This window comes from Brachybacterium rhamnosum (genome assembly GCF_039526185.1).
Taxonomy (GTDB): domain Bacteria; phylum Actinomycetota; class Actinomycetes; order Actinomycetales; family Dermabacteraceae; genus Brachybacterium; species Brachybacterium rhamnosum.
Window position 1 is genome coordinate 1,465,573 of the sequence record NZ_BAAAIS010000002.1, and the last position, 111,626, is coordinate 1,577,198.

The following is a 111,626-nucleotide window of genomic DNA, read 5'->3' on the forward strand; positions in this document are numbered from 1 at the left end:
CTGTACGGGCTGCGCCCGGACAAGTTCGTCTACTACGCGGTGTTCTTCTTCGCGGGCGCGGCGCTCGGCCGGACCCTGCTCGCGCGGAAGGTCCCGCTCGCGGTGGCCGTGCCCGGGATCGTCGTCGCGATGATCTGGGCGGTCCTCGCCGTGCGGGCGGACGGCGAGCCGCAGATCCCCGTGCTCGACCAGGTCGTCGTGGTCATCGGGATCCTCGGCGCGATCGGGGTGGCGCAGCGCCTCCCGCGCGTCGCCCCCGTGCGGGCGCTCGAGTGGATGGGCCGCAGCTCGATCGTCATGTACGTCGTGCACCTGCCCGTGCTCGAAATCCTCACCCGCTACCTGCCGCTGCCCGACGGTCTGCCGGGCGCGCTGATCCTCGGCACCGTCACCCTCGCCGCGTGCATCGGCGCGGTGCACCTGCGACCGCGCACCCCGTGGCTGTACGTCTTCCCGGACCTCCGGCGCCGTCGCATCGCGGCCGGCGGGGGAGCGGCACGGGGCACGGCCCTGCACCGCCCCGATCCCATCAGCCCGTGACGATCCGGATCCCGACCAGCAGCCCCGGGTCGTTCTCCGCGAAGGGGCCCGGCGCGACGGTGAGCGGGTAGCTCTCCCCGCTCTCCGTCGCCGCCTCGCAGGTGACCGGCTCGAGCGCCTGGAACTGCTCCGAGCTCATGCCGTCCTCGCAGGTCACCTCGCTGAAATCGGCGTCCGTGAGCGGGACGTAGGCATTCTCCGAGGTGAGCACCTCGAGGGTGTCCTGGGCGAGCTGCTCGGCGCTGAGGTCCGAGGCGCCGAACATGGAGCCGAAGCCGAGTCCGGTGAGCACGTCCCGCTCGTCGAGGATCGACTCGAGGCCGTCGGGGGCGCTCTCCCCGCGCACGAAGAGCAGCGCCGTGGTGCTCCCGTCCGGGAACGCGCCGTCGGCGGGCACCATGACGGGGTAGGCGGTCCAGGGGACCGTGTCCACGGTGCCCTCGGAGCTCGCGGGCCCGTTGCAGGTGGCGGCGTTCCCCGGCTCCATATCGAGGTCGTCCTCGCAGGTGGCGTCGCCCCCGAGGGTCGCTCCGAGGGTGGCGCCGAGTTCCTCCGCGGAGACGACCGCTGCCCCGTCGGCGTGGCCGGAGGAGTCCTCCGGCACGTCGAGCTCGAGCACGATCGAGGCGCGGTCGCCGCCGGATGCGGCGGCCCCGTCCCCGCCGTCGCTCGCGACCGGCGTACCGCCCCCGTCGGATGCGTCCATCCCCGTGCTCTCCTGGGCGTCCGTGGTGGTCGCCGCGATGCTCGTGGTGGCCTCGCCGTCCGTCCCCTCGGCGGTCGCGCTGCCCGAGCTGCAGGCCGCGAGGCCCAGCAGGGCCGTGCTCGCGGCGAGGGCCAGGACGGCCCGCGGGATGCGTGTGGTGGTGCCCATGCTTCTCTTCCCCCTTGCGCGGCAGGGGAGGGGCGTAGCGAGCGCCCGCGGCTCCCCCGGCCGCGGTGCCCCACGGTTCCAGAGGGTCAAGAAAAGGTCAAGCATTCGTCAAGTCGCGTCGCCGGGGGCGGTCACCAGGGCAGCGCCTCGGGGATCGGCTCGCCTCCCCGCACGTGCTGGTCGAGGAAGGCGAGCACCGTCTCGTTCCAGGTGAGCGCGTTGGACGGCGTGAGCACCCAGTGGTTCTCGCTCGTGAGCTGCAGGAAGCGGTGCGGCATGTCCTCCGGGGCGCCGTCCCAGTGCGAGACCAGGTCCCACCACAGCCGCAGCGCCTCGCTGATCGGCACCCGGAAGTCGCGGCTGCCGTGCGTGACGAGCATCGGCGTGGTGATCGCGGCGGCCGCCGCGTTCGGGGAGTAGGCGCGGTACCACTCGGGATCCGCGTCCTCGTGTCCGTGCACCCGCATCTTCGAGGCGGCCGCGTCGGTGGTGCGGTGCTGCTGCGGCAGTGCCCACAGCCCCGCATGGCTCACGATCGCGTCGAAGCGGTCCGTGTGCCCGGCGATCCAGTTCGCCATGAACCCGCCGAAGCTCGCGCCGAGCATCGCCGTGCGCGTCCCGTCGAGCTCGGGCCGCTCGAGCACGAGGTCCAGCAGCGCCTCGCACTCGGCGAGGACGACGTCGGGCCGGCGCGGCCAGCCGCGGTTCAGCCCCGCGTCCCCGTACCCGGTGGACATCGCCGGATCCGGCATCAGCACCGCGTAGCCGCGGGCGGTGAACAGCCACGGGCACCAGCGCCAGCTCCACGCGTTGTAGGAGGAGTGCGGGCCGCCGTGCACCCACAGCAGCGTGGGCGCGGGATCCTCGGCGCTCGCCCCCACGGGCGTGCACAGCCAGCCGGGCACCTCGACACCGCCCACGGTGGTGGTCACCTTCTCGAGGGTGTCGGGCAGGGGGCCGACGGCGCCCGGCGCGGGCAGCTCCACGACGCCCTCCGCGGTGATCCGCACCGGGCGGGCCGGCGTCGCCACGTCGCTGCGCAGGGCGAGCACGGAGCCGTCCTCGGCGGGGGAGAGGGAGGAGAACACGCCGCCGTCGGCGAGCGTGGAGACGGCGCCGGTCGAGGGGTCGACCGCGAGCACCGCGCCGGAGGAGTGCAGGTCCCCGCTCACGAGCAGCGTGCCGCCGTCGGCCTGCCACACCACCTGGCCGGCGGTGAGGTCGCCGAGGTCGACCGCGACCACGCCGTCGCCCTCGAGGTCGTGGATCTCCAGGCGCCCGTAGCTCGTGTCCGTCGGGGTGGAGACGGTCGAGCGGGTGACGGCGAGGAGCCGGCCGTCCGGGGACAGCACGGGGGAGTCGTAGCCGTGCTCGTCCGTCGCCTCGAGCAGCGGCGTGCGCTCGCGGGTCGCCCCGTCGATGCGGACCAGGCTGGTGCGGGTCTCCCCGCGGGCGATCCGCTCGGTCCACTCGGTGACGACGGTGCGCCCGTCGCGCGCGAGCACGGCGGAGGCGGTGTGCAGCGGCAGGGTGCCGGCGTCCGGCGTGAGGTCCCGCAGCTCGCCCTGCGCGGTGACGATCAGGAGGTGGCGGGAGGAGTCGCCGCGCTCGTGGTCCCACTGCCGGATCGGCATGCCCGTGTGCCAGATCGTCGTGCGCTTCGCGTCCTTCCGTGCCGCGCGGGCCTCGGCGTCCTCCTCGAGGCTCACGCCGGGCAGCACGCTCGTCGCGGCGAGGATCGTGCCGTCGCCGGCCACGTCGAGCAGCTCGAGCCCGCCCGGCGCATGCGCGAGCACCTGCGCCTCGCCGGCGAGCGGCAGCCGCCAGATCGCCGTCGTCCCCTCGGGCGCCTCGCCCGTGGGATCGGGTCGGGAGGAGGTGAACAGCAGCGAGCCGTCCGGCGCGAAGCACGGCGAGGACTCGCCCTTCTCCGAGACCGTCAGCCGCCGGGCGGGTCCCTCCGCCGTGAGCTCCCAGAGGGCGGGGACCAGACGGGAGAGGTGCTCGTCGGCCTCTTGCACCACAGCGGCCGCCCGGCCGCCCGGGCCCGCGGCGATCGCGGAGACCCGCGGCACACGCAGGAACGCCTCCACGTCACGGAGGTCGAGGGACGGGGAGGCGGGAGCGTCAGCGGTCATCCCTGCACGCTATCGAGCCAGGCCACGGCAGGTGCACGATCACGGTTGCGATGCGGTCACGGGCCTCCTCGACGGTGCCCGGCGGGTGCACGATGTGCCCATGGTCCGCCGACGCACTCTGCTCGCCGCGCTCGCCGGAGCGGCCGCCCTCAGCGGCTGCGACGGCCCGGCGACGCGCCCGGAGGACGAGACCACCGCCGCGAGCTGCATCGACTGGATCGAACTGGAGACGCCTGCGGACGCGGCGGCGGAGTCCGACGCCGTCGTGCGCGGCACAGCCGACGGTCCGCCCGCGACGGGACGCTACGAGCTGTACGACGTGCCGCTGTGGACCGTTCAGGTTGCCGAGTGGGTCTCCGGAGCCCCGGCCGACGGCGAGGGGTCGAGCATCGAGGTGCTCTCGTTGCCGTACAGCTGCGGGGAGAGCCGGGACGCCCTCTCGGGCATCGAGGACGCCGGTGAGGTCTACCTGTTCCTCCGTGCCCGCGGAGACCACTGGGAGACCGTCACCGGCTACCGCGGGATGGTGCCTGTCGCCGAGGACGGCTCGATGCCGGAGAGCTGGCCGGACGAGATCGGCTGAGGGCGGCGCGCCAGCAGGAGTGGATCGGCCGACGGCGGTCGGCGCGCCCGGGCTTCGGCGCGAAGACGGCGGTGTCCCGTGGACACGTCGGCCTGCTGCGCCCCGCACCCGGGATACTCGATCGCGGACACGGGGTGCGCCGTCGGCGCTGAGATCACACCCGTGGAACCTGATGCAGCTCGTACTGACGAAGGGATGTCCGCCATGCGCTCGCGCCTGCCCGCGACCGATGCACCCACCATCGACGAGGTCGACCGCCCCGGCCCCGTCGGCCCGCCGGACCGTCTGCCGCCCTCGGGGCGCGCCGCGCTCCGCGCCGGTGTGGTCGGGAACTTCATCGACAACGTCCACGTGTTCCTGCCGCTCACCGCGCTCACCCCGGCGCTGGCCACGGTCGCCGGGCCCGGCGTCGCCGCGGCGACCGGTGCGATCGTCGTCATCGCGATGATGCTCGGTCGGCCCGTCGGCGGGGTCGTCTTCGGCCGGATCTCCGACCGCCTGGGCCGCACCCGCACCACGCAGGTCGCGATCGCCGGCACCGCCGGCTGCGCGCTGCTGATCGCCGCGATGCCCACCCACGAGCTGCTGGGCGCCGGGACGATCGCGCTGATCCTCGGCCTGCGCTTCCTGGGCGGCATCTTCGTCGCCGGGGAGTACTCCGCCGCGATCCCGCTCGCCATGGAGTGGTCGCCGCCGCGCCGCCGCGGCCTCATGAGCGGGCTGATCCTCTCGATGGCGCCGTGGGCGCAGGGGGCGATCGCCTTCGCGACCGCCACGCTGCTGCTGGTGCTCGGGCCGGAGGAGTACGCCGTCTGGGGCTGGCGACTGCTGTTCGTCGTCGGCGCGCTGCTCTCGCTGGGGATGCTGCTGTACTACCGCTCGCACGTCGTCGACGCCCCCATCACCCGCCGCGCCGGGAGGGACGGGAATACGACGCCGGTGCGGGGCGGCGTCCGGCAGGTGCTCGCAGGCCGCTGGTCCGGCGCCTTCCGGCAGGCCTTCGTCATGATGACGGGGCTCTGGCTGCTCACGAACACGACGGTCCTGCTGCTCACCGCGCGGCTCGGGGAGGGCGGTGCCCTCGCCGCCACCGAGGTCGCGCTCGCCATGGGCATCGCCTCCGTCGTCCAGGCGCTCGCGATGGCGCTCGCCGGGCACCTCTCCACGGTGATCGGCCGGCGCCGACTGCTCACGCACTGGGGGATCGCCGCCCTGCTCCTCGGGCCGCCCCTGTGGTGGGCGGCCGTCGGCTCCGGGAGCCTCGCCCGGGCGGCGCTCTGCGCGGCGCTGCTGCAGGTGGTGACCGTCGCCGCCTACGGCCCGGTCTCCGCGTATCTGTCCGAGCGTTTCCCCACGGCCGTGCGCTCCACCGGGTACGGCTCCGCCTACAGCCTCTCCCTCGTGCTTCCGGCCCTGTACCCCTTCTACCTCCCGCTGCTCGCCGGGATCACCGGACCTCGCGGGTCGGTGCTGCTGCTCATGGTGCTCGGGGCGGCGCTGCTGATCCTCGGCGCCCGGCTCGGCCCGCGCCTCACGCCCGCGGACCTCGACGGGGACCTCGACGCGGTCGCGCTCGCCGGGGAGCGGTGAGAGATGGATGTCCGTCCTCGGCGGCCTCCGATCGGGCGCTTCCGAGCGGTCGGGACCGAGCGATCGGTCTCCTTCGATGAACAATCGGGGAATCATGCTCGCATCCGGGGCGAAAGTCTGCGAACCTAGTGCTCGGCACGTCGTCCGCGGCGTGCCGCCGGACCCTTCTCGGGGTCCACGTCGTCGGCGGAGCGTCTTCCGGCGGCAGGCATCATTGGCCGAGACTCGGCCGACGACATCGAAGGATTACAGGAACATGGCAACTGGCACCGTGAAGTGGTTCAACGCCGACAAGGGCTTCGGCTTCATCGCCCCCGACGACGGCTCGGACGACGTCTTCGCCCACTTCAGCAACATCTCCGGCACCGGCTACCGCAACCTCGAGGAGAACCAGAAGGTCTCCTTCGAGGTGGAGCGCACCGATCGCGGCCTCACCGCCGTGAACATCCAGGGCGCCTGAGCCCCGGAGCCCCACAGCTCACGGAGCGCCCGTCGGAACGATCCGGCGGGCGCTCCGTCATGTCCGGAGGGAAAACTTCCGGGCCTTGTCTTTCCCTGATCGCCGGGGCAGGCTGGCCGGCGAGGGTCCCGTGCTCGCGGGTCCCGCGGCACCGGACGCCCGGTGCGCTCGCGGTGCCGCTCGTCAGTGGTTCCACGGAAGGACGATGATGTCTGAGAACAGAGCTGTGGCGTACAAGGGAGCAGGCCACGTCGAGGTGGTCGACACCCCCTACCCCGAGTTCGAGCTGAAGGACGGTCCGGGGGTGAACCCGGCCAACGTCGGCCGGAAGGTGCCCCACGGCGCGATCCTGCGCACCGTCGCGACCAACATCTGCGGCTCCGACCAGCACATGGTGCGCGGCCGCACCACCGCCCCGGAGGGGCTCATCCTGGGCCACGAGATCACCGGCGAGGTGGTCGAGGTCGGCCCGGACGTCGAGTTCATCAAGAAGGGCGACATCGTCTCGGTCCCCTTCAACATCGCCTGCGGCCGCTGCCGCAACTGCAAGGACGGCAAGACCGGGATCTGCCTGAACGTGAACCCGGACCGCCCGGGCAGCGCCTACGGGTACGTCGACATGGGCGGCTGGGTCGGCGGCCAGGCCGAGTACGTCCTCACCCCGTACGCGGACTGGAACCTGCTGACATTCCCCGACAGGGACCAGGCCCTCGAGAAGATCCTCGATCTCACGATGCTCTCGGACATCTTCCCGACCGGCTTCCACGGCGCCTACAGCGCCGGCGTGAAGCCGGGCTCGACGGTGTACATCGCGGGCGCCGGTCCGGTGGGCCTCGCCGCCGCCGTCGGCGCGCAGCTGCTCGGCGCCGGCGTCGTGATCGTCGGCGACCTCAACTCCGACCGGCTCGAGCAGGCCCGCTCCTTCGGCTGCGAGACGGTGGACGTCTCGCAGGGGGACCCGCGCGACCAGATCGAGCAGCTGCTCGGCGTCCCGGAGGTCGAGTGCGGCGTGGACGCCGTGGGCTTCGAGGCCCGCGGTCACGGATCCGACGCCGGCCACGAGGCGCCGGCGACGGTGCTGAACTCGCTCATGGATCTCACGGAGGCGGGCGGCGCGCTCGGCATCCCCGGGCTCTACGTCACCGGCGACCCCGGCGGTGTGGACGCCGCCGCCCAGGAGGGGTCGCTCTCGATCCGTCTGGGGCTCGGGTGGGCGAAGTCGCTGTCGTTCACGACCGGGCAGTGCCCCGTCATGAAGTACCACCGCCAGCTGATGCAGGCGATCCTCCATGACAAGGTGCAGATCGCGAAGGCCGTGAAGGCCACCCCGATCCCGCTGGACGAGGCGCCTCAGGCCTACGCGGACTTCGACAAGGGTGCGGCGAGGAAGTACGTGCTGAACCCCAACGGCTACATCAAGTAGTCGGCCGCGCCGCCGGACGCCCGGACCGTGGGCGGTCCGGGCGCCCGGCGGCGTCAGGGACCCGCAGTACCCTCGGCACATGACCGCCGCCCCTCGCCCCACCACCTGCGTGCTGGGACGCCTGGCCGGTGGCCGGGTGGCGCTGTGCGAGATCGGCGGGGACGGCGAGCCCGGCCCGCGGCAGGAGTTCGACGAGGAGCGGCTGGCGGAGGTCGTCGCCGGGCACGAGGCTGCGGGGACCCCGCGCTGGGTGTGGAGCGACACGGCCACCTGGTACCCGGGGCTGCTCGCCGCCGGGGTGCGCGTGGAGCGATGCCACGACCTGCGCCTGGTCCACACGATCCTCCAGCACGCCGCCGCGGTCACCGACGGCGCCGCGCTGCGTGCCGCCACCGCCTGGGAGACCGGCCCCGTCGTCCCCGCGGAGGGCCGACCCCCGGCCGCGACGCTGTTCGATGTCGCCCCCGCGGCGGGCTCCGCCGTGCCCCATGACCTCGAGGAGACGCTCGCCGAGCACGCCCGGCAGCAGGCGGCGATCGCCTCCGCCGCGGATCCCTCACCGCTGCGCCTGCTCGCCGCGGCGGAGTCCGCCGGCGGGCTCGTCGCGGCGGAGCTGCAGGCGGCGGGCATGCCCTGGGACGTGGTCGAGCACGATCGGATCCTCGCCGAGCAGCTGGGCCCCCGGCCCGGGCACGGCCAGCCGCCGGCCCGCATGGTCGAGGTGGGCGCTCAGGTGCGGACCGCGCTGGGTGATCCGATGCTGTCCCTGGACTCGCCGCCGCGGGTGCTGAAGGCGCTGCGCCGCGCGGGGATCGACGTCTCCTCGACCTCGCAGTGGGAGCTCGCCGAGCACGACCACCCGGTGATCGAGCCGTTGCTGCGCTACAAGAAGCTCTCGCGGCTGCTCACGGCGAACGGGTGGGCGTGGATCGACGAATGGGTGCACGAGGGCCGCTACCGGCCCGTCTATCTGCCGGGCGGCGTCGTCACCGGGCGCTGGGCGTCCAACGGCGGCGGTGCGCTGCAGATCCCGCGGCAGCTGCGGCCCGCGCTGCGCGCCGATCCCGGCTGGATGCTCGTGGGAGCGGACGTCTCCCAGCTGGAGCCGCGGGTGCTCGCCGCGATGGCGGGAGACCGGGCGATGGCCGACGCCGGCCGCGGCAAGGACCTCTACTCCGGCATCGTCGAGGCCGGGGTCGTCGCGACCCGGGCGGAGGCGAAGGTCGCCGTGCTCGGGGCGCTCTACGGGTCGACGACGGGGGACGCGGGGCGCCTCGTCCCGCGGCTGCGGCGCACCTTCCCCCGCGCGATGGCGCTCGTGGACGAGGCGGCGGCGACGGGGGAGCGGGGCGGGACCGTGCACACCTGGCTCGGGCGCACCTCCCCGCCGCCGGGCCCGGAGTGGGCGGCGGTGCAGACCCGCGGCGGGGTGGTCGACGCGACGACCGCCGACGAGGAGCGGGCCCGCCGTGCCGGCCGTGACCGGGGCCGCTTCACCCGCAACTTCGTGGTCCAGGGGACCGCCGCGGAGTGGGCCCTCGCGTGGCTCGCGGACCTCCGCCTGCGGCTGTCGCGGATCGCCCCTGTTCCCGAGGAGCATGCGGCGACCGCCTCGGGGCCGGCGCTCGGGAACCGTCCCCACCTGGCGTTCTTCCTGCACGACGAGGTGATCGTGCACGCCCCGCGCGAGCATGCGGAGGAGGCCGCGCAGGCGGTCCGCGACGCCGCGGACGCCGCGGGAAGGCTGCTGTTCCCCGGCAGCCCCGTCGACTTCCCGCTGGACCTGACGATCACGGAGCGCTCCGCGAAGTGACTCGGGCGGAGTCGGTGGCCGACGTGGCCGACGGGCCTCAGGCCTCCTCGCGCCGCGCCACCATCTCCGTGATCCAGATCGGGGCGAAGGGCGAGATGCAGCCGACGGCCGTCGGGTAGTCCCGCAGCACGCCGAGCCGCTCACCGATCGTGAGGGCGCGCTCGCGCAGCTCCGGATGCTCGATGCCGATCGTCGCGAGGGTCTGGTTCATCGCCCACTGCAGGCGCTCCGGCGCTGTCGCCATCCGCGCCTCGACGTCGTCGAGGAGGGCGGGCAGGTCGAGCACCTCGGGGCGCTTCGCGACGGCCTCGGAGGTGAGCGCCCAGCCGGCGCTCTGCACGACCGGGTCCGGGTCCTCCATCCAGCGCCCCCGCAGCTCCTCGGTGTGCTTGGACTTGCGGACCATGTAGTTGACCAGCCAGTCCTGCACCTTCGGGGTGCCCGCCTCGCGGAGCATCGCATCGAGCTCCTCCGGCGAGAGCAGGCGCGGCTTCGCGATGAGCAGGGCGAGCAGCCGGGCGTCCACCTGACCGGTGGCCCACAGCGCGAGGGCGAGCTCGTGGTCCGAGCGCAGGCGCTTCGCGACGGCGCGCAGGGCGGAGAGGTTCACCGCGTGCTCGTCGCCGTGGCGCCGGTTGACCTCGAGGATCCGCGGGTCCGCGAGGCCGTCGAGCTCCTCGAGCAGGGCGGGGACGGTCCGGGCGGGGTCGTCGGTCGCGGTCATGTCGTGCTCCTCCGGGGCGGACCGCCCACGATATGGCTCGTGCCAAGAGCGGGGGCGGCAGGCGGCTACGGTGCCTCCATGATCCGCCATACCGTCTCCTTCACGCTCGTCCACGCCGAGGGCTCCGCCGAGGAGCGCGACTTCCTCACCGCCGGGCCCGCCCTGCTCACCGCGATCCCCGGCGTGCAGGACTTCACCGTCTCCCGCCAGGTGAGCACCAAGAGCCCCTTCCGCTTCCAGTTCGCCATGACCTTCGCGGACCAGGCCGCCTATGACGTCTACGACGCCCACCCCGACCACCGCGGCTTCGTCGCCTCCCGCTGGGCCACCGAGGTCGCGGACTTCGCCGAGCAGGACTTCGTCCCCGTCGCCTGAGCCGGAGCCCCGTCGGTCGGCCCGTCGACGGTGCACCGCGAGCGCCGTCGCCGGGGCGGCGGTCCCGGGCACCGACCCGCCACGGCGCGGGGGCCCCGCAGCCACTAGGGTTGCCGGGCGCCTCCACCGACGAAGGGACCTCCCGATGACCACCGCCACCCCCGCCACCTCCGCCCCGCGACGACTCCGCGCCGGCGTGATCGGCCTGGGCTGGGCCGGCCAGCAGCACGTCGCCGCCTACGCCGCCGATCCCACCGTGGATCTCGTCGCGCTCTCCGCGATGGAGGACCATCTGCTCACCCGCTTCGGCGACGAGCACGGCGTCGAGCTGCGCTACCCGGACTGGCAGGAGATGCTCGAGAAGGCCGATCTCGACATCGTCTCCGTCGCCACGCCCACCTTCCTCCACGCGCCCATGGCGATCGCCGCCCTCGAGGCCGGTGTGCACGTCCTCACCGAGAAGCCGATGGCGCAGTCCGCCGAGGCCGCCCGCTCGATGGTCGAGGCCTCCCGCCGTACCGGGCGCATCCTCGAGGTGTCCTTCAACCATCGCCGCCGCGGCGACGTCGCCGCCCTCGCCCAGGTCATCGAGTCCGGCGTGCTGGGCGAGATCCACTACGCGAAGACAGGCTGGGTGCGCCGCGCGGGCATCCCGGGCCTGGGGACCTGGTTCACGCAGGCCGAGAAGTCCGGCGGCGGCGCCCTCGCGGACATCGGTGTGCACATGCTCGACATGACCCTGCACCTGCTGGGCGAGCCCGCCGTGCGCACGGCCTCCGCGAGCACCTACGCGGACTTCGGCCCGCGCGGGCGCGGCGGCTCCGGCTTCGGCATCTCCGACGTGGCCGACGGCGTCCCCTTCGAGGTCGAGGACCTCGCGACGGCCTTCCTGCGACTCGAGGACGGGGCGACCGTGCTGCTCGAGGCGAGCTGGGCGCAGATGATCCCCTCGGACCGCTGCTCGGTGACGCTGTACGGCACCGAGGGCGGCGCGGAGCTCGTCTTCGGTACGCCGGAGGGGGACCACCTCACCGTCTGGACCGAGGTCGCGGGGCTCCCCGCGGAGGTCAAGCCGGCCATCGGCCCCGACGGCCGCCATGCCGCCGCGGTCGCGGACTTCATCGAGGTGGTGCGCAATGGCGATCCCGCCGAGCACACCGGGGAGATCGCGCTGCGCCGCGCCGAGGTCCTCGAGGCCTGCTACCGCTCCGCCGCCGCGGGCGCCGAGGTGGGCATCGGCGCCTGAGCCCGGTCCCTGCCGCGCGCAGGGATGCAGGGAGAAGCCGCGAGCGGTGGACCGCCCAGGGGGAAGGGCGGCCCACCGCTCGCGGTGGTGCGGAGACGGGGTGGAGCATGCTCCGCCCCGTGCCGTCAGGCGGAGCGCCTGTCCTGGAGCTCCTCGGAGACGGAGCGGCGGGAGCTGCCGGCAGTGCGTGCGATCAGGTCGGCGTCGCTGTCGACCGTCTCCTCCGCCAGGTAGTCGAAGTGCTCGGCTGCGGTGTCATGCGTATCGGTGATCTTCATCGAGTCCTCCTCGGGAAGCAGGGGGCTGTTCATCGCCGGTTCACCCGGTGTGATCCACAGCATGGCACCGGAACCTCGGAGATTCGGGCACGACACCTGGAATGTGCATGACAGACCGTTCGGGAGGAACGATCCGCGCTCCCGCCCCCGCTCAGTCGTCGCTGCGAGGATCCCGCCGGCGGGCGGCCTCGCGCTCGGCCGCGTCGATGATCGCGTCCTCGCTCTCCTCGGCGCTCGGACCGCGCCGGCCGCGCAGGCCCAGGGCGATCCCGATCGCGAGGCCCAGGCCCACGCCCACCGCGCCGCCGGCCCAGATGTTGCCGAGCAGCTCGATCCCCACGCCGATCCCGAGCATCGTGCCGATGAGGATGCCGAAGGGCAGCCAGGTGGCGTCGAAGGGGCGGCGCGGTCGGTCGGTCACGGGTCTCCTCAGGGCGAACGGTCCCGGACAGCGTAACGGGGGACGCCCGGCCCACCACCGCGCGGGTGATGGGCCGGGCGTCCCCGTCGGCCGTCGAGGGGATCAGCCGTTGAACTCGGCCGGGTGGGGGCCGGTGCGGCCGTCGCGCTCCAGGGCGTCGATCGCCGTGAGCTCCTCCGGCGAGAGGTCGAAGCCGAACACGTCGAGGTTCTGGGCGATCCGGGCCGGGGTCACGGACTTCGGGATGACCACGCGACCCTGCTGGAGGTGCCAGCGCAGCACCACCTGGGCGGCGGTGACGCCGTGGGCCTCCGCCGCGTCGAGCACGGCCTGGTCGGAGAGCACGGCGCCCTGCGCGAGGGGGCTCCACGCCTCGGTGACGATGCCGTGGCGGGCGTTCGCCGCGACGGTCTCGCGGTTCTGCAGCGCCGGGTGCAGCTCCACCTGGTTGATCACGGGCAGCTCCCCGCCGAGCTCGGCGAGTCGGTCCAGGCGCTCGGGCAGGAAGTTCGAGACGCCGATCGAGCGGGTGAGGCCCTCCGTCCGGAGCGCCTCGAGGGTCTGCCAGGCGCCGAGGTAGGCATCGGTCGCGGGGGCCGGCCAGTGGATGAGGAAGAGGTCCACGTGGTCCAGGCCCAGCTTCTCGAGGCTCGCCGCGAGCGCCGCGCGCGGGTCCTCGAGGTCGGCGACCCACAGCTTGGTGGTGACGAAGAGCTCCTCGCGGGGGAGGCCCGCGGCGGCGATCGCCCGGCCCACGCCGCGCTCGTTGCCGTACACGGCGGCCGTGTCGATGCTGCGGTAGCCGGCCTCGAGCGCGTGGCCCACGGCGGCGGTGGTCTCGTCGTCCGGGACCTGGAAGACGCCGAAGCCGAGCTGCGGGATGGAGCTGCCGTCGCGGAGGGGGACGGTGGGGACGGAGGTGGTCATGAGGGGTCCTTCCGGGTGGTGGTGCCGGCCGGGGTCGGCCGACGGGAGGTGGGTGAGGTGAGGGGAGCGGGTGGGGGGGGCCGCTGGGGTCACCGGGTCGCGAGCGCGGGCTCGGCGGCGGGGGTGACCTCCGCGGTGCCCCGTCGGCGCAGCTCGCCGCCGGGGGCGAGATCCGCGACGAGCAGGATCGCGAGGCCCGCGAGGGTGATCGCCGCGTCGGCCCACAGCGGGGAGGTGTAGCCGAGGCCCGCGGTGATGGTCACGCCGCCCACCCAGGCGCCGAAGGCGTTGCCGAGGTTGAACGCGGCGATGTTCGCGCCGGAGCCGAGCGTGGGCGCCGCGGACGCGTGGCGCATGATCCGCGTCTGGAGGGCCGGGACGGTCGCGAAGCCGAGGGCGCCCATGAGCACGAGCGCGACGATGGTCGCGACCTTGCTCTGCGCGGTGAGCGCGAAGATCACGAGGACCGCGGTCAGGGCGGAGAGCGCGACGACGAGGGTGAGGCTCACGTGCTTGTCCGCGGCGCGCCCGCCGAGGATGTTGCCGATGAAGAGCCCGCCGCCGAAGAGCACGAGCAGCCACGGCACCGAGGAGGAGGCGAAGCCGGAGACCTCGGTGAGGGTGAAGGCGATGTAGGTGAAGGCGCCGAACATGCCGCCGTAGCCGAGCACGGTCACGAGCATGGAGGCCCACACCTGGCCGGAGCGGAAGATCGTGAACTCGCGCAGGATGCTCCCGCCGTTCCTCTGCGGGGCGGCGACGCCGCGCGGCACGAGGATCGCGATGCCGATCAGGGCGAGGATCCCGATGAGGGTGATGGCCCAGAAGGTGGAGCGCCAGCCGGCGGCCTGGCCGAGCAGCGTGCCCAGCGGCACGCCGAGCACGTTGGCGATGGTGAGACCCGCGAACATGAGCGCGATCGCGCCGGACTGCTTCTGCGGGGCGACCAGGGAGGCCGCGACGACGGAGCCGATGCCGAAGAACGCGCCGTGGGTGAGGGCGGCGATGATGCGGCCGGCGAGCATGGTCGCGTAGTCGGGCGAGAGCGCGGAGAGCAGGTTGCCGGCGATGAAGAAGACCATCAGGGCCAGGAGGGCGCGCTTGCGGTCCACGCGGGAGAGCGCGACGGTCATGAGGATCCCGCCCACCGCGACGGCGAGGGCGTAGCCGGAGATGAGGCCGCCGGCGGTGGCCTCGGAGACGCCGAGGCTCGTGGAGACCTCGGGCAGGAGGCCGGCGATGACGAACTCGGTGAGTCCGATGCCGAACCCGCCTGCGGCGAGGGCGAGGAGTGCGAGGGGCATGAGGGGTGATCCTCCTGGTGTGCGGCGCGGGATAACCTGCGCCAGACGATGAAGCGCGTCTGCAGTAGTTGCAGACGCAAAGGAATCTGACGGACGAGATCGTTGCACACGCGCGCTATCGGCGCAAGGAGGGTATGCTGGGTGCGTTCGTACGAGTAAGGGAGGCCACATGGGCATCGCGGACGACGCCGTGGAGATCCGGGCACGGGGATGGCGCACGCTCGCCGCGCTCCACGGGCTCATCGAGGGCGAGCTCGAGCAGGCGCTGCAGAAGGAGCACCAGCTCTCCGTCGTCGAGTTCACCGTGCTCGACGCGCTGAGCAGGCAGGACGGCTGGCACATGCGCATGCGCCAGCTCGCGCGCGCCGCCGCGCTCTCCAGCAGCGCCACCACGCGCCTGGTCACCCGCCTCGAGGACCGCGGCCTGCTCGTGCGCATCCTCTGCACCCATGACCGCCGCGGCATCTACACCGAGCTCACCCCGCCCGGCCGCGCGCTTCTCGAGGCCGCGCACCCCACCCACGACCGGGTGCTCGAGAGCGCCCTCGCCGAGGCCGCCGAGATCCCTGAGCTCTCCGGCCTCGCCCGTGCGCTGCACGAGCAGGTGCCGGAGCCGGCCCCGGCCGGCTAGGTGGGCGGTGACCGGAGGGAGCCCGGTGGGTCCGGCGCTCCGCGGCTGAGCCTCGCGGCCCGCCTCATGCCGGCCGCCATGCGCGTGCGCCGCGCGGACCGCCACCACCGCACCCGCGAGGACGTGCGGCGCCGCCTCGCGCAGCTGACCCTCCGGCCCGAGCGGACCGACCGCCGCCCCGGCCCACTGGCGGCTCGCCCAGCAGCTCGCCGTCGAGGCGCGGGTCGAGGTGCTGCTGCCCGTCTACCCGCTGGTCCAGCACGGCGGCACCGCGGAGACGGTCGTCCCCGTCGTCGCCCGCCTCGCCGAGGAGGCGGCGCGCCCGCTCGTGCTGCACGGCGATACCGCGGGCGGCACCATCACGCTCTCCGCGGCGCTCCTGCTGCGGGACAGGGGGAGGGCGGCGGATCTCACCGTCCTCATCGCCCCCGCCCTTGACCTGTGGATGCAGGACCCGGAGATCGACGCCGTGCAGCCCCACGACCCCTGGCTCGTGAGGGCCGGGCAGCTCGAGCTCACCGAGCGCTGGATCGGCGAGCACGGCGAGGATCCGGTGCTGAACCCGTTCCTCGGCGACCTCCGAGGACTGGGCCCGCTGCTGCTCTTCAGCGGCACGCGGGACCTGCTGAACACCGACACGCGGCTGTTCGTGCGCCGCGCACGGCGCGAGGGGGGCCGATCGAGCACCACGAGGCGCCGGGCCAGATCCACGTCCATCCGCTGCTGCCGACCCCGGAGGGCCGTGAGGCGCGGGCGAGGATCGTCCGCGCGGTGCGGGAGGTGACAGGCCGGGAGTGAGGTAGGCCCTGCCGGCTCTCAGCTGACCGGACGAGGCTGTCCGACGACGACGGCCACGCCGCGAGCGCGCAGCAGCTCCGACGTCCCTCGATGACCCGTCCTCGAGACGGTCGCGGACCGGGATGTCTTGCGGGGGCGACGCCGCAACGGAACGCCGCCACTCATCTCATCGACGTGCGCACCGCTCGGGCGATCACCGCCCCCGCCAGTGCGAAGAGCGAGACCGCGCTGACGCTGTGCAGGATCGTCGCCCATGGAGCGTGATCTGCGCCCCCGACCATGAAGGTGTGGGCCAGGGTCATCCCGGCCGGGAAGGACGCCACCAGGTAGGCGAGTGAGCCGAGCGAGAGCAGGCCGAGCATGATCATCGCGACGGTTCCGGCACTCACTCGCCCGCGCACGCCGAGGATTGCCACGATCACCGCGGTGACAGGTCCGATGAGGAGGGTGACCGTCATCAGTCCCCAGCCCATGGTGTCCTCGGAATCCCTCCCGTCGATGACGTCGTGGATCTCCTCCAGCGTGAGGTCGGGCATCGTGGCGAGCGGGTTGAGCACCTGGATCTGCAGTGCTGCGAAGGCCGCATAGGCCAGCACGGCTGCCGCTCCGACCGGGCCGACGAGGCGGGCGGGGAGCGAGGCGGAGGAGGTCATGCGGCGAGTATGCCGCCGCCGATCATCCAGTTCGTGGGGGTTCTGTGTCGAAAGCGGGGAGGTCCGCGATGGGTGTGGTGATGTCGCGCGTGCTCGTCATCGTCGACGGCTTCGCTCGCGGTCTGCTCGGTGGACCCTGACTCCTGGGCGTCACCCTCGCCGCGCCGCCGACGGCGTCATCCGGTGGGCCCCGTCGGGGAGGAGCAGTACGGCCGTGATGGTGCCCCCGGGCAGATTCGAACTGCCGACACCCGCTTTAGGAGTCCTGGGCAGGCTGTCACCTGCGCCGTTGCAGGTGGTGCACAGGGTGTCCGAAGGGAGCTGATCGCTGCCGAGTGCGCCGTCGGGGGTCACCAGGGGGTCACGTACCGACGTGCCCAGCATGGTACCGAGGGCAAGGACGCGGAGCGTTCGCGGCAGCCCCACGCCCACGGTGAATCGATGGGAGCGCCCGAGTACGGCCGCGCGACGAGGTCCTGTGGTCTACCTACTGTCCGCGCTCCACCTGTAGCTGGAAGGCGGAGGTCGTGATCGTAACCAGTTCTAGTGGAGGAAGTCGTGATGAACAAGGAAGACCGAGACGCCGAGGCTGCGGACGAAGCGCGGCTTGCAGAGTTCGCGGAGCGGTTCGAGGCGGGAGAAATTGAGGTGGACGGCACGGCCGTCGTTCGGCTTCCGAGGGAGGCGTTCGGGATCCACACCGGGCTCTGGCGGCTTGTCATGGGGGACAGACCCGCTCCTGCGCTCTACGGACGTGCGGTGAAGGAGGCCGTAGCGGTCGCGTACGAAGTGGACGGTGTGCTTCGGGGAGTGGTGTTGACTCCTGCGGGCGCTCTAGTGGCTGAGGACCTCGAAGAGCTGAACGAGCAGATTCGTGCGTACGCAGCGAAGGCTTGGGAGCTTGATGCTGAGGACGTTCAGGTGACGGTCCGTCTGGTCCAGGGATCGGAGTTGGAGGCGGCGCTGTTGGACGACTTGTCCGGAGACTGAGCGCCCGTCCTGGCAGTGGCCGGCTTCTTCCTGATCGGAGGGGGCCGGCTCTTGCTATGCGGCGGCGCAGCGACGGAGCACCGCGGCCCGCAGCGGAGCGAGGACACGCGGGCGCACGGCGCAGCGCTGCCGCGCGGCGGCGTAGCCGCCGCCTTGAGTCAGTAAGGAAAGTTCTCACCCGACCTACCCAAGGCGGAGGGAACAGTCCGCGGCCGCGACGTCCACGCATGGGCAAAGTACGCGTGGAGGAGAGCTGAAGTTCTGTGAATATGTTAGAAGTACGTCGTAGGTCTGGGCATCCGTGGCATCATGTGGAACAGACGTCGCCCGCTCTGTGGCGAAGACACGGATGTTTGGGACGGAGTGGCGATGAAGATTTCTGATGTGACAGTGGGTAACTATCGGTCGATCGGCCGCCAGACACGTTTTGATCTTGCAGACCTTACAACTTTGGTTGGGCCAAACAATGAGGGCAAGAGCAATCTATTGCGTTCCGTCGCATTGGGGCTCCGTGTCATCGATGCCTGGGGAAGCCTGCCGGACGAGGCAACCCGAACTGGAGAACTCACGGGCCGCCAAGTCATGATGGTATACGAGTCCTATCGCCCACGAAGGAGACCCGATAGGCATCGTGATGTTAACTATGAGTGGGTCACAGACTTCCCGTTGCACAAGCAATCGGCATCAAGTCCCAAGCCGACGGTCATTCGCATTAGATTTAAGCTAAGCGAAAACGAGATGATCGCCTTCAAAGAGGCAACGGGTCTTTATAATAATGGGGACCTGCCGATCGAGCTTCGATTTGGTCGCACAAGAACGTCTCTCCAAGTAGTCAAACCGGGTAAGGGCGCCGCTGGGTACAGCAAGAAAGCTCCTGCGATTGCTCGTTTCGTAAGTGAGCGGATTGACTACGTCATGGTGCCTGCGATGCGTACCATGGAGCAGGCTATCTCGTTGCTCAATGAACTCGCTTCAATCCGCCTAGCTGAGCTCGCGCGCACCGAAGATTACCAAGAAGCACTCCGCAAAGTTAATGAGCTTCGAGCAGACGTAGTTGAGGGCGTTCAATCCGACCTTAAGTTGACTATTTCAAGCTATCTTCCTGGCGTTGAGTCGGTTGAACTTGAGCAGCGCGACGTGCGATCCTCGCAGAGCATAAATCGCGTCACTATTGATGACGGATCGGCGACTTCGCTCGAGCAGAAGGGGGACGGCATTAAGAGCCTGTTCTCTCTGGCGCTGATTCAGCATCTTGCGCGTGAGCGGGCGAGCGGCGCGGAATCAAACTTGGTCCTCCTGGTGGACGAACCCGAGGCGCACCTACACTCGCGCGCGGTGCATGACCTACTCACACTCTTCACGAAGATTGCTCGTGAGCAGCAAGTGGTTCTGGCCACGCATAATCCTATTTTTGTGAACCGTGAGAAGGTTTCAGCGAATGTTCTCGTTAGGGGCAATACGGCTTCGGCCGCGCGTTCGGTGAAGGATATCCGAGAGGTTCTAGGGGTCGAACTGCACGACAATTTGAACTCGGCCGAGGTCGTCATCATTACCGAGGGGCTGACGGACGCTGCGATCCTACCCGTCGCGCTCAGCTTTCTCAGCGTGTCAGATGCGACAGATATTGCGGCTGGTCGCATTGTTTTCAAGGCCGCGACAGGCAGTGGTAAAATTGCACGGCTAATACAGCAAGAACGATCTACCGCCTGCCGCATTCTTGTGGTGCTCGATGGCGACAAAGCCGGGAGCATGGAAGCCGAACGACTCCACGATGAGGGAATAATAGATCGCAAGAGTATTTTCGTGCTGCGCGACGCGGGCCGGATACAGTCGGAAATTGAGGATCTTCTGAATCCTGAAGTTTACCTTGACTCACTCGCCGAGACCTTTGGGCGAACATTCAAAGAGAATCAGTTCAAGAACCCACGGAAGAAGTGGTCAGAGAATTTTACTGCCGCCGCATCCGTGCTTGGTGTTTCGGGTGGCGAGGCGGACAACCTGACGACGGCAAAAAGGACTATCAGTGATGCCGTAAAGCACGTCACCGAGCAGCCTTTTAAGGATTCTTCGCTTCCTGTCCTTGAGGCACTTGGTGAAGCGGTCTGGGGTAAGGGCGCCACGGACTAGTCCACGCGATGGTTACTTCCTGAACCTTCGGGGAGGGGCGGCCCTCCATCGAGGCGTTTTCCCGCGTGATCTTCGCGCGATTGGATTTTCGGCTACTAGAACGGGGGAGTGTCGGGGTCTTCGTAGTTCTCTTGAGGTGGAGGTGCCGTCCATTGCTTCCAGATCTGTGTCAGTACCGCGTTGCCCGATATGGCATCGCGCATGATATTCTCATTGTAATCTGTTAAGAGGCGGCGGCGTCGCCTTGGGTGAAGGATATTGCGCTCGAAGACGGGATCTAGATAGTAGGGGTTTTCTTCATCTGCGTCCGGTATGGACGGTCCTAACTTTCGCGCGAGCGAGACCTCAACGACTTCGTAGGCTTCGGCTAGCTGGTCTCGAATCGCGATCTCCTCGTCACGTGCTTTTGAAAGTCCGGCGAGGTCGAGGTCGAATAGCATGTCGAAGGGGCCAAGTATGTCATCGATTTGACCCGTGCCTTCGATGAGATGCTTGATTGCTGCAACGTGATTAGGAGTGTATCGCCGTCTCAAAGTCGTGGGTGAGATTGATTGGGCTTTAGCTACTTCTGTCATTGAGGGCCTCGGGTCGGCAATCTCCCGGAAGTAGGCAGTGAGTAGTGAACGCGCATCCGAGAGTGCAAGCATAGAGAGGGAGGCGTGGTTTATTTCCGATATTGCCCAGTCGTATCCAATATCGCTTGGTTCCGGGACTTGAAACTGCCGGCTGTGCTCGATGAGGCGGACCGCGGCTTGTGCTACGGCTGGAGGGACCGCGCCGTGGAGCTCGCGTAGCTCTTCGAAGTAGTCGTTCGGTGCCATCCAGCCATGCTACTGGCAGGCACGGAGTGCCGCACGGCAGGAGATGCTTGCCAAATGGCACGCTGCGTGCGACGCTTGCAACCACGACACCGGAAGGGGTGGTTGAGATGGCGACGTTCGCCGTGGACAGCAGCAAGCAGCAGATGATCGGCACGGGTGTGGTGGAGCCCGTCATGGAGTGGGTCGAGGTCGATGGCAAGCGTCGGCCTGGCGACAACCAGGCTCGTCACGGGGACACGGGGATGCCCCTCTGGGCGGTGGAGTGCGTCTACCGGTCGGAGGAGTGGGGGAGAGCGTCGACGCTCTCGGAGAAGGTGACGGTCGGTGCGATGAGCAAGCCGAGCGTGCAGCCCTTCCGACCGGTCTCGTTCGACGGCTTGTCGGTCTCAGTCCGTGTGGATCGTCGCACGAACTCGATCGCGTGCTCGTGGTCGGCTGAGTCCATCGCTGGCAGTGAGGACGCGAAGAAGGCGGCCGCCTGATGTCGGCCCGGAAGGATGACGACTGGGCTGCGGCTCTCGCCGGGGGCTGCCTGGCGGTGCTCTTCATCTCCGCGTCTTGGCTGTTCCGGCGATTCTGGGTCGCGCTCGCTTGGTTAACGGTGTTCGCTATGGCCTGGTCGGCGGATGCTGATGCTTACGCGTCATGGCCCGTGCGCACCGTCGTGGTTGCGGGTGTGCTCGTGGTTCTGGCGATCCTGTCGCGGCGGTTCCCCTGGGTGACGAAGGCGCTGCCGGTTGCGTCGGAGCTGCGGCGGCGCCGTGAGGCTCGGGAGCGCAGTGCAGGTAACGGGTTGCTACGGAAGTTCGGTTTCGTCACTTCCGATGACACCACCCTTTATCGGACGAGCTTCGCGCGGGGAGTGTGGACGATCGATGCTCCTTTGGCCTCGCTGACGGACCCTTATGCGGTGGAGGCGGTCCTGTGGGATCGGCTCGCGATCATCGATGGTGCACAGGACGTGAGTGTGGAACAGACTGCCGTGGGCGGGCACTTCCGAATCACGTTCTTGAGTGAGCCTCGACGTGACGCGCGGGCTGAGCTTGCGCTTCTCGACCGGCCGTTGCCGTGGTCCGGTGACTGGGACGCAGTTCCCTACGGTGTTCGGGCTGACGGAAGTCTTGCTACCCACAGGCTGCGAGAGTGCAGCGGGACGGTCGTGGGCGGGCTCCCTGGTGGAGGGAAGACCGGTGGTCTCGCGACTCTGCTGAGTGGGCTCGTCTCTTCTCCTGCGGTGCAGTTCTTCGTCTGGGACGGCAAGGGTGGGCACGACTGGGGATGGCTCGCCCCGCGGGCAGCTCTCTACAACCGCGATGACGAGGACCGGGAGCGAGTGGCCCTCGAACTCGAGGCCGTGGTGCAGGTGATGCGTTCCCGGCTGGACGGGATGGTCCAGATGCGCGGTGGCCCTTCGATCTGGGAGACGGGTGGGCCGTCGCCCGATATCCCGCTACTGGTGGTGGTAGTTGACGAGTGCCAGACCGTGCTGGACAAGGAGATGATCCCGAGGGCCGATAAGGACGCCCTGGCGTACCGGCAGCGCACGGAGGCGGCGCTCTCGGTTCTCGTGCGGAAGGGGCGTTCGGTCGGGATCTGGGTCATACCGACGACTCAGAAGCCAACGAGCGATTCGCTCCCGACGACCATCGGTGCGAATGCCGCCAGCGCCATCGCTTTCCGTGTGAAGACCCATGAGGCGGAGCGCGCGATTCTGGGCACGGCGCCGGGGCCCGATGAGCCGTCAGCAACCTCGTTGCCTGCCGTTCCCGGGTATGCGGTGGTCGCGTCCGAGAACGGAGACCGAGAAGTCGTACGATTCGGCTACCTGTCCAGTGAGGTGGCTGGGCAGATTGCCGCCGAGCATGCAGACCTTCGTCGGTCGGTGATTGGACCGATTGTCCGTGAGTCGAAGAAGGACCAGGAAGAGAACACGGACTCACCGTCGCCGACGCGACGCACGGAGGCCTCCTCACGGTCGCGAAGTTCGAGGAGCTCGCGGAAGCCACGGAACGAGGCCGCGTGATGACGCAGACGTGCGGGCAGGCTGTGGCTCGCCATGGATGAGGCTCTGCTCACTGGCTTTGTCTCCTCTCGTATGCCGGGTGCAGGTGCGTTGCCTGACCTTGACATAGCGCAGCTTTCCCCGGCGGCCCGACAGGCTGCGGAACGGTGTGTCCGGACGGGCCAGTGGTCTCAGTGGAGCGAGTCGGCATCGCGTTTGGGGTGGTGTTCGCATCCGGTCCGGCTGCGTGGTTCGTCAACGGCAGTGGACATACGGACTGGAGCTGTCGAGACGTTCAGCTCCTCGCAGGCGCACGATGGAGTGGTCCGAGTTCCCTGCGGGAATCGACGCGCGGACAAGTGCCCGGCCTGCTCTCGCATCTACGCGCGGGACACCTTCGAGCTGATCCGGACGGGCCTGCTGGGTGGCAAGCAGGTTCCCAAGGCGGTGGCGAACAATCCACTGGTGTTCGCGACCATGACCGCTCCATCATTCGGCCACGTTCATGGGCTGCGAGGCGAAGGGCGCTGCCGTCCTCGGAGCGACGCAGAGGCCTGCTCCCACGGTCGTCTGCGGGGCTGCCATGCATCGCATCCGGAAGGGGATCGCCTGCTGGGCTCGCCGTTGTGCTGGGAGTGCTACGACTGGACATCGGCGGTGGTTTGGCAGTGGCATGCTCCCGAGCTGTGGCGCCGAGCCACTATCGCGCTGCGGCGCGTTCTTGCCGCGCACCTGGGAATGACGAGCGCGGGTCTGCGGAAGGTCGCGACGGTGCAGTACGCGAAAGTCGCGGAGTTCCAGGCTCGAGGTCTCGTGCACTTCCATGCGCTGATCCGCCTGGACGGTCCGGATGGTCCCGGTTCCCCATCACCCATCGACGGGCGGATGCTGGCGATCCTGGTGGAGAAAGCCGTGCGAAGCGTGCGAGTGGAGGCACCTCCCGTGGACGGTGATGACGTGCTGCGGGTTCTGCGCTTCGGGAACCAGTTCGACGCCAAGGTCGTCCGTGCGGGGCGCTCGGGGGACATGCTCGATGACGCACAGAGCAGCGACGAACTGCACGCGGGCCAGGTCGCGGGCTACCTGGCGAAGTACGCAACGAAGTCCACCAGTGGAGATGCGGTGCCGAGTCCCCACCACCAGCGGATGGAGCGGGAGTGCTGGGCACTGTCGAAACGGGCCTATGCCTTCGCGGAGGACTCGCCGTACGTGCTGCTCGGGAAGTGGGCGCGGATGCTCGGGTTCCGGGGGCACTTCTCGACCAAGTCGCGGGCCTACTCCGTGACCTTGGGTAGGTTGCGCGCGGCGCGGCGCCGGTTCGCTCGGCTGAAGGCTGAGGCAGTGCGCGCGGGTGAACCGCTCGATGTTGCTGATCTGGAGGCGTACCTCCTCTCGGACGAGGAAACGACGTTGGTGGTCGCGTCGTCATGGGAGTTCGTCGGCAGCGGCTGGGGGAGCCAGGGAGACAAGGAGCTGGCGGAGGCTGCGGCTGCACGAGCCCGCGAGTACGCACAGCTGCGGTCGGAACGTCATAGAGAGCAGAGATTCAAGAAAGGAACGGGAGATGGATGAGTACATGACGAGCGCGGAGGTCGCTCAATGGCTGCGGGTCGACAAATCGACACTGTGCCGGTGGCGCACAGCGGGGATCGGGCCGCGGGTGACCTGGTTGGCGCCGTCGCTTCCTCGGTACGCGCGCGCAGACGTCGAGGCCTGGCTGCGCGAGGTCGCGGCGTGAGCGTGGACAAGCTTCCCTCGGGGAGGTTCCGGGCCCGGGTCAAGCGTGGGCGGCACGTGGTCTCGACGAAGACGTTCGACCGCAAGAAGGACGCTTTGGCGTGGGAAGCTGCTGAGCGCGTGCGTCTTGCTGGAGGGTTCGATCCCCGGCTCGGCAAGAGCACGACCGTTGCCGCTGCGGTGGCAGAGTTCTTGTCCGACCGCGAGGGGCGAGTTGCCGCCTCGACGGTGGCGACGGACCGTCGGTTCCTGAATGCTCTCCCGGTCTCGGTGTCGCGGTCACCGGTGGGGGAGCTTACCCATGCGGAGGTTGAGCGCTACATTCACCGGCTCCGTGTCTCGGCGGGGACGAAGAGGCGTGCCCTGATCTCGCTCTCGGCGTTCTTCGGGTGGGCCGTACGTCGTGGTTTTCGCACCGACAACCCGGCAAAGGGTGTGAAAGTCGCAGGGGAGGCCCCGAATCATGCCGCGACCATGGCGACGTGGGACGACGTGGAGATGATCGCGGCGCAGATCAACGACCCGGGGTACCGCCTGTACGTGCGGGTAATGGCGTACACCGGTCTCCGCCCGGGCGAGATGAGAGCTCTCCGAGTCGGTGACGTGTCCGGGGGGCGCCTCCGGGTGCTGCGGTCCCATCCTGAGGGGCATCCGGAGAAGGACGTGAAGAACCACCAGGCGCGGTTCGTCCCCGTCGCTGCTGCGGTGCGCGGCGACCTGGAGCAGCACATGTCGGAACGTTCCCCTCGGGAGCGCGTCTTCACAGCTCCCGGGGGAGGTCTGATCGCATCGCGGAACCTGCGTCGAGACGTGCGCTGGTCAGTGATCGCCCCGGAGCTGCGGCTGTACGACCTTCGGCATGTAGCGGTCTCAGAGTGGGTGCGTGCCGGTGTGCCGCTGGCGACGGTGCGGACCTGGGCCGGGCATTCTTCGCTGTCGGTCACATCGCGCTACACCCACGTGGCGGGTAGCGAAGATGTCGCGGCGCTGGAGCTGGTGAACGGCAGGGCGGGTGTCACGCGGGGGTCACAGGCGACCCAGGGATCGCAGGAGACCGTCCGATGACGGCCGTCCTCGCTGGTCAGTGCAGTGCCCCCGGCAGGATTCGAACCTGCGACACCCGCTTTAGGAGAGCGGTGCTCTATCCCCTGAGCTACGGAGGCGTGGGCGCCGGCCCCGAAGTCGGGGCGTGACGCGGACCTCGGTCATCGTAGCGGGCCGTGGCAGGATCGCCGCATGCCGCACGCACACCGGGACCACCCTCACACCCCTGCGCCGAGCACCGCCGCGATCGTGGTCGCGGGCGGCGCCGCGCGTCGGCTCGCCGGCCGCGACAAGACCCGCCTGCCCGTCGGTGGCGTGCCCACCCTCGAGCGGGTGCTGCGCAGCGCGCCGGTGCAGCGACGGATCGTCGTCGGCCCCGAGGGGGAGGACGGCGCCGGCATCGCCGAGCGCCACGGAGCACGGTTCGTGCGGGAGGAGCCCGAGCTCGCCGGCCCCGCCGCGGCCCTCGCGCGCGGCGTCGCGGAGCTCGGGGATCTCGGCGACACGGCGCGGGTGCTCGTGCTCGGCGGGGACATGCCGCTGCTGCGCACGGAGACGCTCCACGCCCTGCTGGATCGGGCGGCGCTGGGCCGGGTCGCGGCGCTCGCCCGGGAGGACGGCACCGCCCAGTTCCTCACCGCCGCCTGGCCGCTCGCCCTGCTGCGCCAGGCGCTCGCCGCCGTCGAGCGGCCCGGCACCGGCTGGCAGGACCTCGCCCTGCGCGCGGTGTACGCCCAGCTCGCGCCCGAGCAGCTCGAGCTGGTCCCCGCGACGGGCGCCGAGGCCGCGGACCTCGACACCCCGGAGGACGTCGCCGCCGCGGAGCGCGCCGCCGGGCCCCGCATCGCCCTCGCCCAAATCGAGGTCTCCGAGGACGTCGACGCGAACCTCGAGACCGTGCGCCGTGCCGCCGAGCGCGCCGCGGGGGAGGGGGCGCGGGTGCTCGTGCTGCCCGAGGCGACGCTCACCCCCTTCGGCACGGACCTCCGCGCGGCCGCCGAGGCCCACCACGAGCGCTTCGCCGCCCTCCTCGAGGCGCTCGGCGAGCAGCACGGGCTGACGATCATCGCCGGCTCCTTCTCCCCGGCGGACGGCACCCGTGTGCACAACACCCTCCTGGTGCGCGGGGGCGGCGTCAGCGCGGAGTACCGCAAGATCCACCTCTACGACGCCTACGGGTCGCGGGAGTCGGAGACCGTCGCGCCGGGGGAGGAGCTCGTCGTGATCGAGGTCGACGGCGTGCGCATCGGCCTCGCGACCTGCTACGACGTGCGCTTCCCGGCGCAGTTCCAGGCGCTCGCCAGACGCGGCGCCCAGGCGATCGTGCTGCCGCTCGCCTGGGGGGACGGGCCAGGGAAGAGCGATCAGCTGCAGGTGCTGCTGCGCGCCCGCGCTCTCGACGCGACCTGCGTGCTGCTCGCCGCGGACCAGGCCCCGCCGGCGGCGTGCGCGGGCCGGGCTCCGCGCGGGATCGGCGAGAGCGCCGTCATCGGTCCGCTCGGGCAGGTCCGCTCGCGCCTGGGCCGTGAGGAGGGCATGCTCCTCGCCGAGATTGACCTCGAGGAGATCGCGCAGGCGCGTCGAGCGCTTCCCGTGCTCGAGCACGGCGCGGGCGACTCCGCCCTGTGAGGCCGCGCGGGCCCCGCTGTGAGGCCCGCGACACCCCGCCGAGGTCCTGGACCCCGGGTGGGTAGAGGCCGGACGTAGCCTGCCGGGTATGACCACTCCTGTGCACCTCGCGCGCCCGCACGCGGCGTCGCCGCTCCTGCTCCGGCTCGCCCCGCTCGCGGCGCTCGTCGCCGCGGCGCTCCTGCTGCTGCTCACCGCGGCGCCGGCCTCCGCGCACGACTCGCTCGTCTCCTCCGATCCCGAGGACGGCGCGACCCTCGAGACCTCGCCCGAGCAGGTCACGCTGGACTACTCGGCGGACGTCCTCGACGTGAGCCCCGTCGTGCGGATCACGGGGGAGGGCGGCGAGGTGGTCGCCGAGCTCGATCCGGAGGTCGACGGGTCCACCGTCACCGCGGCGCTCGACGAGCCGCTCGCCGCGGGCGACTACGAGGTGCGCTGGCGCGTGGTCTCCTCCGACGGCCACCCCATCGAGGGAACCCAGTCCTTCACGGTCGAGCAGGGTGCCGCCGGCGCGCCGTCCGACGCCGGCGGGCGGACCTCCGCCCCGGCGAGCGACGCGACGAGCGCTCCCGCGGAGACCACCGCTCCCGCCGCGCAGACCGAGGACTCCGAGGGCGGGGCCCCCGTGGTCCTGATCGTCGTCATCGTCGTGGCCGTGCTCGCCGTCGCCGGCGGGGCCGTCGCCGCGCTGCGCCGGAAGAGGTGACCCCGGCCCCGCGGCGCAGGGAGCGAGCGAGCTCAGCGCCGCGGTGCGGGACGAGAGATCCGTGGCGCGGGCCCGCACATGACGGAACCCCCGGCACCCTTGGGTGCCGGGGGTTCCTGCGGTCACGCGCGCCGCGAGGGCGCGGGACTCACTTGTTCTCGTCGCCGCCGAGGCCGAGGTGATCGCGAGCGGCGTCGCCCGCCTGATCGACCCCGCCGTCGACCTGATCCGGAGTGCTTTCCTTGATCTGATCGCTGGCACCGTCGATGCCCTGCTCGACCTGCTCGGAGTTCTCTCCGGCGACGTCCTTGGCCTTGTTCAGCGCGTCATCGAAACCCATGGTGAGACATCCTTTCGTCGCTGTACTCGCCCCAGCCGGGGCGACAGAACCCAACGTAGGCCCGTCCCTCCTGTGACACAAACGTGATCAGAAAAATGACGCTGGAGTGACCGAATCTGAGCGGGCGGGCACGTGGGATGGGCGGTCCGCGCAATACTGACTGCGTGAATGCGAGCAGTCCCGACTCCCCGGCCGTCGCCGGCACCCCCAGTGCCGCTGCGCCCGACTCCCCCCACCCCGCCTCCGGGATGCACAAGTCCGCCCGCTGGGACCACGTGCTCTCCCTCCTCGCCCAGGAGCGGCGGCTCAGCGTCTCCGAGGTCGCCGCGGATCTCGGGATCAGCGAGTCCACGGTGCGCCGCGACTTCGTCGAGATGGAGCGCGCGCAGCTCGCGCGGCGCACCCACGGCGGGATCGTCGCCGTGGACGTCGCCTACTCCCTCGCCGCCTCTCCGCGCTCCACCGACCAGGACGGCGCCGATCGCGAGCGCGTCGCCGCGGCCGCCGCGACGCTCGTGACGCCCGGCCAGATCATCGGAGTGAACGGCGGCCGCTCCACCACGTCGACCGCGCGGCGGATCGTCGCCCGCCCCGACCTCGACTCCAAGGACGGCGTCCCCGGGCTCACCGTCGTCTGCGCCGCGCTGAACATCGCGCTCGAGACCGTGCTGCGGCCCTCGGTGCGCACGGTCGTCCTCGGCGGCGTCGCGGAGCCCTACTCCTTCGAGCTCACCGGCCCGCTCGCGACCGCGACGATGCGGGACCTGTGGCTGGACATGATGTTCGTGGGGACCGTCGGCCTCGACGTCCATGCGGGTCTCACCTGCAACTCCGACGCCGAGGCCGGGGTCACCCGGACGATGATCGGGCACGCGAGGAGGGTCGTCGGCCTCGCGACGGCGGACAAGGTCGGTCACCGTGCGCTCGCCGGGATCTGCCCCGTCTCCGCCCTCACCGACCTCGTCATCGCGGGCCCCGTCCCTGAGGAGCTCCGGGCGCACCTCCAGGAGACCTCGGTGCGCCTGCACGAGGTGTGAGCCCGCCCGCGTCCGGGCGTCCGCGCGCGGCACGCCTGCACGTGCGGGAGCCCTGCTCCCGGTAGCGTGAGCGACCATGTGGAGTTTCCTGCGCGGGAAGAAGCGTTCCGAGGTCACGGCATCCCCGGCGGAGGGTGATCAGGCCCTGTCCGCCCTCGCCGATCGCGCCCGCGGTCGGCAGCAGGACGGGCAGCAGGAGCAGTCGGCGGGGGACCGCCCGGCGTCCTCACGCCCCGGTGGTCCCGTGAGCCCCGGCAGCCCCTCCGCCGCGCCCGCTCCGCGATCCGCGCAGGACGGCGTGGGCATCGTCGTGCAGCACCGCCTGGACGCCGCCGGCAGCGTCGGCGCCGGCATCGCCCCGGAGCAGAGCGAGGACGACCAGCTCACCGCGCCGCGCGAGCACCGCCCGCTCAGCCGTGAGGACCTCGTCGCGGACGCCCTGGACCGCTGGACCCACCGGATCACCGGCGGGCGCACCGCCCCGTCCTTCCTCACGCAGATGCGCGCCGGGGCGACCGTCCTGGACCTCTCGCACTCCCATCCCTCGGGCCTCGCGCAGCTCCTCGCGGGCCGCGGGCCCACGCGCCTCTCCTCCCTCGTGCGCGAGGTGGGCGCGCTGGCCGACGCCCGCGCCCACGCCCGCTCGATCCGCGAGATCGCCGAGCGCCACGCGGAGGAGGTGGGCCTGACCACCTGCCATCTCGGCATCGGCGAGGCCACCTGGAACCCGGAGGACGGCTCCGCGCCGATCCACGCGCCCGTCCTCGTGCGCCCCCTGACCCTGCGCCTGCGCGGCAACGCCCGCGAGGACGTCGAGCTCGAGATCGACGCGACCGCGGATCTGAACCCCGTGCTGCTGCGCGCCCTGCGGGACGCGGGCGTCGCGATCGACGCCCGCTCGCTGCTCGCGACCACCGACTCCACCCACGGCTTCGACCCCACTCCGGTGCTCGACGCGTTCCGGGCGCTCGGCCACCCGCTGCCCGGCTTCCGGATCAGCCACGCCCTCGTGGTCGGCAACCTCATGGACGCCGCCGGCTCCGTCGCCACCGACCTGAGTACCGACCCCGCCGACTGGACCTCCTCCGACCTCGTCGCGGCCCTCGCCGGGGACGCCGAGGCCGCCCGCACCCTGCGCGAGGCGCGCGACGCAGAGGTCCCCGCCCTCGACGAGCGCGAGCTCGTCGCCGCCGTGGACCTCGACCACCAGCGCGTCGTCGAGCGGGTCCTCGCCGGCCAGGACCTCGCCGTCGCGGCCGGCCCGGGCGCCGGCACCCTGGACCTCGTCGTCGACCTCGTCGAGGAGCTCGGCGCGCGCGGCAAGAGCGTGCTCGTCGTCTCCCAGCGCCGTCGCAACCTCGCCCAGCTCGTCGAGATCGCCCGCCGCCGCGGGATCGACGAGCTCGTCTTCGACCTCTCCCCGGACCCGTCCCTGCAGCGCAACGCCTCCGCCGCGCTGCTGCGCAGCCTGCGCCGCGCCGGCAGCCACGTGCTCGGTCCCGAGGACGCGGACACCGAGGAGCTCGAGCGCACCCGCGAGATCCTCACCGGCCACGTCGAGGCGATGCACCGGGTGCAGGAGCCCTGGCAGGCCTCCGCGCACGACGCGATCTCCGCCCTCGCCGCGCTCACCCGCCGTCGCCCCGCGCCGCGCACCGTCGTGCGCCTGCGGGCGGACGTCGCCCAGCAGATGATCGGCGCGGACCGCGAGCGCTACGCGGACGCCCTGCGCGAGGCCTCCGAGGTGGGACTGCTCAGCACCGGCCCCGAGGAGACCGCCTGGTACGGCGCCCCCATCAGCACCGACACCCAGGCGCAGCGGGCCGCCGAGCTCGTGGACCTCCTGCGCGGGGAGCTCCTCCCCGCGCTGCAAAAGGCCTCCGTGGACACGGGCGTCGAGATCGGTCTCGAGCCCGCGGACTCCGCCGCCGCGCTCGTCGAGCGGATCGCCCTGCTCGACCGCGTCGCCGAGCTCCTCGACACCTTCCAGGGCGCCGTCTTCGGCGCCGAGCTCGCGGACCTCGTCGCGGCCACGGGGGACAAGTCCTGGCGCGCCGAGCACGGCGTGACCATGGGCTGGGGCGTCCGACGCCGGCTGCGCCGCGAGGCCGCCGCCCTCCAGCGCCCCGCGACCCTCTCCCCGGACCTGCACGGCGAGCTCCAGAAGGCGCGCCGCGTGCGCGAGGACTGGCGCCGCGCCGCGGCCGGGAGCGGCTCCACGCCCACCGTGCCCTCCGGCCTCGAGGACGTCCGCACGCTCACCGCCCGCACCCAGAAGGTGCTCGACGAGCTCGGCGTGCTGCTCGCCGGCATGCCCGCCGGTGCGTCCCTGCAGACCACGTCCTTCACCGTCCTCGGGGAGCGCATGGACGCGCTCGACGCGGACCGCGCGGACCTCGTGCCGCTGCCGCGCCGCACCGAGCTGCTGCGCCGCCTCGAGTTCGACGGCCTGGGCGAGCTCGTCGAGGACCTCCGCCGGCGTCGCGTGCCCGCCGCCCAGGTGGGCGCCGAGCTCGAGCTCGCGTGGTGGCGCAGCGTCCTCGAGCTGATCGCGGGCGCCGAGCCCACGATCTCCGAGTACGACGGCACCTCCCTCTCCCAGGTCGCCGAGCGCTTCCGCCGGCTCGACGCGGAGCACCTCGCCGGCGCCGGCGCGCGCGTGCACGCCGCGGCGGACGAGGTGCGCGTCGAGACCATGAAGTCCTACCCGGACACCTCCCGGGCGGCGATCGCCGAGCTCGCCCGCGCCTCGACCGTCTCCGTGCGCGACCTCGCCGCGAAGTACGAGGACATCCTCTTCCGCGCCCGACCGGCCTGGCTCGCCTCGCCCTACCTGGTCCCGCAGGTCATCCCGCGCGGCCGCCACTTCGACGTGGTCATCGTCGCGGACGGCGGGCGCCTGCCCACCGCGGCGGCGCTCCCCTCGATCGTGCGCGGCACCCGCACCGTGGTCGTCGGCGACCCGCTCGAGTACGGCGGCGACTCCGAGCCGAGCCTGCTCGACGACATGCTCCGCATCGCCCCGCACGTCGAGCTCGCCCGGGACCCGCAGCCGGCCCGCGAGGGACTGCGCGCCTTCGCCCGCCGCCGCGCGCTCGGCGCGGGCACCGTCGCCGTGCCGAGCCCGATCCCGCCGGAGGACGACCGCCTGGTGCGCGTCGAGAACGGCCGCGGCCCCGTCACCGAGTCCATGGAGTACGTGGAGTCCACCGAGGCGGAGCTGCGCAAGGTCACCGACCTCGTCATCGAGCACGCCCGCTCCCGCTCCGAGCGCTCCCTCGCGGTGCTCACCTTCACGCCCGAGCACGCGCGCCGGCTCATGGAGCGGATCATGAGCACCGTCTCCGTGGTCCCCGCGCTGCGCTCCTACTTCGACCCGGGCGCGACGGAGTACTTCACCGTGCTGCCCGCCGCGCAGGCCAGCAGCATCGTCCGCGACGACGTCATCGTCTCGGTGGGCTTCGGCAAGACCCCGCACGGCCGCCTGCTGCACCGCTTCGGGCCGCTCTCCGAGGCGGGCGGCCGCAAGGCCCTCGCCACGGTGATCACCCGGGCCCGCGGCCGCACCACCGTCGTCTCCGCGATCGACGTCGAGGATCTCGATCCGGCGCGGCTGCGCACCGAGGGCGCCGAGGACCTGCGCGCGATGCTGTGGGTGCTGCGCGGCGGCCAGGACGTGCCGGTCGTCCCGCACGTCTCCGCTCTCGCCGGGAGCACGGAGCCCGTGCCGGCGCCCCTCGCGCCGAGCCCCGCACCGGCGCCCACGGAGGAGCCCCGCAAACCCGCCGCCCCGTCGGACGACGCCGAGGTCCCGGCCGCGGACCTGTCCGAGGAGGACATGGACGCCGCGATCGAGGCGGCTCTCGCGCGGAAGTCCTCCGCGGACGAGGCCGCCGAGGCCGTCGTCGAGGACGGCGCCGACGAGCCCGTCGAGGAGACCGCCCCGGCGGCGGAGGACGCCCCCGAGGGCGCGCAGGCCGAGGCCGCCGAGGCCGACGCCGTCGATCCCTCCGGCGATCCTGCCGACGCGGAGCCCGCAGATCCCGCCGACCCCGCCGACCCGGCCGACGAGCCCGTCGCGGAGCCGGCCGACGAGCCCGCGGCCGCGCCCACCGCGCCGCGCGAGCTCGAGACCGACGCCCTCGTGCGCGACCTCGCCGACCGCCTCTGGCGGATGGGCCTGCAGGTCGAGCGCGAGTTCGGCCCCACCCCGGACCGGATCGAGCTGGCCCTCGGGCACCCCGACCTCCCCGGCCGGCTGCTGCTCGCGGTGGACACCGACGGCGCCCGGTACGTCGAGACCGCGAGCCAGCGCGAGCGCGACCGCCTGCGGGCCGAGCGCCTCGAGGCCGCGGGCTGGGCGACCGAGCGGGTCTGGTCCTGGGCGCTGTTCATCGATCCCGACGGCGAAGCCGAGCGGATCCGCCGTGCCACCGAGCGCGCGCTGCGCATCGTGCAGGCCGAGGAGAGCACCGACTCCCCGACGGGCGTGGGTACCATCCGCCACCGCCTGCCGCGCCCGCAGATCCCCGCCGGCCACCCCCTGAGCTTCTACTCGAGCGAGGACTTCGACGAGGTCGTGGAGTACATCTGCTCCGACGGCCGCGCCCGCCTCGAGGAGCACCTCGCGACCGAGGTGCGCAGCTTCCTCGGCTTCGAGAGCCGCTCGGTGCTGCTGGACGTCTCCGTCTCGAGCGCGATCCGCCGCTACCAGGAGCGCCAGTGAGCGGCCGCGTCGTCATCTCCTCGCTGACGGGCCGCCCGATCCCCTGGGAGGACCCGGAGGACCACGCCGGTCCCGCCGGGGCCGCGGCGCGCGGCGAGGAGCCCAAGGTGCTCCCGGACCGCGTCCGCGAGGACGCCCCCGAGCCCGGCGCCGACGAGTCCAACGACTCCCGCCTCGCCCGGGACCGGCCCCCGCACTGGGGGACCGGCGCCTGAGCGGGTCGTTACGCTGGTCGGCATGACTTCCAGCGCAACCACCGTCCCCGCCCCCTCGACCGCCCGCGTCGCCGTGATCGGCGCCGGGAACATGGGCGGCCCCGTCGTGCGCACCTTCCTCGCCGCCGGCGCCCGCGGGGAGAACGTCCACGTCGCGAACTCCACCCCCGGGAGCAGCGAGCGCGCCGCTGGCGAGCTCGGCGTCACCGCCGCCGCGAGCCGCTCCGAGGCGCTCGCCGGTGCGGACCTCGTCGTGCTCGGCGTGAAGCCCTACCAGGTGATCGACCTGCTCGGCGAGATCGCCGACGAGCTGCCCGTGCAGGCCGTCGTGCTGTCCCTCGCCGCCGGCGTGACCCTCGAGGCGATGGAGGGCGCGCTGCCCGCCGGCCGCCCCGTCGTCCGCTCCATGCCCTCCACGCCGATCGCCGTGGGCGAGGGCGCCGTCGGCCTCATGCGCGGAACGAGCGTCACCGACGAGCAGTACGGCCTCGTCGAGGAGCTCTTCTCCCGCGCCGGTGTGGCCGTGACGATCACCGAGGACCAGGTGCACGCCTTCATCGGCGCCGCCGGCTCGCTCGTCGCCGTCGTCTACGCGCTGCTCGAGTCGATGACCGACGAGGCCGTGCGCCAGGGCCTCAAGCGCGACCTCGCCGCGCAGCTCGTCCAGCAGACCGTCCGCGGGGCCGCGACCGTGCTCACGGAGACCGGCGTCCACGCGGCCGTCGCGAAGAACGCCGTCACGAGCCCCGGCGGCACCACCGCCGAGGCCCTCGCCGAGTTCGAGCGGCAGGGCGTGCGCGGGTCGATCGCGAGCGCCATGCAGGCCGCCGCGGACCGCTCCCGCGCCATGACCGGGAACTGATCCCGCCTCCCTGCAAAATCGAGACCCGGCCCCGTCGCCCCGCTCCTCCTCGAGCCGGGGCGGCGGGGCCGATCGGTGCTACTTCGCCTGGTGCGTGAAGCGGTCGATCTTCGTCGTCTCGCCCGCGACGATCACCACGTCGTGCGCCTCGACGACCGTGTCAGGGCTCGCGTACCGGAACTCCTTGCCGGGGGACTTCACACCCACCACGGTCACGCCGTAGGTGCGGCGGATGTCCGCCTCGGTGAGGGAGAGGCCGTGGATCGAGCGCGGCGGCCGCATCTTCACGATCGCGAAGTCGTCGTCGAACTCGATGAAGTCCATGAGCCGGCCGTTGACCAGGTGGGCGACGCGGCTGCCCGCATCCGCCTCCGGGAACACCACGTGATGGGCGCCGATGCGGCGCAGGATCTTCCCGTGCGCGGTGGAGATCGCCTTCGCCCAGATCACGGGGCCGCCCAGGTCCACGAGGTTCGCCGTGATGAGCACGCTCGACTCGATCGAGGAGCCCACCCCCACCACGGCGACCTTGAAGTCGCTCGCGCCGACCTCCGCGAGGGCCTCCGCCTGCGTGGCGTCGGCCTGCACCACATGGGTGAGCTGAGCGGCATGCGCCTGGACGAGGTCCGCGTCGGTGTCCATGGCGAGCACGCGGGTGCCCAGCCGCTCGAGGGTGAGGGCGAGCGCGGCGCCGAAGCGGCCCAGGCCGATCACCAGCACGCCGCTGGCTTCCGCACGGGATCGGGGCACGGGATTCCTCCTGGGGGATGGATGGATCGGGGCGGACTATCGGGAGGCTGCCCGTCAGCCGACGATAGGACGTTCGGAGGGGAAGCGCACCATCCGGGTGCGCGAGCGCAGCGCGAGCGCCGCACCGAGGGTCACGGGACCCACACGGCCGATGTACATGCACGCGGCGAGCACGAGCTTCGCCCCCGTGGAGAGCTCGTCGGTGATCCCGTAGCTGAGGCCCACGGTGCCGAAGGCGGAGAGCACCTCGAACAGCGACTGGTCCAGCGTGAACGAGGTCAGCCGCAGCAGCGCGAAGGTGCCCGCGAGGACGACCGCGGAACCCATGACGAGCACGCCGATCGCCTGGCGGATCGTCTCCTGCGGGATGCGGCGCTGGAACACCTCGACGTCCTTGTTGCCGCGCATCTCCGCCCAGATCGACAGCACGAGCAGCGCGAAGGTCGTCACCCGGATGCCGCCCGCGGTCGAGCCGGAGCCGCCGCCGATGAACATGAGCACGTCCGTGAGCAGGCGCGACTCCCCGGTCAGGTGGCCCACGTCGAGGATCGCGAAGCCGCCCGAGCGCGGCATGATCGCCGTGAACCCCGACGCCAGCAGCTTCTCGCCGATCCCGAGCGGCCCGAGCGTCATCTCGTTGGACCACTCCATGACGAGGTAGCCGAGCCAGGCGACGGCGAGCAGCAGTCCCGAGGTGGCGAGGGTCAGCTTCACGTGCACGGACCAGCGGCGCGGGCGGCGCCACTTCTTCACGACCACGAGGATCACGGGGAAGCCGAGGGAGCCCACGAGCACCGCGAGGCCGATCGGCACGAGGAACAGCGGATCGCTCGCGTACTGGGTGACGCCCTCCGCCTCCGGCACGAAGCCCGCGTTGTTGAAGGCGCTGATCGCGTAGAACATGCCGAGGAACACCGAGCGCCAGAACGGGTGGTCGGTGATGATCATGTAGGGCGTCAGCGCGATGAAGGTGAGCACCTCGAAGCTCGTCGAGGTGATGACGATCGTGCGCAGCACCCCGCCCACCTCGGCGATGGACTCCGAGCGGGTCTCCGTCGCCGTGCCGATCCGCTGCGCGAGGCCGATGCTGCGGGCCACGGAGAGCGTGAGCAGCGAGGCGAGGGTCAGCATGCCCATGCCGCCCAGCTTCACGGCGACCATGATCACGGTGAGCCCGCCGTCGGACCAGTGCGCACCCGTGTCCACGGTGGACAGGCCCGTCACGCAGATCGCGGAGATCGCGGTGAACAGGGCGTCGACGAAGGGGGTCGTGGTGCCGTCGGCCGTCGCGAAGGGCATCATCAGCAGCACGGTGACGATCGCGATGAGGCCCGTGAAGGCGCCGAGCGCGAGCCGGGCGGGGGTGGGCTTCGTGAGGCCGCGCAGGGTGGCGCGCCAGCCGCTGTGCAGCGGGGTCGGGGCGAGCGTCCCGGGCGGGGCCTTCACGGCACGGGAACGGCCTCGTCCCATGTCACGCCCCTTCCCTGTGCACTGTCCCGTGCGCCCCGGCGGCGCCCGACGCGGGGGAGTCTACGTCGAGCAGTGCGCTGACCTCGGTAGGCTTCGAGGCATGCATGACGGAGCGATGGCGACCGGGGTGGTGTGGGACGACGCGCTGCGCGACTACGACTTCGGCCCGTACCACCCGATGTCCCCGATCCGGCTCGAGCTGACCCGCACCCTCGCCGCGGCGACCGGGCTGCTGGACCGTCCCGGGGTGGTCACCCTGCCCGCTCCCGTCGCGACCGACGAGCAGCTGCTGCGCGTCCACGAACCGGAGTACCTCGCGGCCGTGCGCCGCGCCTCGGAGCCCGGCGCCGAGTGGGAGGACCTGCTGCGCTTCGGGATCGGCGGTGACGACGTCCCGTCCTTCCCCGGCATGCACACCGCCTCCGCACGGATCGCGGGCGGGGCGATCGCCGCGGTCGACGCGATCCTCGACGGTCAGGTGCGCCGCGCCGTGCACGTCGCCGGCGGGATGCACCACGCGAAGCCCGGCGCCGCCTCCGGCTTCTGCGTCTACAACGACGCCGCGCTCGCCGTGCTCCATGCGCTGGACCGCGGGGCCCGTCGCGTGCTCTACGTCGACGTCGACGTCCACCACGGGGACGGTGTGGAGCGCGCGCTGTGGGACGAGCCCGCCGCGATCACCCTGTCGATCCACGAGACGGGGGAGCGGCTGTTCCCCGGCACCGGGTTCGTGCAGGACACGGGCGGTGCGGGCGCCCTCGGCTCCGCGATCAACGTGCCGCTGCCGCCCCGCACCGACGCCGACGGCTGGGTGCGCGCGATCCGCGCGGTCGTCCCGGCGCTCGCCCGCGCGATCGGCCCGGACCTCCTCGTCACCCAGCATGGCGCGGACACCCACCGCTCGGATCCGCTCGCGGATCTCGGCGTGACGCTCGAGGCGCAGAGGGAGGTCATGCTGCTGCTGCGGGAGATGGCCGACGAGGTCTGCGAGGGCCGCTGGCTCTCCCTCGGCGGCGGCGGCTACGCCGTGATCGACGTCGTGCCCCGCTCCTGGGCGCACCTCGTGGCTGTCGCGACCGGCGAGGCGATCCCGGCGGAGGCCCCGCTGCCCGCCGAGTTCCTCGAGGCCGCCGCTCGCGCCCGCGAGGAGAGCGGCCTCTCCCCGGAGCCCGGCATCCTCACCTTCGGCGACGGCCGCCCGCTCGCGGTGCGCGACTGGGCGGGTGGCTACGACCCCGAGGACGACCTCGACCGGGCGGTCCAGGCGGCCCGCCGCGGCGCCTTCCCCGAGTGGGGCCTGGACCCCTTCCTCGACTGATCGCCCCGCCCGCCCCGGACCGGGACGGGCGGCCTGCCACAATGGCGCCGAACCGCACGCCGAGGGGGAGACATGACCACCACGCCCGCCGCCGTGCTCGGCACGTTCGCCGAGCACCTGCGCACCCTCGAGCTGCCGCTGCCCGTGGAGGGCGCGGAGGACGCCCGCCGTGAGGTCGCCGCGGCGCTCACCCAGCTCGACGACCACGTCATCCCACGCGTGGAGTCCCTCGACGCGCCGCTGCTGGTCGTCGTCGGCGGGTCGACGGGCGCCGGGAAGTCGACGCTCGTGAACTCCGTCGTGGGGGAGGCGGTGAGCCGCTCGGGCGCGATCCGCCCGACGACCCGTCGGCCGGTCCTGCTCCATCACCCGGCCGACGAGCCCTGGTTCACCGGCACCCGGATCCTGCCCGGCCTCGCGCGCGTGACCGGCAGCGGCGGCGGCACCACGGCGGAGGCGGAGGACGCCTCGGTCGCGGCGACGTCCCTCGAGCTGCGCTCCCTGCCCGCGATCCCGCAGGGCCTCGCCCTGCTCGACGCCCCGGACATCGACTCGGTCGCCGCGGGCAACCGCGAGCTGGCCCGGCAGCTTCTGCGCGCCGCGGACCTCTGGCTCTTCGTCACGACCGCGAACCGCTACGCGGACGCCGTGCCGTGGGAGGTGCTGCGCACCGCCGCCGAGCGCGACGTGACCGTCGACGTCGTCATGAACCGGGTGCCGGAGGCGCCGGGCGTCGCCGAGGAGCTCGCCGGGGACCTCCGCGCCATGCTCGAGCGGCAGGGCATCGACGCGGACCACCTGCTGCTCGTCCCCGAGACCCGGCTCGACGCGGAGGGCATGGTCCCCGAGGAGGTCATCGCCCCGCTGCGCGAGCGCCTCGTCTCCCTCGCGGAGGACGCCGAGACCCGCGGCCGCATCGCCCGGCGCACCCTCGCGGGCGCCGTCGGCGGGCTCGCCGCCTCCGCCCGGGAGATCGCCGCCCACGCCGCCGCCCAGCACGAGGAGGCGGAGCGGCTCGAGGGCGAGGTCGACGCGGCCTTCGCGGCGAGCCGCGAGCGCATCGACGAGGCCGTCGGCGACGGCTCGCTGCTGCGCGGCGAGGTGCTCTCCCGTTGGCAGGACGTCGTCGGCACGGGGGAGTTCCTGCGCGGCGTGGAGAGCCTCGTGGGCCGGCTGCGGGACCGCATCGGCATGGCGCTCACCGGCCGCACCGCCCCCGCCGTGAAGGCCGAGCAGGCGCTCGGCGCGAGCCTCGTCCACGTGCTCATCGACGAGACGGCGCGCGGCGCGGAGCGGGCGGACACCGCCTGGCGCCGCAGCCCCGCCGGCCGCTCCCTCGCCGAGGGCCACGACCTCTCCCGCCTGCCCGACGGCTTCGGAGAGGAGGCCGCCGCCTCGATCCGCGCCTGGCAGGGGGACGTGCTGGACCTCGTGCGCACCGAGGGCGCGGACCGCCGCACGAAGGCGCGCGTGCTGTCCCTCGGCGTCAACGTGCTCGGCGTCGCGCTCATGGTGATCGTCTTCGTCTCCACCGCCTTCATCCCGACCGGCCTCGAGGTGGGCGTCGGGGCGGGCGCGGCGGTCGTGGGGCAGAAGCTGCTCGAGTCGATCTTCGGCGACGAGGCCGTGCGGCGCATGGCGACCGTGGCCCGGGAGCGGCTCACCGCCCGCCTGGACGCGCTCGTGAACAGCCGCACCGCCCCGTTCCGCGAACGGCTGGACACCCTCGGCGACCTCCGCGGGGGAGAGCTGCTGGGCGGGGACGCCGACGCCCTCGAGCAGCTCGCCGCCTCGATCCGGGAGCAGGCATGAGCCCCCGCGTCGGGCGCCGCGGCAGCCGCGCCGGCGTGGGCCTCGCCGAGCGCATCGAGGCCCTGGACCGGGCCGCCGCGGTCATCGCCCCCGTCGCCCCCGAGTCGGAGGGGAAGGCCGTCGCCGCGGTGCTCGAGCGGATCGACCGCCGGCGCGCGCTCTCCGCCGAGCACACGATCATCGGCGTCTTCGGGGCGACCGGCTCCGGGAAGTCCTCCCTCGTCAACGCCGTCGTGGGGCGTGAGGTGACGCGGGCCGCCGTGCGCCGCCCCACGACGGGCCACCCGGTCGCCGCGGTCGTCGGCGAGACGGGCGCCGATCCGCTGCTGGACTGGCTGGGCGTCGAGGACCGCCACCTGCTGGACGGCACCGGGGCCGCGCTCGAGCAGGCGGCGCTCGCCGTGCCCAGCTCGCGCCGCGCCCGCCGCGAGGACCCGGGCGCCCCGGGGATCGTGCTGCTGGACCTCCCGGACATGGACTCCGTCGAGGCGGCGAACCGCGCGATCGTCGAGCACATGACCGGCATGGTGGACGTGCTCGTCTGGGTCACCGACCCCCAGAAGTACGCCGACGCCGTGCTCCACCAGGAGTTCGTGCGCCCCCTCGCGGGGCACGACGCGGTGACCGTGCTCGTGCTGAACCAGATCGACCGCATCCGCGAGGACGAGCGCCGTCCCGTGCTCGCCTCCCTCGAGGGGATCGCCCGCGCGGACGGCCTCACCTCCGCCCCGGTGCTCGCGACCTCGGCGACGACCGGGGACGGGGTCGAGGAGCTGCGTGAGCGGCTCGTGCAGGTCGCCCGTTCCCGCGGGGCGATCGCCGAGCGGCAGCGGGCCGACGTCACCGCCGCCGCGACCCGTCTGCGCACGGCCGCGGACCCCGCCGGCATGGCGGCGCAGAGCTCCGCGGGGGAGCGTGCCGCGCTCACCGCCGACCTCGCCGTCGCGGCCCGCGTCGAGCCGGTCGCGACGGCCGTGGGTGCCTCCTACCGCCACCGTGCGGCGGGGAAGGTGGGCTGGCCGCCGCTGCGCTGGATGCGCCGCTTCCGCCCGGACCCGCTGCGCCGCCTGGGGATCGGCCAGGAGAGGGACGCGAACCGTCTCGAGCGCACCTCCCTGCCCGAGCCCGATGCCGCGACCCGGGCCCGCGCCTCCGGCGGGGTGCGCCGCTTCGCGGACTCCGCGAGCGCGGGCGGCAGCGACCCCTGGCGCTCGGCCGTGCGCCGCGCGGCCCGCTCGCGCGAGGAGGAGCTCCCGGACGCCCTCGACCAGGCGGTCGCGGAGGCGGATCTGCGGGCCCGCTCGGGCTCGTGGTGGTGGCCCGTGCTCGACGTGCTGCAGTGGCTCGCCGTCCTCACCTGGGTGGTGGGTCTCGGCTGGCTGGCCGTGAACGCGGGCCTCGCCTTCCTCGGCATGCCCCCGCTGCCGGTCCCGATGCTCGAGGACCTCCCCGTCCCCGTCCCGCTGCCCACCGCGCTGATCGTGCTGGGCGTGGCCGTGGGGGTGCTGCTCGCCGTGCTCGGCACGGCGATCGCGGCGGCCGTGGGCGCCTGGCACCGTCGCCGGGCGCGGCGGATCCTCACCGACCGGGTCGAGGACGTGGGCTCCGGGCTCGTCGTCGCGGAGGTCGACGCGGAGCTCGAGCGGGCCCGCGCGGCCGATGCGGACCTCGCCCTCGCAGCCGGCACGGCCCGTTGAGTCCGATCTCGCATCGGCGGCCGTGGCCGCCCGGGTGATCCGCGTGTAAAATGGGTGGTCGACCGTGGCGCCGGACCCGCGCGCACCCGGTGCATGAGCACCGGCGTGGTGCATCCGCGGGCCGCGCATCCCCGATCCGTCGATCCGCACGCAGGCTCATGCCTGCAGAACAGAGGCACCCATGGGTTCTGTCGTCAAGAAGCGTCGCAAGCGCATGTCGAAGAAGAAGCACCGCAAGCTCCTCCGGAAGACCCGCCACCAGCGCCGCAACAAGAAGTGAGCGCTCGCTGAGCGACATCGGGGCCCCCGTCGGATTCGACGGGGGCCCTGATGCGTCGGTGCGTCGTGGGGAGGGGTAACGGCTCAGCGGCGCAGCAGGCGCCGCCACAGGGGCCGCTTCGCGAGCGCGGTGCGCAGGGCGGCGGCGTCGACCCGGTAGCGGGCGTGGACGGCGCCGTCCACGATGATCACGGGAACGTCGTGGTTCCAGTCCGCGAGCAGAGCGGGGTCCTCGTCGATGTCGCGCACCTCGACGGCGCTGCCTGCGCGGTCCGCCTCGGCGCGCACCACGGGGAGCGCCTCGTCGCACAGGTGGCAGCCCTCGCGGGTCAGGTACAGCACCCGGGCGTCCGGGTCCGTGGGGGAGGGGATGCGAGAGGTCATGGGGAGCACTGTAGCCATCGCCGGGACGCGGCAGGGGCCGCTCGCCGCCGTGGCGGGAGCGGCCCCTGTGCGTATGAGGGGAGGGCTCGGCTGCGGGTCAGGCCGCGGTCGGGGCGGTGAACTCCGCCTCGACGACGATCTTCACCGAGTCGCTGACGAGCACGCCGCCGGCCTCGAGCGCGGCGTTCCAGGAGAGCCCGAAGTCCTTGCGGGAGATCGTGGTCTCGCCGGTGAAGCCGGCGCGGTAGGTGCCGAAGGGATCGGTCGCGGCGCCCTCGTAGGTGAAGTCGAGGGAGATCTCGCGAGTGGTGTCGCGGATCGTGAGGTCGCCGACGAGCTGGTCGCCCTCCACGCGGGTGGAGACGAACGTGATCGTCGGGTAGGTCTCGGCGTCGAAGAAGTCCGCGGAGCGCAGGTGGCCGTCGCGGTCCGCGTTGCCGGTGGAGATGGAGGCGACCTGGAGGGTCGTGGAGAACGCGAGGTCCTTGTCGGACTCGCCGACGGTGAGGGTGCCCTCGAGCTCGCCGAAGGTGCCGCGCACCTTGGAGATGCCCGCATGGCGGACGGTGAAGCCCGCGGAGGTGTGGGCGGCGTCGAGGGTCCAGGTGCCGGGGGTGAGGTCGCTCATGCGAGATCCCTTTCTGTCTGTCGATCTCCTGACCCGGGGCGAGCGCCCCGGGCTTGTGCTTGAAATCTAAACTGTTCTGGCGGAGAATGCAACCGGGACTCGTCCCGATGAATAGGAGAACGTGATGCACACCACCCCGTCAACCGTGGAGACCGCCTCGACCCCCGGGGACCTCTGGCTCTCCCGCGAGGAGCAGGAGGCCTGGCGGCAGTACCTGTACGCCACCACGCTGCTGAGCGAGAAGCTCTCCGAGGCGCTCGAATCCGCCCCCGGGATCGATCTGACCCTGGGCGAGTACGAGATCCTCGTGCGCCTCTCCGAGGCCGACGGCGGCGCCATCCGCATGTCCGACCTCGCCGACCAGGTCGTCCATTCGCGATCGCGCCTCACCCACACCGTCACCCGCATGGAGCGCCGCGGCCTCGTGGAGCGCGTGCGCTGCGCCGCCGACGGCCGCGGCCGCGAGGCGCACCTCACCGCCGTCGGCCGCCGCCTCCTCGAGCAGGCCGCCCCGGTCCACGTGCGCTCGGTGCGCGACCGCCTCGTCGACGTCATCGGCCACGACGACCTCCTCGAGCTGGGCCGGATCCTCGCCCGGACGCTGCCGGAGGACGCCCCCGTCGCCCTCGGGTGTCCGGCACCTCACGCAGGGGCTCCCGCGGCCGACTGATCCGCAGGTTCCGTTGGTACCGTGCGGGCGAACGGACCGTAGGAGGATCCTGCCGCCATGACCACGACCACCGTCCACCTCGTCCGCCACGGCGAGGTGCATAATCCCGAGCGCATCCTCTACGGGCGCCTGCCCGGGTACCGCCTCAGCGAGCGCGGGGAGCGGATGGCGCAGTGCGTCGCGGAGCACCTGGCCGGCAACGACGTGACCCTCGTGCGGGCCTCCCCGCTGCTGCGCGCGCAGCAGACGGCCGCGCCGATCGCCGCCGCCCACGGCCTGGACGTCTCGCAGGACCAGCGCCTCATCGAGTCCGCGAACCACTTCGAGGGGCAGCGGATGGGCCACGGCGACGCCAAGCTCACCGACCCCCGCAACTGGCGCTGGTTCGCCAACCCCCTCCGTCCCAGCTGGGGCGAGCCGTACCGCGAGCAGGTCTCCCGCGTCACCGCCGCCATGCACGCCGCACGCGCCGAGGCGGAGGGTCACGAGGCCGTGCTCGTCCTGCACCAGCTGCCCATCTGGCTCACGCGCCTGAGCGCCGAGGGCCGCCCGCTCGTCCACGACCCGCGCCGCCGCGAATGCGGCCTGTGCTCGGTGACCAGCTTCCGCTTCGCGGGGCCGCACCTCGCCGGCGTGGACTACACCGAGCCCGCGCAGGAGCTGTACGCGGGCGCCGTCGACGCCACCGGAGGCCGGCTCACATGACCCGATCCACCAGGCGCCGGTTCCTCGCCGGCTCCGGGGGGCTGCTCGGCGCGGCGCTCCTGGCCGCCTGCGGCGACACCGACACCTCCTCCCGCTACGACTCCGGCTACGTCTCCGGGGACGGCGTGACCACCGAGATCCCGGCCGCCGACCGCGCCGAGCCGCTCACCGTCACCGGCACCACCTACGAGGGGGACGCCTTCTCCTCGGAGGACGCCCGCGGGCACGTGCTCGTCATCAACGTCTGGTACGCCTCCTGCCCGCCCTGCCGCAAGGAGGCCCCGGAGCTGGAGAAGATCCACCAGGACTACGCCGACCAGGACGTCCAGCTCATCGGTGTCAACGTGCGCGACGAGGAGGGCCCCGCCGCGGCCTTCGAGAAGAAGTACGGCATCACCTACCCCTCGATGCCCGATCTCGACGCCCAGATCATGTACTCCCTGCGCGGCCAGGTCGCCCCCAACGCGGTCCCCTCCACCCTCGTTCTCGACACCGAGGGCCGGGTCGCCGCGCGCATCTCCGGCGCCGCGGACCCCTCCGTGCTGCGGGCCATGCTCGACCGGGTGCTCGACGAATGAGCGCGGCGGACATCGGCCAGGCCTTCCAGGCCACCGCCCTCTCGGGCTCCCTCCTGCTCGCCCTCGCGGTCGCCGCCGCGGCCGGGCTCGTCGCCTTCCTGTCCCCGTGCGTGCTGCCCGTGGTCCCCGGCTACCTCGGCTACGTCTCCGGCCTCGCCGGGCAGGGCTCCACCACCGGCACCGGGCCGGGCGTCGTGCGCCCGCCCGCCCGCCCCAGCACCGGGCGCATGCTCGCCGGCAGCGGCCTCTTCGTCGCCGGTTTCACGATCGTCTTCATGGTCCTCGGCGGCTTCGCCGGCACCCTCGGCTACCTGCTGCAGGCCCACGCCGTGCTCATCAACCGCATCGCCGGCGTCGTCGTCATCCTCATGGGCCTCGTGTTCATGGGCGTGTTCCCCGGCCTCAGCGGCACGAAGTCCCTCACCGGCCGCCGCCCCGACGCCGGCCTGCTGGGCGCCCCGCTCATGGGCATCGTCTTCGGCCTGTCCTGGACCCCGTGCATCGGCCCCACCTACGCCGCGATCCTCGGCCTCACGCTCGACGGCTCGGGCGGCGGCGCCGCGACCCGCGGTGCCCTCCTGTCCCTCGCCTACGCCCTCGGGCTGGGCATCCCCTTCGTCCTCTTCGCCCTGCTGTTCGAGAAGGCGCTCGGCCTCAGCCGCGCGCTCTCCCGGCACCGCCGCAGCATCGGCCTCCTCTCCGGAGCGCTGCTCATCGCCATCGGCGTGCTGCTGCTGACCGGGCAGTGGGCCCAGTGGACGGCCGCCCTGCAGGGCGCGATCGCGACCTTCGAACCGGTGGTGTGATGACCCGCAAGCGAACGACGGACACGACGCCGGAGGGCGAGAGCGCCGGCCCGGACCGCTCCGACTCCTGGAGCAGCAAGCAGGAGCCCGTGGGCGTCCCCTCGCTGGGGCTGCGCGGCACCCTGCTGTTCCTCTGGCGCCAGCTCACGAGCATGCAGACCGCCCTCGTGCTGCTCATGCTGCTCGCCGTCGCCGCCGTGCCAGGCTCGCTCTACCCGCAGCGCAGCGTGAACCCCACCCTCACCGAGCAGTTCCTCGACGAGAACGGGAAGTGGGGGGAGATCCTCGACACCCTCGGGTTCTTCGACGTCTTCTCCTCGCCGTGGTTCTCCGCCATCTACCTGCTGCTGTTCATCTCGCTGATCGGCTGCATCATCCCTCGCGTGCTCGTGCACCTGCGCCAGCTGCGCTCCCGGCCCCCGCGCACCCCGTCCCGGCTGGACCGCTTCGTGGGCCACACCCGCATCGAGCTGCCCGCCGCGGATCCCGAGGAGCTGCTCGGCGCCGCCCGCAAGCGCCTGCGCCGCTCCCGCTACCGCACCGACCTGCGCGAGGAGAAGCGCTCCTCCTCGGTGAGCGCGGAGCGCGGGCTGCTGCGCGAGACCGGCAACCTCCTGTTCCACATCGCGCTCGTGGGCGTCCTGATCTGCGTGGCCGGCGGCCAGCTCACCGCCTACCGCGGTCAGATCACCGTGATCGAGGGGGACGGCTTCTCCAACTCCCTCACGCAGTACGACTCCTTCGACTCGGGCGCCTGGTTCGACTCCTCCTCGCTGCCGGACTTCCGCTTCACGCTCGACGACTTCCGGGCCACGTACGACACGACCCAGACCGAGGAGAACTTCGGCAAGCCGCTCTCCTTCGAGGCGGACGTCTCCGTCGACGCCGACGGCGACCAGTTCTCACAGACGCTCCAGGTCAACAAGCCGCTGCACGTGGACGGCTCCTCGATGTACCTGCTCGGCAACGGCTACGCCCCCGAGATCACGCTCACCGACCCCGAGGGCAACGTCGTCGCCTCCGGCCCGCTGATCACCGTGCCGCTCGGCGACACCGGCTACACCAGCCAGCTCGTGCTCAAGGCGCCCGACGCCTCCCCGGAGCAGACCGCCGTCGTCGGCTACTTCCTGCCCACCGGCACGATCGACGACACCGGCCCGCACTCCTCGTACCCGGACCTCGTCGACCCGCAGGTCGTCGCGACCGTCTACCAGGGGGACCTCGGCCTGGACTCGGGCGTCCCGCAGAACGCCTACGAGGTGGACCTCTCGACCCTCACGCCGCTCACCGCGGAGGGCTCCGACGACCCGCTGCTCCTGCGCCTCTACCAGGGGGACTCCACGACGCTGCCCGACGGCTCGACGCTGAGCTTCGACGGCGTGAAGCGCTACGCGGCCTTCGACGTCGCCCACGACCCCTTCGAGCGGTGGGTGCTGATCTTCGCGCTCACCGCGGTCGCCGGGCTGATCCTCTCGCTCTTCGTGCCGCGTCGCCGCGTCTGGGTGCGCGTCACCCCGCGTGAGGGCGGCGGCGCCGTGCTCGAGGTCGCGGGACTCGCCCGCAGTGACGACCCGTCCCTCGCAGATGACGTCCGGGCCCTGGCCCGCACGCTCGGGACGGAGCAGGATAGGGGAGCCGGTCCCGGCTCCACGAACAGCCCGGAAGGGGAAGCGCAGTGATCGACCAGCAGCTGGCGGAGGTCTCCCACCTCGCCCTCGTCGTCGCGATCGTGCTCTACGTGCTCGCGCTCATCGGTTTCGCGGCGGATCTCGCCGGGACCTCCCAGCGCCGCAGCGACGAGCGCCTCGCGGCCAAGGACCGGGCGCGCGCCGCGGTCCCCGCGGGCGTCGGCGGAGGAGCCGGGGGAGTCGCCGTCGCCGAGCCGCCGTCGGCGGAGGTCGCCGCCCCCGCCGCGGCTCGCGGCGGCATGAGCGCCCAGACCTTCGCCTTCGGCGTCTCCGCCGTCGGCGCCCTGCTGCACGTGGCCGGCGTCGCCATGCGCGCGATCGCCACCGAGCGCGTCCCGTGGGCGAACATGTACGAGTTCGCGACCACGAGCTCCGCGGTCGTCATGGTCGCCTTCCTCGTCTTCTCCGTGCGCCGCACGGAGCTGCGGGCCCTCGGCACCTTCGTGCTCGGCCCGATCCTGCTGCTCATGCTCGCCGCGCAGACCTTCTGGATCGTCCCCGCCGCGAAGCTCACCCCGAGCCTGCAGAACTCGCACTGGATCTACATCCACATCGGCGTCGCCATCCTCGCCACGGCCCTGTCGATCCTCGGCGCCGTCGTCGCCGGGCTGCAGCTCGCCTCCGCCCGGCACGAGAAGGTGCTCGCCGCGAAGGTCGCCGCGGGCGAGGAGGACCCGGAGCACTGGGGCCGCGTGGGCCACGTCCTGGACCGCCTGCCCCGCTCGGTCTCCCTCGAGGCGCTGAGCTTCCGCATCCACTCCGTCGCGTTCGTGTGCTGGACCTTCACGCTGATCTTCGGTGCGATCTGGGCACGCGAGGCGTGGGGCCGCTACTGGGGCTGGGACCCCAAGGAGGTGTGGACCTTCATCATCTGGGTCATCTACGCCGCCTACCTGCACGCCCGCGCCACCGGCGGCTTCCGCGGGACGCGCGCGGCCTGGCTGGCGCTGGCCGGCTTCACGGCCGTGGTCTTCAACTACACGATCGTCAACACGGTGATCAACGGCCTGCACTCGTACTCGGGCCTCGGCTGAGCCGTCGCCGCACGCGAGGCCGACGGTCCACCCGACCTCGGCGTGACCGCCCCCGCGGTCTGCATCGGCCCCGGCTGATCAGGCCTCGGGGGCGTCGTCGTCCCCGGGGGTCTGCTCCCGGCGCTCCCGGTCGCGGCGCTCGCGGCGGATCTGCTCGTCGAGGTCGCGCAGGAACTCCGGGTCGTCGTCCGGGGCGAGGGGCCCCTCCCGGCGCGGACCGCCGCGGCGGGCGGTGCCGGTGCCCGGGGTCCGGTCCCGGCCCACGAGCAGCCAGGTGATCGGCCCGATCCACGGGATCAGCACGACGAGCACGATCCAGGCCCACTTCGGGATCCCGCGCACCTTCGCGTCCTCCGTCTGCACGCAGTCGGCGAGGGCGAAGATCGTCAGACCGATCGAGAGGACGGCGGCGAGGGCGCGGAGCATGGATCGAGTCTAGGCGGCGACGCCGCCCACTGGTCCGCGCGGAGGTCCCGGCCGCAGTGGAGGTCCTGGCCGCACCGGCACCGCGGGCCGGGGAGTGACCTCCGCCCCGGAGCGGGCCGCTCCCGAGGCTCCTCGGAGGTGGGCGTCCTACGCTGACCCCATGCGCAACGTGCTCGGCTACGCCCTGATCCGGATCGCCCTGTGGCTGGTGATCTGGTACCTGCTGACCCTGGTGGGCGTGGGCGTCATCCTCGCGGGGCTGCTCGCGGTGCTCATCGCGATGATGATCTCCTTCCTCCTGCTGGGAGGCCGGCGGCAGAAGGCCGCGGAGGGCCTGCAGCAGGTCGACGAGCGCCGGCGCGAGAAGCGGGGCCCGGTCGTGGACGAGGACGCCGCGGAGGAGGACGCGCTCCTCGACGAGCGCGACCGCGACTGAGCGTCCGCACCCGACGCCGCGGGCCGGCTCAGGGCCGGCGCGGGCTCAGAGGCAGAGACCTGCGAGCAGCAGCAGCGCGAAGACGAGCTCGAGGCGCCCGGCGGCGCCGAGCACGGGAATCAGGGCCCGGCCCTGGGCGCCCCGGAGCACCACCCGCGCGGGGCCGATCGCGAGCGGCAGCGCGAGCAGCACGAGCGCGGCCGGCCAGTGCTGGACCATGAGCGGCACCACGAGCACGAACGGCGCGATGACGGTGACCGCGAACAGCAGCCGGGTGCCGCGCTCGCCCAGGCGCACCGCGAGGGTCGTCTTCCCCGCCTCGCGGTCCGTGGGGATGTCGCGCAGATTGTTGGTGAGCATGATCGAGACCGCGAGCAGCCCGATCGCGCAGGAGACCAGCAGCGCGGAGAGGGAGAATCCGCCGGTGATCGCGTAGGCGGTGCCGTTCACGGCGACGAGGCCGAAGAACACGAACACGAACAGCTCGCCGAGGCCCAGGTAGCCGTAGGGGTGCTTCCCGCCCGTGTACATCCACGCGGCGGCGACGGCGGCCGCACCGACCACGAGCATCCACCAGACCCCGGCGATCGCGATGAGCACGACGCCCAGCAGGGCGCCGAGGGCGAGGGCGCCGATCGCGGCGCGCTTGACGGTCGCGGGCTCCGCGGAGCGGGAGCCCGTGAGGCGGAACGGCCCGACACGATCATCGTCCGTGCCGCGGATCCCGTCGGAGTAGTCGTTGGCGTAGTTCACGCCCACCTGCAGCGCGAGCGCGACGCCGAGGGCGAGCAGCACCCGCGGGAGCAGCAGGCCCCAGCCGAGGCTCTCCCCGCTCGCGAGGATCTCGCGCACGGCGACCCCGGTGCCGGCGGCGACCGGGGCGACGGCCGCCGGGAGGGTCCGGGGGCGCGCCCCCTGCACCCACTGGGAGAGGCTGGCCATGATGCTCCTGTCGCCGTCCGGTCCCGCGCTGCGCGGCCCCGTCGAGGATACGCCGCTCAGGCGCGCCGATCGCCCGCGGAGGTCCCGCGCGCGGCCGTGTCATCGCCGACGTCGACAGCGGTGGTGGCCTCCTCTGCCCGGCTCCGGGCGAGCGCGGCGGCGGCCGCCCGGTCGATCTTCCCGATGCCCCGCAGCGGGAGCTCGGCGACCACGTGCACGCGCTTGGGGATCGACCACGAGGGCAGCTCCGCGATCCGCAGCGCGGAACGCACGAGCGCCGTCGCCTCCTCCGGGGCGGCGCCCGCGCCGAGGGTCACGAGCGCCTCGACGCGCTGCCCCCACTCCGGGTCCGGCACGCCGACGACGGCGCAGCCGGTCAGGAGCCCGCGCAGCACGAGCGAGGCCTCGGCGGCGCGCTCCACGTCCTGCGGGAGCACCTTCCGGCCGCCGGTGACGATGACGTCGTCCGCGCGTCCCAGGACCGTGAGCGAGCCGTCCGCCGCGATCCGGGCGAGGTCGCTCGTGACGAGCACGCGCCGACCGTCGACCTCGGCGAAGCCGTCCTGCACGCCGGCGCCGTCCGCGCCGAGGTAGCCGGTCGCGAGCGTGGGGGAGTCGACGAGCAGGCGCCCCTCGCCGTCGTGCGCATCGGCGAGGAGGAGGTGCACGCCCGCGAGCGGCGCGGCGTCGTACACGCATCCGCCCGCCGTCTCCGAGGAGCCGTAGGTGGTGCGCACGGCGATCCGGGCGCCGCGGGCGCGGGCGAGCACGTCACCCGGGGTCGCCGCGCCGCCCACGAGCACCCCGGCGAAGCGGCGCAGCAGGGCGCGCGCCCGTGCGTCGTCCCCCGTCGCGCCCGTGACGATGCGGGCCAGCTGCGTGGGCACGAGCGAGGTGAAGGCCGGCAGGCCCGCGGCCTCCGCCTGCTCGAGCGCCGGAGCGGCCGCACGCACGAGCGCGGCCGCGTCGAAGTGGCCGCGCAGGTCCGGCAGGTCCTCCGGGAGGGCGGCGGCGTCGAGCCCGAGCACCTGGGCGGTGCGATGGGCGCGCGCGATGACCTGCACGCCCGCGATGTGCGTGGGCGGCAGCAGCGGCAGCCAGAAGCCGTGACCGCCGAGCGCCGCGGCGGTCGCGTCCTGCGAGGCGAGCAGCGTGCGCAGCGGATGCGCGACCGACTTCGCGGTGCCCGTCGAGCCGGAGGTCGGGACCACGAGCACCGTGTCCTCGAAGCCGGCGGGCAGGGACGACGGCGGGTCCCCGGCGCCGAGCCACAGCCGGGAGCGGCCGGCCATGACCTCGCCGATCGCCGCGACATGCTCCGCGAGCGAGGCCGCTGAGGCGTCATAGGGGGCGGGCCGGGTCCAGGGCGCCGCCGGGGAGATCGTCGCGGTCACTGCGGGTGCGGGAAGGAGGACCACTCCGGGGCGCGCTTCTCGAGGAACGCGTCGCGGCCCTCCGCGGCCTCGTCGGTCATGTACGCGAGTCGGGTGGCCTCCCCGGCGAACACCTGCTGGCCCATGAGGCCGTCGTCGGCGAGGTTGAAGGCGAACTTCAGCATCCGGATCGCCTGGGGGGACTTCGTGGCGATCGTCGCGGCCATCGCGAGCGCGGCGTCCTCGAGCTCGGCGTGGTCCACGACCCGGTTCACGGCGCCCCACTCGTACGCGTCCTGCGCGGAGTACTCCTCGGCGAGGAAGAAGATCTCCCGGGCCCGCTTCTGCCCCACCTGCTTCGCGAGATAGGCGGAGCCGTAGCCGCCGTCGAAGGAGCCGACGTCCGCATCGGTCTGCTTGAAGCGCGCGTGCTCGCGCGAGGCGATCGAGAGGTCGGCGACAACGTGCAGGGAGTGCCCGCCGCCCGCGGCCCAGCCGTTGACGACCGCGATGACGACCTTGCCCATGGTGCGCATGAGGCGCTGCACCTCGAGGATGTGCAGCCGTCCGGCGGAGCGGGTGCGCACGGAGGCGGTCGCGTCGAGCTCCTCGGCGTCGTCGTACTCGTAGCCGGAGCGGCCGCGGATCCGCTGGTCGCCGCCCGAGCAGAAGGCGTGGCCGCCGTCCTTGGGGGAGGGACCGTTCCCGGTCAGCAGGATCACGCCGATGGAGGGGTCCAGGCGGGCGTGGTCGAGCGTCCGGTACAGCTCGTCGACGCTCTGCGGCCGGAAGGCGTTGCGCACCTCGGGCCGGTCGAAGGCGATCCGCACGGTGGGGAGGTCCCGCACGGTGCGCTCCCCGTCGGGGCTCTCGATCCGCTCGACGGCGCGGTGGTAGGTGACGTCGGTGAGCGCAGGGCCGCCGAGCTCCTCGAGTCCCACCTCCCGCCAGCGCGTGGGGTCGAAGGTGTCGGACACCTGACGGGGCAGGGGAGCGGGGTCGACGGTCATCTGCTCAGGGTATCGCCGGGGCGGAGGGCCGGGGAGGCGGTCGGCGGGCGGCGCCCGGGCCGTCCGTCCGTGGGGCGACCACGGCGTGGCGCTCGTGCGAACGGTCGATGACCGAGGAGTAGCCTCGCGCGGTGACCTCAGACACCACCTCCCGCACCACCCGGCAGGGCGGCGACGGCGACCCGTCCTCCCCGCACCTGGACCGCGCCCTCGGCAACCGCCACATCCAGCTCATCGCGATCGGCGGCGCCATCGGCACCGGGCTCTTCATGGGCTCCGGCAAGACGATCTCCGTGGCCGGCCCGTCCGTGCTGCTCGTCTACCTGATCATCGGCTTCATGCTGTACTTCGTCATGCGCGCCATGGGGGAGCTGCTGCTCTCCCGCCGCGAGTACCGCAACTTCGCCGACTTCACCGGTGACCTGCTGGGCCCCTGGGCCGCCTACTTCACCGGATGGACGTACTGGTTCTGCTGGGTCGTCACCGCCGTGGCGGACGTCATCGTCATCGCCTCCGTGTACGTGCGCCACCTCGTGCCCGTGCTGCCGGCCTGGGCCACGCCCGTCATCGCGCTCGTCGTGATCGTCGCGCTGATCGGGCTGAACCTGCCGACGGTGCGCGCCTTCGGCGAGACCGAGTTCTGGTTCGCGATGGTGAAGATCGTCGCGATCCTCGCCCTCATCGTCGTGGGCCTCGTGCTCGTCCTGACGAGCTTCGACTCGGGCCACGGCGCCGCGAGCTTCGCCCACCTGTGGGACCAGGGCGGGTTCTTCGGCAACGGCTTCACCGGCTTCGTCGCCGCCTTCCAGATCGCGACCTTCGCCTTCGTCGGCATCGAGCTCGTCGGCACCACCGCCGCGGAGACCAAGGACCCCGAGCACAACCTGCCCCGGGCGATCCGGTCGATCCCCGTGCGCATCCTGCTGTTCTACATCGGCTCGCTCGTGATCCTCATGTCCGTCATGCCGTGGACCGTCTACGACGCGGACAACTCCCCGTTCATCCAGGTCTTCGACGCGGCGGGGCTGCCCGCGGCCGCCGCGATCGTCAACCTCGTGGTGCTGACCTCCGCCATGTCCTCGGCGAACTCGGGCATCTACTCGACCTCACGGATGGTGTTCGGCCTCGCCACCCAGAAGGACGCCCCGGCCCTGTTCGCGAAGGTCTCGCGTCGCCGCGTCCCCCAGAACGCCCTCTACCTCACGGGCGTGATGCTGCTCGCCTCGGTCGTCCTGCTGGCCTTCGGCCTCGGCGAGTCCGCGGCGTTCTCCGTCGTCACGACCGTCTCCTCGCTGTGCTTCATGTTCGTGTGGACGATGATCCTGCTGAGCTACCTCGCCTACCGCCGCCGGCGGCCGCAGGAGCACGCCGCGAGCAGCTTCGCCATGCCCGGCGGGCGCGCCATGGTGGGCGTCGTCCTCGCCTTCTTCCTGTTCCTGCTGTGGGCGTTCACCGGTGACCCGGACACGCTCGCGGGCATGCTCGCCACGCCGGTGTGGTTCGTCGTGATCGCGGTGGGCTACGTGCTGCTGCGCCGCCGCCCCGAGCACGTCGCCGCGCGCGCCGCGTTCCGCGAGCAGGTCGCGCGGGAGCAGGGGGAGGCCGACGCCTGGAACGCCGCGCCGCAGGCCCCGTCCGCCGGCCCGGGCGCGGACCGCTGAGAGAGTCGCACTACCCTCGAGGGATGCAGATCCCCGCCTCCCTCCGAGACCTCGGCATCGACCGGGCGCACGCCTGGGCGATCGCCATGACCACCCGTTTCCGCCGCATCGAGGTGCGCGACGGCGTGCTCCTGCACGGGCCGGAGGGCTGGGCGGAGTTCTCCCCGTTCTGGGACTACGAGGCGGAGGAGTCCTCCGCCTGGCTGCGCGCCGCGATCGAGGACGCGACCCGGCCCCGCCCCTCCGCGATCCGCCAGGAGATCGGCGTCAACGCGACGATCCCCGTCGTGCAGCCGGCGCTCGCCGCCCGGCTCGCGGGCGTGGGCGGCGCACGCACCGCGAAGGTGAAGGTCGCCGATCCCGGCGCGGGCCCCGAGGAGGACCTCGACCGGGTCGCCGCCGTCCGTGACGCGCTGGGCCCGGAGGGCCGCATCCGCGTGGACGCGAACGCCGCCTGGACCCTCGAGGAGGCGCTCGACGCGCTGCCCCGCCTGGACCGCGCCGCCGGCGGGCTCGAGTACGCGGAGCAGCCCTGCGCGAGCATCGAGGACCTCGCCGCCCTGCGCCGTCGCCTCGACGTGCCGATCGCGGCCGACGAGTCCGTGCGCCGCGCCGAGGACCCCCTGCGGGTCGCCCGCGCCGAGGCGGCGGACGTCCTCGTCATGAAGGTGCAGCCGCTCGGCGGGGTGCGCCGCTGCCTCGACCTCGCCGCCGAGGCGGGGCTGCCGGTCGTCGTCTCCTCCGCGATCGAGTCGAGCGTGGGGCTCTCCGCTGGGCTCGCGCTCGCCGCCTCCCTGCCCGAGCTCGCGCACGACTGCGGCCTCGGCACCGCGAGCCTGCTCACCGCGGACCTCACCGCGCGCCCACTGCACGCCCGCGGCGGGGTGCTGCCCGTGGTCCGGGCGGAGCCGGAGGAGGACCTCCTGGACCGGCACGCCGCCGCCCCCGCCCTCGAGGCCGCCTGGGAGCAGCGTCTCGCGGCGTGCGCGGCGCTGCTCTGAGGCCCGCACCGCCGGCGGGCACCGGCCCCCGGGGCGCTGACTACGCTGGGCCCATGCCCGCTCTCCCCGGCCCCACCACGATCCCCGTCCCGGCACCCACCGGATCGGGGGCGGTGGACGCCTCGGTCACCCTGTGGCGCACGCTCGCCGCGCTCGGCGTGCGGCACGTGGTCGCCGCGCCGGGCTCCCGCTCCGCCCCGCTCGTCCACGCCCTCCACGAGGGCGACCTCCCGGAGCTGCTCGAGGCGCACGTGCGGATCGACGAGCGCGCCGCGGCCTTCACCGCCCTGGGCCTCTCCCGGGAGGACCCCGCGCACCCCGCGGCCGTGCTCACCACCTCGGGCACCGCGACCGCGCACCTGCTCGCCGCCGTCATGGAGGCCCACCACTCGCGGGTGCCGCTGATCGTGCTCACCGCGGACCGCCCCGCGGAGCTGCGCGGCACCGGCGCGAACCAGACCACCCGGCAGGCGGACCTGTACCGCGACTTCACGCGACTGCGCGCGGACCTCCCCGCGCCGACCGCCGACGGCGCGACCGCGACCGAGCTGCGCACGCTCGTCTCGACGGCCGCCCGCGCGGTCGCCGCCGCGACGGGCGAGCATCCCGGCCCCGTGCACCTGAACCTCGGGTTCCGCGACCCCCTCGCACCCGCCGCCCCCGCACAGCGCCCTTCCCCGGCCGCCGAGGCGCCGGGGATCGTCCTCACGCATCGCGTGCCCGCGGGGCCTCCCGCCCCGGTCGCCGTGCCGATCGACCCGAGCGCTTGCGTCGTCGCCGGGGACGGCGCCGGTCCCGCCGCCCGGGAGCTCGCGGAGGCGCAGCTGCTGCCGCTGCTCGCCGAGCCCAGCTCCGGCGCCCGCTGCGGGAGCTCCCTCGTCCCCGGCTACCCGGCGCTCCTCGCGCGGGTCATGGCCGATCCCGCGCACCCGCTGCGCCCGCGGCAGGCGATCGTGCTGGGGCACCCGACGCTCTCCCGCCCCGTGATCGGCGCGCTCCTCGGTGCGGCCGACGTCGACGTGGTCGTCGTCGATCCCCATCCGGACTTCGCCGACGCCGCCCGGCGGGCCCGTCTCGTGGTCCCGGCGATCACCGCGCCTCTCCCGGACGCCGCCGAGGCCGCGCGGCGCCGCGAGCACCTCGCCGCCTGGCAGGAGCCCGATCCTGAGCCGGAGAGCGCCGCGGCCCCGCTGCCGTGGCAGGCACGCGCCGCGCTCGCCGTATGGAGCGCGACCGGTGAGCAGGACGTCCTCGTGCTCGGCTCCTCGAGCCTCGTGCGGGACCTCGAGCAGCACGCGGGACCCGTCGCGGGCACCGTCCTCGCCAACCGCGGCCTCGCCGGCATCGACGGCACCACCTCCTTCGCGGGCGGCGTCGCTCTCGCCCGTTCCGCCTCGGGGCAGGGGAGCACGGGCCGCGTGCGACTGCTCGTCGGCGACCTCACCGCCCTGCACGACCTCACCGGGCTCGTCATCGGGCCCGAGGAGCGCCGCCCCGACCTCGACGTCGTGGTGGTGGACGACGACGGCGGCAGGATCTTCGGCGGGCTCGAGCATGCCTCCGCGCCGCCAGCCCTGCTGCGGCGCTTCTTCACCACCCCGCACGGCACCGATCTCGCCGCGGCGGCGGCCGCGCTCGGCGCCGAGTCCCGCACCCTCGCGCCCGAGGAGCTGCCCGCCGCCCTCGCCGCACCGTCCTGCGGCCTGCGGGTCCTCATCGCACAGGAGATGCACAGCCGCTTCCAGCCGGACTCCGGGGAAGCTCCGCTTCACTGACTCCCGTGAACGAGCAGAGCACGCCCCCGCAGCCGCAGCAGCCCCAGCAGCCCCAGGCCCCCCAGGACCCCACTGTGTCCCCGCCGCAGGGCTGGTACGCGGCGCCGGACTCCCGGCCGGGCGCTGAGCAGCCCACCGACACGCTCGCCCCGCAGTGGGGTGAGCCGCCCACGGAGCAGCTCGGCACCGCGCCCACCGCCCAGCAGCCTGCCCAGGCCGACGCCGCGCAGGCCTCCGCCGACCCCTGGTGGGCGGCGAGCCGCGAGGCGCCGACCTACGGCGCCCCGGCCCCCGGCGGCTCGTACGGCGCACCGGGCGATCCCGGGTACGCGGGACCGGTGCCGGTCGACACGTCGGCGGCGGTCGCCCCCGCTCCCGCCCGCACCCGCCGCGGTCCCGGCTGGGGAGGTGTCGTCGTGCTCGTCGGCGCGGGGATGCTGCTCTCGAGCGGCGTGACCCTCGGCGGCGTCGTCGCCTACGACCAGCTGCTCGGCTCCGACGGCGCCTCCACCGCGGCGACGTCCTCGTCCTCGACCCAGGGCCCCGTGAGCACCGCCTCCTCGACCTCGGACCCGGACTGGTCCGCGGTCGCCGCGGCCGTCACCCCGAGCACCGTGGAGATCCAGGTCGCCGCCCAGGGCGGCACCTCCACCGGCACCGGCGTCGTGCTGGACACCAAGGGGAACATCCTCACGAACAACCACGTCGTCGACGGCGGCCAGCAGGTGCAGGTGACCCTCTCCGACGGCTCCGTCTACGCCGCGAGCATCGTCGGCACCGACGCCTCCACGGACCTCGCCGTGCTGCGCCTCGACGACCCGCCGAGCGACCTCCAGCCCGCGACCTTCGGCGACTCGAGCTCCGTCGCGGTGGGCCAGGACGTCATGGCGATCGGCACGCCGCTCGGGCTGCAGAACACGGTCACCACCGGCATCGTCTCCGCGACCGCCCGCCCCGTGACGACGACGGGCCAGCAGCCCGACGGGTCCGACTCGACCTACACCTCCGCGATCCAGACCGACGCCTCGATCAACCCCGGCAACTCCGGCGGCCCGCTCGTGGACGCGACCGGCGCCGTGATCGGCATCAACTCCTCGATCGCGGGCGTCGCGAGCGGCCAGGAGACCTCCGGCAGCATCGGCCTGGGCTTCGCGATCCCCGCGAGCACCGCGAAGCTCATCGCGGACCAGCTCATCGACGGCGGCACCGCCCAGCACGCCTACCTCGGCGTCACCACGACGGACGGCAGCGCGGAGGCGAGCGGCACCACCCGCACCGGCGCCGAGGTCGTCTCCGCGGAGGACGGCACCCCGGCCTCGAAGGCCGGGCTGCGCAAGGGCGACGTGGTCGTCGCGGTCGACGACACCCCGGTCGACGGGGCCGCCGCGCTCACGGGCGTCGTGCGCGGCCTCGCGGTGGACTCGGAGCACACGCTCACGGTGGTGCGCGACGGGAGCGAGCAGCAGCTCACCGTGACCCTCACGGCCGCCTCCTGACGGTGCCGCTCCGGGGCCGGGGCTGAGCGCCGGCGGGGCTCAGCCGCGCAGGGCCCGCAGCATCGGCCGGCACTTCGCGAGCACCTCGGCGTGCTCGGAGACCGGGTCGGAGGCGGCGACGAGCCCGCCGCCCGCCTGGAGCCGCACGCCGCCGTCCCCGAGCAGGTGACCGCCGCGCAGGGCGATCGCCCACTGGCCGTCGCCGCGCGCGTCCATCCAGCCCACGGGCGCCGCGTAGCCGCCGCGGTCCCGCGCCTCGAGCCGGGCGATGATCTCGTCCGCCGCCTCGCGCGGGGTCCCCGAGACGGCCGCGGAGGGATGCAGTCGCGCGGCCACGTCGAGGCTCGTGACGCCCTCGGAGAGCTGCGCGGTGACGTCGGAGGCGAGGTGCTCGAGCCCCGGCAGGCGCAGCACGAACGGCTCGGGGGAGCGGTGCTCGACCTCCGCGATGCCCGCGAGCCGCGCGAGCACCGAGTCGATCGCGAAGGTGTGCTCGGAGCGCTCCTTCGCATCGGCGAGGAAGGCGCGGCGGTCGTCCGCCGCGAGCTCCCCGTCGTCGGCCACGGAGCGCGTGCCCGCGAGCACACGGGAGAAGAGGCGGCCGTCCTGGACCTGGGCGAGCATCTCCGGGCTCGCCCCGATCATGTCGGCCACGTGATACGTCCACGTGCTCGGGTAGGCGGCGGTGAGCCGGGCGAGCAGCGCGCCGGGCACGGCGGGCTCCGCGGTGCGCACCGTCGTCGTCTCGGAGAGCACGACCTTCTCCGCCTGCCCCGCCCGGATCGCCCGCACGGCCTCGCGCACGAGCGCCTGGTACTCGTCGGGGGAGTGGTCCGCCTCGATCGTGAGCCGCCCCGGGGGGAGCGGCGGCTCCGCGGGGGCGGCGGGGAACAGCGACGTGAAGTGCGCGGGGGCCGACGGCTCCTCGTCCCGGGAGACGAGCGTGAGGAACGCCTCGCCGTCGTGCACGCCGAGCACGGCCTCCGGCACCAGCAGCGTCGAGGGGCGCTCGGAGGCGGCGGCGTAGGAGAAGGAGCCGAGGGCCACGAGGCCGCTGCCGCGGGTGAGGACCTCGTCGACGACGTCGGCGCGGGCGGCGAGCGCCCGGAAGGCGGCGGAGGCCGCCGTGAAGCGGTCCGGCCCGGCGGAGGTGAACTCCCAGGCCCGGCCCAGGGCGACGAGCCCCTGACCGTGCCGCAGCCACGCCCCCGAGGGGGCCGCCGGCAGGTGCGCCGCGAGGTCGACGTCCTCGTCGATCCGCCAGGTGCGCACCACGAGCCGCGGCTGCTCCGCAGCGGGGTCGGGGTTCAGGTCCGTGGATGGCATCCGTGTCATTATGCGACACCGGACGGCCCGTCCCGGGTGCGACCATGGACCTCGACCAGCACACCCGGCGGATGGAGCAGAGCGTGAGCAGCAGCGGCGGCGGAAGCATCGCGACACCCCTGGTCCGGGGGGTCGTCGCCGCCGCAGTGAGCCTCGGCACGGTCCTCGCGATCACCGTGGTCCCCGCGCTCGCCGCGCAGATCGCCGGGAGCGGCTCGAGCGCCACCGCCCTGGACGCCGTCCTCATCGCCCTGAACCTGCTCGTCCTCGGCCACGGCGGCGGGGTCACGCTCGGCACAGGCGTCATCGAAGGCGCCACGACCCTCACGCCGCTGGGCCTCAGCCTGCTGCTCGTCGCCGTCTCCGCTCTCGGCATGCGGCGCGTGGGCCGCGGCCTGGACCTCGTCCGCGACGACGGCGTGCTGCGCACCCGGGCGCTGCGGGACGCCGGCGGGGCGCTCGGCGCGTACACGGCGGTCTACGCCGTCGGCATGGCGGTCGTCGGCGCGCTCGGCCGCAGCGGCGAGGCGAGCCCCGTGATCGCCTCCGCGCTCGTCTCCGCCGCGCTGATCGCCGTGGTGGGCGGGCTGCTGGGCCTGCTGTGGTCCGTGCGCCGGGAGGCGACCGCGACGATCCCCGCGGTGCGGGTCCTCGCCCTGCTGCCCTCGCCCTTCGACGCCGTCGCCCGCGCCGTGCTGCTCGCGCTGGGCGGGCTCGTCGCCGCCGCGACCGCGCTCGTCGTGGTGCTGCTGGTGATCTCGATCCCGGGCCAGTCCGCGCTCTTCGACCAGCTCGCCCCGGGCGTCGTGGGCGGCGCGGTGCTGACCCTGCTGCAGCTCGCCCTGCTGCCGCTGCTCATCGTGTGGGCGATGGCGGTGCTGCTGGGCGGGACCGTCTCTGTGGGCAGCGGCACGGCCCTGTCCCTGCACGGCGTCGAGAGCGGTGTGCTCCCCGCGCTGCCGATGCTCGCGGCGATCCCGCAGCCCGGCGCCGCCCCCGTCTGGGTCTGGGCGCTGCTCGTGCTGCCGATCGCGGCGGTGGTCCTCGGCGCGTACCGGCTCGTCCGGGACACCACGGGGCTCGCGCTGCGGGACCGCGTGACGGCCTGGGTCGCCTACCCGGTGCTCGTCGTCGTCGCGGTCCTGCTCGTCGCGGGCCTCTCCACGGGGCGCATCGGCGAGGGCCGCCTGGTGCACCTCGGCCCGGTGATGTCCACGATGCTGCTGCCGCTGCTGGGGATCGTCGTGCTGAGCACCGCCGCCGTGATCGGCCTGCTCGCGACCCCGGCGGTGCCGTGGGTGCGCGGTCTCGTGGGCTCCCTCCGCGAGCGGGTCGAGCGCGCGGAGGAGGAGGAGCGCGGAGTCGGCGCCGCTCGCTCCGAGGTCATGGACGACGACGCCGCTGACGCGGACAGCACCGGATCCGGCGCCTCGACCGCGTCCGATGCCGCCACCGCTCCCGATGCCTCCACCGCGTCCGATGCCGCGTCGGCGGAGGAGAGCGGGACGAGCCTCGCGGCGGGCTCGCCCTCGGAGCGCTAGGTCCCCGTCAGCTCCCTGTCAGGTCCCCGAGCCAGGTCGCGACGGAGTCCTCGACGTCCTGGCGGCACTGTGCCTCCGCACGCTGCGTGAGCGCCGTGTCCCGGCACTCCTCGAGCTCCGACATCGGGCCGTAGAACAGCACCGAGACGAGCGAGCTCGTGATGATCATGAGCGTCGCCGGCATCCCCACCACGGCGGCGAGCACCGCCGAGCCGCGCCGGCCCCGGCGGAACGCGGAGACCGTGACCGGGACGAGCACCACGAGCGCGGCCGCGGCGACGACCCCCGCGAGCAGCGACCACGGCAGCGGCGCGATCAGCAGGATCCAGGCCAGGAGCATGAGCACCGTGAGCAGCGCGAGCCGCCGCGTGTGCCGGCGGCTGTCGTCGGGGGAGGGGTCGCTCGCGGGACTCATCGCCCCATTGTGCCCGCTCGTCGCTACCCTGGCCCGGTGACCCCCGCGACCCCCCTCCCCGCGACCCCTGCGACCACCGGGACCGCCGGGACGGCGCCCACGCGCGTCGTCGTCCTGCTCTCCGGCGCCGGCTCCACCTTCGCCGCCCTCCTCGAGGCCTCCCGCGCCGCGGACTCGCCCTACGAGATCGTCGGCGTCCTCGCGGACAAGCCCGCCGCCGGCCTCGACATCGCCCGGGACGCGGGGATCCCCACCGCCGTCGTCGCCCTGCGCGACTTCCCCGACCGCGCCGCGTGGGACGAGGCGCTCGCCGCCGCCGTCGCCGCCCACGACCCCGAGCTCGTGGTGCTCGCCGGCTTCATGCGGCTCGTCGGCTGCCCGCTGCTGGACGCCTACGGCGGCCGTATCGTCAACACCCACCCCGCCCTGCTGCCCTCCTTCCCCGGCGCCCACGGCGTGCGCGACGCCCTCGCCCACGGGGTGAAGATCACCGGCGCGACCATCATCGAGGTCGACGCCGGGGTGGACACCGGGCGGATCCTCGCCCAGGTCGCCGTCCCCGTCCTCGAGGACGACACCGAGGACACGCTCCACGAGCGCATCAAGGCCGCGGAGCAGCCGCTCCTGGTCGACGTGGTGCGCACCCTCGCCGCCCGGTAGGCTGGCCCCACACGACTGGCGCAGGTGGGAGGACCACCGGGGAGTGAACCGCGAGCATCGACCGCCTGGGTGCTCGTCGCAAGGACCGCACCCGCCCTCGAACAGGAGCCCCCTCGTGATCGCCACCGATCGCCGCCCGATCCGCCGCGCCCTCCTCTCCGTCTTCGACAAGACCGGCATCGTCGAGCTCGCCACCGCGCTCGCCGAGACCGGCGCCGAGATCGTCTCCACCGGCTCGACCGCCGCGACCGTCCGCGACGCGGGCATCGCCGTCACCGAGGTGGAGACCGTCACCGGCTTCCCCGAGATGCTCGACGGCCGCGTGAAGACCCTCCACCCGCGCGTGCACGGCGGCATCCTCGCGGACCTCCGCGAGGAGACCCACCGCGCCCAGCTCGCCGAGCACGGCATCGAGCCCTTCGACCTCGTCGTCGTGAACCTCTACCCGTTCTCCGAGACCGTCGCCGCCGGCGGCAGCTTCGACGAGATCATCGAGAAGATCGACGTGGGCGGCCCCTCGATGGTGCGCGGCGCGGCGAAGAACTTCGCGAGCGTCGCCGTCGTCGTCGAGCAGGACGGCTACGCCGACGCCGCGCGCGCCGCCCGCGCCGGCGGCTTCACCCTCGCCGAGCGCCAGGAGCTCTCCGCGATCGCCTTCACCGTCACCGCGGACTACGACACCGCGATCTCCGAGTGGATGACCGCGCGCCTCGCCGAGGACGCCGGCGAGGAGACCGACGGCGCCGAGGAGGGCCAGGACGTCTCGCTGCTCGACCTCCCCGAGGACGAGGCCGCCGCCTTCGGCATCACCGCGACCCTCCGCTACGGCGAGAACCCCCACCAGCGGGCGCGGCTCGCCGTGACCGATCCCGAGGCCCCGGGCCTCGCGGGAGCGACGCTCCTGGGCGGCAAGCCCATGAGCTACAACAACTACGTCGACGCGGACGCCGCCGCGCGCGCCGCCTTCGACCACGACCAGCCGTGCGTCGTCGTCATGAAGCACAACAACCCCTGCGGCATCGCCGTCGTCACCGAGGGCGAGGACCTCGCCCTCGCCCACGCCCGCGCCCACGCGACGGACCCGCTCTCCGCCTACGGCGGCGTCATCGCCGCCAACCGCACCGTCACCCTCGCGATGGCGCAGCAGGTCAAGCCGATCTTCACCGAGGTCATCCTCGCCCCCGGCTACGAGGAGGACGCCCTCGCGCTGCTCCAGGGCAAGAAGAACCTCCGCATCCTCCAGGTCGAGGACCGCACCCGAGGCGGCGTCGAGGTGCGCCCGATCTGGGGCGGCACCCTCATCCAGGACGCCGACGCGGTCGACGCGGACGGCGACGACCCCGCGCAGTGGACCCTCGCCTCGGGCGAGGCGGCGGATGCCGCGACCCTCGCGGACCTCGCCTTCGCCTGGCGCTCGGTGCGCGCCGCGAAGTCCAACGCGATCCTGCTCGCGAAGGACTCCGCGGCCGTCGGCATCGGCATGGGCCAGGTCAACCGCCTGGACTCCTGCCGGCTCGCCGTGACCCGCGCGAACACGCTCGGCGAGGACGGCGAGGAGCGGGCCCGCGGCGCGGTCGCCGCGTCGGACGCCTTCTTCCCCTTCGCCGACGGCGCCCAGATCCTCATCGACGCCGGGGTGCGGGCGATCGTCCAGCCCGGCGGCTCCATCCGCGACGAGGAGGTCGTCGAGGCCTGCCGCGCGGCGGGCGTCACGATGTACCTCACGGGCACCCGGCACTTCGCCCACTGAGCCCCGTCGGGGCTCGCGACCGGTCCCTCGCGCACGCCGTGCGACGGACCGGTCGGTCCCCGCTCCGAGCAGGCCGTCCGTTCACCTGGACGTCATGCACGCCCCCTACAGTGGTGCCCAACATGAGCATGTGTCGAAGGAGTGACCGTGAGAATCCCTGACAACCAGTCCCTGCGCGAGTACATCGAGCACCTGCGCGAGGAGGGCTACACGGTCCAGGACGGTCACACCCCCGACCCCGACCTCATCGATCCGCAGGGCAACCCCGTCTACACCTGGCAGGAGGGGTACCCCTACGAGACCCGCATGGACCGCGAGGACTACGAGCTGGAGAAGTACAAGCTCCAGGTCGAGCTGCTGAAGTTCCAGTACTGGCTCGAGGACAACGACCAGAAGGCCGTCATCATCTTCGAGGGGCGGGACGCGGCCGGCAAGGGCGGCACCATCAAGCGCTTCACGGAGCACCTGAACCCGCGCACCGCGCGCGTCGTCGCGCTGAACAAGCCGAGCGACCGCGAGCGCGGCCAGTGGTACTTCCAGCGCTACGTCCAGCACCTGCCCACCGAGGGCGAGATGGTGCTCTTCGACCGCTCCTGGTACAACCGCGCCGGCGTCGAGCGGGTCATGGGCTTCGCGAGCCCCGAGCAGTACGAGACCTTCATGAACCAGACACCGTCCTTCGAGCGCATGCTCGTGGACTCCGGCATCCACCTCACGAAGTTCTGGTTCTCCGTCTCGCAGAAGGAGCAGCGGACCCGCTTCGCGATCCGCCAGCTCGACCCGGTGCGCCGTTGGAAGCTCTCCCCGATGGACCTCGAGTCCCTCGACCGCTGGGAGGCCTACACGCAGGCCAAGGAGGAGATGTTCCGCCGCACGGACAAGAAGTACGCGCCGTGGACGATCATCCGCAGCAACGACAAGAAGCGCGCCCGCATCAACGCGATGCGCTACTTCCTCTCGCAGTTCGAGTACGAGGACAAGGACCACGACGTGGTCGGCCAGCCCGATCCGAAGCTCGTCATGCGCGGCAAGATGGAGGAGGCCGACGAGTGAGCCGCTGAGCTCGCCGTCCCGCCGTCCCTCGTGACGTGCGGAAGGGCCCGGTCCCCTCGGGGCCGGGCCCTTCCGCGCCCCGGGCGGGACGGGCCGACGGCGGGTCGGCGGGGCGGCTCAGACTGTGCCGCCGTCCGGGATCGGGAGCTCCTGCGGGTCCTGCTCGAGCGGACGGCCGATCTCCCCGGAGTCGGGTGCCTCCTCCGTCAGCGCGGGGATCGTGCCCGTGGCCGTCGCGCGCACCGGGCGGGTCATCGAGGCGGGGGAGAGCAGCAGCTCCAGCCGGTGCTCGTCGATGAGGCCCCGCTCGAGGACGAGCTCGCGCACCGGCCGTCCCGTGGTGAGCGCGGTGCTCGCGATGTCCGTCGCGGCGGCGTAGCCGATCACCGGGACGAGCGCCGTCACCACCCCGATCGAGCGGTGGATGTAGTCGTCCACGACCTCGCGGTTCACGGTGATCCCGCGGATGCAGCGCTCCGCGAGCGTGTCCATCGCCCGGGTCATGACCCGCGTGGACTCCAGGATGTTGAAGCAGATCACCGGCTCGAAGGCGTTCAGCTGCAGCTGGCCGCCCTCCGCCGCGAAGGTCACCGTGAGGTCGTTGCCGATCACCTCGAAGGCCACCTGGTTGACGACCTCGGGGATCACCGGGTTCACCTTCCCCGGCATGATCGAGGAGCCCGGCTGCACCGCCGGCAGGGTGATCTCGGCGAAGCCCGCGCGCGGGCCGGAGGAGAGCAGGCGAAGGTCGTTGCAGATCTTCGAGATCTTCACGGCGATGCGCTTGAGCACCCCGGAGAAGGTGACGAAGGCACCGGTGTCGCTCGTCGCCTCGACGAGGTCCGCGGCGACCGTGAACTCGACCCCGGTGAGCTCGGAGAGCTCGCGGGCCGCGAGCTGCGCGTAGCGGGGGTCGGTCGTGATGCCGGTGCCGATCGCGGTCGCGCCGAGGTTGATCTCCTGGAACAGCCGCGCCGTGCGGGTCAGCCGCTCCACGTCCTCGCTGATCGTCGTCGCCCAGGCGCGGAACTCCTGGCCCACCGTCATCGGGACCGCGTCCTGCATCTGCGTGCGACCCATCTTCAGCACGTCCGCGTACTCGTCGCCCTTGTCCCGCAGCGCGCCGATGAGCGTGTCCATGGCCTCCGCGAGCGCGGGGAAGGAGAGCATCATCGCGAGCCGCACGGCGGTGGGGTAGACGTCGTTCGTGGACTGCGCGAGGTTCACGTGGTTGTTGGGGTGGAGGTGCTCGTAGTCGCCCTTCTCGTGCCCCAGGATCTCGAGCGCGCGGTTCGCGATGACCTCGTTCGCGTTCATGTTGGTGCTCGTGCCCGCACCGCCCTGGATCATGTCCACGACGAAGTGCTCGTGCAGCGCACCGCCCGCGATCTCCTCGCAGGCCTGCTCGATCGCGGCGGCACGCTCGTCGTCGAGCGCCCCGAGAGCATGGTTGGCCCGGGCGGTGGCCCGCTTGACCTGGGCGAGCGCCTCGATGAGGCGGGGGAAGTGGGACAGGGGGACTCCCGTGATGTGGAAGTTCTCCTGCGCCCGCAGGGTCTGGATCCCGTAATAGGCGTGGGCGGGGACCTCGCGATCGCCGAGCAGGTCGTGCTCGCGGCGGGTGGCGGATCCTGTCGTCGCACCGGGATGGGTCATGGGTCTTGTCCTCCGGGTTCTCGGACGGCCGGCGTCGTCGTCGGCCGCTGACAGCCTATCCATCCCGGCCCCGTAGCATGTGCCCGTGCCGGAGCCCAGATCACCCTTCACCGCCGGGGCCGCCGTGCGCCGCCAGGCGGTGCTCACGGGGGCCCTCCTGGCGCTCGCGGTCATCGCCCTGCTCGGCATCGCCGGGCACGCCCCGCTCGCGGGGATGCTGCTGAGCGCCGAGCTGCTCGTCCTCGCCGCCCTGCGGCTGCTGCTGCCCACCCGCGCGGTCGGCGCGCTCGCGGTGCGCTCCCGGCTCGTCGACGTCGTCTGCCTCGTCGCGCTGGGCATCGCGATCGGCGCGCTGACGGGCTCCCCGAACCTCTGATCCGGGAGTGTGCCGAGCGCCTCCCCGGAGGCCCCGCCGGCACGGTTCCGAGCAGGCCCGCGGGTATGGCACGATCGCGGCGTGCCCACCGATTCCGCCCGCCTGCACGCCGTCTTCGACCTCGCCATGAGGGTCGGCGAGGGCCTGCTGACCAACGGCGCCGCGGCCTCGGAGGTCACCGCGACCGTCCTGCGGATCACGAGCTCCTCGGGCCTGCGCAACGTGGCCGTCCAGGTCACCTTCGACGAGGTCACGATCTCCTACCTGCCGGACGAGCTCTCCGCCCCCTTCACCCGCGTGCGCGCCGCGAGCGAGCGCGTGCAGGACTTCGCGCGGCTCGCCGCCTACGAGGACGTCACCTTCGGCTACATCAGCGGTGACCTCTCCCTCGAGGAGGCCCGCCACCAGGCCGCCGCGATCCCGCAGGAGAAGCCGCCCTACCGCCTGTCCCTCGTCTGCGCGGGCTTCGGCCTGCTCGGCGGCGGCGCCGCGCTGAGCCTCGGGGCGAACTGGCTCGTGGTGATCGCCGCGACCCTCGCCGCGGCCCTGATGATCCTGGTGGACACGGTCCTCACCCGGCGGCGCATCCCGCGCTTCTACAGCCAGGCCCTCGGCGGCTTCCTCGCGGTGGGCGTCGCCGTGCTGCTCGGTGCGCTGGACCCCTCGCTGAACCCGTCGATCGTCGTCGTCGCGTGCATCATCGTGCTGCTCGCGGGCCTCACCTCGATCGGTGCCATGCAGGACGCCGTCACCGGCTGGTACGTGACGGCCGCCGGGCGGATCCTCGAGACCCTCATGCTCACGGTCGGCATCGTCGCCGGTGTGCGCGGAGGGCTGCTCGTCGCGGACCTCGTGGGGGTGGACGTGTCGATCTCCTCCGCGACCCCGGTCTCCCTCGCCTCCGTGCTCGTCCTCGTGGTCGCCGGAGCCGTCATGGGCCTCGGGTTCGGGGTGGGTGCCCAGGTCCCCATGCGGATGCTCGCCGCGGTCGCGCTGGTCGCCGCGGGCTCGGCGGGGCTCTCGCACCTGCTGAGCGACGTCGTGGACCGGGTCTACGCGGTCGGCGTCGCCTCCTTCCTCGTCGGCGTCGCGGCCGTGGTGCTCGGCGACCGCATGCGCGCCCCCACGCTCGTGTTCGTCATGGGCGGCGTGGTGCCGCTCGTCCCGGGCAGCCGGATCTACCGGGGCCTGCTCGCCCTCGGCGACGCCGTGCCCGACGGCGCGCTCGAGCTGTTCAGCGCCGGGGAGATCGCAATCGGCATCGCCGCCGGCGCCGTGCTGGGCCAGCTGCTCGCCTCGCGGGTCGTCGGCGCCCGCCAGATCGCCTACACGCCGATGATCTCGGTGCCCTTCACGACGATGCGCCGCCGTCGCCTCTCCGTGGGCACGCGCCGCCGCGCCCGTGGTCGTGACGGCGTGGCCCTCGTCGAGCCGTCTACGATGACCGGTGAGATGACAGCGCTGTCCCCCTCGATGCTCGAGGAGCTCGACCCCACCTCCGCCGCGGGGGACCGCCGCACCGATCCCGAGGAGCGAGCATGACCTCTCCCGCACTCGTCGCCGTCGGCGGCTACTCCACGAGCGGCTCCGGCCGCGGCACCGGCATCGCGCTCCTGCGCGTGACCCCGGACGACTCCGGCGCCGCCGCGGAGACCCTCTGGGAGGTGGCCGCCGCGGATCCCTCGTTCCTGCTCTGGAGCGCCGACGGCTCCCTCCTGCACGCGGTCACCGAGACCAGCCCCACGCACGTGCTCACCCTCCGCGTCGCGGAGGACGGCTCGAGCGGGGAGATCATCGGCGACCTCGAGCTCGCCGGCTCCGGGGGCTGCCACCTCGCGCCCGGCACCCGACCGGACACCCTGCTCGTCGCGAACTACGGCTCGGGCTCGGTCGAGACGGTGCGTCTGGACGCCGAGGGCCTGCCCGTCGAGCTCCTCGACCTCGACGACCACCACGACTACGCGGAGGACCGCGACCCGCACCCGCACCAGGTGGTGCGGCTGCCGGGCACCGAGCTGATCGCCGTGCCGGACCTGGGCCTGGACCGCGTGGTGCTCTACCGGCAGGTGCAGACCGGCCACATCGAGCCGGCCGGGGAGATCCCCTTCAGCCGCGGCAGCGGGCCCCGGCACCTCGCGGCGGACCACGAGTCCTCCCAGCTCCTCGTGAGCTGCGAGCTCTCCGGCAAGGTCGGCGTCGCCGTGCGCGGCGAGGTCCCGCAGGACGTCGGCGCGCTGCAGGTCATGCGCGGCCCGGAGCTCGAGTGGTCGGTGCGCTCGATGGTCCCCGCGTCCGGACGCCCCGAGGAGTCGGCGCTCTCGCACGTGGAGCTCGCCGCGGACGAGCACCACGCCCTCGTCGCCAACCGGGGCCCGGACACGATCGCGCTGTTCAGCCTCGCCGGCATGCGTCCCGAGCTCGTCGCGGAGGTGCCCGTCGGCGCCCACCCGCGGCACTTCACCCAGCTGGGGACGACGATCCTGGTCGCCGCGCAGGAGAGCGACCGCATCGACGTGCTGCGCCGCCACCAGGACACCCTCGAGGTGGCGGGGGACCCGATCCCCGCCCCGAGCGTCTCCTGCCTCGCGCCTCGCCCCTGATCCTCGGCGACGGCCCGCCGTCCTCTGGCCGGTCCTGGACGCCGCGGCGGGCTGGCCCTGGCTAGACTCTGCCGGGCGCCCGCCCCCCTGCCCCGCTCTGGAGGACCCACCATGACCCCTGCCACCACCGCCGGCACCCCCGTGCTCTCGGCCGCCCCGGACCGCGCGGCCGCCGCCGCGCGTGCCGAGCAGCTGTTCGTCGAGTCCTACGGGTACCGCCCCGACGGCGTGTGGTCGGCCCCGGGCCGGGTCAACATCATCGGCGAGCACGTCGACTACCAGGACGGCCTGTGCCTGCCGATGGCGATCTCGCACCGCTGCTTCGCGGCCGCCGCCCGCACGCCCACGGACCGCGTGCGCCTGCGCTCCGCGCAGGACGACCTCCAGCTCGACCTCGACGCGGCGGCCCTCGAGCCGGGCGCCGTCGAGGGCTGGCCCGCCTACGTCGCCGGCGTGCTCTGGGCGCTGCGACCCTTCATCTCGGGCGCGCACACGCAGGGCATGGACATCCTCATCGATGGCCAGGTGCCGCTCGGCGCGGGGCTCTCGAGCTCCGCGGCCCTCGAGTGCGCAGCGGCGGAGGCGATCGACGCCCTCCTGACCCTGGGCACCGCCCCGCTGGACCGGGTGCGCGCGGCGATCACCGCGGAGACCGACTTCGCGGGCGCCTCCACCGGCGGACTGGACCAGTCCGCCTCGGTGCTCTCCCGTGCCGGCCACGCGCTGTACCTGGACTGCCGCGACTTCTCCACGCGCCCCGTGCCGTGGGACCTCGCCGGCCAGGGCCTCGCGCTGCTCATCACGGACACGCGCGCCGAGCACTCCCACGTGGACGGCGAGTACACGGCCCGTCGGGCGGACAGCGAGCGGGCCGCGGAGGCCCTCGGCGTCGCGACCCTGCGGGACGTGGACGCCTCGCGGCTCGAGGAGCTGCTGCCGCGTATCGAGGACGATGTCGTGCGCCGCCGTGCCCGGCACGTGGTCACCGAGATCCAGCGGGTCCGGGACGTCGACGCCCTGCTCGCCGAGGGCACCGTGCGGGAGCACGTCGCGGAGCTCGGCGCGCTGCTGAACGCCTCGCACGACTCCCTGCGGGACGACTACGAGGTCACCGTCGAGCAGCTCGACGTCGCGGTGGACGCCGCCCGGGCGGCCGGGGCGCACGGCGCCCGCATGACCGGCGGCGGCTTCGGCGGCTCGATCATCGCGCTCGTGGAGGCCGATGCCGCGGGCGGTGTCGCCGCGGCGATCGCCGAGGCCTTCGCCCAGCGCGGGTTCACCGCCCCGGAGTTCTTCCTCGCCCTGCCCTCGGAGGGCGCGGGTCAGGACCGCTGATCCACCGTTGCTGCCGCTGAGGGCGGGGGAGCGGCGAGCCAGTCCGCGACCCCGGCCCGCAGCCGGGCGGCGGTGGCGGGATCCGCCGCGGAGATCCCGATCGAGGAGAGGGCCAGCGCGGCGAGCTCCTCGTCGGTGAGGCCGACCCGCCGGGCGATCGCGTACTGCTCCACGAGCCGGGAGCCGAACAGCAGCGGGTCGTCGGCCCCCAGGGCGATCTGCGCCCCGGCCCCGACGAGCGCCCGCAGCGGGACGTCCTCCGGCTCGGCGACGACGCCCAGGGAGGCGTTCGAGGCGGGGCACAGCTCGAGGCCGATCCCCTGCTCGACGATCCGCTCGAGCAGGCGCGGGTCCTCCGCGGAGCGCACCCCGTGGCCCAGGCGCCGCGGGGCGAGCGCGTCCACGACCGCCTCGACGTGGGCGGGCCCGAGCAGCTCACCGCCGTGGGGGAGCGACCACAGCCCCGCCTCGCGGGCGATCCGGAACGCGGGGGCGAACTCGGCGGTCACCCCGCGGCGCTCGTCGTTGGACAGCCCGAACCCGATGACGCGGCCGGCGTGCCGGGCCGCGAGCCGCGCGAGGGTCCGCGCGTCGAGGGGATGCCGCGTGCGGGAGGCGGCGACGACGATGCCGACGCTCACGCCCGTCGCGCGCTCGCTCGCCTCGGCCTCGTCGAGCACGATCTCGAGGGCGGGGGAGAGCCCGCCGACGAAGGGGGCGTAGCTCGTGGGGTCCACCTGCAGCTCGAGCCGGCCGGAGCCCTCGGCGGCGTCGTCCTCGACGGCCTCCCGCAGGATCCGCCGCATGGCCGCCTCGGAGTCCACCACCGCACGGGCGGTGTCGTACTCGCGCTGGAAGCGGAACCAGCCGCGGCGGGTCGGCTCGACCTGCAGCGCGACGTCGTCGGTGAGCGAGCGCGGCAGCCGCAGGCCCCGCTCCTCGGCGAGCTCCCGCAGCGTCCCCGGGCGCATCGACCCCGTGAAGTGCAGGTGCAGATGCGCCTTGGGCAGCGCCGCGAGGTCGCGGCCCGTGCTCATGCGCGCCGCCCGCCCGCCGTCACTCGGAGAGCAGGGCGATGACGCGGTCGATGCCCTCGGCGAGGTCCTCGTCGCCGAGCGCATAGGAGAAGCGCAGGTGCCCGGGGGCGCCGAAGGCCTCTCCCGGCACCGCGGCGACCTCGGCGTGCTCGAGGATCGCGGAGGCGAGGTCGGAGCTGGTCTCCACACGGGTCCCGCGGATCTCCCGGCCCAGCGCCCCGGTCACCTCGGGGAAGGCGTAGAAGGCGCCCGTGGGGGTGGGGACCGAGAAGCCGGGCACCGCGGAGAGCTTCTCGACGATCGTGCGACGGCGGCGGTCGAAGGCCTCGCGCATCTCCTCGACGGTCTCCATCGGACCGGTGAGCGCGGCGATCGCCGCGCGCTGGGCGACGTTGTTGACGTTCGAGGTGAGGTGGCTCTGGAGGTTGGACGCGGCGGCGATGACGTCCTTCGGGCCCACCATCCAGCCCACGCGCCAGCCGGTCATGGCGAAGGACTTCGCGACGCCGCCCAGCAGCACGGTGGTCTCCGCGAGCTCCGGGACGGCCTTCAGCACCGAGGTGAAGGCGACGCCGTCGTAGGTGAGGTGCTGGTAGATCTCGTCGGTGATCACCCACAGGTGGTGCTCGAGCGCCCAGCGGCCCAGCTCCTCGACCTGCTCCGGGGTCATGACCGCGCCGGTCGGGTTCGAGGGGGAGCACACGAGGATCGCGCGGGTGCGCTCCGTGCGGGCCGCCTCGAGCTGCTCGATCGTGGGGAGGTAGCCCTGGTCGGCTCCTGCGAGGACGGGCACCTCGACGGCGCCGGCGAGACGGATCGCCTCGGGGTACGTGGTCCAGTACGGCGCGGGCAGGATGACCTCGTCACCCGGGTCCAGGAGCGTCGCGAAGGTCTGGTAGACGGCCTGCTTGCCGCCGTTGGTGATGAGCGTCTGCGCGGGGGAGAACTCGAGCCCGGTGGAGGCGGCGACGCTCGCGGCGACGGCTGTGCGCAGCTCCGGGAGGCCGGCGGAGGCGGTGTAGCGGTGGTTCGCCGGGTCCTGCGCGGCGGCCACGGCGGCCTCCACCACGTGCGCGGGCGTCGGGAAGTCCGGCTCCCCGGCGCCGAAGCCGATGACCGGCCGGCCGGCGGCCTTGAGGGCCTTCGCGGCCTGGTCGACGGCGAGCGTCGCGGAGGGGGCGATCGCGGCGATCCGCTGGGAGATGCGGTGCTCGCGTGCGCTGAGGGACGGGGCGGGAAGGGCGTCGTCGGTGCTCACGGGCCTATCGTGGCAGAGCGGGCGTCGTCCCGCCAGGATGACCGGCGATCGGCCGCCGGCGCGCGATCGGGCGGGGCGCGACGGGGGAGCGGGACGACGAGTGTGACGTGGGTCCGGTCCGCCGCGGACGGATTCGCCCCGGGTCCCGGCTGCTTGTATGCTGGTCCTCGGCCCTCGGGCCCACGGGGTTCGCCCCGTGAAGGGTAGTGGCGCAATTGGTAGCGCAGCGGTCTCCAAAACCGCAGGTTGCAGGTTCGAGCCCTGTCTACCCTGCCCGTCCGGCCGGGTTCGTCCGGCTGGATGCGGATGACGACGACCAGATCGGACCCTGCAGACGTGAACTCCAGCCGGAACGACGAGGCCCAGGCCTCACGCAACCCGTTCGTGGCGATCGGTCTGTTCGTGCGCCAGGTGATCGCCGAGCTCCGCAAGGTCGTCGTCCCCACCCGCAAGGAGCTCGCGGTCTACACGCTGACCGTGCTGCTCTTCGTGGCCGTGATGATCGCCTTCGTCTTCGGCGTCGACGCCCTGTTCAGCTGGCTGTCCCGGCTCACCTTCGCGGTCCCTGACTGAGCGGGATCCGCAGCAGTCCCACCGGACCACGGTCCGATCCGATCCCCAGCTGTCAGGAAGGCAGGTTCACGACGGTGAACGAGCAGACCTCCACCCCCGAGGACTCCTACGACGACGTCGACGACTCGCTGTCGTTCTCGTCCTCCCCCGAGCAGGGCGCCGACGACGCGACCCTCGAGGCCTCCGAGGAGCCCGCCGCCGTCGAGTCCGTCGACGTGGACCCCGCCGAGGCCGTCGCGGCCGACGAGGCCCCTGCCGACGACTCCGCCGAGGAGCCGGTCGAGGGCGCGCCCGCCGAGAGCACCGACGCCGAGGACGCCGACGAGGACGCCGCCGCGTCCGAGGGCTCCGAGGAGCCCGAGGAGGAGGACCCGGTCGCGGTCCTCAAGCGCCACCTGCGCTCCGCGCCCGGCGACTGGTACGTCATCCACTCCTACTCCGGTCACGAGAACCGCGTGCGCACGCAGCTGACCACGCGCATCGAGACGCAGGACATGGAGGAGTACATCTTCCAGGTCGAGGTCCCCATGGAGGACGCGACCGAGATCAAGAACGGCCAGAAGAAGATCGTGCGCCGCGTGCGCATCCCCGGCTACGTGCTCGTGCGCATGGAGCTCGCCGAGGAGTCCTGGCGCGTCGTCCGCGACACCCCCGGCGTCACCGGCTTCGTGGGCAACGCGACCGATCCGACCCCGCTCTCCTTCGACGAGATCTTCTCGCTGCTGTCCCCGTCCGTGGGCCTGCCCGAGAAGAAGCGCTCCGGCTCCGGCGCGCCGTCCAAGGCCGCCGCCAAGGCCGTGCCGGCTTTCGAGATCGGCGAGTCCGTCACCGTCATGGACGGTCCCTTCGAGACGATGCCGGCGAGCATCTCCGAGATCGACAGCGAGCACCAGAAGCTGCAGGTGCTGGTCTCGATCTTCGGCCGCGAGACCCCCGTCGAGCTCGCCTTCGACCAGGTCGCCAAGATCTGATCCCCCGGACCCCGGCGTCGGCCGGACGAAGATCACCCTTCGTCCCGCTCGACGGCGGCGCGGCGCACAGGTAGCGTCGCATCCGGTCCTCGCGCGCCCCGGCTCGCAGGGCCAGTGGGAGGAGCGCTTGATGAGCTCCGCCCGGACCACGACACAGTAAGGAAGAGCAATGGCTCCCAAGAAGAAGATCGCGAGCATCATCAAGCTCCAGATCCAGGCCGGCCAGGCCACGCCTGCGCCGCCCGTGGGTCCCGCGCTCGGCGCTGCCGGCGTGAACATGATGGAGTTCGTCAAGGCCTACAACGATGCGACCGCCGATCAGCGCGGCAACATCATCCCGGTCGAGATCACGGTGTACGAGGACCGCTCGTTCACCTTCATCACCAAGACCCCGCCGGCCGCCGAGCTCATCAAGAAGGCCGCCGGTCTTCCCAAGGGCTCCGCCACCCCTCACACCGTGAAGGTCGGCAAGATCACCCAGGCTCAGGTCCGCGAGATCGCGGAGACCAAGATGCCTGATCTGAACGCGAACGACATCGAGGCCGCTGCGAAGATCGTCGCCGGCACCGCTCGTTCCATGGGCATCACGGTGGAGGACTGACGACATGGCATTCCGCAGCAAGGCTTACAAGGACGGCGCCGCCAAGATCGAGGCCGGCCGCCAGTACTCGCCGCTCGACGCCCTGCGCCTCGCGCAGCAGACGAATCCGGCGAAGTTCGATGCCTCGGTCGAGGTCGCGATGCGTCTCGGCGTCGACCCCCGCAAGGCTGATCAGATGGTGCGCGGCACCGTCAACCTGCCCAACGGCACCGGCAAGACCGCCCGCGTGATCGTCTTCGCGACGGGCGCGCAGGCCGAGGCCGCTCTCGCGGCCGGCGCCGACGAGGTCGGCGACGACGAGCTCATCGAGAAGGTCGCCGGGGGCTGGACCGACTTCGACGCGGCCGTGGCCACGCCGAACCTCATGGGCAAGGTCGGCAAGCTGGGCCGCGTGCTCGGCCCCCGCGGCCTCATGCCGAACCCGAAGACCGGCACGGTCACGATGGACGTCACGAAGGCTGTGAACGACATCAAGGGCGGCAAGATCGAGTTCCGCACCGATCGTGCGGCGAACCTGCACTACATCGTGGGCAAGGTCTCGTTCTCCGACCAGCAGCTGGTCGAGAACTACGTCGCCGCCCTCGAGGAGATCCTGCGGCTCAAGCCGTCCTCCTCGAAGGGTCGCTACATCACGAAGATCACCGTGTCCACCACCATGGGCCCGGGCATCCCGGTCGACGTGAACCGCACCCGCAACCTCCTCGAGGACACCGACGAGGCCTGAGCCCCGTCGTCCTCCTGCGACGAGCCCCCGCATCCCTCGAGGACGCGGGGGCTCGTCCGCTTCCGCACGGCCCCGGCCGGGTGGGCCCTCGTCCGCGTCGCGGGTGTGACGTGCGTCCGAGTGCTCCCTGATCCGTGGCGCCGGGGGAGGGGGCTGGTCTAGGCTGGACCTACCGAAGACCGCCGGTCGTCGCCCTCCATCCGGAGGACGACCGAAGGATTCCCCCACGGGATGGCCTGCGCAGGTGAATGAAGCGACCCGCACGGTCGCGCCCTCCGCGGGGAGGAATCCCCCGGTGAGCCGGATCGTGCGTCTGGCCTCGACACCTGCGTGTCGAGGCCTTTTCCCGTTCCGGGACTCCTTCAGCCGGCGGCGAGAGACCTCTGGAAGGAGGGCCATGGCGAACCCCGAGAAGGTGGACGCCGTCGCCGAGATCGCGGAGCTGTTCCGCGAGTCCGACGCCGCCGTCATCACCGAGTACCGCGGGCTCAGCGTCGGCCAGCTCAAGCAGCTGCGTCGTTCGCTCGGCTCCGACACTACCTACGCCGTGGTGAAGAACACGCTCACGGAGATCGCCGCCCGCGAGGCCGGCATCGACGCCTTCGATGGCACGCTCAGCGGTCCCACCGCCATCGCGTTCATCAAGGGTGAGCCCGTGGAGCCCGCGAAGGCTCTGCGTGACTTCGCCAAGGATCACGACGCGCTCGTGATCAAGTCCGGCTACTTCGAGGGCAAGGCGCTCTCGGAGGACGACGTCAAGAAGCTCGCGGACCTCGAGTCCCGCGAGGTCCTGCTGGCCAAGGCTGCCGGCGCCATGAAGGCGTCGATGTCCAAGGCCGCTGCCGTGTTCCAGGCGCCGCTGTCCAAGGCAGCGCGCACCGTGGACGCGCTCCGCGCCAAGCAGGAGGCCTGAGCCCCCCGGCTCAGCCCGTAGAACCTGGCGCGTGAGCGCCGTCAACACCACCGGGACACCGTCCCACCGACAGGAAGGAACGCCACCATGGCGAAGCTCAGCAACGACGAGCTCATCGAGGCTTTCAAGGAGATGTCCCTCATCGAGCTCTCCGAGTTCGTGAAGCAGTTCGAGGACGTCTTCGACGTGACCGCCGCCGCTCCCGTGGCCGTCGCCGCCGCCGGCGGTGCCGCCGCTGACGCCCCGGCCGCCGAGGAGAAGACCGAGTTCGACGTGGTCCTCGAGTCCGCCGGCTCCGCGAAGATCGGCGTCATCAAGGAGGTGCGCGCGCTCACCTCGCTCGGCCTCAAGGAGGCCAAGGAGCTCGTCGACGGCGCGCCCAAGGCCGTCCTCGAGGGTGTCAAGAAGGAGGACGCCGACGCCGCCAAGGAGAAGCTCGAGGCCGCCGGCGCCACCGTCACCGTCAAGTGATCCGAGGCGCCCTCGCGGCGCCGTGCATCGCTTCGTGAGGAGCCGTCCCGCTGTGCGGGGCGGCTCCTCCGCCGTTCCCGGGGGAGCGCGAGGCGGGGTGCGTGGCCGGCCGTGACCAGCGCGAGCGCGCGAGCCGAGGCTCTATGGGGAGCGCCGCGCCGCGCCGGGGGAGCGGCGCGTGCTTGACTCCGAGGCCGCCGAGGTCCAGAATCTTCCCCGTAACAACGCTGCTGTTCCTGCCGCAGGACCCCCGGGGCACCGGGTGCGGTCACGTCGAGAGAGACGGGCAGGAGGCAGGCCTTCCGCGCCAGGCATATGGTGGTCGACGCGGATGGACCGGGCTCTGGTGGCCCTTGCGTCCATCCGTGCATTTGTGTATGCTCGGTCCTTGCGCTGTGCGTCGTCCACGGGTCCCGCTGCTTCACGCTGCTCCACCTGTGCCTCATCGCCCCCGGAGGACGCTCGCCGCGCCTGGGAACCCGTCATCGGCCTGTGGAAGGACCCCACCCTTGGCTGCCTCGAGCACCGACCTCACCACTGACATTCAGCTGCGCACCGCTTCGCCGCGAGTCACCTTCGCGAAGCTCGGAGACCCGATCGAGGTCCCTGATCTGCTCAGCCTGCAGACCACGTCCTTCGACTGGCTGCTGGGCAACGAGCGCTGGCAGGAGCGTGCCGCCGAGGCCGCCGCCGCCGGCCGCGAGGACGTCCCGCAGACCTCCGGTCTCGCGGACATCCTCGAGGAGATCTCCCCGATCGAGGACTTCGCCGGCAACATGTCGCTGTCGTTCCGCGACCACACCTTCGACGACCCGAAGTACACGGTCGACGAGTGCAAGGAGAAGGACCTCACCTACGCCGCTCCGCTGTACGTCATCGCGGAGTTCATGAACAACGAGACCGGTGAGATCAAGACCCAGACGGTCTTCATGGGCGAGTTCCCGCTCATGACGGACAAGGGCACCTTCATCATCAACGGCACCGAGCGCGTCGTCGTCTCCCAGCTCGTGCGCGCCCCCGGCGTGTACTTCGAGGAGAGCATCGACAAGACCTCGGACAAGCACATCTTCTCGACGAAGATCATCCCGTCGCGCGGTGCGTGGCTGGAGTTCGAGATCGACAAGCGCGACCAGGTCGGCGTGCGCATCGACCGCAAGCGCAAGCAGTCGGTCACGACCCTGCTGCAGGCCCTCGGCATGTCCCACAGCGACATCCTCGAGGAGTTCGGCGAGTTCGAGTCGATGCGTTCGACCCTGGAGAAGGACCGCGTGTCCTCCCAGGACGAGGCGCTCATGGACATCTACCGCAAGCAGCGTCCGGGCGAGCCGCCGAGCCGCGATGCGGGCGAGGCCATGCTCAACAACCTGTACTTCAACCACAAGCGCTACGACCTCGCGAAGGTCGGCCGCTACAAGATCGGCAAGAAGCTCGGTCTCGAGGGCAGCCTCTCGGAGTCGACCCTGCGCCTGCAGGACATCGTCGCCGCGATCAAGTACATCGTCGCGCTGCACGACGGCGTCACCGAGTACACGAGCGTCGACGGCCGCACGGTGCGCGTCGAGACCGACGACATCGACCACTTCGGCAACCGTCGCATCCGCGCCGTGGGCGAGCTCATCCAGAACCAGGTCCGCACGGGCCTGTCCCGCATGGAGCGCGTCGTCCGCGAGCGCATGACCACGCAGGACGTCGAGGCGATCACCCCGCTGACCCTGATCAACATCCGCCCGGTCACGGCGGCGATCAAGGAGTTCTTCGGGACCTCCCAGCTCTCGCAGTTCATGGATCAGAACAACCCGCTGTCGGGCCTGACCCACAAGCGCCGTCTCTCCGCGCTCGGCCCGGGCGGCCTCTCGCGCGACCGCGCCGGCATGGAGGTCCGTGACGTCCATCCGTCGCACTACGGCCGCATGTGCCCGATCGAGACCCCTGAGGGCCCGAACATCGGCCTCATCGGCTCGCTCGCGACCTTCGCGCGCATCAACCCGTTCGGCTTCATCGAGACCCCGTACCGCAAGGTCGTCGAGGGTCGCGTGACGGACGAGATCGTCTACCTCACCGCCGACGACGAGGACCGCCTGGTCATCGCCCAGGCGAACGCGAAGGTCGGCGAGGACGGCACGTTCCTCGAGGACGCCGTGCTCTCCCGCACCACGGGCGGCGAGCCCGAGCTGGTCCCGCCGGCCGAGGTCGACTACATGGACGTCTCCGCGCGTCAGATGGTCTCCGTCGCGACCGCGATGATCCCGTTCCTCGAGCACGACGACGCCAACCGCGCGCTCATGGGCTCGAACATGCAGCGCCAGGCCGTGCCGCTCCTCAAGACCGAGATGCCGCTCGTCGGCACCGGCATGGAGCGTCGCGCCGCCGTGGACGCCGGCGACGTCATCGTCGCCTCCAAGGCCGGCATCATCGAGGAGCTCTCCGCGGACCTCATCGTGGTGATGGCCGACGACGGCACCCGCCAGACCTACCCGGTGCCGAAGTTCGAGCGCTCCAACGCGGGCAACTGCTACAACCACCGCGTGCTCTGGAACGAGGGCGACCGCGTCGAGGCCGGCTCCGTCCTCGCCGACGGCCCCTCCACCGACGAGGGCGAGCTCTCGATGGGCAAGAACCTGCTCGTCGCGTTCATGTCCTGGGAGGGCCACAACTACGAGGACGGCATCATCCTGTCCTCGCGGATGGTCCAGGACGACGTCCTCACCTCGATCCACATCGAGGAGCACGAGGTCGACGCGCGCGACACCAAGCTCGGCAAGGAGGAGATCACCCGCGACATCCCCAACGTCGGTGACGACGTCCTCGCGGATCTCGACGAGCGCGGCATCATCCGCGTCGGCGCCGAGGTGCAGCCGGGCGACATCCTCGTCGGCAAGGTGACCCCGAAGGGCGAGACCGAGCTGACCCCGGAGGAGCGCCTGCTGCGCGCGATCTTCGGCGAGAAGGCCCGCGAGGTGCGCGACACCTCGCTGCGCGTCCCCCACGGCGAGACCGGCACGGTCATCGGTGTGCACGTGTTCAACGACGAGGAGGACGGCGACATCCTCCCGACCGGCGTGAACGAGATGGTCCGCGTCTACGTGGCCCAGAAGCGCAAGATCACCGACGGCGACAAGCTCGCCGGCCGCCACGGCAACAAGGGCGTCATCGCGAAGATCCTGCCCGTGGAGGACATGCCGTTCCTCGAGGACGGCACCCCCGTGGACATCATCCTCAACCCCATGGGCGTGCCCGGCCGCATGAACATCGGCCAGGTCATGGAGACCCACCTCGGGTGGGTCGCCAAGTCCGGCTGGGACATCGACCCCGAGAGCGAGACCGCCGCGGAGCTCCCGGCGTCGGCGCTGCACGGCGAGCCCGGCACCCCCGTCGCGGTCCCCGTCTTCGACGGTCTCTCCGCGGAGGAGGTCACCGGCCTGATCGCGAGCCACCGCCCTAACCGGGACGGCGAGCAGATGGTCAAGGCCTCCGGCAAGGCGCAGCTGTTCGACGGCCGCTCCGGCGAGCCGTTCCCGGACTCGATCTCCGTGGGCTACATGTACATCCTGAAGCTCCACCACCTCGTGGACGACAAGCTGCACGCGCGCTCCACCGGCCCGTACTCGATGATCACGCAGCAGCCCCTGGGCGGTAAGGCCCAGTTCGGCGGCCAGCGCTTCGGCGAGATGGAGGTGTGGGCCCTCGAGGCCTACGGCGCCGCGTACGCCCTGCAGGAGCTGCTGACCATCAAGTCGGACGACATCTCGGGCCGCGTGAAGGTCTACGAGGCCATCGTCAAGGGCGAGAACATCCCCGAGCCCGGCATCCCGGAGTCCTTCCGGGTGCTGCTCAAGGAGATGCAGTCGCTGTGCCTGAACGTCGAGGTCCTCTCCTCCGACGGCACCGCCCAGGAGGTGCGCGAGAGCGACGAGGAGGTCTTCCGCGCCGCGGAGGAGCTCGGCATCGACCTGTCCCGCCGTCCCCACGAGGGCGTCGGCTCCATCGAAGAGGTCTGAGCGACGGGGTGGGACGGGAGCGCACCTCGCGCCCCGCCCCACCGCCCCCGCCCTGATCCCTCAGACCACACGACTTCAGATTCGAGAGAAGGACACCTGTGCTCGACGTCAACACCTTCGACGAGCTGCGCATCGGCCTCGCGACCGCCGATGACATCCGCGCCTGGTCGCACGGCGAGGTCAAGAAGCCGGAGACCATCAACTACCGCACCCTGAAGCCCGAGATGGACGGCCTCTTCTGCGAGCGCATCTTCGGCCCCACCCGGGACTGGGAGTGCTACTGCGGCAAGTACAAGCGCGTGCGCTTCAAGGGCATCGTCTGCGAGCGCTGCGGCGTGGAGGTCACCAAGTCCTCCGTGCGCCGTGAGCGCATGGGCCACGTGGAGCTCGCCGCCCCCGTCACCCACATCTGGTACTTCAAGGGCGTGCCGAGCCGTCTCGGCTACCTGCTGGACCTCGCGCCGAAGGATCTCGAGAAGATCATCTACTTCGCCGCCTACATGGTGACCTCCGTGGACGAGCAGGCTCGCCACGAGGACATGCCCGATCTCCAGGCCCGCCACGACCTCGAGGTCAAGGAGCTGGAGAAGGAGCGCGACGCGGCCCTGAACGACCGCGCCGTCTCCGCGGAGAAGGACCTCGCCCAGCTCGAGGAGGAGGGTGCCAAGGCCGACGCGAAGCGCAAGGTCCGCGACTCCTCCGAGCGCGAGCAGGCCCAGATCCGCAAGAAGTACGACGCCGAGATCGACCGCATCACCCGCGTGTGGGAGCGTTTCAAGGGCCTCAAGGTCGCCGACCTCGAGGGCGACGAGCAGCTCTACCGCGCGATGAAGCTGCGCTTCGGCACCTACTTCGAGGGCGGCATGGGCGCCGAGGCGATCCAGAAGCGCCTCCAGGACTTCGACCTGGACGCCGAGGCCGAGCTGCTCCGCGAGATCATCGCGACCGGCAAGGGCCAGAAGAAGGCCCGCGCCCTCAAGCGCCTCAAGGTCGTCTCCGCGTTCCGCTCGACCACCAACTCGCCCGTCGGCATGGTGCTCGACGCGGTCCCGGTCATCCCTCCGGACCTGCGTCCGATGGTGCAGCTGGACGGCGGCCGCTTCGCGACCTCCGACCTCAACGACCTGTACCGCCGTGTCATCAACCGCAACAACCGCCTCAAGCGGCTGCTCGACCTCGGCGCCCCCGAGATCATCGTGAACAACGAGAAGCGCATGCTGCAGGAGTCGGTCGACTCGCTGTTCGACAACGGCCGCCGTGGTCGCCCGGTCACCGGGCCGGGCAACCGCCCGCTGAAGTCGCTCTCCGACATGCTCAAGGGCAAGCAGGGGCGCTTCCGCCAGAATCTGCTCGGCAAGCGCGTGGACTACTCCGCCCGCTCCGTCATCGTGAACGGCCCGCAGCTGAACCTGCACCAGTGCGGTCTGCCCAAGACCATGGCCCTCGAGCTCTTCAAGCCCTTCGTCATGAAGCGCCTCGTCGAGCTCAGCCATGCGCAGAACGTCAAGGCCGCGAAGCGGATGGTCGAGCGCGCCCGCCCCGAGGTCTGGGACGTGCTCGAGGAGGTCATCACCGAGCACCCGGTGCTGCTGAACCGTGCGCCGACCCTGCACCGCCTGGGCATCCAGGCCTTCGAGCCGCAGCTCGTCGAGGGCAAGGCCATCCACCTGCACCCGCTCGTGTGCGCCGCCTTCAACGCGGACTTCGACGGCGACCAGATGGCCGTGCACCTCCCGCTCTCCGCGGAGGCGCAGGCCGAGGCCCGCATCCTGATGCTGTCCTCGAACAACATCCTCAAGCCGTCCGACGGTCGCCCGGTCACCATGCCCGCACAGGACATGATCATCGGTCTGTACCACCTCACGACCGTCCGCGAGGACGCCGTGGGCGCCGGGCGCCAGTTCTCCTCGGTCGCCGAGGCGATCATGGCGAACGATGCCCGCGAGCTGCACCTCAACGCGCCCGTGAAGATCCGCTTCGAGGACATCGTCCCGCCGAGCGGCTGGGAGGCTCCGGAGGGCTGGACCGAGGGTGACCCGATCATCCTCGAGACGACCCTGGGCACCGTCTACTTCAACGAGACGCTGCCGGTGGACTTCCCGTTCGTGCAGGGCCAGGTCGGCAAGAAGCGCCTCGGCTCGATCGTCAACACGCTCGCCGAGCGCTACGACAAGGGCCAGGTCGCCGCGTCCCTGGACGCGCTGAAGTCCTACGGCTTCTCGTGGTCGACCCGCTCGGGTGTGTCCTTCGCGCTGTCCGACGTCGTCGCGCCCCCGAACAAGGGCGAGATCATCTCGAAGTTCGAGGCGAAGGCCGCTCAGGTCCAGGAGAACCGCGACCTGGGTCTGGTCTCCGAGGCCGAGCGCAACATCGAGCTCATCGACATCTGGACCGAGGCGACCAACGAGGTCGACAACGCCATGCGTGAGAACTTCGAGCGCTCCAACACCATCTTCCGGATGGTGGACTCGGGCGCCCGAGGCAACTGGATGCAGATCCGTCAGATCGCCGGTATGCGCGGCCTGGTGAACAACCCGAAGGGCGAGATCATCCCGCGCCCGATCCTCTCCAACTACAAGGAGGGTCTCTCGGTCCTGGAGTACTTCATCGCGTCGCACGGCTCCCGCAAGGGCCTCGCGGACACCGCGCTGAAGACCGCCCAGTCCGGCTACCTCACGCGTCGTCTCGTCGACGTCTCGCAGGACGTCATCGTCCGCGAGGCCGACTGCGGCACCTCGAAGGGCCTCACCCTCGCGGTGACCGTCGAGGAGGCCGGCGCGATCGTCCCGGCGGAGAACCTCGAGACGACCATCCACGGACGCATCCTCGCGGCCGCCGCCCTCGGTGCGGACGGCCAGGAGGTGCTGCCCGCGGGTGCGGAGATCGGCGACGTGCAGATCGAGCAGCTGGTCGCGGCGAACGTCCGCGACGTGAAGATCCGCTCGGTGCTGACCTGCGACTCCGCGGTGGGCACCTGCGCGAACTGCTACGGCCGCTCGCTGGCCACCGGTCAGCTCGTGGACATCGGCGAGGCCGTCGGCATCATCGCGGCGCAGTCGATCGGCGAGCCCGGCACGCAGCTGACCATGCGTACCTTCCACACCGGTGGTGTGGCGAGCGCGGACGGCGACATCACGCACGGTCTGCCGCGTGTGCAGGAGCTCTTCGAGGCCCGCACCCCGGCCGGCTTCGCGCCGATCACCGAGGCCGCAGGTCGCCTGGAGATCGAGGAGAGCGACAAGCAGCGCAAGCTGACGGTCACGCCGGACGACGGCACCGACCCGATCACCTACACGGTCTCCAAGCGCGTCACCCTGCTGGTGGCGGACGGCGATCACCTCACGGTGGGCCAGCAGCTCTCGCAGGGCTCGGTCGACCCCAAGCAGGTGCTGCGCATCCTCGGCCCGCGGGCCGTGCAGAAGCACCTGGTGGACGAGGTCCAGAAGGTCTACGTGTCGCAGGGTGTGGACATCCACGCCAAGCACATCGAGGTCATCGTGCGCCAGATGCTGCGTCGCGTCACGGTCATCGAGTCCGGCGACGCGGATCTGCTGCCCGGCGACTTCGCCGAGCGCGTGATCTTCGAGCGGGAGAACCGTCGGGTGCTCTCCGAGGGCGGTCAGCCCGCCTCCGGTCGCCCGGAGCTCATGGGCATCACGAAGGCGTCGCTCGCGACGGACTCGTGGCTGTCGGCGGCCTCCTTCCAGGAGACCACCCGCGTGCTCACCGAGGCTGCCCTGAACCGCCGCAGCGACTCGCTGGTGGGGCTCAAGGAGAACGTCATCCTCGGCAAGCTCATCCCGGCCGGCACGGGTCTGTCCCGCTTCCGCAACATCGCGGTCGAGCCGACCGACGAGGCGAAGGCGCAGATGTACCAGGTGCCGGGCTACGACGAGCTGGACTTCTCGGGCTTCGGCTCGACCGGCTCCGTGAACCTGGACGACATCGACTACGCGGATCCGTTCCGCACGGACTTCCGCTGAGTCGAGCCTGCTGAGGGCCCTGCGGCCCGCACGCTCCTGACGGGGCGGTCCCACCTCCGGGTGGGGCCGCCCCGTCGGCGTTCCCGGGGCCGGTGACCTCGCCGCGCACGTCGGCCGGACTCGCCCGCGCGGGCCTCGACGCCGGGCGCCCGCGCCCCGGCGGGCGATGGGCCGGACGGGACGGGCGAGCTGGGATACTGACCCGATGGGACGGGGCGGACAGGCGGCGCGCGCGGCGGGGGAGCGGCGCATGCGCCCGGGCGAGCCCCGCGGGGCCACCCGCCGCCGGCTCACGTTCCCACCTCGGCTGCGCGAGCGGCTGCTGGGGCCGCGCGTGATCGATCCTCCGCTGCGCCTGTTCGCCGGGCTCTTCGCGGTGGCCATGGTGCTGCCCTCCCCGGGGACCGATCTGCTGCGCGCCGACTACCTCACCGAGGCCGCGGCGGCGGCGCTCCTGCTCGTCGCCACGGTGCGGCCCACGTTCGCGCTGGTGCTGATCCTGCCGGGCGAGGCCGTGCACGCCGTGCTGGCCCCCGCGGACCCGACCCCGTTCCTCGCGACCTGCGCGACGGTGGTCGCCGTCTCGGCCGCCGGCCGTCGCTGGCGCCTGCTGCTCGCCGCGACGGGCGTGTACGTGGCGCTCATGCTCCTGGGCGGCATCGTGAGCCCGGACCGCACCTTCGGCATCGACCGGACCGAGCTGATCCTGTGGCTGCTGACGATGATCCTGGGGCTCAGCGCGGCCGTGCTCCAGGCACGGATCGACGCGGAGATCCGTCGCCGCGAGCGGGCGGCCCGGCTGGCCGAGCAGGAGCTGCAGCGACTGCGGGTCGAGCTCGCCACTGACACCCACGACACGGTCTCCCACGCGCTCGCGACCGAGGCCGCGATCATCCGGATGATGGGGCGGTCGCGGGAGGAGGGGCTCGACGAGCGGGTGCTCTCGGAGCTCGCCCTCGTCAACGCCCGCGCGCAGCGTCAGCTGCGGCAGCTCCTCGCGCGTCTGCACTCGCCCCGGGACTCCGACGACGTCGTCGACCTGAGGCGGGAGATCCCGGCCTCCCTCGAGGCGATCCGCTCGGGGGCGCGCGCGGGAGGCTTCGACCTCCTCACCGCGCGCGGCGACCTGCCCGGACGGGTCGAGGCGCGATTCGCCGCGGAGGTGCAGCTGATGCTCTTCGAGCTCGCCACGAACGTCCTCAAGCACGCGTGCTCGCCGGACGGCGCCTCGGTGCGGGCAGGCCTCGCGGAGGGTCCCGGTGTGCAGGCGCTCCTGCTCGTCTCCCGGAACGTCGTGGAGGGGACGGATCCGGTCTCCCCGCGCACCCTCACGCGCCGCGCCCGGGCGCTCGGCGGGGACTGCTCGGTGGGGCACGGCCCGGGGAGCACCCTCGAGGTGCGGGTGCTGCTCCCGGTGCCCGCGCTCCCCGAGACGGATCCCCCGGGGGCGGAGGGCGAGGAGGTCCTCGACGGGCCCGTGGCGGTCGGTGCCCTCGGCCCGGACACGTCGCCCGAGGGACGTGCGGCGGAGGGCCGGGGACCGGGTCGTCCCCGCCGCCGGGAGCATCTCCTCCGCGCGGGGGAGGCCGAGGATCGCCGTGCCGGGGTGGAATGAGGCCATGCGCCTCCTCGTCGCCCTCCTCCTCGCCGCCGGGTCGTTACTGACGACCTCGCAGCATGCGGACGCGCTGGTTCCGTGCTCGCCCGGAGCGCAGCGGGCGGAGGGGGCCGGCGCGCCGGCGACCGTCGGCGTCCCCGAGGGCGGTGTCCCCGCGGAGGGGGCCGTCGTGCTGCTGCGGCTGCCGGGGGAGATCCGGTGGGGATGCCTCTACTGGCGGTTCACCGACCACGAGCGCTTCCAGAGGGACTGCACATGAGCGCCGACGCGCCCGTCGTCCGGGTGCTCATCGTCGACGACGACCGCTGGACCACGCGCGCCGTCGCCGCCGTGCTCGGCGACGACCCGGGGCTGACGGTGCTCGAGCCCGAGCACAGCGGGGAGGACGCGATCGCCGCGTACCGCGCGCTGCGCCCGGACGTCGTGCTCATGGACGTGAACATGGCGCCCGGGATGAACGGCATCGACGCGACCGCCGAGATCCTCCGCCTGGACCCCGCGGCCCGGATCGTGCTGCTCACGACCGTCTCCCCGGGCCCGGGGATCGCGCGTGCCCTCGAGGCGGGGGCCATCGCCGCGGTCGCCAAGACGGCCGCGGAGGAGGTGCTCGTGGACACGGTGCGCCGGGCCGCGGCGGGGGAGGCCCCGCTGCGCCTGGGCACCCTCGCGGAGGACATCGTCATCAGCGGGGACGTGCTGCCGGAGGCGCCGGCGACGGCCCCGCGCCTCACCGAGCGCGAGCGGGAGACCCTGCGCCTGCTGTGCCAGGGACTCGAGTACGAGCAGATCGCGCAGCAGCTGTGCGTCGAGGTGAGCACCGTGAAGAGCCACGCCCGCAGCCTGCGCGAGAAGCTGGGCGCGGCGAACCACGCGCAGCTGATCATCCAGGCCGTGAAGCACAAGTACTTCACCCCCGCCTGATCCTCGTCGCAGCGCGCAGGCTCGACGATCCTCCCGGGGACCTCCTCCGTACGGGGGAGGACACCCCGCGGCGGATCTCCGTACGGTGGACCGGTCAGGGCACGGGTGCCGGTGACGGCGGGGAGGAGCACGTGATGTCGGGGGAGAGGTCACGCCGCTGCCTGCTCCCCGTCGTCACCCTCGCGGCGACGGCCGTCCTGCTCCTCGCCGTCGATCCGCTGCTCGCGGGCGCGCCGTGGTGGCGTGCCGAGGCGGCCCTGCTGCGCCCCGCGCTGCTGCCCGCGCTCCTCGCCTGGCTCGTGCTCTGCACGGGCGCCCTCACGGCCGTCGCGATGCGTCCCACGCGCGGCGCCTCGACCCTCGCGGCGACCGCGGTGCTCGGCGGGGCGCTGCTGCCGGCCGTCGTCGGCTCCGTCCTGCTCGGCAGCGTCTTCCCCGCGTCCAGCCCGCTCTGGGGGAGCGTCGTCCTCGGTGCGGCGGCCGCGACCTGGAGCGTGCTCTCCGTCTCCCGTCGTGCGTGGCAGGGAGCACGCGGCGGGTCGTCCGAGGTGACGGAGACCGCGCCGAACCTCAACGCTTCGTAAAGACTCCCTGGGCGTCTCCCCAAAGTCCGCTGGCGGCCCTTCCGCCGCGCCGCGCGCGCCCGGGAGGATCGACCACGGCGGAGAACACCGCGCGAACTTCCCCCGCAGCACCTCGTGACCCGAGGACGCGCTCGCGCCCGCCCCGCACCTCCGCCCCCGGAGCGTGCGGCTCCGGGAACGAGCACCGCCGGCCGACCGCCGGCGGCGGAACAGGTGGATGCAGTGAAGAAGACCCCGTGGATCATCGGCGCGGCGACCGTGGCCGTGCTCGCCGTGGGCGGCGGCGGCACCGCCTACGCCGTCTCGAGCGAGGCCGACGTGACCGTCTACGGCAAGGCGAGCAGCGTCCGCACGTTCTCGAGCCCCACCGTGGCCGAGCTCCTCGAGAGCCAGGGCATCACCGTCCAGGAGAACGATCTCGTGACCCCCGGTCTCGACGAGACGGTCACCGACGGCATGGACATCCAGGTCGTCCAGCGCCACCTCGCGACCGTGACGATCGACGGCGCCGAGAAGGACGTCCTCACCGCCGGCACCACCGTGCAGGACGCGCTCGACGAGCTCGACTACAAGGCCGAGGGCGCGAAGGTCACCCCCGCGCCGGAGACCGAGCTCTCCGCGACCGAGGCCACCGCCGTCGACGTCTCCACGCTCAAGACCGTCACCTTCACCGGGCAGTACGGCTCCGCGACCTTCGAGACCACCGCCAAGACGGTGGACGAGGCGATGACCTCGCTCCTCACGAACATCGAGGACTCCGACACGGCCTCCGTGGAGCGCGATGCGCTCCTCGAGGACGGCGCCACGATCGAGGTGCACCGCACCCGCGAGAAGGAGCGCACGGAGACCGAGGAGATCCCCTTCGAGACCACCACGAAGAAGGACGACACCCTCCTCGAGGGCACGACGAGGACGACCACCGAGGGCAAGAAGGGCTCCAAGGAGATCGTCTACAAGGACACCGTCGTCGACGGGAAGACCACCGAGTCCGAGAAGGTCTCCGAGAAGGTCACCGCCGAGCCCGTCGCGAAGGTCGTCGTCGAGGGCACCAAGAAGGCCCCCGTCGAGGAGAAGACCGAGGAGAGCGCCGCCTCGAGCAGCTCCGCCTCGACCTCCCGCAGCACCACCGAGTCCTCGCGCAGCTCCGAGCGCTCCTCGTCCTCCGAGAAGGAGAGCTCCTTCGTCGAGAAGAAGAGCTCCTCCTCGAAGAGCGACGACTCCTCCTCCGAGAAGGAGGAGAGCTCCTCCTCGTCGAGCTCCTCCGCCCCCTCGGTCTCCGGCGGCTCCGTGTGGGACAAGCTCGCCAAGTGCGAGTCCGGCGGCAACTGGTCGATCAACACGGGCAACGGCTTCTACGGCGGCCTGCAGTTCACCAAGTCGACCTGGCTCGCCTACGGGGGCGGCCAGTACGCCTCGAACGCGCACCTCGCCACCCGTGAGCAGCAGATCGCGATCGGCAAGAAGGTCCAGGCCGGCCAGGGCTGGGGCGCGTGGCCGTCCTGCACCTCGAAGCTCGGCATCCGCTGACGAGGTCCCTCGACGGGTCCCGGAGGACCCTGGCGACATCCGGTGCGTGAGCGCGCCGCGGGAACCCGCGGCGCGCTCTCGCCGTCCCCGGGGGAGGGGCGGAGTCGCCGCGACCGGGCGCACCGGGCATCCCGTGTGATCTGCGTCGGATGGAGCCGGATCCTTTGACCGTTCACACGCGGTCTCACTAGACTGTCGCGTGCGTCCGGAGTGCCCTCCGGTCGTGACCCGGGACGAGATCCGGACCTGACGCCCGTGCGGCGGAGGGGACGGAGGGTGTCCCCCGCGAGGAGCGGATCCTCGCGGCGTGCCCGAAAGACGGGGAGAAGGCCATGCCCGGCCCCTCCCCGCGGGCACCGATCACGGTCCTCCGGACGCCCGAGCGGTGCCATCACCGCACGGGCGGGTCGCCATCCGTCATCCCGGGCATGGGAGCGGATCCGCGGGTCGCCGGTCGTCTCGACGACCGAAGCAGTTGATCCTCGTTCAGCAATACTGATCGGGGCCGAACAGGAAGAGAAGCTGTGCCTACTATCCAGCAGCTGGTGCGCAAGGGGCGGCAGGACAAGCCCTCTGCGTCCAACACGCCGGCGCTCAAGGGCTCGCCCCAGCGCCGCGGTGTGTGCACGCGCGTGTACACCCAGACCCCGAAGAAGCCGAACTCCGCGCTGCGCAAGATCGCGCGTGTCCGACTCTCCACGGGCGTCGAGGTCACCGCGTACATCCCCGGTGAGGGCCACAACCTCCAGGAGCACTCCATCGTGCTCGTGCGCGGCGGTCGTGTGAAGGACCTCCCGGGCGTGCGCTACAAGATCATCCGCGGCTCTCTGGACACCCAGGGCGTGAAGGGTCGTCAGCAGGCTCGTTCCCGCTACGGCGCGAAGAAGGAGAAGAAGTAATGCCTCGTAAGGGAGCAGCTCCGAAGCGCGACCTCGTGGTCGACCCGGTCTACGGGTCCCCGATGGTCACCCAGCTCATCAACAAGATCCTGCTCGACGGCAAGAAGACCGTGGCCGAGCGCATCGTCTACGGCGCGCTCGAGGGCGCCCGTGAGAAGAACGGTCAGGATCCCGTCGCGACCCTCAAGAAGGCTCTCGACAACATCCGCCCGACCCTCGAGGTCCGCAGCCGCCGCGTCGGCGGTGCGACCTACCAGGTGCCGGTCGAGGTCAAGCCGGGTCGTTCCACGACCCTCGCGCTGCGCTGGCTCGTGGGCTACTCGCGCGCCCGTCGCGAGCACACGATGACCGAGCGTCTGATGAACGAGATCCTCGACGCCTCGAACGGTCTCGGCGCCGCGGTGAAGCGTCGCGAGGACACGCACAAGATGGCCGAGTCCAACCGCGCCTTCGCTCACTACCGCTGGTGAGTCCGGTCGGGGGGCCGCCCACCCGGCGGCCCCCCGCCCCGCACCCCCCGGCCGCTCTTCCCGCTTCAGCCCAGACGAAAGGCAAAGCCCGTGGCACTCGCAGTGCTCAGCGACCTCACGAAGGTCCGCAACATCGGCATCATGGCCCACATCGATGCCGGCAAGACCACCACGACCGAGCGCATCCTGTACTACACCGGTGTCAACTACAAGATCGGTGAGACCCACGACGGCGCGGGCACGATGGACTGGATGGAGCAGGAGAAGGAGCGCGGCATCACGATCACGTCTGCCGCGACGACCTGCTACTGGAACGACAACCAGATCAACATCATCGACACCCCGGGTCACGTGGACTTCACCGTCGAGGTGGAGCGCTCGCTCCGCGTGCTCGACGGCGCCGTCGCCGTGTTCGACGGCAAGGAGGGCGTGGAGCCCCAGTCGGAGACGGTCTGGCGCCAGGCTGACAAGTACGACGTCCCGCGCATCTGCTTCGTCAACAAGATGGACAAGCTCGGCGCGGACTTCTTCTTCACCGTCAAGACCATCATCGAGCGCCTCGGCGCGAAGCCCCTCGTCATGCAGGTGCCGATCGGCGCTGAGAGCGAGTTCAACGGCATCGTCGACCTCGTGAAGCAGAAGGCCTTCGAGTGGCCCGAGGTCTTCCCGGACGACGCCTCCGCCGCGCCGTTCGGCAAGAAGGGCGGCGACGCCACCCTCGGTCAGCTGCAGGTGGAGATCGCGATCCCCGCCGACCTCCAGGACACCGTCGACGAGTACCGCGCCAAGCTGGTCGAGGACGTCGCCGAGTCCACCGAGGAGCTCATGGAGGCGTACCTCGAGGAGGGCGACCTCACCGAGGAGCAGCTCAAGACCGGCATCCGCAAGATGACCGTGAACTCCGAGGCCTACCCGGTGTTCGCCGGCTCCGCGTTCAAGAACAAGGGCGTCCAGCTCATGCTCGACGCGGTGATCGACTTCCTCCCCTCGCCCCTCGACGTGCCGCCGATGATCGGCCACGACCCGAAGGACGAGGAGAAGGAGCTCACCCGCAAGCCCGACTGGGACGAGCCCTTCTCGGCGCTCGCCTTCAAGGTCGCGGCGCACCCCTTCTTCGGCGCGCTCACCTACGTCCGCGTGTACTCCGGCCAGGTGAAGACCGGCGACCAGGTCCTCAACGCCACCTCCGGCAAGAAGGAGCGCATCGGGAAGCTCTTCCAGATGCACTCCAACCAGGAGAACCCGGTCGATGAGGCCTTCGCGGGCCACATCTACGCGTTCATCGGTCTCAAGGACACCAACACCGGTGACACGCTGTGCGACCTCCAGGCCCCGATCGCGCTGGAGTCCATGACCTTCCCCGAGCCCGTGATCTCCGTGGCCATCGAGCCCAAGACCAAGGGTGACCAGGAGAAGCTCGGCGTCGCCATCCAGAAGCTGGCCAAGGAGGACCCGACCTTCCAGGTCGAGCTCGACGAGGAGACCGGTCAGACGGTCATCCGCGGCATGGGCGAGCTGCACCTCGACATCCTCGTGGACCGCATGCGCCGCGAGTTCAAGGTCGAGGCGAACATCGGCAAGCCGCAGGTCGCGTACCGCGAGACCATCAAGCGCGCCGTCGAGAAGTTCGACTTCACGCACAAGAAGCAGACCGGCGGCTCCGGCCAGTTCGCGAAGGTCCAGCTGACCTTCGGTCCGCTCGAGGGTGCCGAGGAGGGCGTGTTCTACGAGTTCGAGAACGCGGTCACCGGCGGTCGCGTCCCGCGCGAGTACATCCCGAGCGTCGACGCGGGCATCCAGGACGCGCTGCAGAGCGGTGTCCTGGCCGGCTACCCGGTCGTGAACGTGAAGGCCACCCTCACCGACGGCGCCTACCATGACGTCGACTCCTCGGAGATGGCCTTCAAGATCGCCGGTTCCATGGCCGCCAAGGAGGCCATGCGCAAGGCGAACCCTGTCATCCTCGAGCCGCTCATGGACGTCGAGGTGCGTACTCCGGAGGAGTACATGGGAGATGTCATCGGCGACCTGAACTCCCGTCGAGGTCAGGTCCAGTCGATGGAGGATGCGAGCGGGGTCAAGATCGTCCGCGCTCTCGTCCCGCTGTCGGAGATGTTCGGCTACGTCGGCGACCTGCGGTCCAAGACCCAGGGTCGTGCGATGTACTCGATGCAGTTCGACAGCTACGCGGAGGTCCCGAAGAACATCTCGGACGAGATCGTCGCGAAGACCCGGGGCGAGTGAGGGTCGGGGGAGCAGGTAGCATTCCTGCCTGCTCCCTCCGCCTCCGTCGGAGAGCCACCGCAAGGTGGGGACCCGATCCCGACCAGAAGTACCCAGAGATTACGAAGTCCTAGGAGGACACACCATGGCGAAGGCCAAGTTCGAGCGGAACAAGCCGCACGTCAACATCGGCACCATCGGTCACGTCGACCACGGCAAGACCACGCTGACCGCTGCCATCTCGAAGGTCCTGTACGACCAGTACCCGGACATCAACGAGAAGCGGGACTTCGACCAGATCGATAACGCGCCTGAGGAGAAGCAGCGCGGCATCACGATCAACATCTCGCACATCGAGTACCAGACCGAGAAGCGTCACTACGCCCACGTCGACGCCCCCGGCCACGCCGACTACATCAAGAACATGATCACCGGCGCGGCTCAGATGGACGGCGCGATCCTCGTGGTCGCCGCCACCGACGGCCCGATGGCCCAGACCCGTGAGCACGTTCTGCTCGCCCGCCAGGTGGGCGTCCCCTACCTGCTGGTCGCGCTGAACAAGTCCGACATGGTTGACGACGAGGAGATCCTCGAGCTCGTCGAGATGGAGGTCCGCGAGCTGCTGGGTTCGCAGGAGTTCGACGAGGACGCCCCCGTCGTGCGCGTGTCCGCTCTCAAGGCGCTCGAGGGCGACGAGAAGTGGGTCAAGTCCGTGCAGGAGCTCATGGAGGCCGTGGACGAGAACATCCCCGACCCGGTCCGTGACATGGACAAGCCGTTCCTCATGCCCGTCGAGGACGTCTTCACCATCACCGGTCGCGGCACCGTCGTCACCGGCAAGGTGGAGCGCGGCAAGCTCGCCATCAACTCCGAGGTCGAGATCGTCGGCATCCGCGAGCCGCAGAAGACCACGGTCACCGGCATCGAGATGTTCCACAAGCAGATGGACGAGGCGTGGGCCGGCGAGAACTGCGGTCTTCTCCTCCGCGGCACCAAGCGCGAGGACGTCGAGCGCGGCCAGGTCGTCGTGAAGCCGGGTTCGATCACCCCGCACACCAACTTCGAGGCGCAGGTCTACATCCTGTCCAAGGACGAGGGCGGCCGTCACAACCCGTTCTACTCGAACTACCGTCCGCAGTTCTACTTCCGGACCACCGACGTCACCGGCGTCATCTCCCTGCCTGAGGGCACCGAGATGGTCATGCCCGGCGACAACACCGAGATGACGGTGGAGCTCATCCAGCCCATCGCCATGGAGGAGGGCCTCGGCTTCGCCATCCGTGAGGGTGGCCGCACCGTGGGCTCCGGCCGCGTCACCAAGATCACCAAGTGATCACCGCGGGGGTGACCCCGCAGCCGTGAACGGCGCTCGAAGGACCCCTGACCGGGAGACCGGTCAGGGGTCCTTCCGTCTGTCCGGGGCCGGCTAGCGGGACGGCAGGGCCGACGGTGGTCGCCGTGGTTGCAGCGGTCCCTGGAGCGGCGGTCCCCGGAGCAGCGGTCCCCGGACAGGGCCCGGTGCCCGGCTCGTCCACGGTGGTCGACCGGCACCGACACCGGCACTGGCACCGGCCGCGGCACCGGTACCTGCACGCGGCCGGCGGCCGACCCGGGTGCGGCACCGGCGACCAGCCGGCGGCGGGTGCACGGTCCGTATGCAGGACGGGCGCCCACCCGGAGGTGGACGCCCGTCCTGTCGGCGTCGGGAGGTGGCGGTTCAGCCGTCCCGACGATCGTCCTCGCCCCAGCGCGGTGCGTCGGCACGCTCGGTCGGCGCGGGCGGCGTGGCGTCGTCGGGCCCCGACGCGGTGGAGGGGGCGTCGGCCGCCGACGGGGACCCGGTGGCCGGGGCCGTCCCCTGCTCGGCGGGCCGGCCGTAGCTGGGCCGGGGGGCGGCGGCGCCGCGCTGGGCCTCCGGCGTCGTGGGTGCGGGCTGCCCGTAGCTGGGGCGGTGGCTCGCGCCCGTGCCCGCGGGGGAGCCGGGAGCGCCGTACCCGTAGGAGCCCGCGGGGGAGTCCGGTCGGATGGGTGCCCCGCCGGAACCGGACGCGCCGTGCGCACCCGTCCCGCCGACCGCCGGACCGGAGGCGCCGTCGCCGACGCCGTTCGCGCCCGCCCCGGGGGCCGGGGCGCCGCCGCCCTGGGAGCCGAGGCCCGGAGCCTGGGCCGGGGGGACCGAGGAGCGCCCGGTCGCGGGGCCGGGGTTCACGCCGGCCTCGGCGAGCACGCGGCGGGCCTGCTCGGCATGGCTGTGCTCGACCATGAGCTCGTACTGCATGGGGATCGTCGCGGTCATCGACGTGAAGTCCCGCTTGCCGCCGGTCATCGCGTAGCCGATCACGGCCCAGACGGTGAAGAAGATGATGCCGAGCAGCACGCTCGAGACGACGGCCGCGACGCTGCCACCGGGGTTGAGGAACATGAGGATGAGACCGATGAACAGGCCCATCCAGACGCCGGAGAGCACGCCCTGGCCGATCACCTTGCCCCAGGTGCGGCGGCCGGTGACCCGCTCGATGAGCTTGAGGTCCGTGCCCACGATCATGGTGTTCTGCACGGGGAACTGGCGGTCCGCGAGCGCATCGACGACGGCCTGCACCTCGGCGTAGGTGCTGTACACGCCGAGGGAGCGGGGGTACTCGAGGTCGTAGAGCCGCTGGGTGAGCGGCGAGTGCTGCGGTGAGGTCATGTGCTGAGCCTAGGACAGGAGTCCGGATGCTCCCAGGGAGTGACGCCGATCTGCCTGGGAGTCCCCTGACCCCGTGCCGGGAGACGGCGCCGGAGGGGGCTGCGAAGGGGCCTGTGGAGGGCCGTCGGGACGGGCGCGGAGCGGCCCGTCGGAGCGGGGGAACAAACTTTCATGTCACGACACGGTGTCGAAACTGCCAGAAGTGATCTGCGCCTCCCCGTGCGCGGTAAGGTCCCGGGGACAGCGTCGTCGACGAGGAGTGAGGACCCACCATGACTGCACGTGATCAGCGCCCTGCGGAGGACCCCGCCGCGCTGGAGACCCCGCTCGACCGGCTGGGCGCCAGCCGTCGACGCTTCCTCTCGCTCGCGGGCGTCTCCGCGGGTGCCGCCGGGCTCGCGGCCTGCGCCGCCGGGGGCGGCGGCGGGGACGATGCCGCCTCGAGCGACGGCGGCGGGGCCGCGGTCGCCGAGGGCGGCGGCGAGGTGAGCGACGAGAACCCCTTCGGCGTGGACGCCTCCGCACCGGTGGACGTCGTGATCTTCAACGGCGGCTTCGGCGACCAGTACGGCAAGGACGCCGGCAAGAAGTACGCGGAGCTCTACCCGGAGGCGGACGTCAAGGTCTCCTCGACCGTGAACATCCAGCCGGATCTCCAGCCCCGGTTCATCGGCGGCAACCCGCCGGACCTCTTCGACAACTCCGGCGCGCAGAGCATGAACACCTCGGCGCTCATCAGCGACGGCAGCCTCGGGGAGCTCGGCGCGCTGATCAAGGCCCCGAGCCTCGACGGGGGCACCATCGAGGAGTCCCTGCTCCCCGGTGTGCTCGTGCCCGGCACCTACTCCGGCAAGCTCTTCGCGCTGAACTACACCTACACCGTCTTCGCCCTCTGGTACTCCGCCACCCAGTTCGAGAAGGAGGGCTGGAAGGCCCCCGCCTCCTGGGACGAGGTCATGGCGATCGGCGAGTCGGCGAAGTCCGCGAAGCTGCCGCTGTTCGCCTGGGGCGGTCAGAACGCGGCGGACTACTACCAGGAGCTCGCGCTCTCGATGGCGATCAAGGAGGGCGGCAAGGAGGTCGCGACGAAGCTCGACAAGCTCGATGCCGACGCCTTCTCCCAGCAGACCGTGGTCGACGCCCACAAGGCGATCGAGGAGGCCGTGAAGGCCGGGTACTTCATGTCCGGCGGCGCCGGCATCAAGCACACCGAGGCCCAGGCGGAGTGGGTGACCGGCAAGGCGGTCATGTACCCCTCCGGCTCCTGGATCGAGAACGAGCAGCGGGACGTCACGCCCGAGGACTTCAAGATGACGGGCCTCTCCACGCCGGTGCTCAGCGACGGCGCGAAGCTCGGGGCGGCCGCCATCCACGGCGCCGCGGGCGAGCCGTTCATGGTCCCCTCCAAGGGCAAGAACGGCGCCGGCGGCCTCGAGTTCCTGCGCATCATGCTCTCCAAGGAGCAGTGCCAGAATTTCTCCAAGCTCACGAGCTCCATCACGATCGTCAAGGACACGGTGCCGGAGGACGCCTTCGGCTCCACCGCGCTCGCGTCCGTCAACGAGCTCATCCAGGGTGCGGGCGAGGACGTCTTCACCTACAACTTCAAGGACTGGTATGGGCTGGGCCCTGACATCAAGCCCCTGTGGACGGAGTTCCTGGGCGGCGACATCACCGCCGACGAGTGCCTCGAGCGCACGCAGGAGATCGTCGACAAGGTGCGCGAGGACGACAGCATCGAGAAGTTCGACGTCGAGTGATGGCAGCAGTCCCCACGTCCACCACCCCGGGGGCGGCGCCGGCCCGCCCCCGGGGGGCGCGCGGCGCGCTGCGTCGGCTGACGCCCGCCCGCATCCTCTTCTTCCTGATCTTCCTCGGGGTGCCGCTCGCGATCTACGTCGTCTTCGTGGTCTCCCCGTTCCTGCAGGCGTTCTACTACTCGCTCACGGACTGGCGCGGCCTCTCCCGCGCGCCGCAGTTCATCGGGCTCGAGAACTACGTGACGCTGTTCCACGACCCGGTGTTCCTCAAGGCGCTGCGCAACAACCTGATCCTGCTCGTCACCCTGCCGCTGATCACCATCACCCTCGCGTTCACCCTCGCGGTGCTCGTGACGGTGGGCGGCGACTCCCGCGGGGCGATCCGCGGCGTGCCCGGGGCGACGGTCTACCGCGTCGTGAGCTTCTTCCCGTACGCGATCCCCGCGGTCGTCGTCGGCATCCTGTTCGCCTTCGTCTACTCGCCCAACGGCGGCCTGCTCAACGGACTCCTGCAGGCGGTCGGGCTGGACGTGTCCATCGGCTGGCTCGGTGAGCGACGCTTCGCGATGGCGGCGATCATCGCGGCCGTCGTGTGGAGCCTCGTGGGCTTCTACATGGTGCTCTTCGTCGCGGCGATCAAGTCGATCCCGTCGGAGGTCGTCGAGGCCGCGCGCATCGACGGCGCCGGCCGGCTGCGACTCGCGGTCCAGGTCGTCCTGCCGATGGTGCGGGGCAACGTCTCCACCGCCGCCGTCTACATGGGGATCATGGCGCTGGACATGTTCGTCTTCGTCAACGTCATGACGCCGACGGGCGGCACGGGCAAGAGCACCGAGGTGGTCTCGCGGTACCTTTACGAGACCGCCTTCTCCGAGTCGAGGTTCGGCCTCGCCTCCGCGATGGGCGTCGTGATGGCGCTGCTGACGATGGCGATGGCCGTGCTGGTCCTCGTCATCAGCCGCGGGAAGGACGAGGCATGAGCACCACGACCACCGGGCGGGCCACCGAGCCCGCGCCCGCACCGGCCGCCGCGGGCTCCTCGCCCCCGCGCCGACGTCGGCCGCGCCGCAGCGTCGGGGACCGCGTCTTCGGCGGGGTCTCCCAGATCGTCCTCGCGCTCTGGGCGCTGATCGTCGTCATCCCGCTGCTGTGGACGGTCTTCAGCTCCTTCAAGTCGACCCGCGGGATCCTCACCTCCCCGTTCGCCCTGCCGGAGCACTGGAACCTCGACAACTTCGTGCGGGCCTGGAACCAGGCGGGGATCGGCCGGTACTTCTTCAACACCGTGCTCGTCGTGGGCTCGGCGCTCGTGCTCGTCATGGTCCTCGGCGCGATGTGCGCCTACGTGCTCGCGCGCTACGAGTTCCCGGGCCGGCGGGTCATCTACTACGCGCTGATCGCCGGGCTCACCTTCCCTCTGTTCCTGGCCGTGGTGCCGCTGTTCTTCATCCTCGAGTCGATGGGGCTGCGGGGCACCTACCTCGGGCTCATCCTGAGCTACGTGGGCTTCGCGCTGCCCTTCACGGTCTTCTTCCTCTACGCGTTCTTCCGGCAGCTGCCGGAGGAGATCGCCGAAGCGGCCGCGATCGACGGCGCGGGGGACTTCCGCACCTTCTTCCAGGTCATGCTCCCCATGGCCGGGCCGGGGATGGCCAGCGTCACGATCTTCAACTTCCTGGGGCTGTGGAACCAGTTCCTGCTCCCGGTCGTGCTGAACACCGACGAGTCGAAGTTCGTGCTCGCGCAGGGCCTCGCGAACCTGCAGGCCCAGCAGGGCTACCGCTCGGACTGGGCGGCGATGTTCGCCTCGGTGACGATCACGATCCTGCCGGTGCTCGTCGTCTACCTGATCTTCCAGCGCCAGCTGCAGGGCGGGATCGGGCCCAGCACGAACAAGTAGGGACCTCGTCCGCGGGTGCGGGGGAGAGGGGCGGGTGCGGCCGGTGTGACTGGCCGCACCCGCCCCTCCCTTGTGGGGGTGAACGCGTCCGGGGCATACTTGGGGAGTTGTCTGCGTGGGCCGCCATGCCCGGTTCCGTTCTCCGTGGGTCCTCCCGCGGCGAATGATCACCGGAGGAGGTCCATCCCCAGGACGCGAACGATGCCTCGCATCGACCGCGCGTCGGAGGAGGGAGAAGCGCAGACGCAGCCGTCACGCGGCGGCATCCGCACGCGCTCGCGCGCTCCGCGGAGGCCGACACGCCCGTCCTCGGGTACCGGGGCGGCTGTTCCATGACAGACGAAGAAGAGAGACAGGACGCCATGGCGGGACAGAAGATCCGCATCCGGCTCAAGTCGTACGACCACGAGGTGATCGACTCCTCGGCGCGCAAGATCGTCGACACGGTCACCAACGCGGGCGCGACGGTCGTGGGCCCGGTGCCGCTGCCGACGGAGAAGAACGTGTTCTGCGTGATCCGTTCTCCCCACAAGTACAAGGACAGCCGTGAGCACTTCGAGATGCGCACGCACAAGCGACTGATCGACATCGTCGATCCCACGCCGAAGGCCGTGGATTCGCTCATGCGTCTCGACCTGCCGGCGGACGTCAACATCGAGATCAAGCTCTGAGGCAGGTCGACATGAGCAACGAACTGACGGGACAGCGTGCCCACGCCGTGTCCGGCGTGCTCGGCACCAAGCTCGGCATGACCCAGGTCTGGGACGAGAACGGAAAGCTCGTCCCCGTGACCGTGGTCCACGCCGGTCCGAACGTCGTCACCCAGGTGCGGTCCGTCGAGTCCGACGGCTACGACGCGGTCCAGATCGCCTACGGGCAGATCGATCCCCGCAAGGTCTCCAAGCCGCTGAAGGGCCACTTCGAGAAGGCCGGCGTCACCCCGCGCCGTCACCTCGCGGAGCTGCGCACCATCAACGCCTCGGACTTCACCCTCGGCCAGGAGATCGACGTGTCGGTCTTCGAGGCCGGCCAGAAGGTCGACGTCGTCGGCACCTCCAAGGGCAAGGGCACCGCGGGTGTCATGAAGCGTCACGGCTTCTCCGGTGTCGGCGCCTCCCACGGTGCGCACCGCAACCACCGCAAGCCGGGCTCCATCGGCGGCGCCTCCACCCCGGGTCGCGTGTTCAAGGGCCTGCGCATGGCGGGCCGCATGGGCAGCGACCGCACCTCTGTCCAGAACCTGACCGTTCACGCGGTCGATGTCGAGAAGGGCTACGTGCTCGTCAAGGGAGCCGTCCCCGGCCCCAAGGGCGGCCTCGTGCTGGTCCGCTCGGCCGTCAAGAGCCCCGCGAAGGAGGCCTGAGCCCGATGGCAGACAACCTGACCGTCGACGTGCTCGACCCGGCCGGCAAGAAGGCCGGGACCGTCGAGCTCCCCACGTCGATCTTCGACGTGCAGACGAACGTCCCCCTGATCCACCAGGTGGTCGTGGCCCAGCAGGCGGCCGCCCGTCAGGGCACGCACAAGGCCAAGACCCGTGGCGAGGTCCGCGGTGGCGGCAAGAAGCCGTACAAGCAGAAGGGCACCGGCCGTGCGCGCCAGGGCTCGCTGCGCGCTCCGCAGTTCGCCGGCGGCGGCACGGTCCACGGACCGGTCCCGCGCGACTACTCGCAGCGCACCCCCAAGAAGATGAAGGCCGCCGCCCTCCGCGGTGCCCTCTCCGACCGCGCGCGCAACGGCCGCGTGCACGTGGTGTCCTCCCTCCTCGAGGGTGACGCCCCGTCCACCAAGGCCGTCCGCTCGACCCTGTCGAACGTCTCCGACCGTCGCCACCTGCTGGTGGTCGTGCGTCGCGACGACGACCTGGGCGCCCTGAGCTCGCGCAACCTGCCGACCGCGCACGTCCTGTACGCCGATCAGCTGAACACCTACGACGTCATGCTCTCCGACGACGTCGTGTTCACCTCCGGTGCGCTCGAGGACTTCGTGGCCGCCGCAACCCTGTCCCTGCCCACCTCCGGCTTCGCGAAGGCCCGCACCGAGGCGTCCGCCCCGGCCGCTCCGGTCGCCGCTGCCGCGCAGGATGCCCCCTTCGGCGAGGGATCGGCGGCCCCCCTGGCCGACGGCTCCGCCCCCGAGGGCTTCAGCATCAAAGGCAAGAAGGACTCCATGAAGTTCCACACGGTGGACTCTCCGTGGTACGGCCGCACCAAGGCCGAGGTCTGGTTCGCGACGGAGGAGGCCGCCAAGGCCGCCGGGTTCGTGAACGCCGTCAAGGAGTCCGCCTCGTCCGATGAGGAGGCCGCCAAGTGAGCGCGCTGAACAAGGATCCCCGCGACGTCCTGCTGGCCCCGGTCGTCTCCGAGAAGAGCTACGGGCTGATGGACGAGGGCAAGTACACCTTCCTGGTGGCTGCCGACGCCAACAAGACCGAGATCAAGATCGCCGTCGAGAAGGTCTTCGACGTCAAGGTCTCTTCGGTCAACACGATCAACCGTCAGGGCAAGGCGCGTCGCACGCGCTTCGGGATGGGCAAGCGCAAGGACACCAAGCGCGCCATCGTCACCCTGACCGACGGAGCCATCGACATCTTCGGAGGGTCGGTCGCCTGAGCGCGGCCGACGTCCGAGGAGCCGAAGAGAGTCTGAGGGAAACCCACCATGGGAATTCGCAAGCACAAGCCGACCACGCCGGGCCGTCGCGGCTCGAGCGTCGCCGACTTCGTCGAGATCACCCGCGACACGCCTGAGAAGTCGCTGGTCCGCCCGCTCTCCAAGAGCGGCGGCCGCAACGCCAACGGTCGTGTCACGTCCCGTCACCGCGGTGGCGGCCACAAGCGGGCCTACCGCGTCATCGACTTCCGTCGTTCCGACAAGGACGGCGTGAACGCGAAGGTCGCGCACATCGAGTACGACCCCAACCGCACCGCGCGCATCGCGCTGCTGCACTACGCCGACGGCGAGAAGCGCTACATCCTCGCCCCGGCCAAGCTGCGTCAGGGTGACTGGGTGGAGAACGGTCAGGGCTCGGACATCAAGCCCGGCAACAACCTGCCGCTCAAGAACATCCCGCTGGGCACCGTGATCCACGCGATCGAGCTGCGCCCCGGCGGCGGTGCCAAGATCGCCCGCTCGGCCGGCGCTTCCGTGCAGCTGGTCGCCAAGGAGGGCCGCTTCGCGCAGCTGCGCATGCCCTCCGGCGAGATCCGCAACGTCGATGCGCGCTGCCGCGCGACCATCGGCGAGGTCGGCAACGCCGAGCAGTCCAACATCAACTGGGGCAAGGCCGGCCGCATGCGCTGGAAGGGCAAGCGCCCGCACGTCCGCGGCGTGGTCATGAACCCGGTCGATCACCCGCACGGTGGTGGCGAGGGCCGCACCTCCGGTGGTCGTCACCCGGTCTCGCCCTGGGGTCAGCCCGAGGGTCGTACCCGTCGTCCGGGCAAGGAGAGCGACAAGCTCATCGTGCGCCGTCGACGGACCGGCAAGAAGCGCTGATAGGGAGAACCGCACATGCCTCGCAGTATCGCCAAGGGCCCGTTCGTCGACGACCACCTGCAGAAGAAGGTGGACGTCCAGAACGAGAAGGGCACCAAGAACCTCATCAAGACCTGGTCGCGCCGCAGTGTCATCACTCCGGACTTCCTGGGTCACACCTTCGCAGTGCACGACGGTCGGAAGCACGTCACGGTGTTCGTCACCGAGTCGATGGTCGGCCACAAGCTCGGCGAGTTCGCCCCCACGCGGACTTTCAAGGGCCACGAGAAGGACGACAAGAAGGGCCGCCGCCGCTGACCTCGGTCAGCACGGCAGCACTTCTCGAATTCGAGAGAAAGCAGGAAACGATGGAAGCCAAGGCGCAGGTGCGGTACCTCCGCATGTCGCCCATGAAGGCTCGCCGCGTTGTCGACCTGATTCGTGGCAAGAGCACGGTTGAGGCCCTGGACACCCTGCGGTTCGCCCCGCAGGCCGCCAGCGAGCCCGTCCTCAAGCTCGTCCAGTCCGCGATCGCCAACGCTCGCGTCAAGGCCGACCAGGCGGGTGAGCGCTTCGACGAGCGCGAGCTCGTCGTCTCGGCCGCCTATGTCGACGAGGGCCCGACCATGAAGCGGTTCCAGCCGCGTGCACAGGGTCGAGCCTTCCAGATCAAGAAGCGCACCAGCCACGTCACCGTGGTGGTCGCTCCCGTGAACAAGTAAGGAGTCCCGAATGGGCCAGAAGGTCAATCCGAACGGGTTCCGCCTCGGGATCACCACGGAGCACACCAGCCGTTGGTTCGCCGATTCCACCAAGGACGGCCAGCGGTACCGCGACTACGTGAAGGAAGACGTCGCGATCCGCAAGCTCATGTCCGATGGACTCGAGCGAGCCGGCATCTCCAAGGTCGAGATCGAGCGCACCCGCGATCGTGTCCGCGTGGACCTGCACACCGCCCGCCCGGGCATCGTGATCGGTCGTCGCGGCGCGGAGGCCGAGCGCCTCCGCGGTGAGCTCGAGAAGCTCACCGGCAAGCAGATCCAGCTGAACATCCTCGAGGTCAAGAACCCCGAGGCCGACGCCCAGCTGGTCGCACAGGGCATCGCCGAGCAGCTCGCCGCCCGTGTCTCCTTCCGCCGTGCGATGCGCAAGGGCATGCAGTCCGCGCAGCGCGCCGGTGCGAAGGGCATCCGAGTGGCCGTCGCCGGCCGCCTCGGCGGCGCCGAGATGAGCCGCAGCGAGTTCTACCGCGAGGGTCGCGTGCCTCTGCACACCCTCCGGGCGAACATCGACTACGGCTTCTACGAGGCCCGCACCGCCTTCGGCCGCATCGGCGTGAAGGTGTGGATCTACAAGGGCGACGTCACCGCCAAGGAGCTCGCGGCCCAGCAGGCCGCCGCACAGGGTCCCCGCTCCGGCGGTCGTGGCCCCCGTGCCGAGCGTCCCCGCGGCCGTCGCAACGAGCGCAACGCCGCCGCGCGTCGTGAGGGCACCGAGTCTGCGCCGCAGACCGCCGCCCCCGCGGAGCAGGCAGCACCCGCGCAGCAGCCCGGAACGGAGGCCTGAGCGACATGCTGATCCCTCGCAGGACCAAGCACCGCAAGCAGCACCACCCGACCCGCAGCGGCATGGCCAAGGGCGGCACCGAGCTGGCGTTCGGCGACTACGGCATCCAGGCGCTCGCGCCGGCCTACGTCACCAACCGTCAGATCGAGGCGGCTCGTATCGCCATGACGCGCTACATGAAGCGCGGCGGCAAGGTGTACATCAACATCTACCCCGATCGCCCGCTCACCAAGAAGCCCGCCGAGGTCCGCATGGGCTCCGGCAAGGGCTCCGTGGAGTGGTGGATCGCCAACATCAAGCCCGGTCGCGTCATGTTCGAGATCGCCGGCGTGGATGAGGCGACCGCCCGTGAGGCCCTCCGCCTCGCGATCCACAAGCTCCCCATGAAGTGCCGCATTCTGACCCGAGAGGGTGGTGACATCTGATGGCAGCGACCAAGCTCACCGCCGACGAACTCGACAAGCTGGACGACGTCAAGCTGGCCGAGGAGCTGGCCAAGGCCAAGGACGAGCTGTTCAAGCTCCGTTTCCAGAACGCCACCGGTCAGCTCGAGAGCTCCGGCCGCCTGCGGTCCGTCAAGAAGGACATCGCACGGATCTACACGATCCTGCGCGAGCGCGAGCTGGGCATCCGCCAGGCCCCCGGCTCCGCCGAGTGACCGCGAAGCGAGGAACTGAGAGATGAACGAGAACACCCCTGAGGTCGAGGCCGCTGCGAAGGAGGGCGCTCACGCGTCGTCCCACGAGCGTCCCTACCGCAAGACGCTCCGCGGCTTCGTGGTCTCCGACAAGATGGACAAGACCATCGTGGTCGAGGTCGAGGAGCGCGTGAAGCACGCGCTCTACGGCAAGGTCCTCACGAAGACCAACAAGTTCAAGGCCCATGACGAGGACAACGTCGCCGGCATCGGCGACCGCGTGCTCATCATGGAGACCCGGCCGCTGTCCGCCACCAAGCGGTGGCGTCTGGTCGAGGTCGTCGAGAAGGCCAAGTGATCGATCGGTCCTCGTGACCGTCGACCGCATCCGAGAAGGGCCGGTCATCCCCGCGAGGGGGTGGCCGGCCCTTCTCCGTGCCCTCGAGCGGACGCCCGAGGGGGCCCGCCGGACGCGCCGTCGATGCTGTTGGAAGACGCTCCTGCGACCTGGGTCACAGGGTGGATTCAGGCTCCGCTTCACCTGGTCAGCACCGATTTCTGAGCATCGATGCAGGTCATGGGCGTGACATCCGCTGCGCAACGTGGTTGTCTATATGGCCGTGCCCAGGGTCCGGGCGCCGCAGAGCCCCCGGTCGGGGACACCGCGCGCCCGTGACCGCGAGGTAGGAAGCGTCGCTCGTCGGCCCCTCGTGCACCCGCCTCACGAAGGCAGGTCCATGTCCTCTTCATCCGAATCGACCACCCCGCCCGCAGCGCGCCGCCCCCGCAAGGGCCGCCGCTCACCGAAGCCGCCCCGTCTCGAGGTCGACGACGTCCTCGTCGTCAAGGGGCGCCGCATGCGGACCGCCATCGGCGGCACCGTGGTCGGCAACGTCATGGAGTGGTTCGACTTCGGCGTGTACGGCTACATGGCCATCATGCTGTCGCAGCTGTTCTTCCAGACCGGCAGCGAGAGCCTCGACCTCATCCTGTCGCTGCTCGCCTTCGCGGTGAGCTTCCTGGTGCGTCCCTTCGGCGGTCTGGTCCTCGGCCCGCTCGGTGACAAGATCGGGCGCCAGAAGGTCCTGTTCTTCACGATGGCGATGATGGCGATCGCCACCGCCCTGATCGGTGTGCTCCCCACCTACGCCGACATCGGCGTCTGGGCCGCCTTCCTGCTCTACGCCCTCAAGCTCGTCCAGGGTTTCTCGACGGGCGGCGAGTACGCCGGCGCCACGACCTACGTCGCCGAGTTCTCCCCGGACCGCAAGCGCGGCTTCTACTCCTCGCTCCTGGACGTGGGCTCCTACCTCGGCTTCGCGATGGGTGCCGGTGCGGTCGCGCTGACCCACCTCATCACCGCGGAGGTCTGGGGACCGGACGCGATGCTCAACTGGGGCTGGCGCGTGCCGTTCCTGCTCGCGATCCCGCTCGGCGCGGTCGCCATCTGGTTCCGCGCCCGAATCCCCGAGACGCCGGCCTACGAGGCCACCGAGTCCGAGCAGGCCGCGGAGGCCCAGGGCCACGGCGCCGCCGCCCAGGCCGGGGAGGACGACTCCTCGCTGCACGCCCGCAAGGGTCCCCGTGCGATCGTCAAGCACCACTGGCGCGAGCTGCTCATCGCGATCGCGATCGTGGCCGCGACGAACACCGCCGGCTATGCGCTGACGAGCTACATGCCCACCTACCTGGGCAGCGAGTTCGGCTTCAACGAGATGGCGAGCGCCGCCGCGACGATCCCCTCGCTGCTGATCCTCTGCGCGATGATCCCGTTCGTCGGCATGGCCTCGGACAGGTTCGGGCGCCGCAACCTGTACTTCGCCGCCGCGATCGCCGCGGTCGTCCTGCTGCTGCCGGCCTTCTGGCTCATGCACCAGAGCTCCTTCTTCGCGATCCAGGCCGCGATGGTGATGGTCGCCGTCCCGGTGGCCCTGTTCATCGGGCCCTCGGCCTCGGCGCTGCCGGCGCTGTTCCCGACGGCCGCGCGCTACGGCGCGATGGGCATCGCCTACAACGTGTCCGTCTCGCTGTTCGGCGGCACCACGCCGCTCATCTCGCAGACCCTCATCGAGCTCACGGGCAACAGCTACATGCCGGCGATCTGGATCATGGCGTTCGCCGTGATCGCGGGCATCGCGGTGATCTTCATGCGGGAGAGCGCGCAGCGGCCGCTGCTGGGCTCGTTCCCCGCGGTGGAGACCACCGAGGAGGCGATCGACCTGGTCGAGCACCAGGAGGAGAACCCCCTGCTGAACACCTCGGAGATGCCGATCGTGGTGCCCGAGGAGCTCGAGCGGGAGATCGAGGACGCCCTCGACCAGCCCGGTGCCGGGCTGCCGACGGGCGCCGCGGGCGCGGGCGACGCGGAGGCCTCCGCGAAGGCCTGAGCACAGCGCTCCCTCACACGACCGACGGGCCGTCCACCTCCGGGTGGGCGGCCCGTCGTCGTGCGCGACGGGGGGCGTCCTCGCTCAGCCCTCGCTGAGGTGCACGAGCAGTGCTCCCGCGAGGGCGTCCTCCGCGTGCGGAGCGGTGATCGCGCGGCTGTCCGTGCCACGGGCGAGGTCCACGACGAAGCCGGTCCCGGCCGGGTCGCGGCGCAGGGCGAGGAACGCCTCGCCGAGGGCCTCACGCAGCTGGTCCTCGCGGGGGATCCACACCACCTCGCCCTCCTCCACGGAGTCGAGCGCCCACTCGGTGGTCCCGTTGAAGCGGAGCACCTTGCCGCCGCTGCGGCTGATCCCCGGTTCGATGACCATGGAGGAGAGCAGGAAGGTCTCCTCCCGCAGGTCCTCGGTGTCGATAGCGAAGCGGTCCCCGTCGCGGGGCTCCCAGTCCAGGCCCGCGGCGCGGAGGCGGCGGGCGACGTCGATGTCGATCATGCGGCGAGTCTAGGGACTGCGCCGCCGTCGCGGTCCGTCACGGTCCGATGCCGATCGGCCGGGGCCGCTGGCGGTGGCGGGCGGTGGCGCGGAGCATCGGGGCATGGGCCACGGGGGCGGTGCGACGGGGGAGCGGCGTGCGGATGCTCGGCGCCGCCGGGATGGTGGCGATGGTGGTGACGAGCTGCGGCTCCGCGATGCCCCCGGGACCGTTCGGGCCCACGTGGATCACCTCCTGGGCCGGGGTCAACCAGGCGATGGATGCCGCACTGCACGGCACCGTCGGGGAGGTGGACGGGTGTCTCGTGATCGTCGACGACACGGGAACAGCCCACTACCCGGTCGTCGAGCAGGGTGACGGCAGGCCGCACGGCTGATCCGAGAGGGACAGGGTCGACGTGGGAGGCGGAAAAGTCAGCCTCCCCGCCGGCGGGCCGTATCCCGACTCGTGGACCGTCCCGGAGGCCTGCCGCGGCGCGGAGGAGCTCTGGGTCGTCGCCCCGGAGTGAGGGCTCGGGAGGGTCGCGGGGCCCGGCGCGACCGGGGCGGCCGCGCTCCGAGAGCAAGGACACACGGGGGCGGCCCGGGAACTCCCTTCCCACGGTGCACGCGGAGCGCCTATGCTGGGACGGTTGCGAATCCGGGTGAGAGCCCGGATCTCGCGGACGGCAGCGTCCATCCCCCGACGGAGACCTCGCACCGCCCGTCCCCACGGCCCCGGCCGAGGGAACGGTCCTTGTGCCCGAGTCCGCCGGAGGGTTTTTTGATGCCCGTGGCTGTCCGCGCCGACGATCCGCCCCTCCGGGGGCGCCTCGCCGGGCAGCGGTCCACCATCCGTTCCGCCAGGCTCGGCCCGCTCATGCGGGTGAGAACCGGTGAGACGACAGGAGTACGGAGTGATTCAGCAGGAGTCGCGACTCAAGGTCGCCGACAACACGGGTGCCAAGGAGATCCTCTGCATCCGCGTTCTCGGTGGCTCCGGTCGCCGTTACGCCGGAATCGGCGACACCATCGTGGCGACCGTCAAGGACGCCATCCCCGGTGGCAATGTGAAGAAGGGCGACGTCGTCAAGGCCGTCGTCGTGCGTGCGACCAAGGAGCGCCGTCGTGCCGACGGGTCGTACATCCGTTTCGACGAGAACGCCGCGGTCATCCTCAAGACCGACGGTGAGCCGCGCGGAACCCGCATCTTCGGGCCCGTCGGTCGCGAGCTGCGCGACAAGCGGTTCATGAAGATCGTCTCGCTCGCGCCGGAGGTCGTGTGACATGGCAAAGATGAAGATCAAGAAGGGTGACCTCGTGCAGGTCATCTCCGGTCGCACCGGTGACGCCGATGCGGCCGCCAAGCGCGGCCTCGAGGCCGGCGACAAGGGCAAGCAGGGCCGTGTGCTCGAGGTGTTCACCGACACCGAGCGCGTCCTCGTCGAGGGCGTGAACCGTCGCACCCACCACCTCAAGCCGAACCAGGCCGGCGGTGCGGGCGGCATCGAGCAGCGCGAGGCCCCCATCCACGTCTCCAACGTGGCTCTGGTGGACCCGGAGGACAACAAGCCGACCAAGGTCGGCTTCCGCGTCGAGACCGTCGAGCTCGAGAACGGCCGCACGAAGCAGGTCCGCGTGCGGTACGCCAAGCGCTCCGGGAAGGACATCTGATGTCGGAGACGACCACCACGCAGGCGCCCACCCCGCGCCTGAAGACCAAGTACCGCGAGACGATCAAGGGCCAGCTCACCGAGCAGTTCGGCTACGAGAACGTCATGCTGATCCCGGGCCTGACCAAGGTCGTCGTGAACATGGGCGTCGGCGACGCCGCTCGCGACTCCAAGGTCATCGACGGCGCGATCAAGGATCTCACCGCGATCACCGGCCAGAAGCCGCAGGTCACCAAGGCCCGCAAGTCCATCGCCCAGTTCAAGCTGCGTGAGGGCATGCCGATCGGTGCGCACGTCACGCTCCGCGGCGATCGCATGTGGGAGTTCCTGGACCGTCTGCTCTCGACCGCGCTCCCGCGCATCCGCGACTTCCGCGGCATGTCGCCGAACCACTTCGACGGCAACGGGAACTACACCTTCGGTCTCACCGAGCAGGTCATGTTCCACGAGATCGACCAGGATCAGATCGACCGCGTCCGCGGTATGGACATCACGGTCGTGACCACCGCGAAGACCGACGACGAGGGGCGCGCGCTGCTGAAGCTGCTCGGCTTCCCCTTCAAGGAGAACTGATATGGCCAAGACCGCCCTGATCAAGAAGTCGGAGCGTACGCCGAAGTTCGCC

At 71.8% G+C, this 111,626-nt stretch carries 107 protein-coding genes, 2 tRNA genes, 1 pseudogene and 2 riboswitches (2 of these 112 only partly in view); of the genes and pseudogenes, 83 read left to right on the top strand and 27 right to left on the bottom strand.

The features are described 5' to 3' along the window. Positions 1-540, top strand: the 3' portion of a protein-coding gene (locus tag ABD080_RS08565) for an acyltransferase family protein (protein WP_343904395.1). The gene continues 513 nt to the left of window position 1, outside the view; the window shows 540 of its 1,053 coding nt (coding positions 514-1,053); the start codon falls outside the window, past its left edge; its stop codon occupies positions 538-540. On the opposite strand, the gene ABD080_RS08570 is transcribed toward ABD080_RS08565, so the two are convergent. Both ABD080_RS08570 and ABD080_RS08575 read right to left on the bottom strand, forming a co-directional pair. Then, the gene (locus ABD080_RS08570) at positions 530-1,414 is read right to left on the bottom strand and encodes a hypothetical protein (protein WP_137770058.1); all 885 of its coding nucleotides are present in this window, start codon (positions 1,412-1,414) and stop codon (positions 530-532) included. The genes ABD080_RS08565 and ABD080_RS08570 overlap by 11 nt on opposite strands. Positions 1,415-1,545: 131 nt before the next feature. Then, positions 1,546-3,552 (bottom strand): S9 family peptidase, encoded by a 2,007-nt coding sequence (locus ABD080_RS08575; RefSeq protein ID WP_343904396.1) that lies wholly within the window; start codon positions 3,550-3,552, stop codon positions 1,546-1,548. Between the two features lie 100 nt (positions 3,553-3,652). On the opposite strand from ABD080_RS08575, the gene ABD080_RS08580 reads away from it, so the two are divergent. The 5 genes from ABD080_RS08580 to ABD080_RS08600 all read left to right on the top strand — a co-directional run bounded on the left by ABD080_RS08580 (position 3,653) and on the right by ABD080_RS08600 (position 9,421). After that, positions 3,653-4,135, top strand: a complete 483-nt coding sequence (locus tag ABD080_RS08580) for a hypothetical protein (RefSeq protein ID WP_343904397.1) — start codon at positions 3,653-3,655, stop codon at positions 4,133-4,135. Positions 4,136-4,255: 120 nt separating this feature from the next. After that, a riboswitch (TPP riboswitch) is annotated at positions 4,256-4,348 on the top strand. Further along, positions 4,340-5,725, top strand: a complete 1,386-nt coding sequence (locus tag ABD080_RS08585; protein ID WP_343904398.1) for an MFS transporter — start codon at positions 4,340-4,342, stop codon at positions 5,723-5,725. It overlaps the preceding riboswitch by 9 nt. 256 nt (positions 5,726-5,981) lie before the next feature. Continuing rightward, positions 5,982-6,185: a cold-shock protein gene (locus ABD080_RS08590; RefSeq protein ID WP_343904399.1), complete on the top strand. Its 204-nt coding sequence runs from the start codon at positions 5,982-5,984 to the stop codon at positions 6,183-6,185. Positions 6,186-6,393: 208 nt separating this feature from the next. Beyond that, complete coding sequence (gene fdhA, locus ABD080_RS08595) at positions 6,394-7,608, top strand: formaldehyde dehydrogenase, glutathione-independent (protein WP_343904400.1); 1,215 nt, start codon at positions 6,394-6,396, stop codon at positions 7,606-7,608. Between the two features lie 79 nt (positions 7,609-7,687). After that, a complete protein-coding gene (locus ABD080_RS08600; protein WP_343904401.1) occupies positions 7,688-9,421 on the top strand; it encodes a bifunctional 3'-5' exonuclease/DNA polymerase in 1,734 nt (577 codons plus the stop codon). Positions 9,422-9,458: 37 nt separating this feature from the next. Here ABD080_RS08600 and ABD080_RS08605 read toward each other — a convergent pair whose 3' ends face one another. Continuing rightward, positions 9,459-10,145 carry a DNA alkylation repair protein gene (locus ABD080_RS08605; protein ID WP_137770065.1) on the bottom strand — a complete coding sequence of 229 codons (687 nt, stop codon included), beginning with the start codon at positions 10,143-10,145 and terminating at the stop codon, positions 9,459-9,461. A gap of 78 nt (positions 10,146-10,223) precedes the next feature. Between ABD080_RS08605 and ABD080_RS08610 the strand changes: the two genes are divergently transcribed. Beyond that, a complete protein-coding gene (locus ABD080_RS08610; protein WP_343904402.1) occupies positions 10,224-10,520 on the top strand; it encodes a Dabb family protein in 297 nt (98 codons plus the stop codon). Positions 10,521-10,665: 145 nt separating this feature from the next. Beyond that, a complete protein-coding gene (locus ABD080_RS08615) occupies positions 10,666-11,766 on the top strand; it encodes a Gfo/Idh/MocA family protein (protein WP_343904403.1) in 1,101 nt (366 codons plus the stop codon). A 125-nt stretch (positions 11,767-11,891) separates the two neighbouring features. Here ABD080_RS08615 and ABD080_RS08620 read toward each other — a convergent pair whose 3' ends face one another. The 4 genes from ABD080_RS08620 to ABD080_RS08635 form a co-directional block, all read right to left on the bottom strand. Next, a complete protein-coding gene (locus ABD080_RS08620; RefSeq protein ID WP_168198050.1) occupies positions 11,892-12,044 on the bottom strand; it encodes a hypothetical protein in 153 nt (50 codons plus the stop codon). Positions 12,045-12,195: 151 nt separating this feature from the next. Beyond that, positions 12,196-12,465 (bottom strand): hypothetical protein, encoded by a 270-nt coding sequence (locus tag ABD080_RS08625; protein WP_343904404.1) that lies wholly within the window; start codon positions 12,463-12,465, stop codon positions 12,196-12,198. A 102-nt stretch (positions 12,466-12,567) separates the two neighbouring features. Beyond that, on the bottom strand, positions 12,568-13,392 hold the full coding sequence (locus ABD080_RS08630; RefSeq protein WP_343904405.1) for an aldo/keto reductase: 825 nt from the start codon (positions 13,390-13,392) through the stop codon (positions 12,568-12,570). Positions 13,393-13,481: 89 nt separating this feature from the next. Next, positions 13,482-14,696, bottom strand: coding sequence for an MFS transporter (locus ABD080_RS08635; RefSeq protein WP_343904406.1), 1,215 nt, complete (start codon positions 14,694-14,696; stop codon positions 13,482-13,484). 169 nt (positions 14,697-14,865) lie between these two features. Between ABD080_RS08635 and ABD080_RS08640 the strand changes: the two genes are divergently transcribed. Both ABD080_RS08640 and ABD080_RS08645 read left to right on the top strand, forming a co-directional pair. Then, on the top strand, positions 14,866-15,327 hold the full coding sequence (locus ABD080_RS08640) for a MarR family winged helix-turn-helix transcriptional regulator (RefSeq protein WP_343904407.1): 462 nt from the start codon (positions 14,866-14,868) through the stop codon (positions 15,325-15,327). Between the two features lie 190 nt (positions 15,328-15,517). Further along, a pseudogene (locus tag ABD080_RS08645) lies at positions 15,518-16,111 on the top strand (alpha/beta hydrolase fold domain-containing protein); the annotation flags it as partial. 175 nt (positions 16,112-16,286) lie between these two features. Here ABD080_RS08645 and ABD080_RS08650 read toward each other — a convergent pair. Next, positions 16,287-16,778, bottom strand: a complete 492-nt coding sequence (locus ABD080_RS08650; RefSeq protein WP_343904408.1) for a hypothetical protein — start codon at positions 16,776-16,778, stop codon at positions 16,287-16,289. Positions 16,779-17,339: 561 nt separating this feature from the next. Between ABD080_RS08650 and ABD080_RS08655 the strand changes: the two genes are divergently transcribed. Then, on the top strand, positions 17,340-17,768 hold the full coding sequence (locus tag ABD080_RS08655) for a hypothetical protein (RefSeq protein ID WP_343904409.1): 429 nt from the start codon (positions 17,340-17,342) through the stop codon (positions 17,766-17,768). Positions 17,769-18,137: 369 nt separating this feature from the next. After that, positions 18,138-19,895, top strand: coding sequence for an ATP-dependent nuclease (locus ABD080_RS08660; protein WP_343904410.1), 1,758 nt, complete (start codon positions 18,138-18,140; stop codon positions 19,893-19,895). 95 nt (positions 19,896-19,990) lie between these two features. Here ABD080_RS08660 and ABD080_RS08665 read toward each other — a convergent pair whose 3' ends face one another. Then, entirely contained in the window at positions 19,991-20,716 is a 726-nt protein-coding gene (locus ABD080_RS08665; protein WP_343904411.1) for a hypothetical protein, read from the bottom strand. Positions 20,717-20,823: 107 nt separating this feature from the next. On the opposite strand from ABD080_RS08665, the gene ABD080_RS08670 reads away from it, so the two are divergent. The 5 genes from ABD080_RS08670 (at position 20,824) to ABD080_RS08690 (ending at position 25,520) form a co-directional block, all read left to right on the top strand. Further along, on the top strand, positions 20,824-21,198 hold the full coding sequence (locus ABD080_RS08670; RefSeq protein ID WP_343904412.1) for a hypothetical protein: 375 nt from the start codon (positions 20,824-20,826) through the stop codon (positions 21,196-21,198). Next, a complete protein-coding gene (locus ABD080_RS08675; protein ID WP_343904413.1) occupies positions 21,198-22,739 on the top strand; it encodes a hypothetical protein in 1,542 nt (513 codons plus the stop codon). Before ABD080_RS08670 ends, ABD080_RS08675 begins: the two co-directional genes overlap by 1 nt. Before the next feature lie 72 nt (positions 22,740-22,811). Then, a complete protein-coding gene (locus ABD080_RS08680; RefSeq protein ID WP_343904672.1) occupies positions 22,812-24,290 on the top strand; it encodes a replication initiator in 1,479 nt (492 codons plus the stop codon). After that, complete coding sequence (locus ABD080_RS08685; RefSeq protein ID WP_343904414.1) at positions 24,283-24,456, top strand: helix-turn-helix transcriptional regulator; 174 nt, start codon at positions 24,283-24,285, stop codon at positions 24,454-24,456. Before ABD080_RS08680 ends, ABD080_RS08685 begins: the two co-directional genes overlap by 8 nt. Then, a complete protein-coding gene (locus ABD080_RS08690) occupies positions 24,453-25,520 on the top strand; it encodes a tyrosine-type recombinase/integrase (protein ID WP_343904415.1) in 1,068 nt (355 codons plus the stop codon). The genes ABD080_RS08685 and ABD080_RS08690 overlap by 4 nt, the downstream gene beginning before the upstream one ends. A gap of 25 nt (positions 25,521-25,545) precedes the next feature. Here ABD080_RS08690 and ABD080_RS08695 read toward each other — a convergent pair. Then, positions 25,546-25,618 (bottom strand) — tRNA-Arg (locus ABD080_RS08695). A 73-nt stretch (positions 25,619-25,691) separates the two neighbouring features. Between ABD080_RS08695 and ABD080_RS08700 the strand changes: the two genes are divergently transcribed. Continuing rightward, positions 25,692-27,128 carry a nitrilase-related carbon-nitrogen hydrolase gene (locus ABD080_RS08700; RefSeq protein ID WP_343904416.1) on the top strand — a complete coding sequence of 479 codons (1,437 nt, stop codon included), beginning with the start codon at positions 25,692-25,694 and terminating at the stop codon, positions 27,126-27,128. Positions 27,129-27,216: 88 nt separating this feature from the next. After that, the gene (locus ABD080_RS08705; RefSeq protein ID WP_343904417.1) at positions 27,217-27,837 is read left to right on the top strand and encodes a copper resistance CopC family protein; all 621 of its coding nucleotides are present in this window, start codon (positions 27,217-27,219) and stop codon (positions 27,835-27,837) included. A gap of 148 nt (positions 27,838-27,985) precedes the next feature. Here ABD080_RS08705 and ABD080_RS08710 read toward each other — a convergent pair whose 3' ends face one another. Further along, positions 27,986-28,177, bottom strand: a complete 192-nt coding sequence (locus ABD080_RS08710; RefSeq protein ID WP_343904418.1) for an antitoxin — start codon at positions 28,175-28,177, stop codon at positions 27,986-27,988. Between the two features lie 164 nt (positions 28,178-28,341). On the opposite strand from ABD080_RS08710, the gene ABD080_RS08715 reads away from it, so the two are divergent. The 4 genes from ABD080_RS08715 (at position 28,342) to proC (ending at position 35,017) form a co-directional block, all read left to right on the top strand. Next, on the top strand, positions 28,342-29,214 hold the full coding sequence (locus tag ABD080_RS08715; RefSeq protein ID WP_343904419.1) for a DeoR/GlpR family DNA-binding transcription regulator: 873 nt from the start codon (positions 28,342-28,344) through the stop codon (positions 29,212-29,214). Positions 29,215-29,290: 76 nt separating this feature from the next. Next, the gene (locus tag ABD080_RS08720) at positions 29,291-33,940 is read left to right on the top strand and encodes a hypothetical protein (RefSeq protein WP_343904420.1); all 4,650 of its coding nucleotides are present in this window, start codon (positions 29,291-29,293) and stop codon (positions 33,938-33,940) included. Continuing rightward, positions 33,937-34,155: a hypothetical protein gene (locus ABD080_RS08725; RefSeq protein ID WP_259362281.1), complete on the top strand. Its 219-nt coding sequence runs from the start codon at positions 33,937-33,939 to the stop codon at positions 34,153-34,155. Before ABD080_RS08720 ends, ABD080_RS08725 begins: the two co-directional genes overlap by 4 nt. Positions 34,156-34,177: 22 nt before the next feature. Next, entirely contained in the window at positions 34,178-35,017 is an 840-nt protein-coding gene (proC, locus tag ABD080_RS08730; protein WP_137770077.1) for a pyrroline-5-carboxylate reductase, read from the top strand. A 78-nt stretch (positions 35,018-35,095) separates the two neighbouring features. Here proC and ABD080_RS08735 read toward each other — a convergent pair whose 3' ends face one another. Together ABD080_RS08735 and ABD080_RS08740 are read right to left on the bottom strand one after the other, a co-directional pair. Continuing rightward, complete coding sequence (locus ABD080_RS08735) at positions 35,096-35,767, bottom strand: potassium channel family protein (RefSeq protein ID WP_137770078.1); 672 nt, start codon at positions 35,765-35,767, stop codon at positions 35,096-35,098. A gap of 54 nt (positions 35,768-35,821) precedes the next feature. Continuing rightward, on the bottom strand, positions 35,822-37,237 hold the full coding sequence (locus ABD080_RS08740) for a TrkH family potassium uptake protein (RefSeq protein ID WP_137770079.1): 1,416 nt from the start codon (positions 37,235-37,237) through the stop codon (positions 35,822-35,824). A 100-nt stretch (positions 37,238-37,337) separates the two neighbouring features. Between ABD080_RS08740 and ABD080_RS08745 the strand changes: the two genes are divergently transcribed. From ABD080_RS08745 to ABD080_RS08760, 4 genes are all read left to right on the top strand, one after another. Continuing rightward, a complete protein-coding gene (locus ABD080_RS08745; protein ID WP_343904421.1) occupies positions 37,338-38,555 on the top strand; it encodes an acetoin utilization protein AcuC in 1,218 nt (405 codons plus the stop codon). Positions 38,556-38,627: 72 nt separating this feature from the next. Next, positions 38,628-40,367, top strand: a complete 1,740-nt coding sequence (locus ABD080_RS08750) for a dynamin family protein (RefSeq protein ID WP_343904422.1) — start codon at positions 38,628-38,630, stop codon at positions 40,365-40,367. Beyond that, positions 40,364-42,064, top strand: a complete 1,701-nt coding sequence (locus tag ABD080_RS08755) for a dynamin family protein (protein ID WP_343904423.1) — start codon at positions 40,364-40,366, stop codon at positions 42,062-42,064. Before ABD080_RS08750 ends, ABD080_RS08755 begins: the two co-directional genes overlap by 4 nt. A 181-nt stretch (positions 42,065-42,245) precedes the next feature. Then, positions 42,246-42,344 carry a 30S ribosomal protein bS22 gene (locus ABD080_RS08760; protein ID WP_019174583.1) on the top strand — a complete coding sequence of 33 codons (99 nt, stop codon included), beginning with the start codon at positions 42,246-42,248 and terminating at the stop codon, positions 42,342-42,344. 83 nt (positions 42,345-42,427) lie between these two features. On the opposite strand, the gene ABD080_RS08765 is transcribed toward ABD080_RS08760, so the two are convergent. Both ABD080_RS08765 and ABD080_RS08770 read right to left on the bottom strand, forming a co-directional pair. Further along, positions 42,428-42,727, bottom strand: coding sequence for a glutaredoxin family protein (locus ABD080_RS08765; protein WP_343904424.1), 300 nt, complete (start codon positions 42,725-42,727; stop codon positions 42,428-42,430). A 97-nt stretch (positions 42,728-42,824) separates the two neighbouring features. Further along, positions 42,825-43,355 carry a YceI family protein gene (locus ABD080_RS08770; protein ID WP_137770084.1) on the bottom strand — a complete coding sequence of 177 codons (531 nt, stop codon included), beginning with the start codon at positions 43,353-43,355 and terminating at the stop codon, positions 42,825-42,827. A 124-nt stretch (positions 43,356-43,479) separates the two neighbouring features. On the opposite strand from ABD080_RS08770, the gene ABD080_RS08775 reads away from it, so the two are divergent. Genes ABD080_RS08775 through ccsB form a run of 6 tightly spaced genes read left to right on the top strand, consistent with a single transcriptional unit; the run spans position 43,480 to position 48,836 of the window. Continuing rightward, positions 43,480-44,025 carry a MarR family winged helix-turn-helix transcriptional regulator gene (locus ABD080_RS08775; RefSeq protein WP_137770085.1) on the top strand — a complete coding sequence of 182 codons (546 nt, stop codon included), beginning with the start codon at positions 43,480-43,482 and terminating at the stop codon, positions 44,023-44,025. A 57-nt stretch (positions 44,026-44,082) separates the two neighbouring features. Beyond that, on the top strand, positions 44,083-44,730 hold the full coding sequence (locus ABD080_RS08780; RefSeq protein ID WP_264449702.1) for a histidine phosphatase family protein: 648 nt from the start codon (positions 44,083-44,085) through the stop codon (positions 44,728-44,730). Then, complete coding sequence (locus tag ABD080_RS08785) at positions 44,727-45,308, top strand: TlpA family protein disulfide reductase (protein ID WP_137770087.1); 582 nt, start codon at positions 44,727-44,729, stop codon at positions 45,306-45,308. Before ABD080_RS08780 ends, ABD080_RS08785 begins: the two co-directional genes overlap by 4 nt. After that, positions 45,305-46,114 carry a cytochrome c biogenesis CcdA family protein gene (locus ABD080_RS08790; RefSeq protein WP_137770088.1) on the top strand — a complete coding sequence of 270 codons (810 nt, stop codon included), beginning with the start codon at positions 45,305-45,307 and terminating at the stop codon, positions 46,112-46,114. Before ABD080_RS08785 ends, ABD080_RS08790 begins: the two co-directional genes overlap by 4 nt. Beyond that, a complete protein-coding gene (gene resB, locus ABD080_RS08795; RefSeq protein ID WP_343904425.1) occupies positions 46,114-47,793 on the top strand; it encodes a cytochrome c biogenesis protein ResB in 1,680 nt (559 codons plus the stop codon). Before ABD080_RS08790 ends, resB begins: the two co-directional genes overlap by 1 nt. Further along, positions 47,790-48,836 carry a c-type cytochrome biogenesis protein CcsB gene (ccsB, locus tag ABD080_RS08800; protein WP_137770090.1) on the top strand — a complete coding sequence of 349 codons (1,047 nt, stop codon included), beginning with the start codon at positions 47,790-47,792 and terminating at the stop codon, positions 48,834-48,836. The genes resB and ccsB overlap by 4 nt, the downstream gene beginning before the upstream one ends. A 78-nt stretch (positions 48,837-48,914) precedes the next feature. Here the strand turns inward: ccsB and ABD080_RS08805 are convergent, their stop codons facing one another. Continuing rightward, complete coding sequence (locus tag ABD080_RS08805) at positions 48,915-49,262, bottom strand: PLD nuclease N-terminal domain-containing protein (protein ID WP_137770091.1); 348 nt, start codon at positions 49,260-49,262, stop codon at positions 48,915-48,917. Positions 49,263-49,422: 160 nt separating this feature from the next. Between ABD080_RS08805 and ABD080_RS08810 the strand changes: the two genes are divergently transcribed. Next, entirely contained in the window at positions 49,423-49,698 is a 276-nt protein-coding gene (locus ABD080_RS08810; RefSeq protein ID WP_137770092.1) for a DUF4229 domain-containing protein, read from the top strand. 45 nt (positions 49,699-49,743) lie between these two features. Here the strand turns inward: ABD080_RS08810 and ABD080_RS08815 are convergent, their stop codons facing one another. From ABD080_RS08815 to ABD080_RS08825, 3 genes are read right to left on the bottom strand one after another with little or no spacing between them, the layout of a single operon-like run. Continuing rightward, complete coding sequence (locus tag ABD080_RS08815) at positions 49,744-50,640, bottom strand: 1,4-dihydroxy-2-naphthoate polyprenyltransferase (protein WP_137770093.1); 897 nt, start codon at positions 50,638-50,640, stop codon at positions 49,744-49,746. Between the two features lie 56 nt (positions 50,641-50,696). After that, entirely contained in the window at positions 50,697-52,034 is a 1,338-nt protein-coding gene (locus ABD080_RS08820; RefSeq protein ID WP_343904426.1) for an AMP-binding enzyme, read from the bottom strand. Further along, positions 52,031-53,023, bottom strand: coding sequence for a 1,4-dihydroxy-2-naphthoyl-CoA synthase (locus ABD080_RS08825; protein WP_343904427.1), 993 nt, complete (start codon positions 53,021-53,023; stop codon positions 52,031-52,033). Before ABD080_RS08825 ends, ABD080_RS08820 begins: the two co-directional genes overlap by 4 nt. A 131-nt stretch (positions 53,024-53,154) precedes the next feature. Between ABD080_RS08825 and ABD080_RS08830 the strand changes: the two genes are divergently transcribed. Genes ABD080_RS08830 through ABD080_RS08845 form a run of 4 tightly spaced genes read left to right on the top strand, consistent with a single transcriptional unit; the run spans position 53,155 to position 58,956 of the window. Beyond that, positions 53,155-54,684, top strand: a complete 1,530-nt coding sequence (locus tag ABD080_RS08830) for an amino acid permease (RefSeq protein WP_343904428.1) — start codon at positions 53,155-53,157, stop codon at positions 54,682-54,684. A 23-nt stretch (positions 54,685-54,707) separates the two neighbouring features. Further along, on the top strand, positions 54,708-55,685 hold the full coding sequence (locus tag ABD080_RS08835) for an o-succinylbenzoate synthase (protein WP_343904429.1): 978 nt from the start codon (positions 54,708-54,710) through the stop codon (positions 55,683-55,685). 53 nt (positions 55,686-55,738) lie between these two features. Beyond that, positions 55,739-57,460: a 2-succinyl-5-enolpyruvyl-6-hydroxy-3-cyclohexene-1-carboxylic-acid synthase gene (menD, locus tag ABD080_RS08840; protein ID WP_343904430.1), complete on the top strand. Its 1,722-nt coding sequence runs from the start codon at positions 55,739-55,741 to the stop codon at positions 57,458-57,460. Between the two features lie 5 nt (positions 57,461-57,465). Beyond that, on the top strand, positions 57,466-58,956 hold the full coding sequence (locus ABD080_RS08845; protein WP_240811258.1) for a S1C family serine protease: 1,491 nt from the start codon (positions 57,466-57,468) through the stop codon (positions 58,954-58,956). 39 nt (positions 58,957-58,995) lie between these two features. On the opposite strand, the gene ABD080_RS08850 is transcribed toward ABD080_RS08845, so the two are convergent. Next, positions 58,996-60,282, bottom strand: coding sequence for an isochorismate synthase (locus ABD080_RS08850; protein ID WP_343904431.1), 1,287 nt, complete (start codon positions 60,280-60,282; stop codon positions 58,996-58,998). Between the two features lie 83 nt (positions 60,283-60,365). Between ABD080_RS08850 and ABD080_RS08855 the strand changes: the two genes are divergently transcribed. After that, positions 60,366-61,823 (top strand): cell division protein PerM, encoded by a 1,458-nt coding sequence (locus ABD080_RS08855; RefSeq protein ID WP_343904432.1) that lies wholly within the window; start codon positions 60,366-60,368, stop codon positions 61,821-61,823. 7 nt (positions 61,824-61,830) lie between these two features. Here ABD080_RS08855 and ABD080_RS08860 read toward each other — a convergent pair whose 3' ends face one another. After that, on the bottom strand, positions 61,831-62,238 hold the full coding sequence (locus ABD080_RS08860; protein WP_137770098.1) for a hypothetical protein: 408 nt from the start codon (positions 62,236-62,238) through the stop codon (positions 61,831-61,833). A gap of 36 nt (positions 62,239-62,274) precedes the next feature. Between ABD080_RS08860 and purN the strand changes: the two genes are divergently transcribed. The 3 genes from purN to ppk2 all read left to right on the top strand — a co-directional run bounded on the left by purN (position 62,275) and on the right by ppk2 (position 65,701). Continuing rightward, a complete protein-coding gene (gene purN, locus ABD080_RS08865) occupies positions 62,275-62,898 on the top strand; it encodes a phosphoribosylglycinamide formyltransferase (RefSeq protein WP_137770099.1) in 624 nt (207 codons plus the stop codon). 1 nt (position 62,899) lies between these two features. Further along, positions 62,900-62,976, top strand: a riboswitch (ZMP/ZTP riboswitch). A 37-nt stretch (positions 62,977-63,013) separates the two neighbouring features. Beyond that, entirely contained in the window at positions 63,014-64,648 is a 1,635-nt protein-coding gene (purH, locus tag ABD080_RS08870; RefSeq protein ID WP_343904433.1) for a bifunctional phosphoribosylaminoimidazolecarboxamide formyltransferase/IMP cyclohydrolase, read from the top strand. Positions 64,649-64,795: 147 nt separating this feature from the next. Beyond that, the gene (ppk2, locus tag ABD080_RS08875) at positions 64,796-65,701 is read left to right on the top strand and encodes a polyphosphate kinase 2 (protein WP_137770101.1); all 906 of its coding nucleotides are present in this window, start codon (positions 64,796-64,798) and stop codon (positions 65,699-65,701) included. Positions 65,702-65,818: 117 nt separating this feature from the next. On the opposite strand, the gene ABD080_RS08880 is transcribed toward ppk2, so the two are convergent. Further along, positions 65,819-67,357, bottom strand: coding sequence for an aspartate ammonia-lyase (locus ABD080_RS08880; protein ID WP_137770102.1), 1,539 nt, complete (start codon positions 67,355-67,357; stop codon positions 65,819-65,821). A gap of 85 nt (positions 67,358-67,442) precedes the next feature. On the opposite strand from ABD080_RS08880, the gene ABD080_RS08885 reads away from it, so the two are divergent. From ABD080_RS08885 to galK, 4 genes are all read left to right on the top strand, one after another. Next, complete coding sequence (locus tag ABD080_RS08885; protein WP_137770103.1) at positions 67,443-67,733, top strand: DUF3017 domain-containing protein; 291 nt, start codon at positions 67,443-67,445, stop codon at positions 67,731-67,733. Positions 67,734-67,814: 81 nt separating this feature from the next. After that, positions 67,815-69,275: a threonine/serine exporter family protein gene (locus ABD080_RS08890; protein WP_137770104.1), complete on the top strand. Its 1,461-nt coding sequence runs from the start codon at positions 67,815-67,817 to the stop codon at positions 69,273-69,275. Further along, positions 69,272-70,333: a lactonase family protein gene (locus tag ABD080_RS08895; protein WP_137770105.1), complete on the top strand. Its 1,062-nt coding sequence runs from the start codon at positions 69,272-69,274 to the stop codon at positions 70,331-70,333. Before ABD080_RS08890 ends, ABD080_RS08895 begins: the two co-directional genes overlap by 4 nt. Before the next feature lie 111 nt (positions 70,334-70,444). Continuing rightward, on the top strand, positions 70,445-71,668 hold the full coding sequence (gene galK / locus ABD080_RS08900) for a galactokinase (protein WP_343904434.1): 1,224 nt from the start codon (positions 70,445-70,447) through the stop codon (positions 71,666-71,668). Here galK and ABD080_RS08905 read toward each other — a convergent pair. Further along, the gene (locus ABD080_RS08905; protein WP_137770107.1) at positions 71,656-72,705 is read right to left on the bottom strand and encodes an adenosine deaminase; all 1,050 of its coding nucleotides are present in this window, start codon (positions 72,703-72,705) and stop codon (positions 71,656-71,658) included. The two genes, galK and ABD080_RS08905, sit on opposite strands and share 13 nt — an antisense overlap. A 19-nt stretch (positions 72,706-72,724) precedes the next feature. After that, on the bottom strand, positions 72,725-73,963 hold the full coding sequence (locus tag ABD080_RS08910; RefSeq protein ID WP_137770108.1) for a pyridoxal phosphate-dependent aminotransferase: 1,239 nt from the start codon (positions 73,961-73,963) through the stop codon (positions 72,725-72,727). A gap of 200 nt (positions 73,964-74,163) precedes the next feature. On the opposite strand from ABD080_RS08910, the gene ABD080_RS08915 reads away from it, so the two are divergent. From ABD080_RS08915 to tuf, 18 genes are all read left to right on the top strand, one after another. Beyond that, positions 74,164-74,236, top strand: a tRNA-Trp gene (locus ABD080_RS08915). Between the two features lie 63 nt (positions 74,237-74,299). Continuing rightward, positions 74,300-74,536 carry a preprotein translocase subunit SecE gene (gene secE / locus ABD080_RS08920; RefSeq protein ID WP_240811261.1) on the top strand — a complete coding sequence of 79 codons (237 nt, stop codon included), beginning with the start codon at positions 74,300-74,302 and terminating at the stop codon, positions 74,534-74,536. 74 nt (positions 74,537-74,610) lie between these two features. After that, the gene (gene nusG, locus ABD080_RS08925) at positions 74,611-75,507 is read left to right on the top strand and encodes a transcription termination/antitermination protein NusG (protein ID WP_137770110.1); all 897 of its coding nucleotides are present in this window, start codon (positions 74,611-74,613) and stop codon (positions 75,505-75,507) included. Between the two features lie 169 nt (positions 75,508-75,676). Then, positions 75,677-76,108, top strand: a complete 432-nt coding sequence (rplK, locus tag ABD080_RS08930; RefSeq protein ID WP_137770111.1) for a 50S ribosomal protein L11 — start codon at positions 75,677-75,679, stop codon at positions 76,106-76,108. Positions 76,109-76,112: 4 nt separating this feature from the next. Further along, the gene (gene rplA / locus ABD080_RS08935) at positions 76,113-76,832 is read left to right on the top strand and encodes a 50S ribosomal protein L1 (protein WP_137770112.1); all 720 of its coding nucleotides are present in this window, start codon (positions 76,113-76,115) and stop codon (positions 76,830-76,832) included. 397 nt (positions 76,833-77,229) lie between these two features. Then, positions 77,230-77,745: a 50S ribosomal protein L10 gene (gene rplJ / locus ABD080_RS08940; protein ID WP_137770113.1), complete on the top strand. Its 516-nt coding sequence runs from the start codon at positions 77,230-77,232 to the stop codon at positions 77,743-77,745. An 87-nt stretch (positions 77,746-77,832) separates the two neighbouring features. Next, a complete protein-coding gene (rplL, locus tag ABD080_RS08945) occupies positions 77,833-78,216 on the top strand; it encodes a 50S ribosomal protein L7/L12 (RefSeq protein ID WP_103384855.1) in 384 nt (127 codons plus the stop codon). Positions 78,217-78,725: 509 nt separating this feature from the next. Further along, complete coding sequence (rpoB, locus tag ABD080_RS08950; RefSeq protein ID WP_137770114.1) at positions 78,726-82,214, top strand: DNA-directed RNA polymerase subunit beta; 3,489 nt, start codon at positions 78,726-78,728, stop codon at positions 82,212-82,214. 98 nt (positions 82,215-82,312) lie between these two features. Next, a complete protein-coding gene (locus ABD080_RS08955) occupies positions 82,313-86,197 on the top strand; it encodes a DNA-directed RNA polymerase subunit beta' (protein ID WP_343904435.1) in 3,885 nt (1,294 codons plus the stop codon). A gap of 205 nt (positions 86,198-86,402) precedes the next feature. Continuing rightward, a complete protein-coding gene (locus ABD080_RS08960; protein ID WP_343904436.1) occupies positions 86,403-87,812 on the top strand; it encodes a sensor histidine kinase in 1,410 nt (469 codons plus the stop codon). A gap of 4 nt (positions 87,813-87,816) precedes the next feature. Continuing rightward, positions 87,817-88,074, top strand: coding sequence for a hypothetical protein (locus tag ABD080_RS08965; RefSeq protein ID WP_343904437.1), 258 nt, complete (start codon positions 87,817-87,819; stop codon positions 88,072-88,074). Next, positions 88,071-88,736, top strand: a complete 666-nt coding sequence (locus tag ABD080_RS08970) for a response regulator transcription factor (protein WP_240811262.1) — start codon at positions 88,071-88,073, stop codon at positions 88,734-88,736. The genes ABD080_RS08965 and ABD080_RS08970 overlap by 4 nt, the downstream gene beginning before the upstream one ends. A gap of 134 nt (positions 88,737-88,870) precedes the next feature. Beyond that, positions 88,871-89,320, top strand: a complete 450-nt coding sequence (locus ABD080_RS08975) for a hypothetical protein (protein WP_168197976.1) — start codon at positions 88,871-88,873, stop codon at positions 89,318-89,320. A gap of 222 nt (positions 89,321-89,542) precedes the next feature. Then, entirely contained in the window at positions 89,543-90,847 is a 1,305-nt protein-coding gene (locus tag ABD080_RS08980) for a resuscitation-promoting factor (protein ID WP_343904438.1), read from the top strand. Between the two features lie 524 nt (positions 90,848-91,371). Beyond that, complete coding sequence (rpsL, locus tag ABD080_RS08985; RefSeq protein WP_103384966.1) at positions 91,372-91,746, top strand: 30S ribosomal protein S12; 375 nt, start codon at positions 91,372-91,374, stop codon at positions 91,744-91,746. Beyond that, positions 91,746-92,216 (top strand): 30S ribosomal protein S7, encoded by a 471-nt coding sequence (rpsG, locus tag ABD080_RS08990; RefSeq protein WP_137770118.1) that lies wholly within the window; start codon positions 91,746-91,748, stop codon positions 92,214-92,216. The genes rpsL and rpsG overlap by 1 nt, the downstream gene beginning before the upstream one ends. A gap of 90 nt (positions 92,217-92,306) precedes the next feature. Continuing rightward, on the top strand, positions 92,307-94,460 hold the full coding sequence (gene fusA, locus ABD080_RS08995) for an elongation factor G (protein WP_137770119.1): 2,154 nt from the start codon (positions 92,307-92,309) through the stop codon (positions 94,458-94,460). A gap of 124 nt (positions 94,461-94,584) precedes the next feature. Then, positions 94,585-95,772 carry an elongation factor Tu gene (tuf, locus tag ABD080_RS09000; protein ID WP_137770120.1) on the top strand — a complete coding sequence of 396 codons (1,188 nt, stop codon included), beginning with the start codon at positions 94,585-94,587 and terminating at the stop codon, positions 95,770-95,772. Positions 95,773-96,156: 384 nt separating this feature from the next. Here the strand turns inward: tuf and ABD080_RS09005 are convergent, their stop codons facing one another. Then, the gene (locus tag ABD080_RS09005; RefSeq protein WP_205750686.1) at positions 96,157-97,128 is read right to left on the bottom strand and encodes a YflT domain-containing protein; all 972 of its coding nucleotides are present in this window, start codon (positions 97,126-97,128) and stop codon (positions 96,157-96,159) included. A 272-nt stretch (positions 97,129-97,400) separates the two neighbouring features. On the opposite strand from ABD080_RS09005, the gene ngcE reads away from it, so the two are divergent. From ngcE to ABD080_RS09080, 15 genes are all read left to right on the top strand, one after another. Further along, positions 97,401-98,888 carry an N-acetylglucosamine/diacetylchitobiose ABC transporter substrate-binding protein gene (gene ngcE / locus ABD080_RS09010; protein WP_137770121.1) on the top strand — a complete coding sequence of 496 codons (1,488 nt, stop codon included), beginning with the start codon at positions 97,401-97,403 and terminating at the stop codon, positions 98,886-98,888. After that, complete coding sequence (locus ABD080_RS09015) at positions 98,888-99,868, top strand: carbohydrate ABC transporter permease (RefSeq protein WP_343904439.1); 981 nt, start codon at positions 98,888-98,890, stop codon at positions 99,866-99,868. The genes ngcE and ABD080_RS09015 overlap by 1 nt, the downstream gene beginning before the upstream one ends. Continuing rightward, positions 99,865-100,788, top strand: coding sequence for a carbohydrate ABC transporter permease (locus ABD080_RS09020; RefSeq protein ID WP_137770123.1), 924 nt, complete (start codon positions 99,865-99,867; stop codon positions 100,786-100,788). Before ABD080_RS09015 ends, ABD080_RS09020 begins: the two co-directional genes overlap by 4 nt. 362 nt (positions 100,789-101,150) lie before the next feature. Further along, entirely contained in the window at positions 101,151-101,459 is a 309-nt protein-coding gene (rpsJ, locus tag ABD080_RS09025; protein ID WP_137770124.1) for a 30S ribosomal protein S10, read from the top strand. An 11-nt stretch (positions 101,460-101,470) separates the two neighbouring features. Continuing rightward, complete coding sequence (gene rplC / locus ABD080_RS09030) at positions 101,471-102,151, top strand: 50S ribosomal protein L3 (protein ID WP_137770125.1); 681 nt, start codon at positions 101,471-101,473, stop codon at positions 102,149-102,151. 5 nt (positions 102,152-102,156) lie between these two features. Next, positions 102,157-103,101 carry a 50S ribosomal protein L4, sunset domain variant gene (gene rplD, locus ABD080_RS09035; protein WP_343904440.1) on the top strand — a complete coding sequence of 315 codons (945 nt, stop codon included), beginning with the start codon at positions 102,157-102,159 and terminating at the stop codon, positions 103,099-103,101. Further along, complete coding sequence (rplW, locus tag ABD080_RS09040) at positions 103,098-103,400, top strand: 50S ribosomal protein L23 (RefSeq protein ID WP_103384748.1); 303 nt, start codon at positions 103,098-103,100, stop codon at positions 103,398-103,400. The genes rplD and rplW overlap by 4 nt, the downstream gene beginning before the upstream one ends. 48 nt (positions 103,401-103,448) lie before the next feature. After that, the gene (gene rplB / locus ABD080_RS09045; RefSeq protein WP_103384749.1) at positions 103,449-104,285 is read left to right on the top strand and encodes a 50S ribosomal protein L2; all 837 of its coding nucleotides are present in this window, start codon (positions 103,449-103,451) and stop codon (positions 104,283-104,285) included. A gap of 15 nt (positions 104,286-104,300) precedes the next feature. After that, positions 104,301-104,582, top strand: coding sequence for a 30S ribosomal protein S19 (gene rpsS, locus ABD080_RS09050; protein WP_114853748.1), 282 nt, complete (start codon positions 104,301-104,303; stop codon positions 104,580-104,582). Between the two features lie 50 nt (positions 104,583-104,632). Further along, positions 104,633-104,986, top strand: coding sequence for a 50S ribosomal protein L22 (gene rplV, locus ABD080_RS09055; RefSeq protein WP_103384703.1), 354 nt, complete (start codon positions 104,633-104,635; stop codon positions 104,984-104,986). A gap of 10 nt (positions 104,987-104,996) precedes the next feature. Continuing rightward, on the top strand, positions 104,997-105,830 hold the full coding sequence (gene rpsC / locus ABD080_RS09060) for a 30S ribosomal protein S3 (RefSeq protein ID WP_137770127.1): 834 nt from the start codon (positions 104,997-104,999) through the stop codon (positions 105,828-105,830). 5 nt (positions 105,831-105,835) lie between these two features. Beyond that, positions 105,836-106,255 (top strand): 50S ribosomal protein L16, encoded by a 420-nt coding sequence (rplP, locus tag ABD080_RS09065; RefSeq protein ID WP_103384702.1) that lies wholly within the window; start codon positions 105,836-105,838, stop codon positions 106,253-106,255. After that, positions 106,255-106,488, top strand: a complete 234-nt coding sequence (gene rpmC / locus ABD080_RS09070) for a 50S ribosomal protein L29 (protein ID WP_103384701.1) — start codon at positions 106,255-106,257, stop codon at positions 106,486-106,488. The genes rplP and rpmC overlap by 1 nt, the downstream gene beginning before the upstream one ends. Before the next feature lie 22 nt (positions 106,489-106,510). Beyond that, complete coding sequence (gene rpsQ / locus ABD080_RS09075; protein ID WP_103384700.1) at positions 106,511-106,825, top strand: 30S ribosomal protein S17; 315 nt, start codon at positions 106,511-106,513, stop codon at positions 106,823-106,825. A gap of 379 nt (positions 106,826-107,204) precedes the next feature. After that, a complete protein-coding gene (locus ABD080_RS09080; protein WP_343904441.1) occupies positions 107,205-108,854 on the top strand; it encodes an MFS transporter in 1,650 nt (549 codons plus the stop codon). Between the two features lie 84 nt (positions 108,855-108,938). Here ABD080_RS09080 and ABD080_RS09085 read toward each other — a convergent pair whose 3' ends face one another. Beyond that, entirely contained in the window at positions 108,939-109,349 is a 411-nt protein-coding gene (locus ABD080_RS09085; protein WP_343904442.1) for a hypothetical protein, read from the bottom strand. A gap of 37 nt (positions 109,350-109,386) precedes the next feature. Then, positions 109,387-109,599 (bottom strand): hypothetical protein, encoded by a 213-nt coding sequence (locus tag ABD080_RS09090; protein WP_343904443.1) that lies wholly within the window; start codon positions 109,597-109,599, stop codon positions 109,387-109,389. A 646-nt stretch (positions 109,600-110,245) separates the two neighbouring features. Here ABD080_RS09090 and rplN point away from each other — a divergent pair. The 4 genes in view from rplN to ABD080_RS09110 are tightly spaced (at most 1 nt apart) and all read left to right on the top strand, a layout consistent with a single transcriptional unit that may run on beyond the window. Next, positions 110,246-110,614 carry a 50S ribosomal protein L14 gene (gene rplN / locus ABD080_RS09095; RefSeq protein WP_137770131.1) on the top strand — a complete coding sequence of 123 codons (369 nt, stop codon included), beginning with the start codon at positions 110,246-110,248 and terminating at the stop codon, positions 110,612-110,614. A 1-nt stretch (position 110,615) separates the two neighbouring features. Then, positions 110,616-111,002, top strand: coding sequence for a 50S ribosomal protein L24 (gene rplX, locus ABD080_RS09100; protein ID WP_103384802.1), 387 nt, complete (start codon positions 110,616-110,618; stop codon positions 111,000-111,002). After that, positions 111,002-111,574, top strand: a complete 573-nt coding sequence (rplE, locus tag ABD080_RS09105; protein ID WP_103384803.1) for a 50S ribosomal protein L5 — start codon at positions 111,002-111,004, stop codon at positions 111,572-111,574. The genes rplX and rplE overlap by 1 nt, the downstream gene beginning before the upstream one ends. A 1-nt stretch (position 111,575) precedes the next feature. Beyond that, positions 111,576-111,626: the 5' end (the start) of a type Z 30S ribosomal protein S14 gene (locus tag ABD080_RS09110; RefSeq protein WP_103384804.1), read on the top strand. The gene runs 135 nt beyond the window's last position; 51 of the gene's 186 nt are visible here — the first part of the coding sequence; the start codon lies at positions 111,576-111,578; its stop codon lies off the right edge, out of view.

Excerpts from the sequence above, each read along its gene's own strand:
- ABD080_RS08720 (WP_343904420.1), top strand. The coding sequence starts at position 29,291 with ATGTGGAGTTTCCTGCGCGGGAAGAAGCGTTCCGAGGTCACGGCATCC.
- ABD080_RS08960 (WP_343904436.1), top strand. The coding sequence starts at position 86,403 with ATGGGACGGGGCGGACAGGCGGCGCGCGCGGCGGGGGAGCGGCGCATG.
- rplV (WP_103384703.1), top strand. The coding sequence starts at position 104,633 with ATGGAAGCCAAGGCGCAGGTGCGGTACCTCCGCATGTCGCCCATGAAG.
- ABD080_RS08605 (WP_137770065.1), bottom strand. The coding sequence starts at position 10,145 with ATGACCGCGACCGACGACCCCGCCCGGACCGTCCCCGCCCTGCTCGAG.
- rpsG (WP_137770118.1), top strand. The coding sequence starts at position 91,746 with ATGCCTCGTAAGGGAGCAGCTCCGAAGCGCGACCTCGTGGTCGACCCG.
- ABD080_RS08905 (WP_137770107.1), bottom strand. The coding sequence starts at position 72,705 with ATGAGCACGGGCCGCGACCTCGCGGCGCTGCCCAAGGCGCATCTGCAC.
- ABD080_RS08745 (WP_343904421.1), top strand. The coding sequence starts at position 37,338 with ATGCATGACGGAGCGATGGCGACCGGGGTGGTGTGGGACGACGCGCTG.
- ABD080_RS08705 (WP_343904417.1), top strand. The coding sequence starts at position 27,217 with ATGACCACTCCTGTGCACCTCGCGCGCCCGCACGCGGCGTCGCCGCTC.
- ABD080_RS08860 (WP_137770098.1), bottom strand. The coding sequence starts at position 62,238 with ATGAGTCCCGCGAGCGACCCCTCCCCCGACGACAGCCGCCGGCACACG.
- ABD080_RS08750 (WP_343904422.1), top strand. The coding sequence starts at position 38,628 with ATGACCACCACGCCCGCCGCCGTGCTCGGCACGTTCGCCGAGCACCTG.
- rplC (WP_137770125.1), top strand. The coding sequence starts at position 101,471 with ATGAGCAACGAACTGACGGGACAGCGTGCCCACGCCGTGTCCGGCGTG.
- ABD080_RS08760 (WP_019174583.1), top strand. The coding sequence starts at position 42,246 with ATGGGTTCTGTCGTCAAGAAGCGTCGCAAGCGCATGTCGAAGAAGAAG.
- ABD080_RS08600 (WP_343904401.1), top strand. The coding sequence starts at position 7,688 with ATGACCGCCGCCCCTCGCCCCACCACCTGCGTGCTGGGACGCCTGGCC.
- ABD080_RS08765 (WP_343904424.1), bottom strand. The coding sequence starts at position 42,727 with ATGACCTCTCGCATCCCCTCCCCCACGGACCCGGACGCCCGGGTGCTG.
- ABD080_RS09080 (WP_343904441.1), top strand. The coding sequence starts at position 107,205 with ATGTCCTCTTCATCCGAATCGACCACCCCGCCCGCAGCGCGCCGCCCC.
- rpsS (WP_114853748.1), top strand. The coding sequence starts at position 104,301 with ATGCCTCGCAGTATCGCCAAGGGCCCGTTCGTCGACGACCACCTGCAG.
- rplX (WP_103384802.1), top strand. The coding sequence starts at position 110,616 with ATGGCAAAGATGAAGATCAAGAAGGGTGACCTCGTGCAGGTCATCTCC.
- ABD080_RS08790 (WP_137770088.1), top strand. The coding sequence starts at position 45,305 with ATGAGCGCGGCGGACATCGGCCAGGCCTTCCAGGCCACCGCCCTCTCG.
- ABD080_RS08710 (WP_343904418.1), bottom strand. The coding sequence starts at position 28,177 with ATGGGTTTCGATGACGCGCTGAACAAGGCCAAGGACGTCGCCGGAGAG.
- ABD080_RS08970 (WP_240811262.1), top strand. The coding sequence starts at position 88,071 with ATGAGCGCCGACGCGCCCGTCGTCCGGGTGCTCATCGTCGACGACGAC.
- galK (WP_343904434.1), top strand. The coding sequence starts at position 70,445 with ATGACCCCTGCCACCACCGCCGGCACCCCCGTGCTCTCGGCCGCCCCG.
- resB (WP_343904425.1), top strand. The coding sequence starts at position 46,114 with ATGACCCGCAAGCGAACGACGGACACGACGCCGGAGGGCGAGAGCGCC.
- rplJ (WP_137770113.1), top strand. The coding sequence starts at position 77,230 with ATGGCGAACCCCGAGAAGGTGGACGCCGTCGCCGAGATCGCGGAGCTG.
- ABD080_RS08835 (WP_343904429.1), top strand. The coding sequence starts at position 54,708 with ATGCAGATCCCCGCCTCCCTCCGAGACCTCGGCATCGACCGGGCGCAC.
- ABD080_RS08975 (WP_168197976.1), top strand. The coding sequence starts at position 88,871 with ATGTCGGGGGAGAGGTCACGCCGCTGCCTGCTCCCCGTCGTCACCCTC.
- ABD080_RS08815 (WP_137770093.1), bottom strand. The coding sequence starts at position 50,640 with ATGGCCAGCCTCTCCCAGTGGGTGCAGGGGGCGCGCCCCCGGACCCTC.
- ABD080_RS08675 (WP_343904413.1), top strand. The coding sequence starts at position 21,198 with ATGTCGGCCCGGAAGGATGACGACTGGGCTGCGGCTCTCGCCGGGGGC.
- ABD080_RS08880 (WP_137770102.1), bottom strand. The coding sequence starts at position 67,357 with ATGACCCATCCCGGTGCGACGACAGGATCCGCCACCCGCCGCGAGCAC.
- ABD080_RS08660 (WP_343904410.1), top strand. The coding sequence starts at position 18,138 with ATGAAGATTTCTGATGTGACAGTGGGTAACTATCGGTCGATCGGCCGC.
- ABD080_RS08590 (WP_343904399.1), top strand. The coding sequence starts at position 5,982 with ATGGCAACTGGCACCGTGAAGTGGTTCAACGCCGACAAGGGCTTCGGC.
- ABD080_RS08895 (WP_137770105.1), top strand. The coding sequence starts at position 69,272 with ATGACCTCTCCCGCACTCGTCGCCGTCGGCGGCTACTCCACGAGCGGC.
- fdhA (WP_343904400.1), top strand. The coding sequence starts at position 6,394 with ATGTCTGAGAACAGAGCTGTGGCGTACAAGGGAGCAGGCCACGTCGAG.
- rplP (WP_103384702.1), top strand. The coding sequence starts at position 105,836 with ATGCTGATCCCTCGCAGGACCAAGCACCGCAAGCAGCACCACCCGACC.
- ABD080_RS08580 (WP_343904397.1), top strand. The coding sequence starts at position 3,653 with ATGGTCCGCCGACGCACTCTGCTCGCCGCGCTCGCCGGAGCGGCCGCC.
- rpsQ (WP_103384700.1), top strand. The coding sequence starts at position 106,511 with ATGAACGAGAACACCCCTGAGGTCGAGGCCGCTGCGAAGGAGGGCGCT.
- tuf (WP_137770120.1), top strand. The coding sequence starts at position 94,585 with ATGGCGAAGGCCAAGTTCGAGCGGAACAAGCCGCACGTCAACATCGGC.
- rplD (WP_343904440.1), top strand. The coding sequence starts at position 102,157 with ATGGCAGACAACCTGACCGTCGACGTGCTCGACCCGGCCGGCAAGAAG.
- ABD080_RS08785 (WP_137770087.1), top strand. The coding sequence starts at position 44,727 with ATGACCCGATCCACCAGGCGCCGGTTCCTCGCCGGCTCCGGGGGGCTG.
- ABD080_RS08685 (WP_343904414.1), top strand. The coding sequence starts at position 24,283 with ATGGATGAGTACATGACGAGCGCGGAGGTCGCTCAATGGCTGCGGGTC.
- ABD080_RS08780 (WP_264449702.1), top strand. The coding sequence starts at position 44,083 with ATGACCACGACCACCGTCCACCTCGTCCGCCACGGCGAGGTGCATAAT.
- ABD080_RS08670 (WP_343904412.1), top strand. The coding sequence starts at position 20,824 with ATGGCGACGTTCGCCGTGGACAGCAGCAAGCAGCAGATGATCGGCACG.
- ABD080_RS08650 (WP_343904408.1), bottom strand. The coding sequence starts at position 16,778 with ATGACCTCCTCCGCCTCGCTCCCCGCCCGCCTCGTCGGCCCGGTCGGA.
- ABD080_RS09015 (WP_343904439.1), top strand. The coding sequence starts at position 98,888 with ATGGCAGCAGTCCCCACGTCCACCACCCCGGGGGCGGCGCCGGCCCGC.
- ngcE (WP_137770121.1), top strand. The coding sequence starts at position 97,401 with ATGACTGCACGTGATCAGCGCCCTGCGGAGGACCCCGCCGCGCTGGAG.
- ABD080_RS08665 (WP_343904411.1), bottom strand. The coding sequence starts at position 20,716 with ATGGCACCGAACGACTACTTCGAAGAGCTACGCGAGCTCCACGGCGCG.
- ABD080_RS08965 (WP_343904437.1), top strand. The coding sequence starts at position 87,817 with ATGCGCCTCCTCGTCGCCCTCCTCCTCGCCGCCGGGTCGTTACTGACG.
- rplB (WP_103384749.1), top strand. The coding sequence starts at position 103,449 with ATGGGAATTCGCAAGCACAAGCCGACCACGCCGGGCCGTCGCGGCTCG.
- menD (WP_343904430.1), top strand. The coding sequence starts at position 55,739 with ATGCCCGCTCTCCCCGGCCCCACCACGATCCCCGTCCCGGCACCCACC.
- ABD080_RS08615 (WP_343904403.1), top strand. The coding sequence starts at position 10,666 with ATGACCACCGCCACCCCCGCCACCTCCGCCCCGCGACGACTCCGCGCC.
- ABD080_RS08585 (WP_343904398.1), top strand. The coding sequence starts at position 4,340 with ATGCGCTCGCGCCTGCCCGCGACCGATGCACCCACCATCGACGAGGTC.
- ABD080_RS08740 (WP_137770079.1), bottom strand. The coding sequence starts at position 37,237 with ATGGGACGAGGCCGTTCCCGTGCCGTGAAGGCCCCGCCCGGGACGCTC.
- rplE (WP_103384803.1), top strand. The coding sequence starts at position 111,002 with ATGTCGGAGACGACCACCACGCAGGCGCCCACCCCGCGCCTGAAGACC.
- ABD080_RS08630 (WP_343904405.1), bottom strand. The coding sequence starts at position 13,392 with ATGACCACCTCCGTCCCCACCGTCCCCCTCCGCGACGGCAGCTCCATC.
- ABD080_RS08575 (WP_343904396.1), bottom strand. The coding sequence starts at position 3,552 with ATGACCGCTGACGCTCCCGCCTCCCCGTCCCTCGACCTCCGTGACGTG.
- ABD080_RS09005 (WP_205750686.1), bottom strand. The coding sequence starts at position 97,128 with ATGACCTCACCGCAGCACTCGCCGCTCACCCAGCGGCTCTACGACCTC.
- ABD080_RS09085 (WP_343904442.1), bottom strand. The coding sequence starts at position 109,349 with ATGATCGACATCGACGTCGCCCGCCGCCTCCGCGCCGCGGGCCTGGAC.
- ABD080_RS08775 (WP_137770085.1), top strand. The coding sequence starts at position 43,480 with ATGCACACCACCCCGTCAACCGTGGAGACCGCCTCGACCCCCGGGGAC.
- proC (WP_137770077.1), top strand. The coding sequence starts at position 34,178 with ATGACTTCCAGCGCAACCACCGTCCCCGCCCCCTCGACCGCCCGCGTC.
- ABD080_RS08825 (WP_343904427.1), bottom strand. The coding sequence starts at position 53,023 with ATGACCGTCGACCCCGCTCCCCTGCCCCGTCAGGTGTCCGACACCTTC.
- ABD080_RS08680 (WP_343904672.1), top strand. The coding sequence starts at position 22,812 with ATGCCGGGTGCAGGTGCGTTGCCTGACCTTGACATAGCGCAGCTTTCC.
- ABD080_RS08620 (WP_168198050.1), bottom strand. The coding sequence starts at position 12,044 with ATGAAGATCACCGATACGCATGACACCGCAGCCGAGCACTTCGACTAC.
- ABD080_RS08700 (WP_343904416.1), top strand. The coding sequence starts at position 25,692 with ATGCCGCACGCACACCGGGACCACCCTCACACCCCTGCGCCGAGCACC.
- ABD080_RS08770 (WP_137770084.1), bottom strand. The coding sequence starts at position 43,355 with ATGAGCGACCTCACCCCCGGCACCTGGACCCTCGACGCCGCCCACACC.
- rpmC (WP_103384701.1), top strand. The coding sequence starts at position 106,255 with ATGGCAGCGACCAAGCTCACCGCCGACGAACTCGACAAGCTGGACGAC.
- ABD080_RS08610 (WP_343904402.1), top strand. The coding sequence starts at position 10,224 with ATGATCCGCCATACCGTCTCCTTCACGCTCGTCCACGCCGAGGGCTCC.
- rplK (WP_137770111.1), top strand. The coding sequence starts at position 75,677 with ATGGCTCCCAAGAAGAAGATCGCGAGCATCATCAAGCTCCAGATCCAG.
- rpsJ (WP_137770124.1), top strand. The coding sequence starts at position 101,151 with ATGGCGGGACAGAAGATCCGCATCCGGCTCAAGTCGTACGACCACGAG.
- ABD080_RS08635 (WP_343904406.1), bottom strand. The coding sequence starts at position 14,696 with ATGCCCCTCGCACTCCTCGCCCTCGCCGCAGGCGGGTTCGGCATCGGA.
- rplL (WP_103384855.1), top strand. The coding sequence starts at position 77,833 with ATGGCGAAGCTCAGCAACGACGAGCTCATCGAGGCTTTCAAGGAGATG.
- ABD080_RS08805 (WP_137770091.1), bottom strand. The coding sequence starts at position 49,262 with ATGCTCCGCGCCCTCGCCGCCGTCCTCTCGATCGGTCTGACGATCTTC.
- ABD080_RS09020 (WP_137770123.1), top strand. The coding sequence starts at position 99,865 with ATGAGCACCACGACCACCGGGCGGGCCACCGAGCCCGCGCCCGCACCG.
- rpsC (WP_137770127.1), top strand. The coding sequence starts at position 104,997 with ATGGGCCAGAAGGTCAATCCGAACGGGTTCCGCCTCGGGATCACCACG.
- ABD080_RS08655 (WP_343904409.1), top strand. The coding sequence starts at position 17,340 with ATGAACAAGGAAGACCGAGACGCCGAGGCTGCGGACGAAGCGCGGCTT.
- ABD080_RS08850 (WP_343904431.1), bottom strand. The coding sequence starts at position 60,282 with ATGCCATCCACGGACCTGAACCCCGACCCCGCTGCGGAGCAGCCGCGG.
- rplA (WP_137770112.1), top strand. The coding sequence starts at position 76,113 with ATGGCATTCCGCAGCAAGGCTTACAAGGACGGCGCCGCCAAGATCGAG.
- ABD080_RS08755 (WP_343904423.1), top strand. The coding sequence starts at position 40,364 with ATGAGCCCCCGCGTCGGGCGCCGCGGCAGCCGCGCCGGCGTGGGCCTC.
- ABD080_RS08640 (WP_343904407.1), top strand. The coding sequence starts at position 14,866 with ATGGGCATCGCGGACGACGCCGTGGAGATCCGGGCACGGGGATGGCGC.
- ABD080_RS08570 (WP_137770058.1), bottom strand. The coding sequence starts at position 1,414 with ATGGGCACCACCACACGCATCCCGCGGGCCGTCCTGGCCCTCGCCGCG.
- ABD080_RS08810 (WP_137770092.1), top strand. The coding sequence starts at position 49,423 with ATGCGCAACGTGCTCGGCTACGCCCTGATCCGGATCGCCCTGTGGCTG.